Source organism: Bradyrhizobium sp. HKCCYLR20261, from assembly GCF_051168435.1.
In the GTDB taxonomy this organism is placed as follows: Bacteria; Pseudomonadota; Alphaproteobacteria; order Rhizobiales; family Xanthobacteraceae; genus Bradyrhizobium.
In genome coordinates this window covers 56115-168954 of sequence record NZ_JBNPUZ010000012.1, presented here as the reverse complement: position 1 = coordinate 168954, position 112840 = coordinate 56115, and the positions used below count along the sequence as shown (strand labels likewise).

Here is a 112840-nt window from a genome sequence, read left to right as displayed (position 1 = left end):
GAGGGGAGGTGCCGGAGCGCGGGGCTTGAAAACCCTCAACAGGCGCTTGGTCCTTCCCGACGAGGGCGCTGAGCATGACCAATGTGCACCTCCGGCTTCGTGCCCGTCTCCTCTCCATGAACACGCCGCTTGGCGTGTTCATGGTCGATGTGCAGTGCCCCCGGCTTTGGCTCCTCATGGTGAGGAGCGTCGCCCTTGCGACGCGTCTCGAACCATGAGGCCCCGCCGCCGCAACTTGCCGGCGCACGCCGATAAACGTCGTCTCCTAGACATGCGCCATCATCTCCCGCGGCGCATCGCGCCCGAGTTGTGCATCAGGTCCGCCCTCGATACCGGGGAGGGCGCAGGGAAGGCCGGGCGCTGGCCGCGCCCGTGGCCCGCCTGCAGCAAAAAAAGCAGGCGGCAGTCACCACAGGTCTGGCCGAACACACCCGGCCTTCCCTGCGCGACGGTTGGAACGGCTTATACGTGGTCTCCCTGGTGCGCCGGGCTTGTTGGCCACCATCACCGGCGTGATGCGCGAGCACCGCCACCTGCTTGATACCAGCATCGGGGTATCAGGACCGCACGACTTCGCCGTGCGCAACGAACCGTTCGTCCGCGCGGCACGAGGCCACGCTGCGATTCGCTGCGCCCATCGCATCCCACCTCCCACGTCTCGTGACGGTCGCGACACGCCCCTCCGGCGGAAGCAGGACGGGACCGGTTATACATCATTTCGGAAAAAATGAAAGAAGAATGTTGGGGGGGCAAGGTCGGTATGACGTTTACGGAGACTTGTCATACTGACGTAGTGTTTGTCAGGCTTAGTGTCGCAAAGATAATCCTCGAGGCGTTCGGAGCCTCGTCCGGAAACGCATCGCATGAGCGATGGCTCGCTGTAGGGAAGCAGTCGCCCCTGTTCCCTACGCCAGAGCGTGCATTCTGAGTTTCAGAGCATCACTTCAGCAATGATGCTGCGCCGTTTCCGGACGGGGCTCCAGGAGCTTCGAAACCTGCCGCGGTGTCGCCGGGCACCATTGAAGAGCATCGAGTTTCAGGGCCGCGTCGATTGTCTACACGATCGGTTGGCGCTTCGCCTTCGCGAGCGCGATCGAACCTAGACTGATCGCCAGCGTCATGATGAGGGCGATGCGGGACCAGACCCTCCATCGCGTATCGGCAGCCGTCAGTTCGACCCATTGCCACGTCGGGAGCGAATTCAGATCATCCATGGTGGTGGCCCGATCTTGCAGAATTCTTGGGGCGAAGAAGCTGCGCCAACGATTGTGGAAGGCTTCGGTCTGGGCTTTGAAGGCGACGAAGCGGAGGGAGCCGTTGCCGGCGACCGAGTTCAGCGCTTCGTTCACGAGGATGGCCGGTGACAAGAACCCGACCAGGTCGACGAGATGCTGCTGTTCCAGCAACTGGTTGTCGAAGCGCTTGAGTAGGGGCTCGATGCGCTCGTCGACGCGCTGCTTGGCCAGAAAGAAGGCCCGCATGCGCGACGGCACGTCGATCCGGCCGTCCTTCACCGCGAGTGCCTCCGGATCGGACGCGTAGCGATAATCGGCGCTGTAAAGGTTCTCATATTCCTTGAGAGCGTCCGCGGTGACGACGCGCGTCCGGCTGGCGAGTTCGGTTCGGGACGGCGCCGGGCTGATCGCGTCGACCGCGAGGTTCATGGCCACCGGCAGGACGAGCACCAGCACCGTCCAGAGCGCGATCATGATCAGGGCATTCTGCGATGAGGGTCGTCCAAGGACGTTGACCAGGGCGGCAGCTGCGAACCAGAACAGGGCGTAGCCAGCGACCAGCGCAGCCCACGAGAGCATGAGCAGGACAGGCTCCAGCGCACGCGTGTCCGGATGGCTGGCGAGGAGGGCGATCAGGGGCAGCGGAATGACGATGCTCAACACTGCGATCAGCCGCACCGCGACCTTGGCGATCAGCAGCGTCGCCAAGGACAGCGGCTGCGAGCACAGCATTCTCAGTGTGCCCTGTTCTCGTTCGGCCGACAGCAAATTGTAGCTCACACCGATGACGAGAAGAGGCAGCACGAAGACGATGACGAAAGCGACGTCGAAATGTCCGCTCAGGAGATTCCAAGGATTCTCGATCTCGGAATCGTACATGAACTGGACTTTGCTCAGATACGAGATGCGGTAATAGTTCGGCATCATGTCGGACTGGCCGACCGCCAGCGCCGCCAATGCGCCATTGGGCAGCACCGTATGCCGCCCCGCCAGCGTTCCCGCGAGCGCGGCCGGATTGGCCGGGTTGGAGAACGGCACCAGCGTCTCCTTGCCGGAGAGAACGGACCTCAGCGTGTCCTGGTTCTTCTGCTGCGCCTCGCGCTCGTGCTCCGTGACCTCGGCGATCATCCGCTCTCGGAGCGAAGCCTGTGCCATGCCAACGAACAGGCCGCATCCGATCATGAGCGCCAAGACCGCACAGACCAGCGGCAAGGTCCTGTCACGCAGAAGAACTCGGCTCTCGTGTTGAACGATGAGCCAGAAGTTCGAGGACAGGCGGGAATGTCGAGGGGACATCGTCGATGACCGATCTAGCGCATCAAGGGGCGTGACACGGCACGATAGGCCACCGCGACCGACAGGCTGAAGAGAGCCGCCAGCAGCACGAGGCTTTGCCAATGATGCGCCAGCGCGAATGACACTCGGGGAAGAGAATACTGGAATTGAGGAACGCTGGCCCACAACTCCGGTCCGGCCTTGTAGGTGAAATGCGCATTGCCCAGCGGGTCGGCGTGCTTGATCAGGTCGTCACTGACGATGTCCTGGATCGTGCGCCGTTGGGCTTCCGCCGCTGACGAAAAGTCGCGATGCTGCGCGAAGTCGGTGCCGGCAAGTCCCATCGAGAAGCCGCGGAGGGCTGTGACGGGGGCCAGCAGCCCGACCCAACGCTGCAGCCGCTCCTGACGCTCGAACGTGTCCCACAACCGGCCAAAGGTCTGGTCAAGGACACCGTATCCGGCGTGGTCGTCGACCTGGAGTGCGGCGCCCCATTTGCTCAGCGGAAGCGCGGCGTCCCATTGGGTGCGAACGCCGAAATTGGCAGCCCAGGCCTGGTCGGCCGCTTCTCCGATATCGTGTGAGAGGTGCTGGTCGAAGTCGAGGCGCGAGGGCGTCGGATACAGCAGGCTGGCCGCTTCCGAGGCGGCCCGCGGTGCGATCAACGTCGTCGCGACCCAGAACGCGAGCAACACGACCAGGGCGGCGCGCGACGAACGTACGAAAGCGGAAACGGCGAGCGTGAGGAAGATGTAAAAGCCGAGATACATGGCATATCCGGCGAAGAGCAAGGCGGCCCGACTGAGGATGTCGATGCGATCGACGGCGCCTGTCCGCGTCAGCAGAATGCCCAAGAAGACCAGACCAACCGGGATGGTGAGGACGGCGATACAGCCCGCAAGAGCCCCCGCCTTGCCAAGCAGCAGGCTGCGCGCGGGTACACCAAGGCTGAGCAATTGACGCAGGGTGCCCCGCTCGTACTCGCCGCTGACCGCGTTGAAGCCGATCGCGATGATCAGTAGTGGCAGCAGGACCTGAAGCACCCAGGCGGGAGACAGGCTGCCAAACCGCTGCAATCCGGTCGCGTCCTGCGCCGGCCGAAATTTCAACTCGCTCTGCCGGTGAGCCTGGAGCCACACCGTCGATCCGACATAGGGCTCGATACCGGGGTCGATGATCGAGAGCGGCGGTTCGGGCTTGAACACATGCATGCCCTGTTCGGCCGCATCGTGCGGGTGGCGTCTGCCCTGTTGCAGCCACGCTTCATAGTCGAGCGCCTGCCCGGCGCTGCGCTCGCTGTTGACCTGCGCGTGGCGCTGCCACCCCGCGACGAGGGCGAGGGCGAGCAGCAGGCAGATCAGGCCGCCCGCCCACAACAGCCGTCCGTCGCGAATGATCTCGCGCGTCTCCTTGGCGGCGATGAATGCAAACACGTCAGGTCTTCATGTGCTTGAGATAGAGCGCCTCGAGATCGGCATGACTGACGTCCTCGCTTCGGAGTTCCTCGACGAGGCGGCCGCGCTTCATGATGCCGATGCGCGTCCCCGTCTGCTTGGCATGGAAGAGGTCGTGCGTCGTGGTCAGAACCGCGACGCCCGACCTGCTCGCATTGATGAGCAGTTGGGAGAATTCATTGGCCGCGGATGGATCGAGGCCGGAGGTGGGCTCATCGAGCAGCAAGGCCCTGGCCTGCTTGGCGAGCGCGATGGCGATGCCGACCTTCTGACGCATGCCCTTGGAATAGGTCGAGACCCGGTCATCGACCGCCTGAGGAGGTAGACCCGCCGCGTCCAGCAGCTCGAGCAGTCGCGGGCGGGACAGACGCTCGCCGATGGCAAGCGAAGAGAAGAAAGAGAGATTCTCGACCCCGGTCAGCGTTGCATAGAGCGTCACCTGCTCAGGGATGTAGGCGAGCAGGCGCTTGGTTTCGAGCGGAGACTGGCCGACGTCGATCGTGCCGATCTTCAACTGTCCCGATGTCGGCTGGAGGAAATTCAAGAACAGGTTGATGAGCGTCGTCTTGCCGGCTCCGTTCGCTCCAAGCAGACAATAGATGTCCCCGGGCGACACGCTGAGCGAAACGTCATTCAAGGCGGTGTTGTCACCAAACTGCTTGGTCACGGCGATAGCGTCGAGCATCGGTGCTCTTTCATTGAATTGTCACGGCCGAATCCTCCGACCGGGCTTTGTGCCGAATGAGATACATGCGGCGCATGACAACACGATCCGGCCGCCAGTATGATCTTTCGTCCTTGACATCATACTCAGTGGATTCGAATAATCAATAAGCCGTGAAAGGGCTCGGGTGGACGACAGCAACGGGGCAGTCGTTCACCAGCACTGCTGGGGGTCGTCGTGCGTTATTTTCTTTGCTCGGTTTCGGCACTCAGCGTGTCGATCGCCATCGGCTCATGTGTCGCCTCGGTCGATGTGGCCGCGCAGACGTCGACGAGGGCCAGAGAACCAGCATTGCTTCCGCAGGTCGATGTATCCGCGCCAAAGCCACGGCGAGCGGCAACGACCTCGCGTTCGCCCGATGCGCAAAGGCGCCAATCTTCGGTTCGCTCCAACGTACCCCGCGCAGCGCCAGGCGGTTCTGTTGCCGCTCAGCAAGGCCAGGGAGACCAGCGCGGAATTGCGACGCCGTTGAATACGAACGCCGTTGCCGCAAGCGCCAGTCGTCTCGGACTCACGCCGAGGCAGACGCCGGCCAGCGTGGAGGTCGTCGGCGCCGAGACCATCCGCGAGCAGGGCTATCACACGGTGATCGATACCGTGAAGGGTGCGACCGGCGTGACGGCGGGCGATGCGCCGAATGACGTGGCCTACGCGATGCGCGGCTTCCAAGGCAACCAGATCAACGTCATGTACAACGGCATCAATATCGGTCCGACCGGCTTCACGGCGTTGACAATGGAGACCTTCAATCTCGATCGTGTCGAATTCCTGAAAGGGCCGTCCTCGGTCGTGTCCGGCCAGGGTGCGGTCGGCGGTGCGATCAATTTCGTGACCAAGGCGCCACATACCGGCCCGATCTCGCAGGAGGCGTTCGTCGGATTCGACAATCGCGGCAGCGTCCGCACCGGCTACGGCTCGGGCGGCAGCACGAAGATCGATGGTCTGGACTACCGCTTCGACATCAGCAAGTCCAAGGAGGTCGGCTTCATCGACGATACCGACACCAGAAATCTCCACGTCTCCAGTCAGCTGAATTATCGCTTGACGGACACGTTCAAGGTGTTCGCCGCAGCCGAGTTCAAGGACTATCAGGCAAAGCTCTACGAGGCACGCCTTTGGTGCCGGCGTCCTATAGTGGTGCTTTCGCAACCTCGGGGATCGTGTCCGGGAACAAGATCTCGGACTACAACGGCACCACGCTCAACAATGTCACGATCGACAGCCGGACGCTCTCCACCAACTACAACGTGCTCGATGGCCACAAAACCATCAAGGAATCCTGGGTGCGCGGCGGTCTCGAATGGGCCGCAACCAGCGACGTGACCGTCCGCAGTCAGTTTTACAACTACAATGCCAGCCGCGACTGGTACAACAACGAGGTGATCGCGTTCAACAACACGAAGGGCTTGCGCGACGACCAGCGGATCGATCGTGAGCGCTTCTATGTCCATCACAACCAGAACATGGTCGGCAACAATACCGACGTGACCTGGAATGCGAATATTCTCGGCCTCGACAATCGCCTGGTCACGGGCTTCGAGGTCTACCATCTCGACTTCGCCCGGCCTGGCGCCGCCAATTTTCCGAGTGATCAGGTCTCGCTGGTCGATCCAGTCCGCGGCTACTATGGTTCGCTGCAGATCCAGCGGCAGACGGCCGTCATCGACAGCTTTGCGATCAATCTGGAAGACCGGCTGAAGATCACCAACAACTTCGCGCTGATCGGCGGGCTGCGCTACAATCCGTTCACGCTGGATCGGACGTCGGTCGACAAGTTCGGGGTGACCAAGGGCGGCTTTCCGTACTCCGCGAACTGGGATCCCGTGACCGGACGGATCGGCTATACATGGGAGACAATCCCTGGGCTGACCTTCTATAGCCAGTACGCGACGGCAAGCGATCTCTCGGTGGGCAGCCTGTTCCTCTTGAGCCCGACACAGAAGCTCACCCTGACGTCGGCGCGGAGCTACGAGACCGGCGTCAAGAACCTGCTGTGGAATGGTCGCGCCGAATGGACGCTGTCGCTGTTCGACATCGAGCGCAGCAACGTCTACTCGGCGCAGGCGGGACAGCGGCTGAATCTTGCCGGAAAGGTCAAATCGCAGGGCGTGGAGGTCGCTGCGGCGGTGCGGCCGACGGCGGAGACGAAGGTCTGGGCGAACGTCGCCTACGTCAACGCCCGCTATGCCGACTATGACTTTACGGGTGGAACATACTCCGGCAACACGCCGCCGAATATCCCGTCTCTGGTCGTCAACGGCGGCGCCTCGTATCGGTTCATCAATCCAGGCTGGTTGCCGGTCGAGCTTGGCTTCTCCCTCCGTCATGTCGGCGACCGCTACACGACCGATGCCAACGTCGTCACGATGCGGGCCTATACGACGGCAGACGTGTTTGCCTTCGTCGATATCCCGAAATCCCCGATGTTCCCGACCGTCGACAACACCCGCGTCACCTTCCGCGTGCGCAACGTGACCGACAAGAAGTACGCCGCCTGGAGCGATCCGAACTATCCCGATCAGATTTTTCTTGGCGCGCCGCGAACCTACGAGATCGAGACCTCGTTCAAGTTCTGAGCCTGCAAGGCCGGTAGAGGCGTCCAGTCCGGGCGGCGGGATCAGTCCGTAGTTTCGCGGACGTCATCGTTCGTGACATTTTGTAACAACGCTGCGTGCGGCCTTCTTTAAGCAACGCGTGCTGCTATCGTCTCACGACGATGGAGCTCTCGATGTTGCGTTCGACGCTTGCGGTTTTGTTAGCTGCCGGCCTGTGGCTGCTGCAGCCCTTCCTTCTTTCACCTGCACTCGCGGGTCCCTTTCTGGAGCGGTTGCAGGCACGCATGGCGGCGCGCGAGGCCGAACGCCAAGGCGCACCGGCGACCGAATATGCTTATGGCGCCGATCCGCTGCAGAAGCTCGACGTCTGGCAGGCGCGGGGAGGCACCGCCGCGCCGCTGGTCGTGTTCGTGCATGGCGGCGGGTGGAAGCGGGGCGACAAGCGCAATGCGACGGGGGCTGCGAAGGTCGAGCACATGCTGGCGCAGGGCTACGCCTTCGCCTCGATCGACTATCGGCTGGTGCCGGCGGCGACGGTCGAGCAGCAGGCCAGCGATGTTGCCGCAGCGTTGGCGTGGTTGCGCAACAATGCCGGGCGGCTCGGGATCGATCCTTCGCGCATCGTGCTGATGGGCCACAGCGCCGGCGCGCATCTGGTGTCGCTGGTGGGGACTGATCCGCGCTATGTCACGGCAGCCGGGCTGTCGTTGCGCGACGTCAGCGGCATCATCGCGCTGGATGGGGCCTGCTACGACGTGGCGCGCCAGCTCGCCGATAGCGGCCGATTCATGCTCGACACCTACATCCAGGCCTTCGGCAATGACCCGGCGCGCCAGCGGGCGCTGTCGCCGACCCTCCAGGCGGCCAAGCCGAACGCGCCCGCGTTCCTGATCCTTCATGTTGACCGCGCCGACGGCAAGGCGCAGTCCGAGGCGCTCGGCGCAGCGCTGATGCAGGCGGGCACGCCGGCCGAGGTCCAGGGCGTCGGCGGCACCGGCCTGCGCGGCCACATGGAGATCAACCGCGAACTGGGCGATCCCGGCCAACCGGCCACCGCGATCGTCGATGCCTGGCTGCGCAAGATGATCGGCGCGAAGTGACATTGGCCGACCTGCCGCTGTTCTTGCGATGATGATTCCGGCGATCTGCCCACATGCCTACAGTCTGAGAACGATCTTGCCGAAATGCGAGCCGGACCGGAGATGGGCGTACGCTTCGGGAGCGTCGTCGAAGTCGTAGACTCGATCGACGATCGGATGGATCGCGTGTTCGCTCAGGAAATGATTCATAGCCGTGAAATGTTCGACCGAGCCCACGGTGACGCCGATGATGTCGGCATTCTCCCATTGCAGGCGGGCGAGGTCGGGCTTCGGGCCGAACCCCGTCAAGACGCCGATCTGAACGATCTTGCCGCTGGATGCGACCGAGCGCAGCGAGCGGTCGTAGGTGCCGGGTCCGCCGAGTTCGAGGACATGACTGGCGCCTTCGCCGTCCGTCGCTTTCATCACGGCGGCATCCCAATCGGGCGTGTCGCGGTAGTTGATCAGGATCGAGGCGCCGAGCGCCCGGGCGCGGGCGAGCTTCTCGTCCGACGACGAGATCACGATGGCGCGGGCGCCGAGTGCGGCCGCGAACTGAAGGCCGAACAGGGCGACGCCGCCGGTTCCCTGGACCAGAAGCGTGGCGGCTTTGCCCATTCCACCGCGCGCGACGAGGCCGTGCCAGGGCGTCACGGCGGCACAGGGCAGGGTCGCGGCTTCGATCGATGTGAGATGCGCCGGCACGGCGACCAGCGCCGTCTCCGGCAGCACCACGTACTCTGCCAGCATGCCATCCGTCGTGCTGCCGCCGAGGGATGACGGAACGTAGCTCGCCTTGAACGGCCCGGAGATCCAATCGCGAAAGAACGATGCGGCGACACGGTCACCTCTGCGCCATCGAACGACGTCGGGGCCGACGGCATCGACGACTCCTGCGCCGTCGGACAGCGGAACGCGGCCGTCGAAGCCGCCTTGGCCCGCTCGGTCGAGGATCAGCAGATCGCGGTAGTTGAGGCTTGCCGCCTCGACCCGCATGCGAACCTCGCCGCCGGCGGGTTCGGGTTTGTCGAGGTCGGTGCGCGCCAGGCGCCCTGCACCTGCTTGGCCATTCAAATGATAGGCTTTCATCGTTGCTCCCAGCACAAGGGGGACTCCACTTGGGCGAGCACGATCTGTAAGGTCTGACAGCACTGTCAGGGTCAAGAGGTTTTCAGATGAAGATCGGCGAACTCTCCCGACGGACGGGGGTGAGCATTCGGATGCTGCGCTACTATGAGGGCGAGGGCTTGCTTGCGCCGCAACGAACGTCAGCCGGTTATCGTGACTACGGTTCGGAGGATGAGGAAGCCGTGCGCCGGATCAAGCTGCTTGGCTCCGCCGGGATGACGCTGGAGACGATCAAGCAGTTGCTTCCGTGCGTGCGCAACACCCGTCCGGACTTCAGACCTTGCGACAATTTGCGAAGGATACTGGCGCAGCAGGTCGGCCTTCTCGATCAACGCATCGAGGCACTCAGCCAGAGCCGGACGATTCTCGCGGGCTTCATCTCGCGCGTGACCTGATCGCCGGAGACGGCGTCGCCCCTTTCCTGCTATCTTGTCGCGGACGGACGGAGCAGTGGAGGGACGGTCATGGCAGTCAACATGGCACAAAAGCGGGCCAAGAAGGCGCAGCGGCGCAAGCAGTTGGCAACCCTGGCGAAACGCGAGGACGCGATTCAGAACAGCTTGCCCGGCCGCGTGGCAAAGGCGGCGCAGGCGCCGATCCAGCATTGTTGCGTCAACGAAGGCCTTTTCGATGTCGGCATGGGGACGCTGCTCCTGGCGCGCGGCCACACCTCCCCCTACACGATGGCCGTGTTTCTGCTCGACAGCTTCGCGCTGGGCGTCAAGGACGTGATGTTCAGGACCATGGAGCGCGAGTATATCGAGCAATATATGGGGATGGCGGATGCGGGCGGGACGATGGTCCCGATCGCTCCGAGCGAGGCGCGCAAGTTGCTGCGCGATCTTTCCGCATGGTCAAAGGCCCATGGCTTCGCCCCGCACCGGGATTTCGCCACGGTGGAAAAGATCTTCGGCGACATCAATGCCGATGATAGCGACAGCGTGTTTCAATTCGGCCGCGATGGAAAGCCGGTCTTGATCGGCGATCTTGATCGCGACGCGCAGCTGCTGTTGCCGGACGATGCGCCGGATGCGGAGCTCGAGGATCGCGATTGAACTGAACCGTTGAGCTCCGATGGCGTACCATCAGCCTGCGAGGGGAAGATCGTATCCTGCACTGTGACCGCAGCTGATCGGCCACCGTCACTGCGTTCGGGATGCTGCGGGCTGGCGGCCTGCGCCATCAAGAATTTCTGATTGCTGCAATCAGGCAAACTGACTGGCAATGGGCAAGGCCCTTCTTTAGAAGCGTTCTAAATTTATTCGGAGAACGCAAGATGCCCTTCTGGAAGGTTCGCCAAGGCGTGCGGCTCACAGTGACGGCCGCAGGCCTTGCCGGGCTTGCCTCGCTTGCAATGGCGCCGGGGCTCAGCGCAGAGGCGCCGCCGCAGCCAGCCTATGTGCCGACTGTCAGCGACCTGATGATCGCGACCATCCAGCCGCGCCACGTCCGGCTGTGGATCGCGGCGCACAGCGGCAACTGGGCGTTCAGCGCCTATGAGCTCGGTAATCTCAAGGGCGCGTTCAACCGCGTCAGTCGCGCGCAGCCGCTGGTCGACGGCAACTCGTTCGCCGACATGAACGCAGCGGTGACCCAGGAGCCGATCGAGGCGCTGGCGCAGGCGATCAAGCAGAAGGACATCGGTCGGTTCGAGCAGTCCTATGCGGCGCTCACCGAAGGCTGCAATTCCTGCCACCAGGCCCTCAACCGCGCGGTCGTCGCCATCAAGGTGCCGAACGGCGCCAGCGTTGCCGATCAGGAGTTTTCGCCGGGCACGGAGTGACGATGGGCGATGTGATAGGCCCACCTCCAGGTGCTTGCGGCCTTCAGCGCCGGGAGCCTTCGGCCGCGCATCGACGCGCGAAGCGCTGCTGGAGCATGAGGCGACGCTGTCGCGGCGAACGATCGTCGCCAGTTAGTTGCTCCGTCATGCCCGGGCTTGTCCCGGGCATCCACGTCTTTCGAAACGCCGGACGACGTGCACGCGCTACCGCGCCTGCTGATTGCCGTCGCGCTTCATCCAGTCGCGGAACTGCTCGAACAGCACCCTCGTCTCGTCCTCGCTCAGCCGCTTGCCGCCGGTCGGCGCCCGCGTGCTCATCCACTCGTCGAACTGCTGCTTCACGGCGACGTTGCCGGCCTCCGGCGGGCGCGTGCTGGCGAGCAGCTCCTCCGCGGCGCGGAAGCGCGTCCAGCCGGGCAGCGACGACGACAGGCTGATCTCGTTCCACTTCGGATGGAACGGCGGCTGCTTGAACTGGTCGAAGCGCTTGAACAGATAGTCGACGAAGCGCGCGACGCGGCGATAGCGCTCGGTCTCCGCCGGCCAGTTGTAGACCGCGAGCACCTGCGGCACGCCAATGGTCTCGACCGTCTCGCCGGGCTTGAGCAGATTGGGATAGTCCTGCGACGTCAGCTTGGTCGGCACGTAGTAGTCCTGCAGGCTGCGCGCGAACGGCACGGGGAGGAAATGGAAGCCCGGCTCGGGCTTGAACTTGGCGAACAGGTCGGTCGGCTTGCCGGTGACGTGGACGACGCCGGCGAGCTCGCCGTTGCGCATCTTCTCCATCGCCACCGAATTGTTGATGAACACCTTTTCGACATTGATCTTGAGCCGGTCGAACACGATGCCGCCGGTCAGGTTCGCCGCGCTGCCGACGGTGTTGAACGACACCTTCTTGCCGGCGAGCTCCTCGAGCGATTTGATCTCGGGGCGGACATAGACGTGCATCTCGTTGATGTAGAACGAGCAGATGTAGCGGATGCGGTTCTTGATGTTGGCGAGCGTGCCGTTGCGCACGAATTCGTCGAGCACGTCGGCCGAGGTGATCGTGACGTCGACGCCGCGCAGATACAGCAAATCCTCGATGTTGCCGAGCGCGCCATAGGTCACCATCGGCAGCACGCGCAGGTTCGGCCGGTCGTCGAGCACCTTGGCCATCTCCGCGGCGAAGCGGATGTTGGTGCCTTCGAGCAGGCCGCCGGCGATGCCGACCGTCCACTCATTGGACTCCTGCAGCTTGCCGCCTTCGCCGACGGCGGTGGCCGTCGCCGCCGTAGGCTTGGCGGCTCGCGCCGTCTGCGCGGCAGCCGGCATAACCCCCGCGGCCAGACTCATTCCGGCCGCAACGACGCAACTCAACAACGCAACCCGCATACCTTGATGTCCCCCGCCTACGGCCGCTTGGTGACCCATCATTTGCGGCTCATTTGCTGCGCGATTATGCGCGCGCCTGTCGCTGGCCGTCTACTACTCTCCGGTTGGTTGACCCGGTGCCGCGAAGCGCGCGCCAATTCGCCACCAAAATGCCACATCCGTATTTTCGCCCTTGCTGCGGCGGAGTTGCGTCGAGGTCTTCGTGTGGATGAGCCGCGATGACGAGCCTGTCGGAGCTCGCTCGGCCAAAATGACCGCGTCCTAGGGTTGTGGTCGCGAGAGGCGCTGATAGTTCGACAGCGGCGCACGTCCGAGCGGACGGCGCGGCAGAGGCCTGAGATGAGAGCCCTGGGAACTTATGAGTTCCATCCCTGGAACCCGGTAGCCACGGGTATTCGCGTGCTGCGGCTGAGCGGGTCGAGCTGACGCGCGACGCGTTGCTGCCGCAGGCCAACGCGCCTAGCTGCGCCGCGGAGCGGCGGCGCCGGCGCAGTAGTCGCGCCAGAACTGTCGGTAGCCGGCCTCGACGCAGCGCGTGTAGTGGGCGACGTCGCCGGCCGGCGAGCGCGCGACCATGCCGGGCAGTTCGGCGCGCAGCTTCGACAACAGCTCGGGCTGGGCGGCGAAGGTCTTGGCGATGCGGATGTAGCCGTCATCATCCTCGGCGACCCAGTCGGCGAGCCCGGCCGCGGTCAGGATGCCGCCGGCCGCGCGGGAGGCCGCGGCGGTGCCGAGCTTGGCAACGACCGGCACGCCCATGTAGAGCGACTCGAAGGTCGAGATGCCGCCGTTCTGCGGGAACGGATCGAGCGAGATGTCGATGTGCCCGTAGGATTTGAGATGCTCGACGCGCTCGCTGGCGCCGAGGCACACGAGGCGCGCGTCCGGCACGCCCTGGGCGACGAAGCGGGCGATGAGGCCGTCGCGCACCGCGGGATCGTTGAGCGCAAGATGCTTGATCACCAGTTTCGCGTCCGCGACTTCCGCCAGCAGCCGCGCCCAGAGCGCGATCGCCGCGTCGGAGATCTTGTCGATGCGATTGTAGACGCCGAAGGTGACATGGCCGTTCCGCAGCATCGGCAGCGGCGCGGGCGGCACGTCGAGCACCGGATCGATGGTGATGACCGACGGCAGATCGTAGACGTGCTCGGCGAACAGCGGCCGCACATTCGCAGGCACCGTGACCGGATCGGCAAAGAAGTAGTCCATCGTGGCAAGGCCGGTGCCGGTGCCGCTGCCCCACGCGGTCACCTGGATCGGCGCCGGCTTGCGGGCGAACACCGGCATGCGCATGCCCGTGGTGTAGCCGGAGAGATCGACCAGGATGTCGACGCCGTCGGCCTGGATGCGGTCGGCGAGCTCGTCGTCGGAGAGGGTCGCGGCGTCCACCCAGACGTCGGCAATCGACTGGAAGGTCGCGGTATAGGCATCGTGCTGCCGCGAGGTCGAGTAGCAGTTGACCTGGACCTGCGTCTTGTCGTGGCCGCGCAGCACGGGCAGGAAGGCGAACGCCGCCGAATGCGTGCGGAAGTCGGCCGAGACGTAGCCGACGACGATGCGCCGGTCGGGATTGAGCGCGCGCGGCGGAAGCGTGCGGCGCTTGAATTTCGAGCCGACCGCCATCCACCAATATTGCCGCGCCATCTGCTGGACCGCGAAATCGGCGCCGGGCAGGAAGTCGAGATAGAAGATCTTCTTGGTGATCGCCTCGTCGTAATCGGGCTGCACCGCGAGCGCCTGGTCGAACTGCGCGATCGCGCCTTCGACATCGCCGAGCCGGCCGCGGCAGGCGCCGAGCAGGGTCAGCGCGACCTGCGCGGTCGGGTTGGTGTCGAGCACGCGCTTGCAGGCGGCAATCGCCTGCGCGACGTTGCCCTTGAGCATGCAGATCTGCGCCTTGCCCTGCCAGCCGACCTGCAACTGCGGATCGAGCGTGACGGCACGGTCGAAATCGGCTTCGGCTTCAGCGGTGCGGCCCGAGACCATGTAGAGCCGGCCGCGATGCGCGAGCAGCTCGGCATGCCGCGGCTGCGCCGCGAGCGCCGCATTGAACGCCGCCTCCGCCACCTCGTAATGGTGCAGCTCGAGATGGGCGAGGCCCTTGTTGACCGTCGCCTCGAAATGGTTCGGGTTGAGCGCCAGCGCGCGCTCGGCGCTGGCGGCGGACGCATCCCAGCGCCGCAGCATCAGCTCGGCGACGGCGCGGTTGCACCAGCAGTCGGCGTCGTTGGGATTGAGCTCGAGCGCGCGGGTCGCCGCCGCGATCGAGGCCTCGCCCCGCTTCAGCCGCAGCAGCGCGATGGCGTGGTTGCGCAAGGTGATCGGCGCGTTCGGCCGCAGCGCCAGCGATCGCTCGATCGGGGCGAGCGCCTCCTCGAAAAGCTGGCAATTAATCAGGGCCCAGCCGAGATTGGACTGCGCATCCGCCGAATTGGGCTCGAGCTTGACGGCTTCCTTCAGGAACACGGTCGCCTCGCCGAAGCGCGCGGCCGACACCAGCGAGATGCCCATCAGGTGCATGCCTTCGAAGCAGTCCGGCACCTCCTGCAGCAGCTTGGCGCACGCCGCCTGCGTGTCCGCATGGCGGCCGGCGCGATAGGCGGTGTAGGCGGCCGTCAGCTGCGTCTCGATGAGCTTCTTCTGCTTCTTCTCCTGCCGCGCCTTCTGGAAGGCGCGCGAACCGACGGTGCTCAAGGGCTCATTCTCCGGGCTGACAGTGACGGCTGGCTCCGGCGTGCCGCCGACGCACGAGCAAAGCACGCCGCGGCCGCCGGTCGAGCCCGTGGCCGCACGGACCCGGACGCCTCGGATCGGTTGTCCGACGACCGGCCACGCGCAGCGCGACGCGGCAAATCTTGCCGCGCGCATGGTTAGCAAATGGTTAATGGGGGGCCCGCAGGGCCGGGAGAAGCGGAGCTGAGGACGGCGCGGCGGCATGGGATGATCTCTGATGTCACCAGACGTGCCATCTTGATCTCGCGGCGCGTGGCGCCCGAGCTGTGCTTCATGTCTCGCCCTCGAAAGGAGGGCGCGGGGAAGGCCGGGCGCTGGCCGCGCCCATGGCCCGCCTGCAGCATCAAAAGCAGGCGGCAGTCACCACAGGTCTGGCCGGAAACACCCGGCCTTCCCCGCGCGACGGTCGGAACGGCTTATACGTGGTCTCCCTGGCGCGCCGGGCTTGTTGGCCGCCATCCCCGGCGCAATGCGTTGGCACTGCGCCGCGTTGATACCAGCGTCGGGGTATCAGGACCGCACGACTTCGCCGTGCGCAACGAACCGTTCGTCCGCGCGGCACGAAGCCACGCTGCGATTCGCTGCGCCCATCGCATCCCACCTCCCACGTCTCGTGACGGTCGCGACACGCCCCTCCGGCGGAAGCAGGACGGGAAGAGATATACATGATTTCCGAAAAAAAGAAAGATGAATCTGGCGCTGTCGCGGAGAATATTCTCCAGCTTTCCACCCGCATGGCCGGCGATGCCGTCGAATTCAGCCGAGACCACAGGATCACTTGCGGCAGGATCGTCATATGCTGGCCATGGGCTCCCGCCGCGGAGCTTGCCCGGTCGGTTCGGCGCCGATACGGTGAGAAGCGGTTACAGCGGACGCCAGCGAGGAATGCTCGGTCTGGCTGTCTCTCATAAGGAGCGAGCATGCAGCCCTGGCGGCATGCGGAATTGACGGCGCGCCCGCGCGGCGCAGATTGGCTCGATGATCTGTCGATCCACGAGTTCGTCGACTCGACCAAGACGGCGTGTCCCGATCTTCGGCACCGGATCGTGCTGCACAACAGCGATCTCGGCGTCGTACTGACGGAGCGGGCCTTTCCGGAACGAGCCGATTGCGCGGACATTGTGCGCGAGCATGTGCGCCAGGACCTCGGATCAGTCCCCACTTTGGCCGACTGGATGACGACGGCTCAACGGCCGTCTCGCGTGCGATGGCGCGAACCGGATGACCAGGATGTCATCAGCGAGGCATGTGACAAGCTGGGCTTGCTGGACGACACGCTCGTACGTCAGGTGCTGGGAATCCTCACCGCGGCAACGCCGTTCGTGCAGGGACACGAAGATTTCGGACGCGCCATCTTGATGAACAACTTTGGACCCTCGCTGGTGCGTCGCTTGCTTGGACCACCGCGCGCCATCCATGCGCCGGGCCGAAAAGACGTCATCTTCGACGCCTCCTGGGTGGCGGAAGGAATCATCACTGCCAACTTCGGCCGCATTCCACTCCTCGGCGACATATTGGTCCCGTTCTCTGGACAATATCCCAAATGACAGAGCTGCCGAGCGCGGACAGAATTGAATTGCATAAGCTGCTGAGAGCGGCGGCGGAGCCCTGGCTCGTGAGTCCAATCACGCCAGTCATCATCGGCTGGTACCAATATCGCTCATCGCTTCCGCATGCGTCGCAATTTGGCATGTTCCGCCTGCAATTCGGTTCGCGGGCCTGGTCCACCGGAGCCTACGAAATCGGCGGCCGCAAGGAACCGATCGCCCCGAAGTACCAGGCTTCGTTCGAACAGCAGGCGATTGCGCTGAGAAAGGCCGGATGGGATCGGCTGAGTGCGAGCCTGTTGCGGCCGGACAAGCCGTCGACAGATCAGTCAGCGCAGGCGGACGCAGAAATGTTCCTGCTGATCGGCAATCAGTCCTGTTATTTCGGTGTCAGGAGCGCGTCCTCAAAGCAGCAAGCTTATTTCATCGTGAATGACGCGGGCCTGGAGCCTGCCACGGACGTACCCAAGGTCTGGTTCGACGCTTGGCCAGGTCAACTCGATCCACCCGTTTTTTCCCCAATCCCTATGTCTTACGTTCCAAACCTGCGGAGTCCCGCCGATGTGGCGCGGCATGTGAGGTGGTGGTACCAGACGCCGCTCATGCCGGCGGACGAGGCCCGTGAGCGCCTGGGCGATCTCCTGAAACTGCTCTTCGAGCGCCTGTCCCGCCTCGGCAAGGCCGTCGCGATTGCGACGAGTCCGCATCGGTTCAACGACGCCTGCGGCGATGAAAACTGGCTCGCAGCTTTCGTCGACGGATGGCTCTGGGAAAACGGCGTCTATTTCGAGAGCTCGGCAAAGTCTCTTGCGAACGCGCCACGCCAGCTTCACGAAGCCATGGGTTTATTGCAGGAGGTGTTGAAAGGCGGGGTTCGTGCGAAGCTTTCCGAATATCTGGGCAGCGAGAGCGCAGCTCCGGACACGCTCATCCTGTCGTCCGACGAGCGCGGCCATCTGATCGCACTATCACGTTCGATGGACAATGGGGGGCCTGTCTATCGCGTCGATCCGGACAGCGGCCTGCCATCGCTGGTCGGCGTTGCGCCCCGGCTCGATTGGCGCTTTGCAGAGTGCGGCTCACCAGGAGGCGCCAGGGTGGGAGAAGCCGAGCCGATTGGGACATCGGAGGCTGAGACGTCGGGGGCTCAGACATCGGAGGCTGCAGGATCGTCGGGCCGAATTGTCCAGTTCGTTGCTCTTGCCGAGTGGATCGAAACGCTCGGCGGCGATGAAATACCCTTCGATTATCCCGAGTTGAATCACATCTATTCATCTTAGCGTCGCCCTTGCGCAAAGCGGGCAGGGGGCATCGTTGGCGGCTCGGACGTCTATCTCCATGCTCTCCCAAAGCCGACATGCCCGCCTCGCATCAAGCAAGGCGGCACGGCGACCTGCCCGGTCCCCGGGCGGGTCCGCGACGGCGGGATCGAATGCCATTCGCTCAAGGCCGTGACTTTGTCGCGAGAAACCAGGTGTCCTGTCGAGCTTGTCCTCAAGCTAACTGGGACCGGCGCGAACCGGGTTTTCACACGTCGTTTGTTGCCGTCAGGCGGGCGATTGGGAATGCGACGAACTCGCCCGTATCGGCATGCGAGATGCAAAATCTCGTCTGTCCCTCGACGCCGATGGTTTCTCCGTCGGCCAGACGTTTTCCGGATGTCAGAAGATACTCCGCGGTCGACCAGGCCTGTTGAACGAGGTCGCCCGGTTCGAGCGGGGTTGCTGCATATTCCAACTCCCGCAATCCGAAGATCCGCAATCCCGTCGTCCCCGCCTTCAGGGTCGCTTCGCCCCGCGGCCCGGACTCGCCGTTTGCCAGCATGATGCGGACCCAGAACGGGACCGCATTGGCGCCGGGACGTCCGATAGTCTCGGTCATCTTGAGTAGACCGGCCGCATGCACCAGATTGGCGCTGTCGGCCCAGCTCACGCCAAGGGCGGGCACGAGCCGCGCGATGGCGACCGTCACGAGCGTCACGGCGCGCGCCTTTGCCAGCGCAGCCGTCCGATCGATCGGGTTTTCCAGACCGAGAACGATGATATGGGCCTTGTGGTGCTCCGCCTCTTGTTCGGCATTCGGCCATAGAAAGGTCGGGAACGGGCCCGGCCGCAAAATCGCCGCTGGTGCGGGAGCATCGACGACGAGAACCGACAGTTTCTCGTCGCCGAGGGTCAGCATCTCGACGCCGAGGTCGGCGCTGGGATCGGCAATCGGACCAGTCCAGTCTCCGAGATCCTGGTCGGGCGCAAGACGTTTTATCTCGTCCTGCAATTGGCGGAACGAGAGCGTCACGTGACGTTCGAGTATCAGCGTTGCCGTGAATTGCGGCTGGACCCATGCATGTCCGGATTCGCTCACGACGGCGGCTCCATCTCGATGTCGTCCAGCCCGACGAACAGCACCCGCGCCACGCCTTGTTTGCCGATTACCCGCATTTTCGGATGTTGCCCCGGGAAGTGCGTGGCGACGAATTCCTCGAGGAAAGGCGGCACGATTTGCGGGTAACCGAACACATCGATGATCCAGAGGATATCACCCGATTGCCACTCGTCCGGAGCCAGGCGTAACGAGCCGGTCTTGTCCTCGGAAAGCCGGCGATCGACGTCTGCAGACACCTTCGCCCAAAGGGCTACGCCGTAAGGCGATGGAGCGCTCTCGTCCTCGCGCATCGCCTGGACGAGCGCGACCTGCCCCGCCAACAACGGGGTCACGATGAGCAATGGCAGATCGCCCAAGGGCAGGTGCATGTGGGACGCACAATGCATCATGAGAGCCACGATCTTCGCAAACGCCGGTCCAAACAGCAGCTCCTGACGTCTGTGCTCCTCCGTCTCGGCGCTGGTAAACGACGAAAGAATTTCGATGCTGACAAATGGGGCGTCTTCGGCAGTCATTCGCACCTTTTCTCAGACGCCCTCGCAGGGCGATCTGGCGAGACGGGGTTGAAATGCGTACGAGGTCGTCGAAGTGCGGATCATGATCGGGCGCCGCGGGGCGCTCCCCCGTAAAATTACGGGAGCGGTTCCACTTAAGCAAGGCTTAGGGAGCGTCGTGCACATTCAGTCAAAATCAAAACATGGATGGACGCCTCTGCGATGAAGATCGGTCGATTGTTTGCGGTCTCGATGCTGTCGGTGACAGCCCTGGCGCTCGTGCCCGCCGCGCAGAACGTGTTCGGGCAATATCGGACCTATGTCGATCGCAACGAGGCGATCCGGTCGGTCGAGGCGTTCGGCGCCGTGCTGAGTTACGGCCAGCATGTGGTCGGGCACCGCGCGCCCTACATCACGCCGCTGTTCCAGGAAGCGCCCGCCACCGAGCCGCAGCTCGCCGCCATCGCGAAGATCAGGCAATTGGGGGATACGAGCTTCGAGAAGGCGAAGGCCGCGCTCGGCGAGCTCGCCGAGTCCAGATCCATCACCGACAGTTTCGCGCAGGCCGGATCCAAGCTCAACGACATCCGCGCCGCGACCGATCCGATCCTGACGCGCCCGCTGAGCGGTCGCGACCAGAACGCGGTGAAGGGATTCCTGCCGGGCGTCACCCAGGTGGCCGCGATGATCGATCCGATCCTGGACGGTCTCGCCGACCGCGTCGCCGCCAACGACGCCTCGTTGACACCCTTGTTGAGCGTTGCGCGGACGGCGCAGGATCTGCGCATCGCCGCGGGCGGCCGTGCGGCCGCGCTGTCGCCCGCGATCAGTGCGCGCCGGCAGGTGACGCTCCCTGAAAAGGCCACGATGGATCGCGGCCTCGGCCGCATCGAGAGCAATCGCGACCGCCTGCAATCCGGCGTCCAGCAGCTCGGCAATCCGCCGCGGCTCGCGACCGCGCTGAAGGAGGCCAACGACGCCTATTTCGGCCGCGCCAATCCGGTCGTCGACCGCGAGATCGCCACCGGCCTGGGCGACGCCAACTACACGATCAATGCCGACCAGCTCGCCGAGACGGTGGTGCCGGCGATCGAGAAGTTCTTCGTGCTGCGCGACGCGACCATTGCCGAGGCCCGCGACCGCGCCACGGCGGCGCGCGACAGCGCACGGCTGATGCTGATCATCGGCTGCGTCGTGGTCGCCGTGCTGCTGGCGCTGCTGGTCGGCGTCACGCTTCTGCTGCGCCGCCGGGTCATCGCGCCGGTCATCGCGCTCACCGGGGTGATCGGCGAGATGGCGACAGGCCATGACGACATCGCCATTCCCACGAGCCGCCACGACGACGAGATCAGCGCGATGGCCGCCTCGCTGCAGACCTTCAAGGAGGCGCTGCTGGAGAAGAAGGCCGCCGAGCGCGCGGCCAATGCCGAAGCTCAGGCCAAGATCGAGCGCGGCCAGCGTGTCGAGACCTTCACCCGCGAGTTCGAGGCTGCGATCGGCGAGGTGATCGAGGTGGTCGCCTCGGCCACGACCGATCTCGAACATGCGGCCGACGCGCTGACCACGACCGCCGGACGCTCGCTGGAGCTTGCCACGGTGGTCGCCGGCGCGTCCGAGGAGGCCTCGACCAACGTGCATTCGGTGGCGGCGGCGACCGAGGAAATGACGACCTCGGTCGACGAGATCAGCCGCCAGGTCAAGATCTCGGCGCAGATCGCGAGCGACGCCATGGAGCAGGCGCGGCGGACCAACGACCGCGTCGGCGAGCTCGCCAAGGCGGCGGCGCGGATCGGCGACGTCGTCGAGCTGATCAATGCGATCGCAGGCCAGACCAATCTGCTGGCGCTGAACGCCACGATCGAGGCGGCACGCGCCGGCGAGGCCGGCCGCGGCTTCGCCGTCGTGGCCTCCGAGGTCAAGGCGCTGGCGGAGCAGACGGCGAAGGCGACCGGCGAGATCGGCCAGCAGATCGGCAGCATCCAGGGCGCGACCCAGGAGTCGGTCGGCGCGATCAAGGACATCGGCGAGACCATCGCGCGGATGTCGGAGATCGCCGCCGCGATCGCCTCCGCGGTCGAGGAGCAGAGCTCGGCGACGCGGGAGATTTCCCGCAACGTGCAGCAGGCCGCGCACGGCACCGAGGAAGTCTCCGCCAACATCTCCAGCGTGCGCCAGGGCGCCAACGAGACCGGCTCGGCCTCCTCGAACGTGCTCGCCGCCGCCAAGTCGCTCGGCGGCCAGAGCAGCCGCCTCAAGCAGGAGGTCGCGCGCTTCCTGAACTCGGTGCGGGCGGCCTAGTCAGTTTCGCCGCCTCACCCAGCTGGTTGCGACCCTGCACCACCCATCCGCGCGTCATTCCGCTGGGCAATCGCGTGTGGAAATTCCAGGCTGTCGCGACGAACGATCCTGCAAGTTAGTTACTCCGTCATGCCCGGGCTTGTCCCGGGCATCCAAATCGTTCTCAGCATGCCGGCCGACGTGGATGGCCGGGACAAGCCCGGCCATGACGATGGAGAGAGACGAGCACAAAACGGCGATCGCCACATGCGATTGCCCTGCGTCATTCCGGGGCATTCGCGCGCGCATCAGCGCGCGTGAATGAGCCCGGAATCCATAGCCGCAGGCCGCGATGAGTGTGGAGATCAGGCGTGGCCTGGATCTCGTGCCACGGCAGATGGTCGTGGGTATGGATTCCGGACTCGCGCTGCGCGCGCCCCGGAATGACGCGGAGAGAGTATGCGGTCCTACGGAGACCGCAAACGTAGCGCCGACGTGCTACTTCCCCTTCTCGATCTTCGTCACCGTGTAGCCCGACGCGTCCTCCTGCGCTTCGAACTTCACCTTGTCGCCGGTCTTCAAGCCTTTCAGCATGGCGGCGTCCTTGACGCGGTAGACCATGGTCATGGCCTCGTCCATGCCGAGGCTCTTGGCCGGGCCGTGATGCAGCGTGATCTTGCTATTCGCCTCGTCGATCTTCTTGACGTCACCGCTGATCGCGTCGGCCGCAATGGCGGGAGTGATGAGAGCAACAAGCAGCGCAGCGGTCGTGAGGTGACGATAAGCTCTCATGATGTGGTTCCTTCTCGTTGGTTGAAACGGTGCGTAAAGCGGATGAGCGCAGCGTCATCCGCCATATCGCCAAGCGCGGGGGGGCGGGGCGGATGACGCTCACGCTCATCCGCCCTACGGGCTCGTGGGCTTGGTTGAAGCGCTGCGCTCATCCGGGCTGCGTTACTTGACGGTGACATGGCCGGTCATGCCGAATTCGCGATGGTCGGGGATCAGGCAGGAGTATTCGAACGTGCCGCGTTTGCTGAAGCGCCACAGCAGTTCGGCGGCCTTGCCCGGGGCGAGACGCGCGCCGTTCGGCTCGTCGTGCTCCATGTGCGGATGCTTCTTCATGACGGCGGCATGCTTCAGGTTCTCGCGTCTCGTGGCGAGCAGGAATTCGTGATCCTCCTTGCCGGTGTTGCGCAGCACGAAGCGGATCTGCTCGCCGCGCTTGACCTCGATGCGCGCCGGCGTGAACTCCATCTCGCTGAGCAGCACCTCGATGGTGCGCGACGGCTGCTTGGGATCGCCGGGCTCGCCTGCGGAGTAGGCGGGCGTGCCGTGCTGCTCATGCCCATGCGCCGGTACGACGAGCAGCGCGGTGGCGGCCATGGCCAGTGAAATCGCAATCTTCATCCAGAGCTCCTGATTGTCGTCTGTGTGTCGCGGTTGATCGCAGCCTCAGCGCTGCGCGCGCGTCCGTGTTTTCGCACTGTCGCTCCGCCGCACGGCCTCCGGCGCGCTCGCGACTTCGTAGGCGACGGTGCCTTGCGGAAACTGATAAGGGCCGGGATCGCGATAGTCGTCGCGCGCCAGCCCCTCGCGCACCTTCACCGTGGTGAACATGCCGCCCATTTCGATCGGGCCGAACTGGCCGGTGCCGGTCATCATCGGCAGCGTGTTGTCCGGCGCCGGCATCTCCATGGTGCCCATCGCCATGCCGGTGTGGCCCATCACCATGCCCTCCGGTGCGAGCTTGCCGACGGCGGCGGCCAGCTCCTTGCGCGACACGCCGATCAGGTTGCGCATGTCGTGGCCCATCGCATTCATCGTGTGGTGCGACTTGTGGCAGTGGAACGCCCAGTCGCCGGGATTGTCGGCGACGAAGTCGAGCACGCGCACCGCGCCGACGGGTACGTCGGTGGTGGTCTCCGGAAATTGCGCCGCTTCCGGAAGCCAGCCGCCATCGGTGCCGGTCACCTTGAACTTGTGGCCGTGCAGATGGATCGGATGGTTGGTCATGGTGAGGTTGCCGATGCGGATGCGCACCTTGTCGCCGAGCCGCACCGGCAGCGGGTCGATGCCGGGAAACACCCGCGCGTTCCAGGTCCACATGTTGAAGTCGGTCATCTCGTTGACCTTCGGCATGTAGCTGCCGGGCTCGATGCGATAGGTCGACATCACGAACACGAAGTCCCGGTCGACGGGCGGCGGCTGGGCTCCGCGCGGATGCACGACGATCATGCCCATCATGCCCATCGCCATCTGCACCATCTCGTCGGCGTGCGGGTGATACATGAAGGTGCCGGCATGCTTCATCTCGAACTCGTAGACGAAGGTCTTGCCGGGCTTGATGTGCGGCTGGGTCAGGCCGCCGACGCCGTCCATGCCGCAGGGCAGGATCACGCCATGCCAATGCACGGTGGTGTATTCCGGCAGCTTGTTGGTGACGAAGATCCGGAGCTTGTCGCCCTCGACGGCCTCGATGGTGGGGCCTGGCGACTGGCCGTTATAGCCCCAGAGATGCGTCGTCATGCCCGGCGCGAACTCGCGCGTGACCGGTTCGGCAACGAGATGGAATTCCTTCCAATCGCCGTTCATGCGGAACGGCAGCGACCAGCCATTGAGCGTGACCACGGGCTGATAGTCCGGTCCCGCCGTGGGACGCAGCGGCGGCTGCATCACGGCCTTCTCCATGGTCGGCGCTTCGGGGATCGCGGCGGCCTGGACGCGGCCTGACACGGCGGAGGCGCCGGCCAGCGCCGCGGAGCCGAGCAGGGTTCGGCGTGACAACATGTGGGCTCTCCTGTCAGTCGTTGCTCGGCGCGAGCGTGCTCGCGGTCTGTTGCGTGCCATCCTCGGCCGCCGCCACGCCGCCGTTGACGGCGGCTGACAGTTCGGCCTCGGCCAGGAAGAAGTCCCTGACCGCATCGATCGCGGCGCGGCGTGAGGCCAGGCGCTGCCGCGCCTCGAGCAGCAGCGCGAAGATGTCGACCTGCATGCTCGAATAGCGCAGCTGCATCTCTTCACTGATGATGTTCCGCAGCGGCAGCACTTCGCGGGCGTAGTGGCCGGCGATGTCGAATGCGGCGCGATAGCTGCGATAGGCGTCGCGTGCTTCCGAGCGGACCGTGACGGCGCGCTCGGTCAGGCGGTTGAAGGCGATGTTGTAGGTCTCCGCCGCCTGCCGTACCCGCACCTCGCCGCCGTCGAAGATCGGGATCTGGAATTGCACATCGTAGCCGCGCTCGCGAATGACGCGGCCGTCCGGCTCTCCCGTCTTGCGCTCGAGGCCGGCGAGGTCGAGCAAGGTGACGAAGCGCGTGGCGTCGCTGAGCCGCAGCGAGGTCGCGAGCGCCGTGAGCTCGAGCCGCGCGATCTGCAGGTCGATGCGATGCGCCACCGCGTCGCGCTCGACGAACGGCTCGGTCAGCGGCTTGCGCGGCAGCGCGGGCAGCTTGTTGGGCAGGCGGAAGTCGAGATCGTCGCCCCACAATCCCATCAGCCGGATCAACCGCTCGCGCGCGCTGCCCGCGACACGGCGTGCGGTGGCGAGCTCGGCGGTGGTCTCGGCGTAGAACACCTGCTCACGGGCCTGGTCGAGACGGTTCAGCGCGCCGGTCTCGCCGAGCTTCGCGGCCAGCTTTGCGGTGGCTTCCGCGGCGGATTGTGCCTCGACGAGAAGTCCCACCAGCTCGTTGGTGGCGACGACGCGCACGTAGGCGCGGCGGACCTCGGCGGCGAGCCGCAGCGTCGCCAGTGCCGCCCTGAGCTGCGCCTGATGGAAGCGCTCGCGCGCGATCTCCGAGCGCAGCGGCAGGGTGGCGAGCGCCAGGATATCGCCGGCGACCTGGCGCTCGGCCTCGAACGCACCGTCGCCGCTGATGCGCATCAGCGAAAACGTCGGGTTGGGCGGCAGGCTGGCCTCGACCGCATCGGCCTCGCTCAGCGCGAGCTGATGGAAGGCGGCCTGCAGGCCCTTGTTGTTGAACAGCGCGACCTGCACCGCGGCATCGGCCGACAGCGGCCGCGCCAGCAGTTTCCGCGTGGCCTCGCGGACGCGCGCGGCGTCGTCCTCGGTTCGCACCGAGGCGACCTCCTTGGCCGTCGTGCGCCCGGTGATGTCGGCGACGACGCCCATGCCGCCGTCGGGCGAGAACGAGGCGCAGCCGGCGAGTGCCGTCGCGGCCAGGCCCAGGGCCATGAGCCGTTTGATCCACTGCATCGGGCGCTCCTAACGGCTCGGCTCGGAGCGCGGGTCGCGCTGGCCCCAACGTGTCGGTGCAGCAGGCCGCAGCGGCGTGTAGGGCGCGACCACGGCCGAGGTCCGCACCGGCGCCACGCGCGCTGAGGGATCGGCGGGGTCTGCCCCCGACAGCGCAACTGTGCGCGGCTGGCAGGCGGCGAGTGCCGTCGCGGCGACCAGTGCGGCGGCAATCGGGAGATAGGAGAATGGCAGGCTGCGCCGCGCCGCGGCTGCGGGCGTCGCCTTTGGTTGCGGCAACATGAGATGTCCTTCGATCCGTCGATGACTCGCGAGCAGCCGCGCGCGCGAGGCGCACCGCCGCCGGCGTGGTTCGCTCAGATCAGGACGATGGGGGGCCGGTACAGCAGCGGCGGCGTGCGGCCGGGCAGGCTGGTTTCGCCGACGGTCTCGCTGGCAGTGACGACCGGCGAGGGCAGGGTCACGGCCGGCAATGCGGCGGTCAGGCCGACCGCGCACATCATGGCGCAGCAGGGACCGGGCAGCTTGCCGTGGTCGTGGTGCGAGGGACCCGGGTCAGGCTGTGGCTGAGGGCTCGCGTTGGCGGCATGGTGGTGATGCGCGTGCGCCGGCGGCATCATCGCGGCATCGCTGCTCTCATGCTGCGCGGTGGGATGATGCGAGACTGCGACGGCAATGGACGCCTCATCGAGACACGGCGCCGCGCTGCGGCTGAGCGCGAGCGCCACCCCCGGGCTGAGCACGCAGACGAGGTAGGCGAGAACGAGCAACCGCCCCGCCACCATCAGCATGTTCCGTGTCAGGCCCAACGACATCCGCGCGCAAATCGCTCCGTGTGGAAAGCATTGTAGCGCAGGAGGTGCTGGGGGGCAAAGAGGGGAGGACAATCGCCGTTGATGTCATCTCGGTGATGTCGTGGATAGGTGGCCCCGCGCGCGGTGCTTAACCTCGCCCCGCTTGCGGGGAGAGGTCGGATTGCATCGAAGATGCAATCCGGGTGAGGGGGGCTTTCCGCACGGTCGGTGGGTGTGGCCGCCCCTCACCCCAACCCTCTCCCCGTGAAGGACGGGGAGAGGGAGCGCACCGTGCACTGCGCACGAGCTCGCACTCAAATTCACGACGTCGCTCTCGCATCGCTCATCACATCGTACTGCACGGCAGATCATGAGAGGACGTGCGCTGGAATGCTCCAAGGCCCGCTTTGTTGCACTGCTTCTGCATGGGCCGTGCCGCAGCAATGCGGCTTGACCCCGTGGCATGCGGCGACGAAGTTGCGGCCATCGTGCACGGACCCCAGACTAGATTCGAGGAAGCGCCTCACTTCACACCGGACTCGCGCCAGGCCTGGGCGCGGCTGGCGCTTGCGCTCGTCATCGGTTCCATCGGCGGCGCCGGCATGTGGACCGTGGTCGTCGTGCTGCCGACGGTGCAGGCCGAATATGCCGCGAGCCGCGGCGCGGTCTCGCTGGCCTATACGCTGACAATGTTCGGCTTCGGTCTCGGCGGCGTCATCGTCGGCCGCATCACCGATCGGTTCGGCATCGTCACCGCGATGGCCTTGTCGATCGCCACGACCGCCGCGGCCTATCTGCTCGCCGGCGCCTCGGTGACCCTGTGGCAGTTCCAGGCGGTGTATTTCCTGATCGGGCTCGGCTCCTCCGTGACCTTCGCGCCGCTGATGGCCGAGGCGTCGCACTGGTTCGAGCGCTATCGCGGGCTGGCCGTTACCATCGTCGCCTCCGGCAATTATGTCGCCGGCACGGTGTGGCCGCCGCTGGTGAACTACGGCGTTCAGCAGATCGGCTGGCGCGCCACCCATGTCGCGCTCGGCATCTTCTGCGCGGTGACGATGTCGGCGCTGCTGCTGGTGCTGCGCGCGCGGATGGGCGGCGCCGGCGCGCATGACCACAGCCAGGCTCCGCCACCGCAATTGAGCCTGCCGATCTCCACCAACGCGCTGACCGTGCTGCTCAGCGTCGCCGCGATCGCCTGTTGCGTCGCGATGGCGATGCCGCAGGTGCACATCGTCGCCTATTGCGGCGACCTCGGCTATGGCGTCGCCGTCGGCGCGCAGATGCTGTCCCTGATGATGGCGCTCGGCATCGTCAGCCGGATCGGCTCCGGCTTCCTCGCCGACCGCGTCGGCGGCATGCGCACGCTCCTGATCGGCTCGCTGGCGCAGGGCTTTGCGCTGCTGTTCTATCTGTTCTTCGACGGCCTGACCTCGCTCTATCTGATCTCCGGCATGTTCGGCCTGTTCCAGGGCGGCATCGTCCCGAGCTACGCCATCATCGTCCGCGAGGCGATGCCGGCGCGCGAGGCCGCCACCCGGGTCGGCATCGTCATCTTCGCCTCGGTGTTCGGCATGTCGTTCGGCGGCTGGGTGTCGGGCGTGATCTTCGACGCCACCGGTTCCTACGCCGCGGCCTTCGCCAACGGCATCGCCTGGAATGCGCTGAACCTCGCGATCGTGGTGACGCTGCTGATCCTGGCACGGCGGCAACACCGGCTGGCGGCCTGACGTCATGGCGTTGCGCTGAAGCCACAGCCGGACTGCGAGGTCCGGCTTATATGCACGTCGTCATACAAAATCCCGTTCGCCGCCGCAAATCCATCGAATCCGATTCGACAACTAGGGAACTCGATCGGAGCCGATCGTGGCAATTTGGCCCGGCGCGCTCCGCATCGCGAAGTTGGTTGTCGCGAGGTCTCAGCCGAGGCCGCGGTCGCCCGTCGCATGCCCAAGGCCGGGCAAGCCGCGCGGTGAAAGCTCCGGACCGGTCGAGAACGCTGCGGCGCATCGCGATGGTGCAGGAGGCCGTTGCGCTATGTCCATCGTCTCGAAGGCAGCTTCGCTCATCGCGCTCGCCGGGCTGGCATCCGGACTCTTGATGAGCCAGGCGCCCGCGCAGGTGTGGCCGCAATTTCAACAGCAGCCGCCGCCCGCCCAGGCGCAGCCGCAGCGCCCGGCCGCAACCCGATCGGTCATCGTGCCGGTATCGCCGGCGCCGGCCAAGCCCAATGCGGCCAACGCTCCGGCGCCGCCGCGTCCCGCCGGCCTGCCGGCGTCGCTGTCGCCCGCGCCCGGCAGCGGGCCGGACGTCTGGCGGCTGCCGAACCCGAACGACGTCAACGACGGCACCGTCACTATCATCACCGCGCCGGCCGGCGGCGCGACCTCGGTGTTCGGGTCGGACATGGCGCGCGTGCTCGACGACCAGACCAATGTCCGGGTGCTGCCGGTGCTCGGCAAGGGACCGGTGCGCAACGTCTCCGACATCCTCTTCCTGAAGAGCATCGACATGGGCGCGGTCGCCGCCGACGTGCCCGAGTTTTATCGCCTGCAATACGGCATTCCCGACATCACCTCGCAATTCCGCTACATCGCGCGGCTCTATCACAATGAGATCCACGTCATCGCGCGCTCCTCGATCCGCTCGATTGCCGATCTCAACGGCAAGCGCGTGATCGCGCCGACCGATGTCGGCTTCTATTCCGCGCGCGTGATCTTCAACCGGCTCGGCCTCACCGCATCGTTCGACTACGCGACCGACGATGCGAAATCGATCCAGAAGCTGATCGACGGCGAGGCCGACGCCTACATCGTCTCGACCGGCAAGGTGTTCCAGCTCGCCCGCAACATCCGCAACGACAATCGCGCGCTGCACCTGGTGACGATCCCCTATGACCGCCGATTGCAGGATCTCTATCTGCCGACCACGCTGTCATCGGAGGAGTATCCGAACCTGCTCAATCCCGGCGAGACCATCGAGACGGTGGCGATCGGCATGCTGCTGGTCAGCTACAACTGGCCTGAAAATACCGAGCGCTATCGCAAGGTCGCCCGCTTCGTCGAGGCGTTCTTCGCCAACTACGATGAGTTCATGAAGCCGCCGCGGCATCCGAAATGGCGGGAGTCGAGCATCGTCGCGACCATCCCCGGGTGGAAGCGCTTCAAGGCGGCGGACGACTGGCTGGTGGCGCGCAACATGGTGCCGCGGCCGCAAGTCGCCGACGTCCAGCAGCAGCAGTTCGAGAACTTCGTGCGCCAAAGCGGCGGACAGGTGTCGAACGATCCGGCCGAGCGCAGCGCGCTGTTCAAGCAGTTCCTGCAATGGCGGCAGCAGCACGGCGGTCCGCCGACGCCGTCGCGCTGAGCTTGTCAGTTATCGTCAAAGTTACTTGGCGAGCTCCTTGGAGCGCGCGGTCGCGGCGGCCACCGCCTTGGTCAGCAGCGGCTGAAAGCCGTCCGCAGCCATTAGCACTGACAAGGCCGCTGCCGTGGTGCCGCCGGGCGAGGTGACGTTCTGGCGCAAGGTGGCGGACGGCAGCTCCGACTGGCGCAGCAGCTCGCCGGCGCCCGACACGGTGGCGCGCGCCAAGGTCGTGGCGAGCGCCTCGGGCAGGCCGGCGGCGACGCCGGCGCGGGCGAGTTCCTCGGCCAGCAGGAAGACATAGGCGGGGCCCGAGCCGGAGACCGCGGTCACCGCATCCATCAGCGCCTCGTCGTCGACCCATTCCACCGCGCCGGTGGCGCGCAGCAGCGCGTCGGTGAGCGCGCGCTGCGCGGCGCTGACATTGGCGGCGGGCACGGCCACGGTGATGCCGCGGCCGATCGCGGCCGGCGTGTTCGGCATCGCGCGCACCACGGCTCCGCCGAGCGTGTTCTGAAGGCTCGCGATCGTGGTGCCGGCCATGATCGACAGCACCAGCGTGGCATCGCCGACCCACGGCTTCAGCGCCGGCCCGGCCTCGGCGAACATCTGCGGCTTGACGGCTGTGATGACGACTTCGGCCGGCGCGCTGGTCGCCGGATTGAGCCGGACGCCGCGGGCCACGAGCGCGGTGATCTCCGCCGACGGCATCGGCTCGATGACGACGACGCGCTTCGGATCGAGCCCGCCGGCCAGCCAGCCGGTCAGCATCGCGCCGCCCATCTTGCCGGCGCCGGCCAGCACGATTGTGCCGGTGGTGTGTTGGAGTTCGTTGTTGCCCACGAGAGTCACCGCACAAAAGCTGTCGTCCCGGCCTTGAGCCGGGATCCATAACCACAGGCGGTTCTAGTGGAGCGAGGGCAGAGCGACAAGCATCGCGGGCGACATGGGCATCACGCGGCTTGCGACGAGCGCCGAAGGCGCTCGCGCAGGGGTCCCGGCTCAAGGCCGGGACGACACCGAATATGTCGAGGCGCCGGCGGCTTACGCCTCGCCTTCCGTATCGAACAGCGCCGCCGCCATCGCGTCCTGGGTCGACTTGCCGGCCCAGACGACGAACTGGAACGCCGGGAAATAGCGCTCGCAGGCGTGGATGGCGCCGGCCAGCATGCTTTCGCATTGCGGGCCCGAGGCCGTGATGCCGCCGGGCAGCACCAGCGCCTGGCGGTGCATCACCATGCCGGTGTGGGTCCAGATGTCGAAATGGCCGAGCCAGAGCTGCTCGTTGATGGCGGCGATCAGCCGCTGCACCTCGGCGCGGCGGGCTTCCGGAATCTTCATGTCGAAGGCGCAGGCCAGATGCAGCGCCTCGATCTCGGCCATCCAGGTGAAGGAGATCTGGTAGTCGGTCCACTGCCCCTTGGAGGCGATCGTGATCTCGTCCTCGCCGGAACGCTCGAACATCCAGTTGTTGTCGGCGGCGATGTTCTCGACGACGCTCAACGGATGATTTCCGGAATCGATAGTGCTTTCGAGCAGGGACATGCCGTCTCGACCTCGTCTTCTTGATCTCGTTGGTACTTACGCGGCGACCCGGCCCACGCCCTCACGGCGCATCGCGACCCGGCTTGCAGCCCCGGAGGTACCCCGGGCGTGCGAGGACAAACTGATGTGATTTGCGGAATCTGCGCAACGGGGGGGCGAGTCCGTCCACAGCGAAACACCGCTTCGTCCACAACTCCTGTCCAGCCTGTGGAATCATGCCGTTTTGAGAACAAAACGGAATCGGATTCGCCGCAAACCGCCCGTTCGGGCCAATTTGGCCGCGGAAAAGGCCGCAGGACGCTGCATGGCGGGGCTTCGCCGGCCGCGGGCGTGAGGCCTTGCCGCCGCTGCCGGGGGCCTGCATAGTTCCTCCGGGCCGTCCATCCGGGCGGCTCATGTTCTCAGGGCGGGGTGAAATTCCCCACCGGCGGTAAGCGGTCTCGGTCGAGAGCGCGAGCCCGCGAGCGCCTTCTCGGCAAGGTCAGGTTTGGAGAATCCCGTTCTCCGGATCGCGCCGAACGGAGAAGGGTCAGCAGATTCGGTGCGACTCCGAAGCCGACGGTCACAGTCCGGATGAAAGAGAACGGGTCCCGGCACCCCGCGCGTTCCGCGTGGGGGCGTCGTCGTTCCGTGTGCCCTGATTCTGGTCTCTCAACGAGGACAACCATGAATCAGATGTTGCAAGACTCCATCGACACCACCGCTACCGACACTCCCACCGATATCGCGACCGAAGCCGCTTCGCCGGCGGACACGCCGGTGGCATCTCCGCCTGAGGACCAGCCTCCGGCACCCTCGCATCCCCGCTTCACCAAGCCGCAGCGGGTGGCCTTCGTGCAATCGGCTTGGCACCGCGACGTCGTCGCCGAATGCCGCACGGCGTTCCTCGACGAGATCGAGGCACGCCACATCGCCCGCGACCGCGTCGACATCTTCGAGGTGCCGGGCTCGTTCGAAATCCCGCTGCATGCGCAGCTGCTCGCCAAGACGCGGCGCTACACCGCGATCGTCGCGGCCGGCCTCGTCGTCGACGGCGGCATCTATCGGCACGAGTTCGTCGCCGACACCGTCATCAAGGCGCTGATGGACGTGCAACTGCGCACCGAGGTGCCGGTGTTCTCCGCGGTGCTGACGCCGCAGCAATTCCACGAGACGCAGGCGCATTTCGATTTCTTCCGGAAGCACTTCGCGACCAAGGGCGTCGAGGTGGCCACGGCCTGCGCGGAGACCCTGCTCAGCCTGGAGCGCCTGCGCAGCCAGGTGGCGGCGGGGATCATCTAGCACTGACGATGTGTGGCCGGTGAAAGCCGGCCACACATGCTTCAGTGTTTGAAGGCCGAACTCCCGCCGCGACGGCGGTGAACTCCCCTCCCCCTTGCGGGGAGGGGTTGGGGGTGGGGGTCTCCGGGCGCTGAAGTCCATGAGGAGACGCACCCCCGCCAAGATACTTTCCCGCAGTCGAGGCTCATCAGTGTGAGCGGAATGCGTGGACCCCCACCCCCGACCCCTCCCCGCAAGGGGGAGGGGAGCACACTGCCGTTGCGGCGGGAGCTCGAATCCCAATTTCGCCGAGGACCGGGAGGTGGCGCCTACACCCGCTCGCAACCCAGCGACATCACGCCCTCTCGCGCTCCCCGCCTTGTGTTGTCATCCCCCGCTCGCCCCCTGTAAAACCTCTTCCGGGAGGAGGCTGGCCCGTGGCGACGGGCGGCCGGCAAGGATGATCGAAGGATACGATCCTTATCTCGTCGCGCTCTCGGTCGTGATCGCGAGCCTGGGTGGCTATACCGGATTCAGTCTCACTGCCCGCATCCGCAGCGGGCCGGGGGCGAGTCCGCGCGTGCTGCTGTCCGGGGCCGCGGGCATTCTCGCGGTCGGCATCTGGACCATGCATTTCGTGGGCATGATGGCCGCGCCGTTGCCCGCCGATGCCGTCTATCTGGTGCTGCCGACCATCATCTCCTTCCTGATCTGCGCGCTGGTGGTCGGCGTCTCCCTGTTCTTCGTCAGCATCGGCGATGCTTCGCCGCAGCGCGTGGTGCCCTCGGCGCTGCTGCTCGGCGCCGGCATCGCCAGCATGCACTATGTTGGCATGCACGGCCTCGCCGGCCGCTTCGGGCTGACGCATGATCCCTTGCTTGTGGCGCTGTCGGTCGCCATCGCGATCGTCGCCGCTTACGGCGGCTTGCGCATCTTCCTGGCGCGGCAGGACGGCCTGCGGCTGGCCATCAGCGCGCTCGCGTTCGGCATCGCCGTCTCCGGCATGCATTACACGGCGATGCTCGGCATGCATGTCGTGCCGGCCGGCGAGGGCCATCAGCATGCCGCCGCGGGGCTTGCTGCGTCGCCGCAGGTGCTGGCGATCGTCGTGGCCGTGCTGTGCTTCGTGGTCGCCGCCGGCTTCCTGCTGTCGCTGGTGCCGGACCCGCGCCGTACAGCGGAGCCGGCCACGGCTCCCCCCATCACTGCCCCTGACCTTGCGCCGGAGCCGGTCACTCCTGTGGCGCAACCCGTTGCGGTGGCTCCTCCCGACGCGCTCGAAAGCGCTCCACCCGCACGCATCAAGGCCGCGCCGCTCGGGGGCATCGGCCAGCCGCCGCGCATCGCGGCAGCGCGGCTGCCGCTCGAAGGCGCAAACGGCACCCATTTCATCGATGCCGGCGACGTCCGCAGCGTACGCGCCGATGCGCACTACACCAGGGTGCATGACGGCACCCGCGAGCGGATGTGCCCGTGGTCGATCTCCGAGGCCGAGGCGCAGCTCGATCCCGGCCGCTTCATCCGCGTCCACCGCAGTCACATCGTCGCGATCGAGCATGTGACCTTCGTCGGCAAGGAAGGCGAGGGCGCGATCATCGAGCTCGACGGCCCGTCCAAGCCGCGCGTGCCGGTGAGCCGCGCCAAAGTCGCCGAGGTCAAGGCGCGGCTCGGGTTGCGGCGGCCGGCGTGATCTCGGCGAGTCGTTTCGCGCCTGCAGCATCCGGCGCAGTCTCCTTCGCAATGCACATCGTCTGATATCTCCAGCATCACACGCCGCTGCGCCGTCGTGCATCCCGAGCAGCCGTCATTCGCGCGATTAGGTCGTGTCGACTGACGCAATTCGTGCGCGATCATCCGCCGTTCGTGCGAATTCATCGCTCTCTGTGCCCGCTTCGTTGCGCGGCCGGCGATCCCGATCGACTCTCCCGCCCAATTCGCGATCCGCTGGCGTTCACACTTCGCTCCTGCAGCACGAACGTTCGCCGCATCGACGCAAACGGCCAAGCCGGGAAGGCAGGCCAGAATGAGGGAAGGGAAACGAGATGATTCCTGGTCCGTTCGACTACCACCGGCCCGCGAGCGTCGGCGATGCGATCAAGCTGCTCGCCGATCTCGGCGACGAGGCGCGTCCGCTCGCCGGCGGCCACAGCCTGCTGCCGATGATGAAGCTGCGGCTGGCGACCCCGGCGCATCTCATCGACCTGCACGGCATCGCCGGCCTCAAGGGCATCTGTCGCGACGGCGACCGCATCGCGATCGGCGCCATGACGACGCAGGCCGAGCTGCTGGCGTCCTCGGAGATCGGTGAGGCGTTGCCGATCCTGCACGAGACCGCGCTGCTGATCGCCGATCCGCAGGTGCGCTATCGCGGCACGCTCGGCGGCAATGTCGCCAATGGCGATCCCGGCAATGACATGCCGGCGCTGATGCTGGCGCTGGATGCGACGTACCGGCTCGAAGGCCCGAACGGCGCCCGCGAAGTGGCCGCGCGGGAGTTTTATCAGGGGGCGTATTTCACGGCGCTTGAGCCCGGGGAGATCCTGACCGGGGTGAGCATTCCCGTGCCGCCGGCGGGGCACGGCTACGCCTATGAGAAGCTGAAGCGCAAGGTCGGTGATTATGCGACCGCGGCGGCAGGCGTCGTGCTGACCATGGCCGGCGGTAAGGTCGCGAACTGCGTCATTTCGCTGACCAATCTGCACGAGACGCCGCTGCTGGCGACCGATGCGGCGAATGCCGTGATCGGCACCACGCTCGACGAGGCGGCGCTGAAGGCTGCCGCGACGGCGGCACGCGCGATCATGCAACCGGCGTCCGACGCGCGCGGCCCGGCCGAGTACCGCATCCATGTCGGCGGCATCATGGTCATGCGCGCGCTGCAGCGCGCGGCGAGCAGGGCGAAGTAGCAGCTTTTACCAGAACCGTGGCCGCGCAGGCGGTTCCTTCTCGCCTCACGGCACGCTTTCTCCTCTCCCTCCCCCCTTGTGGGGGAGGGGCGGGGAGGGGGGTAGCCCCAAGCGAGACCGCCGCCGTGGACCCCCACCCCCGACCCCTCCCCGCAAGGGGGAGGGGAGCGCACCGAGATCGCGGCTGATAGCTTGGCCCAAAGTTCAAAGACGTCTTCAGGGAGCACCGAATGCCCAAAACCCACGTCACGATGAAGGTGAACGGCAGCGAGGTCGAAGGCCTCGCGGAGCCGCGCACGCTTCTGGTCCACTTCCTGCGCGAGCAGGCACAGCTCACCGGCACGCATATCGGCTGCGAGACCAGCCATTGCGGCGCCTGCACGATCGATATCGACGGCATGAGCGTGAAGAGCTGCACCATGCTGGCGGTGCAGGCCAATGGCGCTGAGATCACCACGATCGAAGGCATGGCCAATGCCGATGGCACCTTGTCGCCGCTGCAGGAAGGCTTTCGCATGATGCACGGCCTGCAATGCGGCTTCTGCACGCCCGGCATGATCCTGCGCGCCCATCGGCTGCTGAAGGAGAATCCATCGCCGACGGAAGCCGAGATCCGCGCAGGCATCTCCGGCAACATCTGCCGCTGCACCGGCTATCAGAACATCGTCAAGGCGATCCAATACGCCGCCGCCAAGATCAACGGCGTTGAATTCCAGGAGGCCGCGGAATGAACGACATGACTCCCACGCGGGAACAACGCGAAGCCGCCCTCGAAGGCATGGGCTGCCGGCGCAAGCGCGTCGAGGACATCCGCTTCACCCAAGGCAAGGGCAACTACGTCGATGACGTCAAGCTGCCGGGCATGCTGCATGGCGACTTCGTGCGCTCGCCGCATGCCCATGCCCGCGTCAAGGCGATCCACGCCGACGAGGCGCTGAAGGTGCCTGGCGTGCTCGCGGTGATCACCGCCGAGACCTTGAAGACCGTCAACCTCGCCTGGATGCCGACCTTGGCCGGCGATGTGCAGATGGTGCTCGCCGACGGCAAGGTGCTGTTCCAGAACCAGGAGGTCGCCTTCGTCGTCGCCACCGACCGCTACGCCGCCGATGACGGCGTCTCCAAGGTGGTCGTCGACTACGAGCCGCTGCCGGTGCTGGTCGACCCGTTCAAGGCGATGGACCCGGATGCGCCTGTGCTGCGCGAGGACCTTGCCGGCAAGACCACGGGCGCGCACGGGCCCCGCAAGCATCACAACCACATCTTCGAATGGACCGTCGGCGACAAGGAGCTGACCGAAGCCGCGTTCAAGAAGGCGGATGTCACGATCAAGGAGATGATCTCCTATCACCGCACCCACCCGTCGCCGCTCGAGACATGCCAGTGCGTCTGCTCGTTCGACAAGATCAAGGGCGAGCTGACGATCTGGGGCACGTTCCAGGCGCCGCACGTCATCCGCACCGTGGTGTCGTTGATCGCGAAGCTCCCTGAGCAGAAGATCCATGTCATCGCGCCCGACATCGGCGGCGGCTTCGGCAACAAGGTCGGCGCCTATCCGGGTTACATCTGCGCGGCGGTGGCCTCGATCGTCACCGGCAAGCCCGTGAAGTGGGTCGAGGACCGCATCGAGAACCTCACCGCGACCGCGTTCGCGCGCGACTATCACATGACGACCGAGATCGCGGCGACCAAGGACGGCAAGGTCACTGGCCTGCGCGTCCACGTGCTGGCCGACCACGGCGGCTTCGATGCCTGCGCCGATCCGTCGAAATGGCCAGCCGGCTTCTTCAACATCGTCACCGGCTCCTACGACTTCCCGGTGGCGCATCTCGCGGTCGACGGCGTCTACACCAACAAGGCGCCGGGCGGTGTCGCCTATCGCTGCTCCTTCCGCGTCACCGAGGCGGCCTATTGCATCGAGCGCGCGATGGACATTCTGGCGCAGAAGCTCGGGATGGATCCGGCGGAGCTGCGCCTGAAGAACTTCGTCAAGCCGGAGCAGTTTCCCTACCACTCGGCCTTGGGGTGGGAATATGATTCCGGCGACTACCACACCGCCATGCGCAAGATGATGGAGACCGTCGACTACGCGGGTCTGCGCAAGGAGCAGGCCGAGAAGCGCGCGGCGTTCAAGCGTGGTGAGACCCGCGAGATCATGGGCATCGGCATCGGCTTCTTCACCGAGATCGTCGGCGCCGGCCCGTCGAAGAACTGCGACATCCTGGGGATCGCGATGTTCGATTCCTGCGAGATCCGGCTGCACCCGACCGGCGCCGGCATCGCGCGGATGGGCACCAAGAGCCAGGGCCAGGGGCACGAGACCACCTGGGCGCAGATCATCGCCAGCGAGATCGGCATTCCCGCCGACAACATCATGGTCGAGGAGGGCAACACCGACACCGCGCCTTACGGCCTCGGCACCTACGGCTCCCGCTCGACGCCGGTCGCCGGCGCGGCGATCGCGATGGCGGCGCGCAAGATCAAGGCCAAGGCGCAGATGATCGCGGCCTACAAGCTCGAGGTCCACGAGGACGACCTCGAATGGGACATCGACGGCTTCCGGGTCAAGGGCCTGCCGGAGAAGGCGATGTCGATGAAGGACATCTGCTGGGCGGCGTACAACTCGGTGCCCCCGGGCATGGAGCCGGGGCTGGAGGCGGTGAGCTACTACGATCCGCCCAACATGACCTATCCGTTCGGCGCCTATCTCTGCGTGATGGACATCGATGTCGACACCGGCGTGTACAAGGTCCGGCGCTTCTACGCGCTCGACGATTGCGGCACCCGCATTAACCCGATGATCATCGAAGGCCAGGTCCATGGCGGCCTCACCGAGGCCTTCGCCATCGCGATGGGCCAGGAGATCCGCTACGATTCGGAGGGCAACGTCGTCACCGGCTCGTTCATGGATTTCTTCATGCCGACCGCGGTCGAGACGCCGCATTGGGAGACCGACTACACGGTGACCCCGTCGCCGCACCACCCGATCGGCGCCAAGGGCGTCGGCGAAAGCCCCAATGTCGGCGGCGTGCCGGCGTTCTCGAACGCGGTCAACGACGCGTTCGCGTTCCTCGGCGCGACCCACATCCAGATGCCCCACGATTTCTGGCGCAACTGGCAGGCGGCGAAGAACCTGGGGGTAGTGGCGTAGACTGGATCCTTGAGCACTGCCGTCATTGCGAGGAGCGAAGCGACGACGCAATCCGGAGTCCCACCCGAGCCCCTGGATTGCTTCGCTTCGCTCGCAATGACGCCGAGAGAGCGAACGAAATTGCTGGAAAAGACATAGCGGCATCGGCAGTGCGCTCCCCTCCCCCTTGCGGGGAGGGTCGGGGGTGGGGGTCTCCGGCGGCAGTGTCGCTTCGGGCCACCCCCCTCCCTAGCCCTCCCCCACAAGGGGGGAGGGAACGCACCGACTTCGAGGCGAGATCGAGAACCCAACCAACATGAAAACCCGCGACGACATCGCGCAATCTCTCGCCGCCTGCGGCTACATCGCCGATGGCGAACTGGCGACGGCGATTGCGCTGATGCAGTTGCTGAAGCGGCCGCTGCTGCTGGAGGGCGAGGCCGGCGTCGGCAAGACCGAGGTGGCCAAGGCGCTGGCCGCCGTGCATGGCACCGAGCTGATCCGTTTGCAATGCTATGAGGGTCTCGACCAGAGCGCTGCGCTCTATGAGTGGAACTATCAGCGCCAGCTGCTCGCGATCGAGGCGCATCGCGGGCATGCCGATGTCATCGAGGACCAAATATTCTCCGAGAAATATCTGCTCGAGCGTCCCTTGCTCGCCGCGATCCGCCGCGCCACTCCGCCGGTGCTGCTGATCGACGAGATCGATCGCGCCGACGACGAGTTCGAGGCGTTCCTGCTGGAGCTGCTGTCCGACTTCCAGGTCTCGATCCCAGAACTCGGCACGATCACGGCCACCAGCATCCCGCATGTGGTGCTGACCTCGAACGGCACCCGCGAGCTGTCCGACGCGCTGCGCCGGCGCTGCCTGTATCACTATGTCGACTACCCCGACGTCGATCGCGAGGCGCGGATCATCCTGGCGCGGATCGACGGCGCCTCCGCGCAGCTCGCGCTGCAGATCGCGCGGATGGTCGAGGGCCTGCGCAAGGAGGAGCTGCGCAAGGTGCCCGGTGTCGCCGAGACGCTGGACTGGGTCGCGGCGCTGGTCGGGCTGGATATCCGCGATCTCAAGGACCAGCCGGAGGTCATCCACGACACGCTGATCTGCCTGCTGAAGACCCATGAGGACCGCGCCCGCATCACCCGCGAGGTCTCGGCGCGCTTGCTGGGGAAGGTCGCATGAGCTGCTGCGGCGCCACGCCCGATCATGAGGACCTGGACGCGGTGGCGCGGCTGGTCGCCGGCCGCCTTGGCGCCTTCCTGCGGACGCTGCGCGACGACGGCTTTGCAGTCGGAATGCCCGAAGGACAGGACGCCGCTGCGGTGATGGCAGCTGGCTATGCCGACAGGCCCGGCCTGCTGCGCTCCGCCTTCAAGCATCTGTTCGCGGCACGCAAGAGCGAATGGGATCGTTTCGACGGTCTGTTCGACGCATTCTGGCTCGGCAAGCGCGCGCGTTCGCGGGTGCTCGCGTCGGGATCACAGCAGGCGGCAAATAGTCCATCGCTGAAGAGCCTGCAGGATGCCGGCGCGGGCGAGCGTGGTCCGCAGGGCGCGACCGACCAGGTGCCCTCCGATGAGACACCGCGTGAGGCGTCCGGTGAGGGCCAGCGCGAAGGTGCCTCGCGCGTGGAGGCGATCAGCGACACGGACTTCCGCAGGCTCGCCGATCCCGACCAAATCGCGCTGGCGCATGAGGCCGCGGCGCGGCTTGCGCAGGCGATGCGCACGCGGCTGACGCGGCGCGATCAATTGCGCCGCAAGGGCGAGCGCCTCGATCTGCGCCGGACCATCCATCGCAACATCAGCCATGGCGGCGTGCCGATTGCGCTGGTGCATCGCCGCCGCAAGATGAAGCCGCTGCGCCTCGTCGTGCTGCTCGACGCCTCCGGCTCGATGAGCGCCTACACGGCGGTGTTCCTGCGCTTCATCCACGGCGTGCTCGATACGTTTCGCGAGGCCGAGGCGTTCCTGTTTCACACCCGGCTCGCCTACGTCTCCGACGCGATGAAGGAGCGCGACGCGGCGCGCGCGCTCGACCGTCTCTCGATGATGGCGCAGGGCGCGGGCGGCGGCACCCGCATCGGCGAGAGCCTGCAGACCTTCAACCGCTGGCATGCCGCGCGCGTCATCCATTCGCGCACCTGCGTGATGATCGTCTCCGACGGCTACGACACCGGTGATCCTGATTTGCTTGGTCGTGAGATGACGCAACTGCGCCGCCGCTGCCGCCGCATCGTCTGGCTCAATCCGATGCTCGGCTGGGACGGCTACGCGCCTGAAGCGCGCGGCATCAAGGCCGCGCTGCCTTATGTCGATCTCTACGCGCCCGCGCACACGCTGAATTCGCTCGCGGCGCTCGAGCCGTATCTGGCGAGGTTGTGAGGCCATGCCGTCAAGAGGAGCTCGTCCATGACAATGTCCACGGAGATGCTCGATCTCGCTGCCCAGCTGAAAGCCAACGAGGAAAGCTTCGTGCTCGCCACGGTCGTGCGCACGGTGTCGGTGACCGCCGCCAAGGCCGGCGCCAAGGCGATCATCCGTCCTGACGGCAGCATCGTCGCGGGGTGGATCGGCGGCGGCTGCGCGCGCGGCGCGGTGCTGAAGGCGGCGCGGGAGGCGCTGGCCGACGGCGTGCCGCGGATGGTGTCGGTGCAGCCGGAGAACCTGCTGGCGGAGCTCGGCGTCAAGGCCGGAGAGACCAAGGAGGGCGTGCGCTTCGCCGCCAACATGTGCCCGAGCAAGGGCACGATGGACATCTTCGTCGAGCCGGTGCTGCCGCATCCATCGCTCGTCATTCTCGGCGCGAGCCCCGTGGCGCTGGCGCTCGCCGCGCAGGCGCGGCCACTGGGCTATCATGTGACGCTCGCCGCGCCTGCCGCCGATCTCACCGAGACGCCGCAAGCTGATGCGCATGTCGACGGCTTCGCGCTGGACAACCTCGCCAGCGGCCGCCGCTTCATCGTGGTGTCGACGCAGGGCAAGGGCGACCAGGGCGCGTTGCGGGCGGCGCTGTCCTGCGAGGCGGCGTATCACGCCTTTGTCGGCAGCCGGCGCAAGATGGACAGTTTGCGCGACAAGCTGCTGAAGGACGGCATCGACGCGGCGTTGCTGGACAGAGTGAAGGCGCCGGCCGGGCTTGATCTCGGTGCGATCACGCCGGAGGAGATCGCGATGTCGATCCTGGCCGAGATCACGCTGACGCGCCGGCGCGGCCAGCGCGATTGAGCGTCAGGACGTCAGCGGCAGGTCGAACGTCACCTTGAGCCCGCTGGTTGCGAAATCGCGCGTCACCTGGCCCTTCAGCGCACTGCCGAGGATGCGCTCGAACAGCAGCGAGCCGAAGCCGGTGCGCGCGGGCGGCGTGACTGCCGGCCCGTCGCTTTCCTGCCATGACAGGCACAGCCGGTCGTCAAGATGAGTCCAGCTCAGCGCCACCCGTCCCGCCTCGTTCGACAGCGCGCCGTACTTGACCGCGTTGGTGACGAGCTCATGCAAGCCCATCGACAGATACAGCGCGATGCCCGGCGACAGCTGCACGTCGGGACCGTCGACCACCACCCGATCGGATTGCAGCGGCGCGAGCTCGGCGCAGACCAGCTCCTTCAGCGCGATCGCCTCGCGGCCGCGGTCGAGCGCCAGCGCGTGGCTGCGGGTCAGCGCGGCGATACGGCCGCGCAGCGTCTCGCCGAACTCGGACAGCGCGGAATCGTCGCGGATGCTGAGCGCGATCACGCTGTCGACCAGCGCCAGCGTGTTCTTGACGCGATGATTGAGCTCATGGACCAGCACGCGCTGATGCTGTTCGATCGTCCGTCGCCGCGCGTTCTCGGTGCGCAGCGCGATCTCGTCCATGACGATCTCGCCGAGCTCCGTCAGCTGCGCGATGTCGTCATCGCTCCACTGCCGCGGCTGGTGATCGATGGCGCAGAGCGCGCCGATGACCTCGCCGCTCGGCAGCTTCAGGGGCACGCCGAGATAGGCAATGACGCCGAGGCTCGGGATCGCGAGATTGTCCTTCACCAGGGGATGTTGGGTGGCGTCGTTGACGACCAGCGGTCCGGACGAGGTCACCACATGCTGGCAGAACGAATGGCTGAGCGGCGTCTCGCGCAGCGAGGCCCAGGGCTCGCACAGCCCGACCGAGCTCTTGAAGAACTGCCGGTCGCGGTCGACCAGCGCGATGATCGCCGCCGGCGCCTGCAACAGGCGCGAGGTCAGCCGCGTGACGCGGTCGAAGCCGGGCTCGGGAGGCGAGTCCAAGAGCTCGGTCTGCAACAGGGCAGTCAATCGGTCAGGCGCGGAGGCGTCGCGATCGGACGTCATGCAGCTTTCGTCGGTCGGGCATTCAGCCGGTGAGAGATCTGCACGACAGACCGACGAGAGCGCCAATCCCGGTTCGGTCGATCGCGCGGGCGCAGGGGTATTCGGCTGAAACGAAGCCGGCACGGAAACAGTCAGAGACCTTTGGAGACGAGCGCAGCTCGCGTCAAGCCGTTGGCCGAATCCTGGTTCCATCAAGGTAACCAAGGTGCAGATCATGGCCTGACCAAGGCAGACAGGACATTCTGTCGCGGCTCTCGTCAGGCATATCATATACCGAACTGAGGTGCGGCCGAGGCTGTGTCAGCGCACCGCTCACCCGCCCTTGACGGCGCCCGCCGTCAGTCCCGCGACGATCTGCCGTTGTGCCGTGACTGTTAGCAGCAGCACCGGTAGCGTCACGATCAGCGCCGCCGCCGCGAGCGGTCCCCAGCTCAACTGATCGAATGAAATCATATTATATACGGCCACCGGTAACGTGCGCGTCTCGCGCCCCGCCAGCACGATGCCGAACACGAAGTTATTCCACGAGAAGATCACCGCAAGGATGAAGGCGACGGCCAGCCCGGGCTTCGCCACCGGCAATGCCACGTGGCGGAAAACCTGCCAGCGCGTGGCGCCGTCGATGCGCGCGGCCTCCTCGAGCTCGATCGGCGTGGTCTCGAAATAGCCGATCATGATCCAGATCACGATCGGCACGGTGACCACGAGATGGATGATGATCTGCGGCCACAAGGTGCCGAGCAGGCCGAGCCACTGAAACAAGAGAAACAGCGGAATGAGATAGGACAGGCCGGGCGTGATGCGCGCGATCAGGATCACGATCGCGGATTTATGCGCGGCCATCCGCGCGATGCCGTAGCCGGCGGGCACGCCGACCAGCATCGCGAGCGCGGTCGCGCCGCCGGTCACCAGCAGGCTGTTCTTGAAGTAGGTGAAGAAGCGGTTCGACGACAGCACGTCGGTGTAGTTCTTCCAGGCAAAATGCTCCGGCCAGAACACCGGCGGATAGGCGGCGTTGTCGACCTCGAACTTCACCGACAGCGAGATCATCCAGAGGAAGAACAGGATCGCCGGCGAGACGATCAGGAAGACTCCGAAGGCGAGGCCGAGCCGGCCGAGCAGGGTGTTCACGCTCATGTCTCGTTCCCCAGCGCATTCCACTGCGCGCGCCGGCGCAGCAGGAGCAGCAGCGCGGTCAGCGCGATGATCAGCGCGAAGAACACCACCGCGATCGCCGAGGCATAGCCAAGGTCGTAATAGACGAAGGCGACGCTGTAGAGATAGAGGTTGATTGTCTCGGACGCCGAGCCGGGCCCACCTTGCGTGATCGCGAAGATGATGTCGAAGCTCTTGATGGCGTCGATCGCGCGGATCATCGCGGCGATGAACAGAAACGGCATGATCAGGGGCAGGGTGATGTAGCGGAACATCTGCCAGGTCGAGGCGCCGTCGATCTGCGCGCTCTCATAGGGCTCGGTCGGCAGCGAGGCGATGCCGCCGAGCACGATCAGCATGACCAGCGGCGTCCACTGCCAGGTTTCGACCAGCACCAGCGACGGGATCACCGTACCCGGGTGGAACACCCAGAGCTGCGGCGGCAGGCCGACGAGGGACAGCAGGTAGTTCAGGATGCCGAGCTGCGGGTGGAACATCATCGTCCACACCAGCGCGATCGCCACCGGCGTCGCCATCATCGGCATGATGAACAGGGCCCGCAGCAGCCCGCGTCCCGGAAAGCGGGCGTGGAAGATCACCGCCGCGAAGGTGCCGAGTACCAGCGGCAGCAGCACGGACAGCGCCGTGTAGGACAGCGTGTGCCCGACCGATTCGACGAAGCGCGGATCAGCCGGCAGCCGCAGATAGTTCGACAGTCCGACGAAGGTCGTGGGCGAACCGACCTTCCATTCCTGAAAGCTCATCCAGATCGTGAACAGCCAGGGAAAGATGATCACCGCCAGCACGGTGATCAGCGCCGGCACCACGAACGGCCAGTAGGACGGTGGCCGCAATGCGCGCTCCGGCGCAACGGCTTCCGCCGCCGCGCCAGCCTGTTCGACGATCGTGCTCACGCTTTTTCGCTGCGCTCCAGGATCGGGCGGAACTGCTCATGCGCCTTCTTCAACTCGGTCGCGGGATCGGCGCCCGACAGCGTGGCGGTCAGCGCCGCGCCCACGAGATCGCGGAATTCCGCGACGGGAATGATCACGGGCAGGCCGAGCTTCGAGATCTTGCCGGAGTCGATCGCCGATTGCAGCCACTCCTTCGGCATCTTCACGCCGCTCTGAATGCCGGGATCGTTGAGCACGGAGTTGCGGAACGGCACGCCGCCGCCGGCCTGCACCAGGCGCGCGCCTTGCGCCTTCGAGACCATCCATTGGCACAGCAGCCAGGCGGCCTCCTTGTTCTTGCACGCCGCGGGAATGCCGACGCCGTCGCCATAGGTCGCCGAGAACTGCCCCTTGGGACCCGCCGGCACCACGGTGTAGCCGACCTTGCCGACGACGCGCGAGGCATTGGGATCCTCCAGCGGCGGCGCCCAGCCGACGCCGTCGATCCACATCGCCGAGCGGCCTTGCGTGAACGAGGCCATCGACTCCATCCAGTTGAAGCCGGCGACGCCGGGGGGCGCGCAGGTGGTCAGCAGCTTCTGATACAGCTTGGTCGCCTCGACCGCCTCGGGGCCGTCGGTCTGGATGTTGCCCTTGGCGTCGAGGAACTCGCCGCCGTAATTGAGGAAGAAGTTCGTCCACAACGTCATGTTGGCGTTGCGCAGGCCGCGGCCGACGAAGCCGAAGGTGCCGTCCTTGGGATCGGTCAGCTTCTGCGCGGCCGTGACCATTTCGTCGAGCGTCTTCGGCACCTCGACGCCCTTCTTCGCGAACAGCTCCTTGTTGTAGTAGAGGATGAAGTAGTCGACCGACCATGGCAGCGAGAACATGCGGCCCTTGTCGTTGCTGGCGTAAGTGAGGCCGGCCGCGGAGAAATCCGTCGGGACGAGGTCCGGCGCGGTGAGGTTCGGATCCTTCATCATGTCGGAGACGTCGGTGAGCCAGCCGGCCTTCTCGAACTGCCGCTTCTGCACGTGATAGCTCAGGTGCACCACGTCGAAGCTCGGCTTGCCCGACGACAGCTCGATCACCACCTTCTGGCGCTGCTGCTGCTCGGGGATCTGCTCGGATTCGACCTCGATGCCGGTCAGCGCGGTGAATTCCTTGATGTTCTTCTGCAGATTGTCGCCGCGCGGCCCCTTGGCCAGGATCACCTCCAGCTTGGTGCCGGCATATTTCTTCCACTGCGGCTCCGACCAGGCCGGCTGGCCGGTGAGCGCCAGCGCGCCCGCTGCTGCCGTGCCCGCAAGCATGTTGCGGCGCGTGATCGCGGTCATTGGTATCCTCCCCGAAGACTTTTTGTTTGGTCGGGAAGTGTAGCGCGATTGAGCGGCGCTGCAACAGCGTGTTGCCCGCTCGGCCGGGATAGCGACATCAAAGCGTGGTGCGATGCGGCAGGCGCGTCAGGCGCTTGCCTCCGCGTTGAAATCAGCGCGCTCCAGCAGCCATGACAGCGCGAACCCCGCCACCAGGCCCCAGAACGCAGCGCCGATGTTGAGCAGCGGCACATCGGCGACGGTGACGAGAAAGGCGATGAGAGCACCGAGCGAGAACCGTGTCTTGAACGCGGTCACGAACGCCGTCTGCAGCACGCGCAGCATGGCAAGCCCGGCGAGCGTGGTGATCAGCGCCTTCGGCGCGATCAGCAGCAGCGCGGTGAAGGTCGGCGCCAGCAGCCCGAAGCCGAGCGCGAGCACGCCCACCGCGATCGCCGCGGTGTAGTGGCCCGTGCGCTCGCCGCCGGAGACGACGATCGCATTGGTCGGTCCTGTCAGGCAGGTCGAGACGCCGCCGACGATCGCAGCCAAGGCCGAGCCGAGACCGCAGGCGACGGTGACGAGATTGACCGGCGGGGTGTGCCCGGCGGCGGCGAGCACGGCAAAACCCTGGCTGTTCTGCACCACCAGCACGGTGACCGCGAGCGGCACCACCAACTCGATCATCGCCGCCAGCGACCAGGACGGTGTCGGGATCACCGGCGTGATCAGCGCAAGCTGCAACGACGCGCCGTGATCGTAATTGCCGAACATGATGGCGGCCAGCGTGCCGACCACCAGCGCGCCGATGATCGGCGGGCAGCGCCGGCCGAGCGCGGGCACGGCCGTCAGCACCAGCCAGATCACCGCCATCGGGCCTGCGATGCTGAATTCGCCGAGCACGGCGCGCACGAGATCGAGGCCGAAGCGCAGGAACACGCCGGCGACCATGCCCATCACGATCGGCATCGGCACCAGCAGCATCGCGCGCTTCACCCAGCCGGAGAGGCCGAGGACCAGCATCAGCAGCGCCGTGCCGTAGAACGCGCCGACCACCTGCGCGAAGCTGAGATGCGTCAGCGCCTGTCCGACCAGCACGGTGCCGGGAATGGTCCAGAACAGCACCAGCGGCTCGCGATAGCGCCATGACAACAGGATCGTGATCAGCCCGTTGATGAAGAACACGCCGAAGATCCACGACGCGAGCTCGCCTTGCGACAGCCCGCCCTTGGCGCCGACCGACAGGATGATCGCGACGGGCCCGGTGATCGCGAACAGCCAGCCGATGAAGCCATGCGAGGCATGGAGCGGTCCGAAATCACGGGCGATCTGACGGAGGCCTGGCGGCGGCCCTGCGGGCCGTTCGATGGCGCTGAACATGAGGGGCAGGGCTCGATGCGTGTTCTTGTTGTTGTCCTTGGGGTCGTCGGAGATGTTTTGACTGAATGGGGCGAACCGTGCAAGGCGCGGGGAATGGCGATTGCCGGTCAGCCGGGTGGTGTCTCGTTCGGCCGTCCCTCTTTCCACACGTCATTCCGGGGCATTCGCGTTCGCGAAATGGCGAAGCCATTGCGTGAACGCGAATGAGCCCGGAATCCATAACCACAGGCAGTAGTTTGTGACGTGAAAGGAGCCCCGGGCGGATGTTTCGATTCACGGCAGGTGATCGTGGATATGGATTCCGGGCTCGCACTCACGCGACTTCGTCGCTCCGCGCGCCCCGGAATGATGACGGAGTGAAGGCTGCTGCTTCCGATGATGTAGGACGAGAATGCGTAGGGCGGATGAGCGCAGACCTAATCCGCCGGCATCTGCCAAGGAGAATCTCAGTCGGTTCCTCCAGGGATTCTTTGATTTCGGATAAAGATAAATCGCTTGACGACTTCGCCAAATCAGCAGTATGGTGCCGCTCGTTTCGTTGCGTCGGAGGGGACGTATCGCGGTCGTCACGGACGTCGGCAGCGGAATGCGGTGGGTGTGTCGGGTCGCAGCGTGGCTGATGTCGCGCCGACGAACGATCCGGCACGCACGGTCAAGTCGCACGGTCCTGGCACCCCGATGCTGGTGTCACGCTTGTGCCGGCGCTCACGCGCCGCGCAGGCAACGGTGGCCAGAAAGCCCGGCGCACCGGGGAGACTGCGAAGCAGCCGTTAAAGCCATCGCGCAGGGAGGGCCGGGTGTATCAGGCCAGACCTGTGGTACCTGCCGCCTGCATTTTTTTCCGCAGGCGGGCCACGGGCGCGGCCAGCGCCCGGTCTTCCCTGCGCCCTCTTTTGGATGAGGGCGATTGCGAGATCAAAGCTCGGACGCAACATGCGCCGCGAGATCGCGGAGGTGTACCTGCGATGCTGTCGATAGTTGCCGTCATGAAAGATGCCGCAGGCGTCATTGCGAGGAGCGCAGCGACGAAGCAATCCAGAGTCGTGGGCGGGACTCTGGATTGCTTCGCTTCGCTCGCAATGACGGAGTGCAAGCGAACTGATTGCGACAAACTCTGCCGTCATCGCCCGGCTTGACCGGGCGATCCAGTACTCCGAGACGCTTGTGATTGAACCGATGCGCCGCAGCGTACTGGATTCCCCGCTTTCGCAGGGAATGACAATGGGGACCAAAGCGAGGCTTCCGATGCGGGACGATCAGCTTGGTGCAAGAGCCTTCGAGAGTCGCAGCCGCGATGCCTCGGCCAGCCCCTTGCAGCCGGCAATCTCAGTCGAACAGGCTCGACACCGACTCTTCCGCCGCCGTGCGGCCGATGGCTTCCGCGATCAGCGGGGCGATCGGCAGCGCGCGGATGTTCGGCGCATTGCGGACGGCTTCGGTCGGCAGGATGGAGTCGGTGATGACGAGCTCCTTCAGCCGCGACGAACTGATGCGGGTCGCGGCGCCGCCGGAGAGCACGCCGTGGGTGATGTAGGCGTAGACGTCCTTCGCGCCGTATTTCAGCAGCGCATCGGCGGCGTTCACCAGCGTGCCGCCGGAATCGACGATGTCGTCGATCAGGATGCAGGTGTGACCCGAGACGTCGCCGATCACGTTCATGACCTCGGACTCGCCGGGACGCTCACGACGCTTGTCGACGATCGCGAGCGGCGCGTTGATGCGCTTGGCAAGGCCGCGGGCGCGCGCCACGCCGCCGACGTCGGGCGACACCACCATGACGTTGGAGAGGTCGAACCGCTCCTTGATGTCGCGCACCATCAGCGGCGCGGCGAACAGATTGTCGGTCGGGATGTCGAAGAAGCCCTGGATCTGGCCGGCATGCAGGTCGAGCGTCATGACGCGGTCAACGCCGGCATGGGTGATCAGATTGGCGACCAGCTTGGCGGAGATCGGCGTGCGCGAGCCGGACTTGCGATCCTGCCGGGCGTAGCCGAAATACGGAACCACGGCGGTGATGCGGCGCGCGGAGGCTCGGCGCAGCGCATCGGTGATGATCAGCAGTTCCATCAGCAGGTCGTTCGCCGGATAGGACGTCGACTGGATGATGAAGACGTCGGAGCCGCGGACGTTCTCCTGGATCTCGACGAAGATCTCCATGTCGGCGAAGCGCCGGACCACCGCCTTCGTCAGCTGCAGACCGAGCTCGGTCGCGATGGCGGCGGCGAGAGGCGGATTGGAGTTGCCGGCGACGAGTTTGATGGAGCCGTTCTTGGCCGACATCGCGATTTCTCCCCGCGGCTCGCTGGAGACCTTGTTCAGCATATCGGGCTATCCGTGGAACCGGCAGTTTTGCACGGGCGAGGTGATATCAAGGACATAGCGCCGCTGGCAACCCGCCGCGGGTGTTTTCCCGGTCAAAAAACGGCGCAAAATGCGCCGCTTTGCCTAATGGTCGGTGTAGCCGAGGGCGGCGACGCTGGTGCCGTCGGAGGCGGGCGAGGCCGGCTCGACCGCTGCAATCGCAGGACCTCGGGGCGCGGGCGCTGCCGGCGGCGTGGTGGCGGCGGGTGCGCTGCCATTGAGCATGTTGGCGAGGCCGCTGAAGCCGGCCTGCGCGATCTTCCGCAGCACCATGTCATCGACCGCTGCCCACGGATCGCGGCCGCCGCGGCCGATCGGCTCTTCGCCGGAGAGGCGCAGCGCGCGCTGCTGATTGCGATCGTAGACGTCGAACACCCAGGCGATCACGCTCTTGCCGCTCAGGACCTGCGCCGAAAGATAGGTGCGGACACGATAGGCGGACGGCGCCTCGCGCGACACGATGGCCAGGCTGCGCAGCTTGGACTCGCTATCGAGCACGTTCACCATGCGGTCGAAGATCTGCGGTGGCGGGCCGTCGATCTGTTCGAACGCGATCGTCGCGCCATCAGCGGCGGGCGCCATCGCATAGGCATTGGCAGGACCCCCGCTGCCGCTGCTCGCGCAGCCGCCCAGCGTGGCCGCGGACAGGATCAGCACGGCGGCAACGCAGGCGTGCTGCGTCGCGCGGCTGATCAGTCGAAGTGGTGTCGGCGCTCCCGTCATCATCGGGAGCGATATCGTTAAAATCGATTAACGTCTAGGTCGCCGCTGCCACAGAATGGGACAGAACGCACTCAGTTGTAGAGAAAGGGTTAAGCAATCCAGATGCGGCCACAATGGCGCCCAGCTTCAGCCTTCGAGCATGATCGCGTGCACGTGCCGGCCGTAGTCCGGTTCTTTACGGTGCACCGAGCGGCGGTAACTGAAGAAGCGCTCATCGGCATAGGTGTCGACACCGAGATCGTCGATCAGCAGCACGCCGGCCTTTTCCAGTCGCATCCGGATGAAGCCGCCGAGGTCGAACATCGCGTGGCCCGCGCGCTCGGCGGGCAGGAAGAAGCGCGCATGCTCGCCATCGTCATCGACGAAGCGGGTCACGAATTCGAGTCCCACTTCGTAGCTCGGCTGCCGGATCAGCGGACCGATCGCCGCGATGATCTGCCCGCGTTCGGCACCGAGCTGCTCCATCGCCTGCAGCGTGGCTTCGAGCACGCCGGTCAGCGCGCCTTTCCAGCCCGCATGCGCGGCGCCGATGACGCGCCTTTCGGGATCGACGAACAGGATCGGACCGCAGTCGGCTGTCGTGACGCCGATCGCGAGATTCGGTGTGGCGGTCACGAGCGCGTCGGCCTTCGGCCTGACGGCGCCGTCCCACGGCCCGGTGGCGACCACGACATCGGGCGAATGAATCTGGTGCAGGCTGAGGAAGTGGTCGGGCGCGACGCCGAGATGCGCGGCCATGCGGCGGCGGTTTTCCCGGACATCGTCCGGTACGTCATTCGATCCGAGGCCACCATTCAGCCCGGCATAGATGCCGCCGGAGACGCCGCCCTCGCGGGTGAAGAAGGCGTGGCGCAGGCCCGGAATCGCGGACATCACATCCGATGACACCAGCATCACGCGCCTCCCGTCTTGTCGTTGGTGTGTTCGTCGCTGATGCCGGCCAGCACCGGGATCGAGCGGTCGGACACGCCGAGCACCTTGAACAGCGATCCCATGCCGCCGCGGCCGCCGCCGATCAGCCTCTTGAGACCGCTGGCGATATCTTCGGAGACCTCGGGCGACGCCTTCTGCATCAGGGTCAGCGCCCGCGTCTCGATACCGAGCCGCTGCAGGAACTCGCCTTGCGTGATCGGCCCATGCACGCGCGCGCCGACCGCTTCCGCAGTGCGCGACAGCGCGTCGAAATCGACATGCGCGGTGATGTCGGCGAGCCCGGGCGTCTTGAGGGGGTCGGCGAAGCTGTGCCGTGCGATGGCCTGGAACGTATCGCCGACGTCGCTGCGGACGTGGCCGTAGTCGATGATCACGGCAGCGCCCCGCTGCTCGCGGAGGCGGCGCGCGATCGCCATCATCTGGGTATCCGGCCGCCATTCGAAGATCGCGCCGGCCGGCGCGGCGCGCACCAGCGGCGACAGCAGCAGCTCGAAGCCCGGCGTCGGATCGGCGGCGGTGCCGTAGACGAAGTTCTCTTCCTCATCGAGCTCGACCACGCGCTCGTGCCAGCCGGTCTCGCGCCGGACCATCTGGTGCACCGGCAGCACGTCGAAATACTCGTTGGCGAAGATGACGCTCGGGCCGTCCGGCACCTCGTCGAAGCTCTCGTGCCAGTTGACGTTGCGCAGTCCCGTCAAGGTCGCCTTCTGCTTCTCGCGCAGGACGGGATTGATCTCCACCAGATGCACCGAGATGGTCTGGTACAGCGGCGGCAGCACGCGCAACGCCCGCAGCGCGTCCGACATCATGGTGCCGCGACCGGGCCCGAGCTCGATCAACCGAAATTCTTGCGGCGATCCCGCCGCCTTCCAGATCGAGGCCGCCCACAGCCCGAGCAGTTCGCCGAACATCTGGCTGACCTCGGGCGCCGTGGTGAAGTCGCCTTCGCGTCCGAGCGGGTCACGCGAGATGTAGTAGCCGTGCTCCGGATGCATCAGGCACAGCTCCATGTAGCGCCAGACCGGCATCGGACCCGATGCCTTGATCAGCCGCTTGATCTCGGTGTGGAGCGGAGACGTTTCGATCACGGATTGGCCTGCAGCGACGGAGTGGTTTGATGACCGCTGGGCTTGCGCAGCGCCCGCGCAACGAGGATCGCGCCGACGATCAGCATCGGCACCGACAGGATCATGCCCATCGTGAGGTGGCTCCAGAAGAAGCCGAGCTGCTCGTCCGGCTCGCGAAAGAATTCGCTGACGATGCGCGCGACGCCGTAGAGGCCGATGAAACTGCCGAGGATCAGCCCCGGCCGTTTCAGCGCGCCGAAGCGGATCATGATCGCCAGCACAATGAACAGCATGATGCCCTCGAGGCCGGCTTCGTAGAGCTGGCTCGGATGACGCGGCAGATGGGTCGGATCGCGCGGGAAGATCATCGCCCATGGCACGCTGGAATCGGCCGGGCGGCCCCACAATTCGCCATTGATGAAATTGGCGATGCGGCCGAGCAGCAGGCCGATCGGCGCGACCGCGGTGGTGATGTCGCCGAGAGAGAGAATCGGCAGGCCGTTGCGGCGCGCGAACCACATCACCGCGATCACGCAGCCCATGAAGCCGCCATGGAAGGACATGCCGCCGTTCCACAGCTGGAAGATCTCGAGCGGGTGCTTGATGAAATGCGGCAGGTTGTAGAACAGCACATAGCCGGTGCGGCCGCCGAGAATGATGCCGATCGTGACCCACAGGATGAAGTCGTCGAGCTGGATCAGCGACACCGGTGCTGGGCCGCCCCACAGCCGCTCTTTCTTCAGCAGCGACCGTCCGTAGAGCCAGCCGATCACGATGCCGCAGATATAGGCCAGCGCGTACCAGCGGATTGCCAGGGGGCCGATCGCGATCGCCACGGGATCGAACACGGGGAAGTCGATGAGGAGAAGCGTCATTCCGTGACTTTGTTCGAGGACTTTCGTGGACTGGCGTCCCGCTTCAGCACGCACGCGGAGGGAGCAAGCGTCGGTCAGGTGCCGCCCCATCACAGACGGTCCTGGCGCGACATGATCGCGGGCCGCTTATGCCGCAGGGCGTGCCGGCCTCACAAGTACGATGACAAGGAAACCGAGGCATGACAAGACGAGCGCATCTTGAAGCCGGCGGGCCGGATCGCCATTGTGTGATCGCGCGCGTCGCGCCAGCGGAGCTTGAGCATGACCCAGACCAACAACCGGTTTTTCGACGAGATCGGCCGCCTGATGAACGACGCCGCCGGCGCGGCCCAGGGCATGAAGCGCGAGGTCGATGCCGTCATCCGCAACCAGGCGGAAAAGATCCTGAACGACCTGGACCTCGTGAAGCGCGAGGAGTTCGAGGCGGTCAAGGACATGGCCCGGCTCGCCCGCGAGGAGAACGAGGCGCTGAAGGCGCGGATCGCGGCGCTGGAGGCCAAGCTGGGCGGCGCGTCCGGCGGTCAGCCGGGGACCGGCAGCGCCGACGGCTGACGCCGCGGCGGCTGCGCGGGGACGGGACGGGGGACGGAGCCCCCTTCATTTCCTTGTCATTTCCCGGGTTTGCGGCTAGAAGGCCGCCACGTCCGCGGCCCCCGCACCCCTGGAGGCTTGCCGAGAGGGACGTCCAGCAACGGGCCGCATTGCGGCCTTTAACTTTTTAAAACAAGGACTTAACACGATGGCGACCGTCAGAGAACTGAAGGCGACCGCCCGTCCGTCAGTCGGCAAGGGGGCCGCACGGGCAGAGCGTCGCGCCGGGAGAGTGCCCGGAGTGATTTATGGAGACAACCAGCCCCCGCTGCCGATCTCGGTGGAAGACCGCGAGCTGCGCCAGCGCATCCTCGCAGGCCGGTTTCTGACCACGATCTTCGACATCAGCCTCGACGGCAAGAAGCACCGGGTGATCCCGCGCGACTTCCATCTCGATCCGGTCAAGGACTTCCCGATCCACGTCGACTTCATGCGGCTCGGCCAGGGCGCGACCATCCGCGTCAGCGTGCCGCTGCACGTGGTCGGCTCGGAAGGCTCGCCGGGCGTGAAGCGTGGCGGCACGGTCAACATCGTGACCCACACGCTCGAGCTCGAGTGCCTCGCGGAGAACATTCCGCAATTCATCGAGGCCGACGTCAGCGCGCTGGAAATCAACCACTCGCTGCACGTCTCCGACGTCAAGCTGCCGACCGGCGTGAAGACGCTGTCGCGTAGCGAGGACGCGACCCTCGTCACCATCGTGCCGCCGTCGGGCTATGGCGAGGAGCAGAAGGCTGCCGCTGGCGCTGCCGCGGCTCCCGCTGCCGCCGCTCCGGCTGCCGGTGGCAAGGCGCCTGCCGCCGCTGCGAAGGCTCCTGCTGCCGCGGCCAAGGCCCCCGAGAAGAAGAAGTAAGCCGATCCGCTCCGGGGCGCGCGGGCTCAACCCGCGCGCCCCGGAGCGACGGCAGGTCCCGGTGCCGCGCCATGCTGCTGTTCGTCGGTCTCGGCAATCCCGGCGCGAAATATGCGCGCAACCGGCACAATATCGGCTTCATGGCCGTGGACGAGATTTCCCGTCGCCACCGCTTTTCGCCCTGGCGCCGCCGGTTTCAGGGCGAGACCTCGGAAGGCACGCTCGACAGCGAGCGCGTCATCCTGCTGAAGCCGACGACCTATATGAACGAGTCCGGCCGCGCGGTGCAGGAAGCGGCCAGCTTCTTCAAGCTCGGCGTCGGCGATGTCACGGTGTTTCAGGACGAACTCGAGCTTGCCCCGGGCAAGCTGCGCGTGAAGGTCGGCGGCGGCATTGCCGGACATAACGGTTTGCGCTCGATCTCGGCGCACCTCGGCAACGACTACCGCCGCGTCCGGCTCGGCATTGGCCATCCCGGCGTCAAGGAGCTGGTGCATGGCCACGTGCTGTCGGACTTCGCCAAGAGCGAGATGCCCTGGGTCGAGGCGCTGTGCGAGGCAGTGGCCGACAATGCTGAACTGTTGACGGGCAAGCGCGACTCCACCTTCGCCAACAAGGTGCATCTGGCGCTGCAGGCCAAGGGTTTTCTGGACAAGGGCGACGCCGGCGCCGCGTGACGCGCGCGCGGTTGTCGCTGTGAGAGGATGCGAGACGGATCATGGGATTCAAATGCGGGATCGTCGGTCTGCCCAACGTCGGCAAGTCGACGCTGTTCAATGCGCTGACGGAGACGGCGGCGGCGCAAGCGGCGAACTATCCGTTCTGCACGATCGAGCCGAATGTCGGCGAGGTGGCCGTGCCGGATCCGCGGCTTGAGAAGCTCGCCGCGATTGCCAAGTCGGGCCAGATCATTCCGACGCGGTTGACCTTCGTCGACATCGCCGGCCTCGTGCGCGGCGCTTCCAAGGGCGAAGGCCTCGGTAACCAGTTTCTCGCCAACATCCGCGAGGTCGACGCGATCGCGCATGTCGTGCGCTGCTTCGAGGATTCCGACATCACCCATGTCGAGGGCAAGATCGCCCCGCTCGCCGACATCGAGACCATCGAGACCGAGCTGATGCTCGCCGACCTCGACAGCCTCGAGAAGCGCGTCGACAACCTCGCCAAGAAGGCCAAGGGCGGCGACAAGGACGCCAAGGAGCAGCACGATCTCGTGACCCGCGCACTGGTGCTGCTGCGCGACGGCAAGCCGGCGCGGCTGTTGGAGCGCAAGCCGGAGGAGGAGCGCGCCTTCGGCATGCTCGGCCTTTTGAGCTCGAAGCCGGTGCTCTACGTCTGCAACGTCGAGGAAGGCTCGGCCAAGGACGGCAACAGCTTCTCGCAGGCGGTGTTCGCCCGCGCCAAGGAAGAGGGCGCGATCGCCGTCGTGATCTCGGCCAAGATCGAGTCGGAGATCGCGACCCTGTCGCGCGAGGAGCGCGTGGACTTTCTGGAGACGCTCGGGCTCGAAGAGGCCGGTCTCGACCGTCTGATCCGCGCCGGCTACCAGCTGCTCGACCTGATCACCTACTTCACCGTCGGCCCGAAGGAAGCGCGCGCCTGGACCATCCACCGCGGCACCAAGGCGCCGGCGGCGGCCGGAGTGATTCATACCGATTTCGAGAAGGGCTTCATCCGCGCCGAGACGATCGCCTATGCCGACTACGTCGCGCTCGGTGGCGAAGCGGGGGCGCGCGAGGGCGGCAAGCTGCGGCTCGAAGGCAAGGAGTATGTCGTCGCCGACGGCGACGTGATGCACTTCCGCTTCAACAATTAAGGGGGCTTGGGGGCGGCTACATCCGCCCCTGCTCACGGATCGCGCCGAGGTGCTCGTTGATGCGGAAGACGATCAGCACGAACTCGGCGATGATGCGCGAGAACACCATGCCGACGATGATGCCGGCGAGCGAGGACAACAGCATCAGGAAACCGCCGAACGGGCTGATCGCCATCTCGGAGAGGCCCGTGAAGACGCCGCGAATTCCGGAGAGGATGATCAGCACGATCACCAGCCAGTAGAACGTCTTGATGATGGTGGGCGTGATGAAGCGGTCCCACTGGAACAAGTCGCGAAATTCCAACATCCTGATCCCCCAGCACCTTCCGAATCGCAACGCGCGTCTGTCTTTAAGTCCTGCTCGAATCCGGCGCCAGACGACATCAGCGGCGGCCGAACTCAGCCCGGTATCAGGCGCCTTCTGGCGCTCTCTTACGACCGGACCGGGCGTCAGCCATGCGAGCGGCCCGGTTGTGATTGCTGCAAAGTGCGGCCACAATCGGGCTTCTTTCAGCCATTCCCATCCCCATGACCCTCACCTTCGAAGATTTTCCGCAAGGCCATTTCGGCAGCTTCGGCCCGCGACACGTCACGCGTGACGAGATCATCGCGTTCGCCTCCGAGTTCGATCCGCAGCCGATGCATCTCGATGAAGAGGCCGCCAAGCAGTCGATGCTCAACGGCCTTTCCGGCTCGGGATGGCATCTCTGCTCGCTGATGATGCGCATGATGTTCGAGGGCTTCATCGGCCGCACCGCCTCGCTCGGCTCGCCCGGCGTCAACGAGGTCCGGTGGATGTCGCCGCTACGGCCGGACGACGAGTTGATGCTCGATGTCGAGGTCGTGGAAGCGCGGGTGTCGCGCAGCCGTCCGTCGACGGGCATCGTCACCTTCAAATGCAGCGTGCGTAACGAGACCGGTGAGCGGCTCTGCGAGATGGTCTCGCCGATCATCGTCGAGCGCCGAGCGGCCGGCGCGGAGGTGGGCTGATGCGCTTCTTCGAGGATCTTGAAGTCGGCCAGCGTCGCGAACTCGGCTCCTACACGTTCACGGCCGAAGACATCATCCGTTTCGCGCGGCAATTCGATCCGCAGCGCTTCCACCTCGACGAGGAGGAAGGGCGCAACTCGTTGTTCGGCGGGCTGGCGGCGTCGGGATGGCACATCGGCTCGGTCTGCATGAAGCTGATCGTCGCCGACAATCAGCGGCTCGCCGAACTCGCGCGCTCGCGCGGCGAGCCGGTGTCGGTCGGTGGACCGTCGCCCGGATTTCGCGAACTGCGCTGGCTCAAGCCGGTGCTCGCGGGCGATACGATCACCTTCTCCAGCGAGATTGATTCGCTGCGCGCCTCGGCCTCGCGCCCGCAATGGGGCATCCTGCAAGCGCGCAATACCGGCATCAATCAGCGCGGTGAGCTGGTGTTTTCGGTACTCGCATCGGCATTTGTCCCGCGACGGAACAACCGTTGAGGCGAAAAGGTCACGCTCGATAGGATTGTCGGGGCGGAACGAACTTCGCGCTAACGCATTCTGAACCCGGACTCTATAAGACAGCCAATCAGGGATCAGGATGTGGGGGATGAGTATGGCAGATCGCAGCGGTCTGAAACTCCTCGGCTTTATCTTTGCCAGCGTGACGCTCGCGGTGATGCTCGCGACGGGAATGGTCGTGAAGGGCTATGCCGATGGCTCTTACTCGCTGGAGACGTCGGCCTCGATCGAAGAGTGACGTCCTTAAGTAGTTGTTAACTACGACGAAGACGACAACCGTCTTCATGCCGGCGGTCTAGCGGCTCCAGATGAGCACAAGCACCGCCATTGCAATCACCAGCAAACCGACGAACCGAACCATGATGATCCCGATCCGCTGAGGCTGTGGCCGCAGCGGAATGGGATCGGTGTTATCAGGTCGGATCGTTTCCATGAAAATGACAGCCCTGCATCGCCTGGTCCGCCCCGGGGAGGGCAGGGGTTGGTCGCGGGCCGGGCAGGCCACGTTCAAAGAACGGCCGCTCAAAGCTGAAAACCGCCGCGCGATGGCTCGCACGGCGGTTCTCGTTCACATTCAATACGCTGCGCTCAGCTGCTGCGCAGCCCGTCGGCGGCACGCTTCCACTGGGTGACGTTCTCGGCGATCGCCCGGGTCGACTTCATCGCCGCCTGGCTGAGCTGGGCGTAGCTCGCGATCTCGCGCTGGACGCGCTGACCCTCGGCATGCAGCAGCTCGCGCAGGCTCTCGAGCTCCCCGATCAGGTTCTCGATCTCCGACAGCGAGGTGCCCGCGACGCGCTGGATCAGCGAGGTGACGCTGTTCACCGCGGCATCGGCGTCGATCGCGGGCTCGGCAGCCGCTGCGGCGGCATTGGGGCGGCGCAGATAGGCGATATCGTTACGAACGAAATCACGAATGCCGGCTTCGACTTCGGACACCGCCGCCAGATCCGTATCGAGCTCGGTTTCGGTTCCATCGATCTTGTCCGGACGACTGACATTCATCGGCTATTTCCTCAATTCGCGTTCAAGCGAGCGCGGTGTCCCCGCACGACGAAATTCTCAAAGCCTATCAGTGCGGCCAAATTGGGCCACACCGCGGCGAAGCTGCGGCGATCGTTCGATCATTCGTGGCGGGCTGCCGCAATCGTAAACGCTACCAGCTCCGCTTGAAACCCGCCGAAATGCTCTTGCTGGTGCCCCCCTGCGGCGTTTCGCCGATCGCGCCCGAGACAGTCAGGCCATCGGTGAGCTTCTGCTCGGCGCCGACCTTGCGCAGCCATTTGTCGTCATTCGACGACAGGGTCTGACCCGCGGTGACGCTGGTGCCGGTCTCGCCGATCGACAGCTTGGCCGACTGCTCGGTGTCGAAGCTGCGGCTGGTCTTGGTCGCCGCGCCCGGCAGCGCCACCACGCCCTGCTGAGTGACGTTGTAGCCGTTCTGCAAGGTCAGATTATAGTGATCGATCGGCACCGCCTTGGTGATGGTGGTGCCGAGCCGGCCCTGATCCGAGCCGGGATCGACCCGCGCTTCGATCGAGGTCTTGTCCCAGATCGAGCCCGCGCCCGGCGCGGTGACCGCGGCCCAGGCCGAGCCGCCGGATTGCGGCGTGCTGCCGCCGTTCTCGGCCTTCTCCGCCAGCAATTCCGACATCGTGGTCGGCTGCCGCGCGACCGTCATGTCGGCGCCGACGCGCGCGTCCCAGAACGGCGACACCGACTGCTTGACCGAAACACCCGAGGCGAGATTGCCCTTGTTCTGGTTGGACCAGTCGAGCGCCGCGGCCTTCTCGGCCGCCTTGCGCTTCTCGGCAGCGGCGGCTTCCGGGCGGTCGAGGAAAGTTGTCTCGTCGATCGCCAGCTGACTCCAGTCGAGCTTGTCGACGTCGATGTCCTTCATCGGATCGGCTGCCGCGACCTGCTCGTCAGGCTTGTCCTCGTCCTCCGCCGGCGCGATCTGCTGCCAGGGCACGATCTGCATCGGCTGCGGCGCCTGCATGAGCGACTGCGCCTGCGCGGCCGACGCAAGTAGCCCGAAGCCGGCCGTGAAAACCGCCAGCGCGCAACCGTAAGATGTCATGAGAGCAACCCCCGCCGCCCGAACCTGTGTGCCGGAATATGGTGGAATCTTGGCGCAAAATTATGGCTGCGCCAGTCACGATGTGTTGGGTTGTCGGTGAGTGTGACTGCAATCCAACAGCCGTCGCGCGGGGTCAGGCGAAGCTGCCGATCCGCGGCAGATCGATCGGACGACCGAGCGTCTGCTCGACCAGATCGAAGGTGTCGATCAGGATGCGGGCCCGCGACAGCCTGCCCTCGCGGAATTGCAGGAATTGCGCGAGCCGCGCCGTGATCGGCTTGTCGGAATCCTGCGTCGTCATCGCGCAGCGGACCATCGTCGCCGCGCCGCTGTCGTCCAGCATCAGGGTCTCGCGATCGAGCCTTCGAATGCTGACATTGGCGGCGATCTGCCTGACGGCCTCGATCACGGCCTCCTTGCCGCGCCGCGCGCCGAGGAACGGAAACATGTCGATCGGTCCATAGATGGCCCAGTCGATGTCGTCGTCGAGTGCTTCGGCAAAATCGTCGAAACGGCGTTCGTTGATCGCGGCGTGCAAAGCGCGCGACAGACGCCAGAGGCTGTGCTCCGTCATCGGCTTCAGATCCTGAACTGGCTTGCGGGGGCGGCCCCTCTCTCGGCAACGTCACAGCGGACGTCGCGCCGGGGCGCCGAATCTATTCTTGTCTATCTCTTGGACCCTCCACATAAGCCAACCACCTCCGCGAGCAAGGGGCGTTTTTGCATTGCACAAATGCACGCCACTGCCCGATCGCTGGCAGGAAGGTAGCGGTCCGTCAGTACTCGTGCGGCATCCGCTGCCGCGCCACCGCCACTTCCTGATCGCGGAAGGCGGCCATCCCGAACAGCGTGGCGCCGGCGAGGCCACCGACCAGCGCGCCGAGCGGCATGAAGGTGAAGAACACCAGCATGCCCGCATAGCCTTCGAACTCGCTGGTGTTGAACATCTCGATCCAGGCCAGGCCGAGCCCGATTCCGATCGTGGCGCCGCCCACGACGCCCATCACCAGGCCTGCCAAGGCCAAAAATGCGATCTTCATGTCGTCAACGCCCCCGTCTCCGCACCCGCTGATGGGGTGTGGGGCGTGCGCACCAGGTTCAACGCAACGGCGCAGCCGTCGGTGACGTTTCCGTGAACGCCAGAGATTCCGGCTTCAGGGCCGCGAGGCACCTGCGATCACCAGGCGGCTGAGATCGCATTCCAGCACCTGCTGCACCAGATCGTAGGTATCCATGATCTCGCGGATGCGGGTGATGCGGCCGTCGCGCAGCGTGTAGAAGGCGGCGATGTCGTATTGCACGATGCGGTCGTTGTCGCGCTTGCGCAGGAAGATGCGGAGATCGGCGGCGACCTGGTCGCCCTCGCAGATCAGCGTCTTGATCTCGTGCCGGACCTCGGAATAGCGGTTGCGCGCGGCTTCCCACATCTGCCGCACCTCGGCCTTGCCGCGGCGGCCGCCGAGATGCGGAAAGATGTCGATCGGCGCCGAGGCGAAGTGTTCGACGTCGTCGCTGCAATGCGCCAGAACGGCGTCGAAATCGCCGGCCGCGTGAGCCTCGAGCAGCTTGCGGACCCGCTGCTTGTTGATGTGCTCGATCATCCTGTCTCCGTCGACGGGAAGGCGTGCGTCACTGCCGGACGTCTTGCTGATATCGGCCCTTGGCCGTCAACCGTCAGCGTCGCCGGACTAAGGCAGAATACGCGGGCAGGGTGAACGGATGCTTGGCGCCAGCCGATCGACGCGATCGGTTTTCAAGCCGTAGGTCATACGACGCGATCAAAAGGTTCGCGCGAGAGTCCTTGCGGGCTCGCATGGCAGTTGCGCACGGGAACCGCGGCGCCCGCTTCGAAGTTGACGGGCATCATTTCGGGAGCTCGATCATGAAGACCATCCTGGCCAACTCTCTTGCCAAGTCCGTTGCCATGTCCGTCGCGGCGCTTGCGCTGTTCTCCGCCCCGGCCGCCGAGGCCAAGGGCTGCATCAAGGGCGCGATCGTCGGCGGCGTCGCCGGCCATTATGCCGGTCACCACGGCGTGCTCGGCGCAGCCGCCGGCTGTCTCTATGGCCGTCATCGCGCCAAGGAGCAGGAGCGTCAGCAGCAACAGCAGGGCCAGGTCAACGGCCAGGGTCGGACGTAGTTGAGGTCGTTGTGCTAACTTGACGGATCAATCCGTCAAGGCGCGCGGCGCGGCTGCGTGACGAGTCTCACTGTCCGGCCGAGGCGCTCCGGCTACACGGGAGCGGTCTGGTCTTCAGAGGAAGACCGCCGCAACCGGATGATCAAGCCATGCTCGCCGTCTCGTCCCCCAGCTCCGTCTCGCCCAAGGCGTCGTCCCTGAATCTGCTCGAAGGCATGCTGCTGACGGCGCTGTTCCAGGCCATTCCGACCTATGCCGGCGCGGCCCTCATCCTCAAGGTCGCTCACAGCACTGCGCTGCGTCCCGGCATCATCGGCTTCGTTGCCACCGCGACCATCATCCACGTCCTGATGACGTCTGCTTTCGGCCCGCGCTATCCGCGCGTGCTCAAGCAGGCCTATGCGGCCGAGTTCTACGACCCGACGCTCGGCCTCGCCGACAAGGTGCTGCGCTGGCGCACCCAGCCGGAGGGCTCGCTGCAACTGCTGGCCTCGACCGTGATGCTGGCGCTGCTCGCGGTCGCCGCGCTGGCGATGGGGTGAGGCGGCGTCAGTTTCCATACCCTTCAACGTGTCAAACAGCCCGCTCCATCCAACTTGATCGCGAGGCGGAGCGCAGACCTTGCAGCCAACTCCATTGTCATTCCCCGCGAAGGCGGGGAATCCAGTACGCCGCGGCCCATCGATCTATCACAGCCGCCGCGGCATACTGGATCGCCCGGTCAAGCCGGGCGATGACAGCGGCGTGCGTGGCAATCAGGCCGCTCCACACTCCGTCATTGCGAGCGTAGCGAAGCAATCCAGAATCCTTGCGCGGCCCTGGATTGCGTCCGCCTTCGCTCTGCGAGCTACGGCGGACACGTCGCTGCGCTCGCAATGACGCGGGGTGTCTGTCGTTACTACAGACAGCATCTGCAGGTACATCTCCGCGATCTCGCGGCGCGTTGTGCGTCCGAGCTTTGATCTCATCTCCACCCTTCACGTGAAGGGCGCAGGGAAGGCCGGGCGCTGGCCGCGCCCGTGGCCCGCCTGCAGAAAAGAAAGCAGGCGGCAGTCACCACAGGTCTGGCCGAACACACCCGGCCCTCCCTGCGCGATGGCTTTACGACTTATACGTGGTCTCCCTGGTGCGCCGGGCTTGTTGGCCACCATGGCGACAATGCGCTCGCGCGCCTTGCGCTGGACACCAGCATCGGGGTGTCAGGACCGCACGATTTCGCCGTGCGCAACGAACCGTTCGTCGGCGCGGCCGAAGCCACGCTGCGATCCGCTACGCCCATCGCATTCCGCTGCCGACGTCCATGACGACCGCGATACGTCCCCTCCGACGCAACGGAACGGGCGGAGAGTAATGCTGATTTGGCGAAGTCGCCAAGCGGTTTATTTTCGTTGGAGGGGACTGGACAGGTTTTCGGGAGCGCGGACTGATTTGCCCGACGAGCGGGCGACCGTGACTCGGCCGCTTCTCTATCGTGCCCGCTTGATCTAGGATCAAACGTGCTGATCGATCGATGCTCCTCGTTCAGGACGCTGCATGCGTTGTTGGCGTCATGACCCGCTCTACGATTATTGGAAGTACGGCTGGGGTCTCGTCTTTGCACTGATCTATCTGATCGGCGTCGTTGCCTTCCTCCGTCACGCATGGCGGTCGCGATCGGCGGACGTCACCTACAACTGGCGTCGTGTTGTCGTGTTATTCCTGACGATTGGCCTGATGATCTACCTGGTTTTCATCGTCCAGATCTGAGCGCTTCGGTCTCGTCCCTCGTGATGAACGCACCCGCGGGCACGTTCTCGCAATTGCCCGCCATACTGACGGTGCGCTCCCTCTCCCCGTTCTTCACGGGGAGAGGGTTGGGGTGAGGGGCAGCCACAGCGGCAGTATGAGTCGTGAGTTCGTCGCCACTAGCTTGCCGGCGGCGCAATGGGCGCACTCCTACCGCTTCTTCCAGCCACCCCGCTTCCCTGGCGCACCACCCGTCGACCGCGGCGCTGGGCCGAACTCCGGGCCGGACTCGCGAGAGTTGGTCGGCTGGATGATCTTGCTGGTGCTGCCGAAGGGTTTGGGCGGCAGCTTGGCGTTTGGGCGGTAGGGGAGGGATTCCGGGCCGTGCATCTCGTCGAGATGGGGTTTGTGGACCTTCGAGCCGGACGGAGTCGCCGCGGGGCGGCCCTCACCCCGACCCTCCAAGGGTGAGCTTCGCTCGTCCCGACCCCGTGAAGGACGGGGAGAGGGAGCCGAGGCACCGCCGTCGCGGTCGGAAGAGCCAACGAGATCACCGATCGAGGGCGCCAGCGGGTCGCGCTCGCGCGACTTGGTGCCGCCGCGCGCGGACGCGCCGCGGCCCTTCATCGCCGCGGTGGGCAGGTTGGCGGCGTCGCCGTATTTCTTCGCGCCCGCGTAAGCCCCCGCCTTGTCCTGAACCGTGCGCTGCTTGGCGGTGGGGTCGTCGACCACCGCGAGCTCGGTGGCGCGGAGGCGCTTGACCTCGTCGCGGAGGCGGGCGGCTTCCTCGAAGTTGAGGTCGGCGGCGGCCTCGCGCATGCGGGTTTCGAGGTCGGCCAGCACGGCCTCGAAATTGTGGCCGATCGAGATGACGTCGTCGGTGGTGGTGCCGCCGCCGGTTTCGATCAGCACGTGGTCGCGCTCGTAGACGGAGTTCAGAATGTCGCCGATCGACTTCTTCACGCTCTCCGGCGTGATGCCGTTGAGCGTGTTGTACTCCATCTGCTTCTCGCGGCGGCGCGTGGTCTCGGCCATCGCGCGCTCCATCGAGCCGGTCACCTGGTCGGCATAGAGGATCACCTTGCCGTCGACGTTGCGCGCGGCGCGGCCGATGGTCTGGATCAGCGAGGTCTCGCTGCGCAGGAAACCTTCCTTGTCGGCGTCGAGGATCGCGACCAAGGCGCATTCGGGAATGTCGAGGCCTTCGCGCAGCAGGTTGATGCCGACCAGCGCGTCGAACGCGCCCAAGCGAAGATCGCGGATGATCTCGATGCGTTCGATGGTGTCGATGTCCGAGTGCATGTAGCGGACGCGGATGCCCTGCTCGTGCAGATATTCCGTAAGATCCTCGGCCATGCGCTTGGTCAGTACCGTGATCAGCGAGCGATAGCCCTTCTGTGCTGTCGCGCGGACCTCGCCGAGGAGGTCGTCGACCTGGGTGCGGGCGGGGCGAATATCGACCGGTGGATCAATCAATCCGGTCGGGCGGATGACCTGTTCGACGAACACGCCGCCGGCCTCGTTGATCTCCCACGCCGCCGGCGTGGCCGACACCGCGACCGTCTGCGGCCGCATCATGTCCCACTCCTCGAAGCGCAGCGGACGGTTGTCCATGCAGGAGGGCAGGCGGAAGCCGTATTCGGCCAGCGTCGCCTTACGCCGGAAGTCGCCGCGGAACATGCCGCCGATCTGCGGCACCGTGACGTGGCTCTCGTCGGCGAACACCAGCGCATTGTCCGGCACGTATTCGAACAGGGTCGGCGGCGGCTCGCCGGGCAGGCGTCCGGTGAGGTAGCGCGAGTAGTTCTCGATGCCGGCGCAGCTGCCGGTCGCCTCCATCATCTCGATGTCGAACGTGGTGCGCTGCTCCAGCCGCTGCGCCTCGAGCAGGCGGCCCTGCGCGTGCAGCTGGTCGAGCCGGATCTTCAGCTCATGTTTGATCGACTTGATCGCCTGCACCAGGGTCGGGCGCGGGGTGACGTAGTGCGAGTTGGCGTAGACCTTGATGAACTCCAACTCGTCCTGCTTGTGTCCGGTGAGCGGATCGAACTCCTCGATATTCTCGACGGTGTCGCCGAACAGGTTCACGCGCCAGGCGCGATCCTCATAGTGCGCCGGAAAGATGTCGATGACGTCGCCGCGGACGCGGAAGGTGCCGCGGGTGAAATCGTGCTGGGTGCGCTTGTATTGCAGGGCGACGAGGTCGGCGATCAGCTGGCGCTGGTCGATGCGCTCGCCCTTCTTCAGCGCGAAGGTCATCGCGGTGTAGGTCTCGACCGAGCCGATACCGTAGATGCACGACACCGAGGCGACGATGATGACGTCGTCGCGCTCCAGCAGCGCGCGCGTCGCGGCGTGGCGCATGCGGTCGATCTGCTCGTTGATCGAGGAATCCTTCTCGATATAGGTGTCGGTGCGCGGGACGTAGGCCTCGGGCTGGTAGTAGTCGTAATAGGAGACGAAGTACTCGACGGCGTTGTCCGGGAAGAAGCTCTTGAACTCGCCATAGAGCTGGGCGGCGAGCGTCTTGTTCGGTGCCAGGATGATCGCCGGGCGCTGCGTCGCCTCGATCACCTTGGCCATGGTGTAGGTTTTGCCGGAGCCGGTGACGCCAAGCAGCACCTGGGTGCGGTCGTTGCGCGCGATGCCCTCGACCAGCTCCTTGATCGCCTGCGGCTGGTCGCCCTTCGGCTCATAGGCCGACTTGATCTCGAAGCGGACGCCGCCTTCGGACTTCTCCGGGCGCGGCGGGCGGTGCGGGGTCCAGACCTTCAGCGAGCCGTCGTTCTTGCGGAACTCGGGGCGCCCTTCGCGGATCAGGGATTCCAGCGCTTCCGCGGTGGCCTTGACGCCGAGCGCCTCCATCTTGTTGCGCGGGGGACGGGCGAGGGCTTCCTCGTCGTCCTCGGCCGTCGGCAGGCCGAGCTGCCGCGCGAGCTCGGGATCGAGGGTGGGGATGGTGGCCGAGGTGCCGAAATTGGCCTGGGGGGCTTCGGCGAATCCGCCTGCGTTGCCCTCCATCAGCAGGTCGTCGTGTGGCAGGCCCCCACCCTGACCCTCCCCCGCAAGCGGGGGAGGGGACGCTGGGGGCGCGGTCCCGATGTCTTCGCTGGCTCCGGCGAGCGGCGCGTGGCCAGCTCCGGCGTTAGGCGCCAGCCGCCTGGAGCCCTCCCCCGCTTGCGGGGGAGGGTTGGGTGGGGGAACGCTAGGACCTCCGCTCTCCGATGTCTTGCGCGAACCGACCGGCTGCGGATTCGGCCGCAGCGGCATGCCCCGCGCGGCATCGCCCGTCGCCACATCCGCGCTCTTGCCCTTGGTCGACGCCCGCGCGCGGTGCGCGGCGGCTTCGCCGCCGCTGCGGCGGTCCCAGGAATTGTCCGGCGGCGGCTTCAATCCGGTGGAGGAACCGATGCCGCTCTCGCCGCGATTGATCGCGGGGTTCAGCAGTTCCGCGAGCGCGGGCGCGATCGGCTGCACATCGGGACGATGCGCTTTGGATTTCGGGGTACGGCCGGGCTTTTTGGGGGTGTCGGGGGTCTTCGCCATGGCCCGAATATGGGACCGAAGGGGGCGACATGAAAGAGCGATCGGGCCTTGTCACCAGCCCTGCTGACAGCATGGTGGCAGCAGGCGGAACGATCCTGGCATGATGGGATGGCATCACGCTTTCATCGCCGCCCATCGCCCGGATCATCACGACGGCAGGCGCTGCGATCTCGGTCTCACCCTCCCCTGGAGGGCAGGGCAATCGCATCTGGAAAATTCCAGGCCGTCGCGACGAACGATCCTGCAAGTTAGTTACTCCGTCATGCCCGGGCTTGTCCCGGGCATCCACGTCGTTCTCAGCATGCCGGCCGACGTGGATGGCCGGGACAAGCCCGGCCATGACGACGTGGAAAAAGATGAGCACAAAGCTGCGACCGTCACATGCGATTGCCCTGCCCTGGAGGGGGAGGGTCGCTCGCCCGCGAAGCGGGCGAGCGGGGTGGGGTGGGGTGAAGCCGCAGACACCGGAGCAAGTGGAGAGATCACCCCACCCCGGCTCACGCGCGCCTCGCGCCCATGAGCCGACCTCCCCTTGAGGGGAGGGTGAAAGCGGGGCTGACGGTGAAGCTGCGCGCGCTATGGAATCGAAAACGTACGTAAGGCGACCGCGCCGCGATGACGCAAAAGCAAATCACGCTGTCGATCGCGTCGGCACAGCAACCATTCGATGAAGCGCCGAGCGGATCAGCCAGCGTGACGTGTGTCGGTGGTCGCTGGGGGCGTGATCACTGTGTCGGTGATCAATGCTTGGTCGGCTGCTCGACGATATCGAGATGCACGCCGTGGCAGGCGACACATTGCAGCGCCCAATATTCGGAACCGCCCCGGCCATTGATGACGCTCAGGATGCTCAGCTCCGCATCGCAATCCGGGCATCGCGTACGCACGGAATAAGTGAGGTGTTTGACGGCAGGCTCAGCCATGAATTGCAGTCCGCATTACGAATATACTCGGCATTTGAATTGGCGTTTCAATGTCGCCTTTGAGCCAACTGGCAGCGGAGGTGGACTCATTGAGACTTCACTCTCTGAGATTGTTTCACGCCGCGCTATCCGTCTTTTCCCGGGGGTGGGTCGATATCCTCCGTCGTGTGCCTCGAATGCCGACGCATGCGCTTGCGGAGCTCAGCCCCAACGCTTGCGGAAACGGTCGATGTGGCTCTTGGCATCGGCAACGGCCATGTCCGCATCCGACCATGCGAAGCCGACCTCGAGCGATGGGAACGACACGCCATTGATCACCACCGGAGTCATGTCTGCGCGGCGAATCCGCGCGTGCCACAAGCCGCGTCCCGCCTCGAACGGCTCGATGGCGAAATCCTCATACAAGTACGTCATTGCGCAGTCCTGGATGTCCCGAACGGCAACGACAGCATGAATTGGTCCAGCCATATGTGAACAGGTTCACACACTGGCGTCTTTTTTCATCGCCTCCTTTCGTTGCGAATTCCGCGAGGCGGGCTGTCCGGCCGCGCGCATGATCCAGCGCCGGAACGCCGCGAAATCGCGTTGTCCGGCCTGGAAATGCCGGTACACGAGATACCAGCGCTCGCCTTTCGGGACGGTCAGCGCGAACGGTGCAACCAGACGTCCTGCGGCAAGGTCGTCGTCGATATAGGGACGGATGCCCATGGCGACGCCGAGGCCGTCGATCGCGGCCTGCAATGCGTGGCCGTAATATTGAAATTCGGTGCCGCGTGCGCTGACGCGCGAGACACAAGCGGCCTTCAACCATAGCGGCCAGTCCTCCGCCGCATGCGACACCCGCAGCAGGCTCGGGCCCTTGAGATCGCTCGGCCGTTTCAACGTCGCGGCGAGCCGCGGCGTGCACACCGGCACCAAATCGGCGGCGAACAATGGCTCGGCGACCAGGCCCGGCCAGGCGCCGTCGCCGAGCTTGATGCCACAGCTCCAATCGTCGCCGAACGGCACCGCCGCGCCGCCGGTGGTGATGCGCACCTCGATGTCGGGTTCCTCGGTGCTGAAATCGGCCAGCCGCGGGATCAGCCATTTCATCGCGAAGGTCGGGCCGACGCCGAGCGTCAGCACCCGCATCGACGACGGCGCCATGATCTGCGCGGTGAGACTCGACAGCGCATCGAAGATCGGCGTCAGGCCGCTCTGATAGGCACGCCCCGGCGCGGTGAGCGCGAGACGGTTGGCCTTGCGCTCGAACAGCACCACGCCGAGCCGCTGCTCCAGCAGGTTGACCATGCGGCTGATCGCTGCCGCCGAGACGTTGAGCTCGCTGCCGGCCGCGGCGAAGCTGCCGGTCCGCGCCGCCGCCTCGAATGCCTTGATGCCGTTGAGAAACAGGAGCCGCCGCATGTTGCCCTCAGGAAAACTGATGGAGGGCAAGATAACCCCGTTTGTGCTCGCCTCGCCAGTAGGCGATCATTGCTGACGAAGGAGACCAGCCATGACGCCCGTCCTGATCGCAGCGCTCGGATTGCTGATGGTGGCGACCGCATTCCTGTCGGGCCTGTTCGGCATGGCCGGCGGACTGATCCTGATCGGCGTGCTCTTGGCGATCATGCCGCTGCCGGCGGCGATGGTGCTGCACGCGGTGACGCAGATGGCCTCCAACGGCTGGCGCGCGGTGCTGTGGCGGCGGCACATCCGCTGGCGGCCGGTCGCGGTCTATCTCATCGGCTGCGCGCTGGCGCTCGGGCTGTGGGCGCTGGTGCGCTACGTGCCGGACAAGCCGGTCGCGCTGCTGCTGCTCGGCGTCACGCCGTTCCTGGCGCGGCTGATGCCGGCCTCGCTCAAGCCCGATCCGGAGAGCGTCTGGCAGGGCGCGGTCTACGGCATGATCTGCATGGGGCTGATGCTGATGACCGGCGTCTCCGGGCCGCTGCTCGACACCTTCTTCCTCGGCGCGCGCTTCGATCGCAAATCGATCGTCGCCACCAAGGCGACCTGCCAGGTCGCGAGCCACCTCACCAAGTTGATCTATTTCGGCGGGATCATCGACCAGGCGGCGCAGCTCGATCCGGTGCTCGCGGTCGTGGCGATCGCGGCGTCGATGCTCGGCACGACCTTGGCGCGGCGCATCCTGGAGGCGATGAGCGAGCAGCAGTTCCGGGTCTGGGCCAACCGCATCATCACGGCGGTGGCGAGCTACTACATCCTCTATGGCGGCTGGCTGCTGCTGGTCGCGCAAAGCTCCGTTGCAGCCGAATGAGGTGCGCGATGACCGGATCAGCCGATGCCCTGGTGCTGGATTTCGTCGAGTGGATCGCGCTGAAGCCGCGCAGCCATGCGGACGTGGTCGAGACGTGGCGGACGAGCTGTCCGCGGCTGACGATCTGGGAGGATGCCGCTGACGCCGGCTATGTCGCGCGCAGGCCGGCCGCGGGCGGCGGCGTCATTGGCGTCACCGAGGCCGGCGCGCAGCTGCTGCGCGACAATGGCCGAGTCGTGAGCTAGAACGATCTCCTCGCAGGAAGAGGGGATCGAAGCATGTCACTGAAGCTGTTCGAACTCGTGGGCACCGATGCCGGCCGCCCGTTCAGCCCGTTCTGCTGGCGGACCCGCATGGCGCTGGCGCACAAGGGGCTGAGCGCTGAGACGATCCCCTGGCGCTTCACCGAGAAGAGCGCGCTCGTGCCGCATGGCTCGGAGAAGGTGCCGGTGCTGCTCGACGGCGACCGCACGATCGTCGATTCCTGGGTGATCGCCGGCTATCTCGAAGACACTTATCCGGATCGTCCCTCGCTGTTCGGCGGCGCCGGCGGCCACGCGATGGCGCGCTTCATGAATGCGTGGGGCGACATCGCCATCGTCGGCGGCATCTTCCCGCTGATCATCGCCGACATCCCGAAGAACCTGGCGCCCGAGGACGCCGCCTATTTCCGCACCTCGCGCGAGGCGCGGTTCGGCAAACGGCTGGAAGAGGTCATGGCGCCGCGCGACCAGGCGGTGATCGGCTTCCGCAAATCGCTGGAGCCGCTGCGCCAGACATTGAAGGCGCAGCCCTTCATCGGCGGCCATGCACCTGATTATGCCGACTACATCGTGTTCGGCGGCTTCCAATGGGCGCGCGTGGTCAGCCCGTTCAAGCTGCTGGAGGAGACCGACAGCGTCTATGCCTGGCGCGAGCGGCTGCTCGATGCCTTCGACGGACTGGCGCGGAAGTCGCCGGGATTTGCCGTCTAGCCGGAGACGCGTGGCGGCCGGCGTTCGCGCCAGGCCGCCAGGCCTGCGTCGAGGTCGCGGCTGCCGACCAGCGCCGCGAACTGCTCGGCTTCGACCTGCAGGCCTTCGCCGATCGCCATGTTGAGGCCGCGCGTCGCCGCTGTGATCACGGCCGCGACGGCGTCCGGGCCGTGGCGGATGATGCGTTGGGCGAGCGCGCGAGCCGCCGGCAGCAGCTCAGCATGCGGCACGACCGCGTTGACCAGGCCGATCTGGAGCGCGCGCTGTGCCGGGAACGGATCGCCGGTGAGCAGCAGTTCGAGGCCGCGCTTGCGCCCGACCAGCCGCGGCAGCCGCTGCGAGCCGCCGAAGGTCGGCGGCATGCCCAGCCGGATCTCCGGCTTGGCGAAGCTCGCGCGGTCGCTGGCGACCGCCAGATGCACGGCTTCCGTGATCTCGCAGCCGCCGCCGAAGGCGAGCCCGTTGACGGCGGCGATGACCGGCTTTTGAAAGGCCTCCAGCCGCGCCGTCATCGCCTGGCCGCGGCGCACGAAGTCGCGCAGCGCGGCGGCGCGCCCGTCGGCGACGCTTTTGCTGAACTCGTCGATATCGGCGCCGGCCGAGAAGGCGCGGTCGCCCGCGCCGGTGAGGATCACGGCTCGGACGGCGGGATCGGTCTCGATGCGATCGAGCGCGGCCATCAGCGCGTCGATCAGGGCGTAGTCGAGCGCATTCAGCCTGTCAGGCCGGTTGAGCGTGAGCAGGGCGATGCGGTCGGAGAGGTGAAACAGGACAGGCTCGGTCATGACGGCGCCTCGCGGGTGGGCAGGGATGCCGCAGAGACTAGGCGTGGCGCCGCGCAAGGTATATTCACTGGTTAGTATATATTGCCGGAGCGCTGCATGGCCCGTTCCTCCGATCCGACCCAGGCGCGCATTGTCGCCGCGGCGAGCAAGCTGTTCTACGCCGAGGGCATTCGCGCCGTCAGCGTCGATGCCGTGGCCGAGACGGCCGGGATCACCAAGAAGACGCTGTACTATCACTTCCGCAGCAAGGACGACCTCGTCGCCGCCTATCTCGCCGCGCGCGACCAGCCGAACCTCGCGCTGTTCAAACGCTGGTTCGACGAGGCAGGTGGGGCGTTGCCGGACAAGGTTGCCGCGATCTTCCGCCGTCTTGCGGAGTCCGCACGGCATCCGAAATGGCGCGGCTGCGGCTTCCTGCGCACCACCGCCGAGCTCGCCAATCTGCCCGGCCATCCCGCGATCAGGATCGGCGCCGCGCACAAGAAGAAGTTCGAAGCCTGGCTGCAGGCCACGTTTGCCGAGGCGGGCATTGCCGGCGCGAGCGAATTGGCGCGGCAGATGCTGCTGCTGCTCGACGGGGCCTTCGCCGTCGTGCTGCTGCACCGCGACGCCAGCTACATGGAAACCGCGGGCGAAGCGGCGCGGGCGCTGGTGGCGGCGGCGCTGCCGCGCAGGACGCTCAGCCGCCGCAGCCGCGGCCCCTGACCTGCTCGCCGCGCACGACCGTCGCCACCACCTGGCTGGCCATGGAGTCGAAATCGGACGGCTTGATGTAGCCGGCGGCGTAGGCTTCCTGGGTCAGGCGCTCGATGCGGCGATCCTCGGCCGTGGTCCAGACGCCGGCGATGTAGGTCGCGCCGGCCGGGCCATAGATCTCGGGATAGCGCTCGTTCTGGTTCTGGCGGTGATAGTAGTAGTGGCCGAGGCCGCTGATGAAGTCCTTGCGCTTGTCGCCGCAGCGATCGCTCCAGGCGCGGTCGAGCGCCTTCAGCGCATCCTGCCGCTGCGACTGACGCGCATCCCGGGTGTACTTCTCGTGGTCCTCGAACTCCGCGCCGCTCACCGGCGGAAACACCCTCGCTTGCGGCGGCGCCGGCTTCAGGAAGATGTGTCCGGCGACCTGCCAGACGACGATGGCGGCGATGATGAAGATGAGCCGTTGCATGGCAGCGCCCGCTTGCTAGCGCCGGTCGCGCTGCGCCTGCCGGATGCGGCAGACCGATGATTCGTCCGACCACAGACCGGGGCCGGCGAACATCGGGACGTCTTCGCGGATGTCGGCCGGGAAGTCCGCCTTGGTGACACCCTTCTCGTCGAAGGCCGCGAACAGTGCTTCCTTCACACGCTCGTCCAGCGGCGTGCTGACGCTGGCTGCGGCTTCCTCCATGGATTTTTCGGAGCAGACCTTCATGCCGAGGAAATTGCGCTTGCAATCCAGCTTGGCCACGTAGGCGCGCGTATAGGCCGAGACCGCGTCGACGAGATTCTGCTTCTGGGTCTTGTCGCAGGGCGACAGCTTGTAGGCGGTCGCGGCCTGCAGCGCGTCCATCCGCAACGCATCGAGCTTGGGATTCTTGTCGCTCTGCGACGTGTGCTCGGCGAGCCATGCCTTGCGTTCGAACTTTTCCTTGGACCTGGCATCGCCGAACTGCATGTCCACCGTCGCGGACAGCGGTGCCACCACGGCCACTGTCTGGGAGCCACCAGCAAGGTTCGACACGGTTTCGATCGGGGCCGACCAGGTCGAGGCGCCCGGCAAAGGAAAGCCCCTGACGGCCCAGCTCACACCACCGAATGCCAACACGAATGCTGCGCCCACGGCGCCAATAAATCGCAACATGAAACGACCCATCCACGAACGCCGCTAAGGTAGTCCATGCGGGTTAATGCATCCACCAGCGCCGCGCGATGCGTGCATCGACGTGAAGAGAAGGTGACCGTCTTCGGCGGCTTTTGAAGACAATGGCTGATGAACGCCGTCGCTTCAGGTCCTGACGGACAGCACCGCACGTTCGGCGAGCAGTGCGATGGTCGCGTCGAGGTCCGGCAGCACGGCGGCGCATTTCGCGCGCGACTGCTCGGTCGGTGGCACGATGTCGGGCACCATCAGCGTGATCGCGCCGGCGGCGTGCGCCGCGGCCACGCCGGGATTGGAATCCTCGATCGCGATGCAGGCGTGCGCACGCGTGCCCAACCGTTCGGCGGCCAACAGATAGAGATCGGGATGCGGCTTGGCGCGGGTGACATCGTCGCGCGTCAGGATCGCGTCGAAGCGATGATGGATGCCGGCGAGCCGAAGATGATCCGCCGCCGTGTTGCGCGAGGACGAGGTGACGATGGCCTTCGGCAGACCGGCGGCCTCGATCGCGGCGAGCAGGTCGATCACGCCGGGCTTCAGCGGCATCCCCGCCTGCAGGATCTCGGCGGTCTTGGCGGCGAACAGCCGGTTGACCTCATCGAGGGGGAAATCGTCGCCGAAATGGTTGCGCAATGTGCGCTCATTGTCGGGCCCGGGAATGCCGATCATGGCATGACAGAGCTCGGTCACACCCTCGACATGGCCGAGCGAATTGAAGGCCGCGATCGAGGCTTCCAGATACACCTTCTCGGTGTCGAGCAGGGTGCCGTCCATGTCGAGCAGGACGGCATCGACGTTCCAGCGCGTCATGAGCCCAGGTCCGCCTTGGCCAGCCGCTTCAGGCAATCGGCGCACAGGCAGTCCTTGAAGGCGCTCTGCCCATCCTTCGGCAGCGGCAGGCGGACGCTCTCGTCGAAACACCAGCAGGCACCGTGGGGATCGCAGGTGAATGTCGTGCCGCAGGACTCGCACACGAGCTTCCGCGCGGTAACGTTTGCTAAACGATTTGTCACGTTCGGAACCACGCGCGGCGCGTCCTTTTCATGTCCGGTTCATCTGTCGCGGCAAGTATAGTCCGTGACAATCGGCCGCGCCATCGCCCTCGACGGTCGCGGCAACAAAGCTGTGCGGGCTCCTGCGCTCGCGCGACCTGCTGATGAAGCGGTCTGCTGATGAGGATGAGACATGGCGCGTGATGCGAAGGCCGCCCTGGTCGCGTTGAACCGTTTCGGTTTCGGCGCCCGCGGCGGCGCCTCGGGCGATCTCGTCAGTGCCGCCTCGGATCCGCGCGGCTATGTCAAGGCCGAGCTCAGCCGTCCCACCGGCGCGTTGCTCGAAGTGCCCGGCCTGCAGCCGACGCCGGCGCTCGCCGACACGGTCTTCGCCTATCAGGAGGAGGTCAAGCGGGCGCGCGAGGCAGCCGCGAAATCGGCCGCCGAAACGCCGTCGATGGATCAGCCCGGCCAGACGCGGGGCCTGTCCATGAACCGCGCCGACGCGCCGATGGCCGCCCCAGCCTCCGCTGCACCGGCCACAGGCGCCAGCATGGCGCCCGCTGCGGCAGATCCGGCCCAGGCGAAGCCGGCGCAACCGCAGCAACCGCCCAACGTCGTTCAGAAGACCTTCCGCGCCGAGGCGCTGGCGCGGCTGCAGCGCGCGATCCTCGCGGATTGCGGCATCACCGAGCGCCTGGTGGCGTTCTGGTCGAACCATTTCTGCATCTCGGCCGCGAAGGGCGAACTGGCGCGCATGTGGGCCGGCGCGTTCGAGCGCGAGGCGATCCGGCCGCATGTGCTCGGGCGCTTCGCCGACATGCTCAAGGCGGTCGAGCAGCACCCGGCGATGCTGTTCTTCCTCGACAATCAGGAATCGCTCGGCCCGGACTCGCGCGCCGGCCAGAACCGCAAGCGCGGCCTCAACGAGAATCTCGCGCGCGAGATCATGGAGCTGCATACGCTCGGCGTCGGCGGCGGCTACACGCAGGACGACGTGACCTCGCTGGCTCGCATCATCACCGGCTGGAGCTTCGCCGGCCGCAATGCCCGCAACGGCCCGCCCGGCAGCTTTTTGTTCAATGCGAACGCGCATCAGCCGGGCCCGCAGACTCTGCTCGGCAAGGTCTATCAGGACAACGGTCTCGCGCAGGGCGAGGCGGCGCTCGCCGATATCGCGCGCCATCCGTCGACGGCGAAGTTCATCGCCACCAAGCTGGCCCGCCATTTCGTCGCCGACGATCCGCCGCCCGCGCTCGTCGCCAAGCTCGAAACAACGTTCAAGACCAGCGACGGCGACCTCAGGGCGGTGACGCTGGCGCTGCTGGACTCCGATGAGGCCTGGTCGGCGCCGCTGACCAAGATCCGCTCGCCGTATGAGTTCCTGGTCGCCGGCGGCCGTCTGCTGGCGCGCGTCCCGGAGGACCCCGGCTTCTATCTCAATGCGCTGAACACGCTGGGCCAGCCGCTCTGGGCGCCGGCCGGTCCGAATGGATTTGCCGACACCAATGCGATGTGGGCGGCGCCGGAGGGCATGAAGCTGCGGCTCGACATTTCTGCGCAACTCAGCGCGCGCCTCGGCAACAATCTCGATCCGCGCGATCTGCTCGACCTCGTGGCGGCCGGCGCCGCGTCATCAGAGACGCGGCAGACCATCGAGCGCGCCGAGACCCGCCAGCAGGCGCTGGCGCTGCTGCTGATGTCGCCGGAATTCCAGAGGAGATGACGATGGATCAGGCCACGATCTCGCTGCTGCCGTCGCGCCGCCATCTGCTGCTGGCGGGCGCATCCTTTGCCGCCTGGGGCTACCTGCCGAAATTTGCCCGGGCCGCCGACCAGCGCGATCCGCGCCTGATCGTCGTCATCCTGCGCGGCGCGCTCGATGGGCTCGCCACCGTCGCGCCGATCGGTGATCCCGACTACACCGGCCTGCATGGTGCGATTGCGCTCGCGACGGACGGCGCGCATCCGGCATTGCCGCTGGATTCGTTCTTCGCGCTGCATCCGTCGATGCCGGAATTCGCGCGCATGTATCGCGCCAGGCAGGCCGCGGTGATCCATGCGGTCGCCACGCCATATCGCGAGCGCTCGCATTTCGACGGCCAGGACGTGCTTGAAAGCGGCTTTGCGGGGCCGGGCCGCGTGCAATCCGGCTGGCTCAATCGCGCCCTCGAAATCCTGCCGCGTGGGTCCCGTGTTGCCGGTGCGCTCGCTGTCGGACCGACCGCGCCGCTGGTGCTGCGCGGCGGCGCGCCGATCGTCGGCTGGGCGCCGGTGACGTTGCCGCAGGCGGATGACGACACGGCGATGCGGCTCGTCGATCTCTACAGCCAACGCGATCCCGCCTTGGCCGCGGCGCTTTCGCAAGGACTGAAGCTGGAGAAGGTCGCGTTCGGCGACGACATGAAGCCGAAAGCCGGCGGCAACCAGATTGCAGCCATGCGCCAGGTCGCGCGCGGCGCAGCCAAGCTGATGGCCGCCGACGAGGGCCCGCGTGTCGCGGCGCTGGCGTTCGATGGCTGGGATACGCATGCCAATGAGGGCGGCGCGGTCGGGCGGCTCGCGCAATTGCTGTCGGGGCTCGACGGCGCGCTCGCGGAATTCGAGAACGGATTCGGCCCGCGCTGGCGCGACACGGTGGTCGTGGTGGCGACCGAGTTCGGTCGCACGGCCAGGATCAACGGCACGCAAGGCACCGATCACGGCACCGGCACGATCGCCCTGCTTGCGGGCGGCGCGGTGAAGGGCGGACGCGTCATCGCCGATTGGCCGACGTTGAAGATGGCGAGCCTCTATCAGGGGCGTGACCTCGCGCCGACCACGGATCTGCGCGGCGTGTTCAAGGGCGTGCTGGCCGATCACCTCGGATTGAGCGAGCGCGCGCTCGGCGAGACCGTGTTTCCGGAGAGCGCGGCCGTGAGGCCGCTCAAGGGTCTCCTGGCCTGAGGATCGCGCGGCGTTTCGTTCGATTGCTCAAAACATCGCCGCAGCGGCGGCGACGACCGCAGGCGCATGGCGGCGTGAAGTCTGCTATGCCTGGATGCAGCGGCATATCATCCAGGAGAACACCATGTTCATCGCCATGAATCGGTTTCGCGTCGCCAAGGGCTCGGAAGCGGCCTTCGAGCAGGTCTGGCTGTCGCGCGACAGCCATCTCGACAAGGTCCCCGGCTTCGTCGAGTTTCATCTGCTGAAGGGGCCCGAAGCCGAGGATCACACGCTCTACGCCTCGCACACGATCTGGGCATCGAAGACGGCTTTCGAGGACTGGACCAAGTCCGAAGCCTTCCGCATGGCCCACAAGGGCGCCGGCGACAACAAGCCGCTCTATCTCGGCCCGCCGCAGTTCGAGGGTTTCGAGGTGAAGCAGACGGTGGGCGGGAAGAAGTAGTTCTCGCTTCGACTCCCGCTGTCCGCCCAGACGGCGGTGCGCTCCCTCTCCCCGTCCTTCACGGGGAGAGGGCTGGGGTGAGGGGCAGCCGCACGGGCGGTGATCATTTAGGCACGTCGGATATCCGTCGCAGCGTTGAGATGTTCAGCGTTGCAAGTTCTTCGAGACGAACGACACATCTCGAGCCGGCTGGTAGGTCCATTGGCCTCGCGCGTTACTATGCGCTGATCTTAGTTGCCGCCGAAGCCACTCTGTACCCTGATCAAGGCAACACTTCCCGTGCGGCTGCCCCTCACCCCAACCCTCTCCCCGTGAAGAACGGGGAGAGGGGGCGCAGCGACGTTGTCGAAGCAGATCGGAACACGCATGAGATACCTACGCTGATAGCAGTGGCGTGATCTGACAGTGAGGACAGACATTGCTGCCGTCTCATCGTTGGGGCAATCTGCCTCGGCGCGGGCGCAGCAACCTCTCCCCGCTCTTTGCGGGGAGAGGTCGGATTGCGCAGCAATCCGGGTGAGGGGCATGGCACATGCGGGGCCCAGATATCAAATTCATCGGACGGGCACGGCGGCTCCGCGTCAACCAGACGAATGCGGAGACGGTGCTATGGAACAAGATTCGTAATCGTCAGCTCGACGGCCATAAGTTCGTTCGGCAGTTGCCGATCGGAGGATACATCTGCGACTTTGTTTGTCGGGAAAGATGTCTGATCATCGAGGTCGACGGCGGTCAGCATAGCGGCTCGACGCGGGATGCAGTTCGGGATCGCAGGCTGAGCGAGGAAGGTTATCGGGTTCTTCGCATCTGGAACAATGATGTTCTTGGAAACATCGAAGGGGTGCTCGCGATCATTCAGCAAGAGCTGACGGCGGGAGATTAGATTGCTGGAGTTGATACTTCCCGTGCGGCTGCCCCTCACCCCAACCCTCTCCCCGTGAAGGACGGGGAGAGGGAGTGCACCGCGTGCTTGGCTGCTCTTTTACCAACAAAGCGGTCACAAGCGACGTCTTTGGCTCTTGAACGCAAAGCCTCTCGGTCCAAGCCGCCGATCAGCGCGCATGCGACGTAGCGCGCACCTGGGGAACTGGAGCCTCACGAGTCCGTTATTGCGTGTCGGAAACGGGCGAACCGAAGCGGGCAGGCCGTACGCGTTGAGGCTCTGTGTTTTGAGTCCAGCCAAGGCCCCGACGGTCATGCGCGCAGCGGTTCCTCGCTCGGAAAGAGAGATTGATGATCAGCCGACAGCCGCTCAAGGCCCGTAGCACCGAGGATGTTCTCGGGCTCATCAATGCCCTGGCGGTCGCGATCTTCGCGGTCATCATCATCGCGCTGCTGTATTTTGGCCGGGACATTCTGGTCCCGATCGCGCTTGCCATCCTGCTCAGCTTCGTCCTGGCGCCAGTGGTGACACAGTTGCAGCGGCTTCGGGCTCCGCGCGGACTGGCTGTCGTCACCGTGGTCTTCTTTGCATTCGTCGCGATCTTTGCGCTGGGCAGCCTGCTCGCCACTCAGCTCGCGCAGCTCGCCAGCGAGTTGCCGAAGTATCAGTCCACGATGAGCGAGAAGATCCAGTCGTTCCGCGACACCAAAGCCGGGCGGGGGACGCTGGAGCGTGCCTCGGACATGCTCAAGGATCTGGGCAAGGAGCTCGACAGGCCGAAGGAGCCGGAGGCAACTCCGGTCCCGAGTGGTCGTCGGACGACGCCGTCAGGGCCCGTGGCCCCCATTCCGGTCGAGGTCCGGCAGCCTGATCCCGGCGCGCTCGACAGCCTTCGGACGCTGATCTCGCCGCTGATTCATCCGCTGGCGACGACAGGCATCATCGTCATCTTTGTGATTTTCATCCTGCTGCAACGTGAAGACCTGAGAAATCGGCTCATTCGCCTCGCCGGCTCATCGGACCTGCAACGCACCACGGCGGCCCTCGATGATGCGGCTTACAGGCTGAGCCGGCTGTTCCTCACGCAACTCGCCCTCAATGGCGGCTTCGGCGTGGTGATCGGCGTCGGCTTGTGGATCATCGGCATTCCCAGCGCCATTCTCTGGGGCATCCTCGCCGCGGCGCTGCGGTTCGTACCCTATATCGGCGCCGTCATCGGCGCGGCGTTTCCGCTGGCCCTGGCCGCCGCGGTGGACCCTGGCTGGACGATGCTGATCTGGACGCTGGCGCTGTTTGTCGTGGTCGAACCGGTGCTCGGCCACGTCATCGAGCCGATGGTCTACGGGCGCAGCACGGGCCTGTCTCCCGTGGCCGTCGTGGTGTCCGCGGCGTTCTGGACCGCGCTGTGGGGGCCGATCGGACTGGTGCTCGCCACACCGTTGACGGTCTGTCTCGTCGTCATCGGGCGTCACGTGGAAAGCCTCGAGTTCCTCGACGTCATGTTCGGCGATCGACCTGCGCTCTCGCCTCCGGAGATCTTCTACCAGCGCATGCTCGCGAGCGATCCGACGGAGGCGGCCGAAAAGGCGGAAGAGTTTCTCAAGGAGCGCTCGCTGATCGCCTATTGCGATGAGGTCGCGGTGAAAGGGCTTCAACTGGCCCAGGCCGACGCCGAGCGAGGGGCGCTCGCTTACGATCGACTTGCAACGATCCGCGATGCCGTCACCGAACTGACGGACGATCTGTCCGATCAGTATGAGGGCCCGGCCGCGGCAGGCGAGACGACCACGGATCCGGAAGCGGCATCAGCCATCGACGACGCCGCGCGCAGCGAGGCGATCGACACCATCCCCGTTCTCAGCAAGGAGGAGCTTGCGGAGGGGTGGAGAAGCGAGCAGCCGCTCCTGTGCATGGCCGGTCGAACGCCGATCGATGAAGCGGCCGCGGTGCTTCTCGCGCAGCTGTTTTCAGCGCACGGATTGGGCGCGAAAGTCTCAGGCGCGGAGGCGCTTTCGACCGTCAACGTCATCAAGCTGGAGCCGGCCGGCGTTGCGATCGCGTGCCTGGTCTATCTCGGCCATCCCGGCGTGGCCCATATGCGCTACGGCGTTCGCCGCTTGAAGCGGCGTATGCCCCGGGCCAGCGTGATGCTGCTGTGCTGTGCGGCGGATCTGGACCAGGGAGCAGCGAAGGCACTGCAGGACGCGACCAAGGCGGATCGGGTGGCAACCAGCATGGGCGAGGCCGTCAGAATGTGCGTTGAAGCCGCGCAGAACAAGCCGCCTGAGCCGGTGCCGTCAGCCCGGTTGGATGCGACGACGAACGTGGCGTGAGACCCGCATCGACGATCCAGAACGGGAGATAAAAAAAAGCGGCCCCGGTCAGAGACGGCGACTGACGGGGACCGCTGAAACGCGTGACCGGTGACGGGGGATGATCAGGCGTTGGCGAAAGCCTAGGTCCGAGCCATGACAGTCACGTGACAGGTCCGGTGGCGTGAGCAGCGCTGGCGTCAGAGCGTCTTGCGGTAGACGATGAACCCGGAGCGCTCGGCGATCTTGTCGTACAGCGCCTGCGCTGTCGTATTGGTTTCGTGGGTCTGCCAATAGACCCGGGTCGCGCCGGCCCGGCGTGCCTCAGCATAGACAGCTTCGATCAGGGCGCGGCCAACGCCCTTGCCGCGTGCGGCCTCGCTGGTGAAGAGATCGTTGAGATAGCAGAGCGGCACGATCGAGGTGGTGACGCGGTGATACAGATAATGCGCGAGGCCGATCAGCGCGCCGTCGCTCTCAGCGACCAGGGCATGCATCGGCTCGGCGGGATCGAAAAACCGTGTCCAGGTCGTCGCGGTGATCTCGAGCGGGAGCGCCGTCGGACCCGACCGGCCGTAGAACGCGTTGTAGCCGTCCCAGAGCGGCCGCCAGCGCTCATAGTCGTCGCGCTCGATCGCGCGGACCGTGAGAGTTCTTTCCTGAGCGTCTTGCATGAAGGAGTGCCCGCTGTTCGAGACCGACAGGTTCTCGATAAGCGCAGCCGCGCCTTCGATCAATCGGGGACTGGCAGCGACGGGTCTGAGGCCGGCGGCCTTGCCAATTCAACCAGAGCCGCCTCACCCTCTGCGGTCCTCGGCGACAGCGAAAGCTCGCCGCGCCGTTCGATGATGATCAGCAGTGACGCCGCCAGCAGGATTGCGAGGGCCAGAGTCACGGCAACGATTACGACCGTTGATTTCATCGCCATTTGGAGTGCGAGACAATCATCGCCTGTTGTCGCGAAAACCGCGAAGGGTTGTCAAAATGGCTTCCTGCTAAGCGAGCAACGACAAGACGGCGCGAACCGACAGCACGGTGAGTGTGAAGCTCAGTGAGATCGTGCTGGCGGCGATGACCACGGCGACGGTGGTGGTGAGGCCGGGCGAAAGGGTCAGCGTCGCGTTGTCGTGGAAGCCATTGACCGTGGTGCTCAGGTCTTGATGATGTTCCGATCGCTGCGGCGATGCCTGGCCGCGGACCCAACTGAACCTCGGAACGGAAGCTCGACGCCACCGGGACATACGACGAATCCCTTACCCCTACATCCGCGAGCGAATCACTCGCAGAGGTAAATTCTAAGGTTACGGTGGGCAGGAATGCGGCGGTCAACGCCCAAAGGCGGCAAAAAGATGGCGCTGGCGGTATTTGTTCCCGCCAAAACGCGTATTTTCCCCGCTGTTCTACGGGCGGTCGGTAGTCTTACGGAACCTGTTCAGCCGTAGTCGGCGGCGATTCCGGCTGAATCGATCAGCGCCGGCTGCCAGTCCATCGCGACGAAGCCGGGCGACTGCTCGACGCGGCGGAGCCAGCTGCGAATCCTGGGAAAGGTCGACAGGTCGAAGTCGCAGCGATCGGCGACATGCGTGTAGCCATAGAGCGCGATGTCGGCGACCGTCAGTTGTTTCGCCGCGAAGTAGTCGTTGCTCTTGAGATGATTCTCCATGACCTGCAGCGCCGCGTAGCCGCGCTCCATCCAGTCCTCCAGCGCGTGGGTCTGCAGGTCGCGTCCGCCCTTCACCAGCAGCAGCCAGAAGTAGGCGGCGCCGATGTTCGGCTCCAGCGCATGCTGCTCGAAGAACATCCATTGCAGCGCCTCGGCGCGCTCGATGCGGGATTCCGGCACCAGCGGCGTGCCGCCGGCGACATACCAGAGGATCGCGTTGGACTCGGCGATATAACGATCCTCTCCAACTTCCAGCAGCGGCACCTGGCCGCTCGGATTCTTGGCGAGGAAGTCCGGTGTGCGGCTTTCACCACGCAGGATGTCGATCTCGATTGCCTGATAGGGTGCGTTCAGCAGCGCCAGCGCAAGGCGAACCTTGTAGCTGTTGCCCGACCGCTGCATCGAATAGAGCTTGTACATCCGGCCATTGTCGAGTTCGAGGAATCATCGTGTCGTGGAATCACACATTCGGACGCCAGATCGTCCCGCAATGCGGCCAGACAATGATGCCGATGGGCGCGGGCTGCAAGACCCGAGACATGGAAAAAGTCGAAAAGCGCTACTGCACTGCACGCGCGAGCAACAACTTTTCAAGAGAATCAAACTGTAGAGATCACGCTTGTGCGATGCGTGCGTGTGCCTCGATCTCGATGGTGCGATCGGTGAGCGCGCGGCGCAGCGTCAGCGCGAACAACGCGATCAGCACGAGCAGGCCAAGCGGGATCGTCGTCGCGCCCGCCACGCTTCGCGACAGCAGCGGGACGATCCAGGCAGAAGCGAGCACGCTGAGCTCGTAGTCGCGGAAGCCATGGGCGAGGCCGTGGCGGACGAAGAAGATGATCGCGACCGCGATCACGACGAGGTCGTAGTCCAGAACGTAGGGCGTGGCCAGCAGGCTCGCGCTGGCGAGCGCCGAGGCCTTGAGGTCGAATGCCGCCTCGCTGTGCCACAGCCAGGCGAGACCGGCTGCGAGCGACAGCGCCAGCAAGGTCTGCAGCGCATAGGCGGATTTGACATCGGCGCCCCAATGGCGCGCGGCCGAGAACACCGACTGGATTTTCTCCCAGCCGGTGCCGCCTTGCTCGAGCACGACGTTCTGCGTGAACGTCATCGATTGGAAGAAGGCATGCCAGACGTCCTGGCCGAGCGCGGCGAAGCTGATGAGGACCAGCGCGGCCACGGTCGCGGCTGCCGCCGCGATGGTGGGCCAGCGAGCGCCGGCGATCAGCGCGACGGGAATGAGGACACCGAATTGCGGCTTGTAGGCCAGCAGGCCGATCAGCACGCCGGCCACCCAGGGCCGGCCGCGTTCCATCGAAAGCAGCGCGCCGCCGAGCAGGGCTGCGGTGAAGAACGCATTCTGGCCATGACCGATGTTGACGAACACCGCGGGAAACGCGGCCGCGACCAAGAGCGTCTCGGGTCGCGGCAGGATCGCGCGCATCACGGCGAGATAGGCGATCAGGCTGGTGACGACCCACAGCGCCAGCCCGCCGGCATAGGGCAGCAGCGCGGTGATGGCAGCGATCGCGAAGAAAAACGGCGGGTAGTGCCAGCCGAAGAACGGCACGTCGCGGCCGCCGAACACGGCCTTCTCCATCGCGTGCTGCAGCGACGGGTCATAGGCATCGGGCGCCTGGCCCTGAAGGGTCAGCACGCCTGCCGCATAGACGTTGGAAAAATCGGTGCCGATCGGCTTGCCGTTGCGGTCGATCAGTCCATCGGACAGCGCGATCCAGCCGGCGATCGCCGCCATCGTGACCGCGAGCAGGATCCAGCTGTAGGATTTGATCCGCGCGGCCGTCAGCCAGTCGCCGGATCGCAGGGCGCACGCGAGTGTGGTCATTTCGGCCTGAAAAATGGGACAATCGTTGGCCCACGCTAGCCCGGCCGCTTTAACGTTCCCTAAACTCTTGGGAGCCATGTGCCCAAGCTTCTTGCGATGCGGCTCTGCGGGCCTTAAAAGCAGGCGTTTCCCTGACATGACCGGTCGTGGCCCGAAAAGGGTGATCCACGACGCGTGATCCAAGACGCCTGCATAGGAGCTGATGATGTCCTTTCTCGCCGCTGCGCTCGACCGTGTGAAGCCGTCCGCGACCATCGCGGTCACGGATAAAGCGCGCGTCCTCAAAGCGGCGGGCCGTAACGTCATCGGCCTGGGTGCCGGCGAGCCGGATTTCGATACGCCCGACAATATCAAGCAGGCCGCGATCAAGGCGATCCAGGACGGCAAGACCAAGTATACCGCGGTCGACGGCATCCCGGAGCTGAAGGAAGCCATCATCGGCAAGTTCCAGCGCGAGAACGGGCTGACCTACAAGCCGAACCAGGTGATCGTCGGCGTCGGCGGCAAGCAGGTGCTGTACAATGCGCTGATGGCGACCATCAATCCCGGCGACCAGGTGATCATCCCGGCGCCGTATTGGGTCAGCTATCCGGAGATGGTCGCGCTCGCCGGCGGCGAGCCGGTGCCGGTGGTCTGCACCGCCGCGCATGGCTTCAAGCTGCAGCCGGAGGCGCTGGAGAAGGCGATCACGCCGAAGACCAAGTGGCTGATCCTGTGCTCGCCGTCGAACCCCACGGGCGCGGCCTACACCAAGGCCGAGCTGAAGGCGCTCACCGAGGTGCTGATCAAGCATCCGCATGTCTGGATCATGACGGACGACATGTACGAGCACCTGGTCTATGACGACTTCGTGTTCACCACGCCGGCCCAGGTCGAGCCGTCGCTGTACGACCGCACGCTGACCGTGAACGGCGTCTCCAAGGCCTATTGCATGACCGGCTGGCGCATCGGCTATGCCGGCGGTCCGGCGCAGCTGATCAAGGCGATGGCGACCATCCAGTCGCAGTCGACCTCGAACCCGTGCTCGATCGCGCAATGGGCGGCGGTGGAGGCCTTGAACGGTCCGCAGACCTTCATTCCGGCGAACAACAAGGTGTTCAAGGAGCGCCGCGACCTCGTGGTGTCGATGCTGAACCAGGCCAGCGGCATCGAGTGTCCGCGCCCCGAGGGCGCGTTCTACGTCTATCCGTCCTGCGCCGGCACGATCGGCAAGACCGCGCCGTCCGGAAAGGTGATCGAGAACGACGAGGGCTTCGTGACCGAGCTGCTGGAGACCGAAGGCGTCGCGGTGGTGCACGGCTCGGCCTTCGGCCTCGGCCCGGCGTTCCGCATCTCCTACGCGACCAAGACCTCGGACCTCGAGGACGCCTGCAAGCGCATCCAGCGCTTCTGCGGCAATCTGAGGTAATCGGGCAACAGCCGCCTCGAAACACCAGAAGCCAAGTTCCAGGCCGAAAGGCGCCATGTTTTGAACATGGCGCCTTTCTTTTGTCCGGAGGTAAGTTCTGGTTGCGTAAGGTCTGAGTTCGATGCGGCTGCTTGTGCTGGCGATTCCTCTGCTTGTGTCGATTGCGCCGTTGGCGCAGGCCCACGCCAACCGGCCGATGCGGGCCGGGGTGCTCGAATGCGAAGGGCGTAAGACGGCCGGCAAGCTCGTGATGTCCCAGGCCCGCCTGCGCTGCGTGTTTCGCAGCCAGGGCCGCCAGCCGGAGCGCTATGTCGCAAAAGTCCGCCGCTACGGGCTCGACCTCGGGCTGACGGATGAGACCCGGATGGCGTGGGCGGTGAATGCGCCCGTCAATGATTTCGGCCGCAGCGAGCTGCGCGGCCGTTACGGCGGATTGTCCGCCAATGCCGCCGCGCTGGTCGGCTTCGGCGGCAGCTTCCTGGTGCGCGACACCGACCGCGCCGCGGCGCTGCAGCCGATCAGCCTGCAGGGACAGACCGGCATCAACCTCGCCGCGGGGGTCACCGAGGTCGAGCTGGTGCCGCTGCTGCCGATGCATCCGAGCCCGAGCCAGCCCTCGTCCTACTTCTCGCGCTACTACCGCTGAACACGACGACAATGCCTCGCAGCAGCGCTGCGTGAGTCGATGCCTTCAGTCGTTCAGGCAGATGAACGCGTGTGCTTCTGGTACGGCTGTAAGCCTTGTGGCATAGATGTGATCGCCCGCGATCATCGGCGGGTCAGCATCACGTCGTTCATTTCAGCCGGAGTTTATTCATGCGCTCGACCATCCTCGCCGGGCTCACCGCCGTGGGTCTCTGCCTTGCCGGCGCTGCCCATGCGCAAGATCGCGTGCGTGTCGGCGTGCTTGAATGCCGCGGCGGCGCCAGCGTCGGCTTCATTGTCGGGTCGGTGACGCATCTCGGCTGCGTGCTGCGCGCCGACGGCATTCCGGAAGACCGCTACGTCGCGACCATCCGCAAGGTCGGCCTCGATCTCGGCATTACCCAGGAATCGCTGCTGGCGTGGGTCGTCTATGCTCCGGTCGCGCGGCTCGGGCCGGGCGATCTCTCCGGCGACTATGCCGGCGCGCAGGGCTCGGCGGCGGTGGGCGTCGGCGTCGGCGGCAACGTGCTGGTCGGCGGCTCCGCCAATTCGATTGCGCTGCAGCCGCTCAGCGTGCAGGGCCAGGTCGGCCTGTCCGTCTCGGCCGGGCTGCAAAGCCTCGAATTGCGCCCTGGGCGTTAATTGGGCGTTGATTTGACGTTGATCTTCCCTTTGCCGTGAACAGCGGTCTTCCCGCAATTGTGCGGGAAGACCCGTGCGTTCTCCGCACTGCAGCGACGTTTTTCGCGCGACCCCTGCTTGCCAAAGCGGCAGACGAGGCAGAGCATTCGGCTTTGCCGACCCAATCACGGGCCGAGCTCCACAACCAGGAGGCGGCGAAATGGGACAAGACCTGAGAAGTCCCCGAGGTCCACGGTGCATCGCGCTGGTGGGCCCTTTCCAAAGCGGTAAAACCACCCTGTTGGAGGCGATCCTGGCGCGGACGGGAGCGATCCCGCGCGCCGGCAGTGTCGATGCCGGCACCGCCGTCGGCGACGCCAGCGCCGAGGCGCGTCATCACAAGATGAGCGTCGCGATGACGGCTGTGACCACGAGCTTCATGGGCGACAGCTACACCTTCCTCGACTGTCCCGGCTCGATCGAGTTCGCGCACGACATGCGCGCCGCTCTGCCGGCCGTCGATGCCGCGATCGTGGTGTGCGAGGCGGATGAGAAGAAGCTGCCGCAGTTGCAGATCATCCTGCGCGAGCTCGAGGAGCTGCGCATTCCGCGCTTCATCTTCCTCAACAAGATCGACCGCGCCAATGCGCGCATCCGCGAGACGCTCGCGACCCTGCAGCCGGCCTCGCGCGTGCCGCTGGTGCTGCGCCAGATTCCGATCTGGAACGGCGAGCTGGTCGAGGGCTTCGTTGATCTCGCGCTGGAGCGCGCCTTCATCTATCGCGAGCACAAGGCGTCCGAGGTGATCGCGCTGGAGGGCGGCAATCTCGATCGCGAGAAGGAAGCGCGCTTCTCGATGCTGGAGAAGCTCGCCGATCACGACGATGCGCTGATGGAGCAGTTGCTGGAGGACATCCCGCCGCCGCGCGATGCCGTGTTCGACGACCTCGCACGTGAATTGCGCGACGGGCTGATCTGCCCGGTGCTGCTCGGCTCGGCCTTGCGCGAGAACGGTGTGCTCCGGCTGATGAAGGCGCTGCGCCACGAGGCGCCCGGCGTGGCCGACACGGCGAAGCGGCTCGGGGTCAAGGAGACCAAGGAGGCGCTCGGCTACGTCTTCAAGACGCTGCATCTGCAGCATGGCGGCAAGCTCTCGTTGACGCGCGTGTTGTCCGGCCATCTCGACGACGGCGCCACGCTGCACGCGGCCGCGGGCGAGGCGGCGCGCGTCTCCGGCATTCTCGCCGCGACCGGTGCTTACGACAGCAAGCGCGCGTCGGCCGAGGCCGGCGACACGATCGCGCTCGGCAAGCTCGACACGGTGAGGACGGGCGACACCATCGCCACCGGCAAGACCGCGCCGCAGGCGCTGGTGAAGGTCGATCCGTGCCCGCCCGTCCTGGCGCTCTCGATCGCCGCCGTCGACCGCAAGGACGACGTCAAGCTCGGCCAGGCCCTGCAGCGGCTGCACGAGGAGGATCCGTCGCTGACCATGGTGCAGAATCCGCGCACCCACGACACGGTGCTGTGGGGGCAGGGCGAGATGCATCTGCGCGTGGCGCTGGAGCGACTGCGCGACCGCTTCGGCGTCAATGTGAAATCGCATGCGCCTGGGATCGGCTATCAGGAAACCATCCGCAAGCCGATCACCCAGCGCGGCCGCCACAAGAAGCAGTCGGGCGGCCACGGCCAGTTCGGCGATGTCGTGCTCGACATCAAGCCGCTGCCCCGCGGCGAGGGTTTTCAGTTCACCGAGAAGGTGGTCGGCGGCGCGGTGCCGCGCAACTACATCCCGGCGGTGGAGGAGGGCGTCGTCGATGCATTGACGCGCGGCCCGCTCGGTTTCCCCGTGATCGACCTCGCGGTGACGCTGACGGACGGCTCCTATCACAGCGTCGACTCGTCCGATCTCGCGTTCCGGACCGCGGCGCGGGTCGGGGTCGGCGAGGCGCTGCCGCAGTGCCAGCCGGTTCTGCTGGAGCCGATCCACACCGTCGAGATCGTCTGTCCGACCGAGGCGACGGCCAAGATCAACGCCATCCTGTCGGCGCGGCGCGGCCAGATCCTGTCGTTCGACACCCGCGACGGCTGGCCCGGCTGGGACTGCGTCCGCGCGATGATGCCGGAGGCGGAGATCGGCGACCTGATCGTCGAGCTGCGCTCCGCCACCGCCGGGGCCGGCAGTTTCACCCGGACCTTCGATCATATGGCCGAGGTCACCGGCCGCGCTGCGGACCACATCATCGCCTCGCATCGCGACGCGGCGTAGCGACGTCATCCATGAGACGTCATCCATGACACGCGGCCGGGCTTTCATGGCCCGGCCTGCCGTTGCAGCCACGGACGCGCTCTCCGGACCGGCCGCGTGCGTCGCCCTGCATTGCGGCGCAATGTGCACTTGTGCACCTACCGAGTTCCCGGCATGGTGCTATGATAACGCCATCCGACGTTCGGACCTGATATGCCGTCATTGGCCAAGCGATGATCCTCGGCTGCCGCCCGCGCCCTTCGGCCCGTTCGAGCCGGACGGGGCGATGGCGGGCTTGAGAGTTTCTCCGTACCCAGCCCGTTTGCCGTGATCCAGAAACTCTCGTCCGCCCCTTTTTATCTGCGCGCCTCCCAGGCCACCGAACGATTCCGTCAGCATGCCCTGCTGGGCTACGCGATCGCCATAGGCGCTGCGATCGCAGCCTTCGCGCTGCGCCTCGCTTTGGTCGATACGCTGCCGGACGGCTTTCCCTATCTGACGTTCTTTCCGGCCGTCATTCTCACGACCTTCTTCTGCGGTGTCGGGCCCGGCACGGTGTGCGCGGCGCTCTGCGGCGCGCTGGCGTGGACCTTCTTCATGCCGGCGTCGGGCTATCAGAATGCGTTCGCGCTTGGCTTCTACGCGCTCATTGTTGCGGTCGACATCACGCTGATCCATCTGATGCACGAGGCGGCGCGGCATCTGCGCCAGGAGCGCGCCGTGTCCGAGCGGCTCTACGAAAACCAGCGTGTTCTGTTCCAGGAGTTGCAGCACCGCGTCGCCAACAACATCCAGTTCATTGCCGGGCTGTTGATGATGCAGAAGCGGCAGGCCGCCGCCGATCCGTCCCGCGCCGGCGCCATCCTCAGCGAGGCCCAGTCGAGGCTCGAGACGATCTCGCGCGTCCACCGCATGCTGCACGATCCCGGCCGGATGGATCTCGACATCGGTCCCTATCTGCAGACCATCTGCAACGACGTGCTGGCGTCGAGCGGAGCGCGCGACGTTGCCTGCGTCGTCGATTTCGCGCCGGCGCAGCTCGATCTGACACGCCTGACCGCGCTGTCGCTGCTGGTCGTCGAACTCGTGACCAACGCGCTGAAGCATGCCTTTGGAGCGGACGAGGCCGGCACGATCACGGTGAGCCTCAAGCCGCTCGATGACGCGCGTTATGTCCTCACGATCGCCGATGACGGCAAGGGCCTTGCTCCTGGCATCGATCCGAGCAAGGGCGACAGCCTGGGCCTGCGGATCTGCGAGGGCCTCGCCGCGCAACTGCACGGCAAGCTCACCACCAGCAGCGACCGCGGCACGACGGTTCGGCTCGAATTTCCCAAACAGGTTCCGGCCTGACGCCGGACTCAATCCCGCGCCCGCAGGCAGCCCTGGCGGCCGCTGTCGCAACGCTTGCCATTGACTTCAGATGATGTATTTTACATCATTGTCTTTGTCTCAGACATCACTTATGGTGTGTGCTACGTGAGGCCATCGTGATCACGTCGTTCCAGATGCGGGCAGCCCGCGCGCTGCTCGGAATTGATCAGAAAACCTTGGCCGAGCTGGCCGGCGTGTCGTTGCCGACGATCCAGCGGATGGAAGCCTCCACGGGCAACGTCCGCGGTGTGGTGGACTCGCTGACCAAGGTCGTCGATGCGCTCAATCGTGCGGGCGTGGATCTGATCGGCGAGCATGCCCGCAGCGAGGATGGCGGGCGTGGCGTTCGCCTGAAGGACCCCGGGCCGCCCAACCGCGTGGGCCGTCAAACTGAGACTACGCGCGATGGCGCGAGCTAGCTTCATCGCGCGGCACGGGGCTGCTGAACGCTCCGTGTGAGACGTGTCCCGGCGGCGGGAGCCCCGGTGATGCGACGGGAGCGTGATGGGCATGAGCATCGCAAGCGAGCACGGCACGCGGGGGCGGGTCGGACAGCATGAGCCGACTTTCGCCGAGCTGTATTCCCCGAAACTTCTGACGGTCCTGCGCGAAGGCTACGGCCTCGCCGATTTCCGCGCCGACGCGCTTTCAGGTCTGACGGTTGCGATCGTCGCGCTGCCGCTGTCGATGGCGATCGCCATCGCTTCCGGCGTGTCGCCCGGTCGCGGCCTCTACACCGCCGTGGTCGGCGGTTTCCTTGTCTCCCTGCTCGGCGGCAGCCGCTTCCAGATCGGCGGCCCGGCCGGCGCCTTCATCGTGCTGGTCGCTTCCACAGTCGACCGGCAGGGCCTCGACGGGCTGCTGCTGGCCACGATGATGTCCGGCGTGATGCTGGTGATCGCCGGCTATCTGCGGCTCGGCACCTACATCAAGTTCATTCCCTATCCGGTCACGGTGGGCTTCACCGCCGGCATCGCCGTCATCATCTTCGCGAGCCAGCTCAAGGATCTGTTCGGCATTACGCTGGCGGCCAAGGAGCCCGGCGAACTGATTCCCAAGCTGGTCGCGCTCGCGCATGGCGCGCCGACGGCGAACATGGCCGCGGTCGCGCTGGCCGCGCTGTCGATCGTGATCATCGTCGGGCTCAAGCGCCTGCGGCCGACCTGGCCCGGCATCCTCATCGCGGTCGTGGTTGCGGCAGCCTTCACTTATGCGCTGCAGCTGCCGGTCGAGACCATCGGCACCAAGTTCGGCGGCATTCCGCGCGAGCTGCCGGCGCCCTCGCTGCCGCCGTTCTCGCTGGCCAAGATCCAGGCGGTGTTTCCCGACGCCATTGCCTTCGCGCTGCTCGGGGCGATCGAATCGCTGCTCTCGGCGGTGGTCGCCGACGGCATGACCGGCCGCCGCCATCGCTCGAATTGCGAGCTGGTGGCCCAGGGCTTCGCCAATGTCGGCTCGGCGCTGTTCGGCGGCATCTGCGTTACCGGCACCATCGCCCGTACCGCCACCAACGTCCGCGCCGGCGCGCGCGGGCCTGTGTCGGGCATGCTGCATTCGGTGTTCCTGCTGGTGTTCATGCTGATCGCAGCCCCGCTGGCGAGCTTTATCCCGCTCTCGGCGCTGGCCGCCGTGCTCGTCGTCGTCGCCTGGAACATGGCCGAGAAGCACGAATTCGCCACCCTGGTCCGCTCGTCCTGGGGCGACGCCACGGTGCTGCTCGCGACCTTCGGGCTCACGATCTTCCGCGACCTCACCGAGGGCATCCTGGTCGGCTTCGCGCTCGGCGCGGTGCTGTTCATCAACCGCATGGCGCAGATGACCGGCGTCGAGGACGGCTCGCCGCTCGTGGCCGAGGACCGCGCCGACTTCGAGGACGGCGCGCGGGTGCCGTACAATTCCAAGCTCAGCGCCGATAAGGACGTGCTGGTCTATCGCATCACCGGCGCGTTCTTCTTCGGCGCCGCCTCGACCGTCGGCACCGTGCTCGATTCCATCGCCGACCGCCGCAAGGCCTTCGTGGTCGATTTCGCCGCCGTGCCCTTCCTGGATTCGACCGCGGCCAACGCGATGAGCCGGGTCGCGGCGAAGGCGAAGCGCCAGGGCATCCGCCTGTTCATCACGGGCGCTTCGCCCACGGTGCGCCGGGCTTTGCTGACCCATGGTGTGCGGCCGCCGCTGGTGCGCTATCGCGAGACGATCGAGCGCGCGGTGGCCGACATCAAGGGCAAGGAGACACCGCGCGAGGAGATCGCCGACGGGCTGGCGGCGAGCTGATCCGCCCGGCCTTGGCGGGCCGTAGTGCTTGCCGGGGCGAGAGCATTGACTCCAAGCGGGGCTTGTCCGATGTCACGGCCATGACCCGTGTTGCCAAACCCCCCGCCGCGTGCCTGATCGGCTGGCCTGCCGCGCATTCGCGCTCGCCGCTGATCCATCACCATTGGCTGCACGAACTCGGCATCTCCGGCGGCTACACCATCGAGGCGGTCCCCCCGGAAGAGCTGGCCGATTTCGTCGCCCATCTCCACAGCCGGGGCTTCGTCGGCGCCAACGTCACTATTCCGCACAAGGAGCGGGTGCTCGAACTGACCGAGCCGGACGCGCGGGCCCGAGCGGTCGGCGCCGCCAACACCCTGTGGTACGAGAACGGAATTCTGCGCGCGACCAACACAGACGTCGAAGGCTTCATCGGCAACCTCGATGCGTCCGCCCCGGGCTGGGACCGCACCGACGAGGCCGTCGTGCTGGGCTCCGGCGGCTCGGCGCGCGCCGTCGTGTTCGGCCTGCTCGAGCGTGGCATCGGCCGCATCCATGTCATCAACCGCACCGCGTCGCGTGCGCAGGCACTGGCCGATCAGTTCGGTGATCGCGTCGTGGCCGAGGGCTGGGATCGCGTCGATACGCTGCTGCCGCGGGCGGGCCTGTTCGTGAACACCACCTCGCTCGGCATGCACGGCCAGCCGCCGCTCATGCTCGAGGTCGATCTTCTCCCGCAGCAAGCCGTCGTCGCCGACATCGTCTATGTGCCGCTGCAGACGCCGCTGCTCGGCGTCGCGCGGGCGCGGGGGCTGCGCACGGCGGACGGGCTCGGCATGCTCCTGCATCAGGCCGTCCGCGGTTTCGAACTGTGGTTTGGTCGACGCCCTCAGGTCACGCCCGAGTTGCGCGCGCTGGTCGAGGCCGATCTCCGGAGCAGATAGCAGCAATGCTGTTGTCGCCATCCTGTCCGCGATATGGCCGCAATGGCGCGGTCGATATCGCCGGCCGGGCGCGGTAGAACATCGTCCGGATTTGAGGACGGACGATGCGACGATCGGTTTTTGGTATTTTGGTCTTCCTGGTGCTCGGCATCCTGCCGGGCCGGGCGGCGACGCAGGTCGCTCTCGTGGTCGGCAACTCCGACTATCAGAGCGTCGGCAAGCTTGCCAATCCGGCCAATGACGCGCGGCTGGTGGCCGAAACGTTTCAGCGTCTCGGTTTCACGTTGATCGGCGGCGCCGCGCAGCTCGATCTCGACAAGGCGCGGTTCGATCTGGTCATCCAGACCTTCAGCAAGCAGCTCATGGGCGCCGATGTGGCCGTGTTCTACTACGCGGGCCATGGCATTCAGGTGCGCGGCACCAACTATCTCGTTCCGATCAGCGCCAACCCGGCCCGCGAGGCCGATGTCGATTTCATGATGGTCGATGTCGGGCTCGTGCTGCGCCAGATGGAAGCGGCCGGGACCAAGCTGAACATTGTCATCCTGGACGCCTGCCGCAACAATCCATTCGGCGGACGGGGCTTGAGAGCGAGCGATGGCGGCCTCGCGCAGATCCGCGCGCCTGAGGGGACGATTCTCTCCTATGCGACGCAGCCCGGCAATGTCGCGCTGGACGGCGATGATGGGCACAGTCCCTATACGCGCGCGCTGGTCGACGCCGTGCAGCGGCCGGGACTGGACGTGCTCCAGGCCTTCAACCAGGTCGGTCTCACAGTGAAGAAGGCCACCGCCAGCGCGCAGCAGCCCTGGGTCGCCTCGTCGCCGATCGACGGCACGTTCTACTTCGCGGGGCCGGGGACCGGGCAGCCGTCGGCTCCCGTCGTCGCGGCCGTTCCGCCGCCATCCGGGCCGGCGCCCGCTCTGGCAAGTGCGTCGCGATCGCCCGATTTTGTGTTTGCCGACTCCGACCAGCGTCTGCTGTCGGCGGCCGACCTGCAGGGACGGACGAAGGACGAGCTTCGCATCGCCCGCAACGAGATCTTCGCCCGCCGCGGCCGCTATTTCTCCTCGCCCGAGCTCACGACCTATTTCAGCAAGTTCGCCTGGTACGTGCCGCGCACCTGGGATCCGGTCCTGAACCCGGTCGAATCGGCCAATGTCGATTTTCTCGATCGCGCCGAGAATGGCGGAGCGCAGCCGAGCGGATTCATCTTCGCCGATTCCGATCGTCGCCTGTTGACGCCAGGCGAGCTGGCGCGGCTGTCCAAGGCGGAGCTGCGGCTCGCCAGGAACGAGATCTTTGCGCGGCGCGGACGCTTCTTCGATGCGCCTGATCTCAAGGCGTATTTCGGCCGGTTCGCCTGGTATGCCCCTTCGACCTGGAACCCGGTCCTGAGCGGCGTCGAGGAAGCCAACGTCAAGCTGATCGACCAGATGAGCAAGCGGCCGTGACCCGTCGCGCCCTCCGCTGGCTGACACGGATCTGCATCGGTCTGCCCTTGCTGTCGGCCTCGGCCGTCCGATCGGAGACGGCGGCCGAGCTGCTCGATCGCCTCGTGCAGGCCTATCCGCGCGCGCTGGCCGGACATGATGATGAGGCGATCATCTGGCGCGACGGCACGCGCATGCCGGTGGGCAAACTCGATCCGCAACGGCCCTTCGCCGACAAACTGCGCAATGCGACCATTCTCGATCAGCTCAGCCTGTCCTATCCGTCGGGAGCGCCGTCCCCGCCCGCGGTCAATGCCGATCCCGGACGCTTTCGCAACGAGGCCTTCTTCAAGAAGATGTATGGCGACTGCACCGCTGATGGTGTGAACCGGCATCTGGTGACCATCACCTGGCTGCCGAAGAGCTGGGGCAGGACGGTCCGCGTGACCAGCGTCAACGGCGTGGCCGAACGGTTGAAGCAGATCTCCGCCGAGATCGATGAGCTCGACCCGAAGATCAGGCGCGCCGCCTTTCCGATCGCCGGCGTGCTGTCCTGCCGGCCTGTCGCCGACACCGGCCGGATGAGCATGCACGGCTACGCGGCGGCGATCGATCTGAACCTGGATTACTCCGACTACTGGCTCTGGAACGCGAAGAAATCGGCGTCCATTCCTTACAAGAACCGCCTTCCGCAAGAGATCGTCGAGATCTTCGAGCGGCACGGCTTCATCTGGGGCGGCCGCTGGTATCACTACGACACGATGCATTTCGAGTATCGGCCGGAGTTGCTGTCCGTCGGGTCGCGTTGATGTGCCCCCGGCAAGGTCATCCGCCGGATTTTTCCGGGAGCATCAGGACACGCGTTCTCACAATGGCTTGAGAATGGAATAAGGGCCGCCATGTGGCGTCTCAATCCACGTAGTCTCGCCGGACCGCTTGCGGACCTTATCGAGAGCCCAAGCCAGCAAATTCGGAGCCTCCTGCATGTCATCCCGTTTCACCCTGATCCGTCCTGTCGTCGCGCTCGTCATGGTTGCAATGACATCGACGTTCGCCATGTGTCAGCAGGCTCCCGTGCCGACGCGTTTGCGCGGAGCCATCGAGAGCGTCGATGCCGACGTGATGACGGTGAAGGCCCGCAGCGGAGAAATCTTCAAGCTTCGCATGGCCGGCGACCTCAAGGTGTCCGGCGTCGTCAAGGCGGAGCTCTCCGACATCAAGCCGGGATCGTTCATCGGCGCCACCACGGTGCCCGGTCCGGACGGCGCGCCCAAGGCGGTCGAGATCCACATCTTCCCCGAGGAGATGCGCGGCACCGGCGAGGGCTCGCGTCCGTGGGATCTGAAGCCGAACTCGAGCATGACCAACGCCACCGTCGCTGACAGCTCGGTCTCGACCGATGGCCATACGCTGCTGGTCAAATACAAGGGCGGCGAGAAGCGCGTCGACATCACGCCGGATACGCCGATCGTCACCTTCGTGCCCGGGGACAAATCCGAGCTGAAGGCCGGCGCGAAGGTGATGGCCACCGTGAAGCAGTTGCCGGACGGCTCGCTCGAAACCAGCCGCGTCAGCGTCGGCCGCGATGGGCTGACGCCGCCGATGTAGCTTTGCCCTAAGTCGTCGCGCTCAGGCGTGCCTTCACAAATGGTGTCGTCCCGGCGAACGCCGGGACCCATACCCCCAGGGAGTGGTTTGAGGCAGGCTGGCGATTGGCTTCTTGCCCAACACGACGGCTGCGGAGTATGGGTCCCGGATCGGCGCCGCGACGCGCTGACGCGCGTCACGGCTTGTCCGGGACGACAGCCTTGATGTGGTGCAGTCCGGATCACATAAGCTGATTAGTCCGAACCTTGCTCGCCGACTATTCCCGAACTAATCCGCCAGCACCTTGCGGTCGATCTCCGCGACCGTGTTGACGCCGCAGAGACCCATCGTGGTCAGCAGCTCGTTGCGGATGATGTCGATCGCCTTGGCGACGCCGAGCTGCCCGCCGGCGCCGAGGCCGTGGGCATAGGCGCGGCCGATCATGCAGGACTTGGCGCCGAGCGCGAGCGCGCGCATGACGTCCTGGCCGGAGCGGATGCCGCCGTCGAACATGATCTCGATCTTGTCGCCGACAGCTTCCGCAATGCCCGGCAGCACATGGATCGACGATGGCGCGCCGTCGAGCTGGCGGCCGCCATGGTTCGACACCACCAGCGCCTGCGCGCCGGTCTCGGCGGCAAGCTTTGCGTCCTCGATGTCATGGATGCCCTTGATGATCAGCTTGCCCGGCCAGATCGAGCGGATCCAGTCGACGTCCTTCCAGTTCAGCGAGGTGTCGAACTGCGCGGCGGTCCAGGCCGAGAGCTTGGTGAGATCCTCGGTGTTCTTCACGTGGCCTGCGATGTTGCCGAAGGTGCGGCGCTTGCCCTGCAGAACGCCCTGCACCCAGGCCGGCTTGGTGGCGAAGTCGAACAGTTTCGATAGCGACCATTCCGGCGGCACGCTCATGCCGTTCTTGATGTCCTGGTGGCGCTGGCCGATCACCTGAAGGTCGACGGTCAGGCACAGCGCGGTGCACTTGGCGGCGATGGCGCGCTCGACCAGGGCCTTGATGAAGCCGCGGTCCTTCATGACGTAGAGCTGGAACCAGAACGGCTTCTCGACGCTGCCGGCGATGTCCTCGATCGAGCAGATCGACATCGTGCTCTGGGTGAAGGGAATGCCGGCGGCCTGCGCCGCGCGGCAGGCATGGATCTCGCCGTCGCCATGCTGCATGCCGAGGAGGCCCACTGGCGCCAGGATCAGCGGCATCGACGAGGGCTCGCCGAGGATGGTGGTGGAGAGGTCGCGCTTGGAGACGTCGACCAGGATGCGCTGGCGGAACTTGATCTTCTGCAGATCGTCGCGGTTGGCGCGCAAGGTCTCTTCGGCGTAGGAGCCGCGGTCGGCATAGTCGAAGAAGGCTTTGGGAACGCGTCGCTTGTGGAGCAGGCGCAGGTCTTCAATGCAGGTGACGTGTTTCATCGCAGGCTTCGGCTCCCCACCGACGGTCTCTTCTTGGGCTGCCTGTCCTCTAGCATCTTTGCGGCGGCTGCCAAATCGGACATCGGCCGCCCCGGGCCGGCGTCGAGCCGCCGCTCGCCGCGCTTGATCTCGGACGTTGCGGTCAGAAGGGGATGAGCTCTGATGACGGCCCCTTTTTTCCCGCTCAGAGTATGCGGCGGTGCGTCATGCCCGCTTTGCGGGTGGTCTGATCGTCTGCCAAAAAATTAGTGTTAACAATGTCTTACGGGTGCGGCGGTGGTTTTGTGGTAATGATTCATCACATTTTTTGAAGCCACCTTAGCTTTAAGGCGACTATAACCCGCGGGCTGACCGGATGGGTTCGGATTGTGATTCGCACCCGCCGGCAACGAAGTCGAGATGCTGTCGCTGGGGGTCATATGAGCCGTAACTATTTCGGGACCGATGGGATTCGTGGCCGTGCCAACGGCCTGATCACGCCGGAACTCGCGCTCAAGGTGGGGCAGGCCGCAGGCCTTCTGTTCCAGCGCGGCGAGCATCGCCATCGCGTGGTGATCGGCAAGGATACGCGTCTCTCCGGCTACATGATCGAATACGCGATGGTTGCGGGCTTCACCTCGGTCGGTATGGACGTGCTGCTGGTCGGCCCGATGCCGACGCCGGCGGTCGCGATGCTGACCAAGTCGATGCGCGCCGATCTCGGCGTCATGATCTCGGCCTCGCACAATCTGTTCGAGGACAACGGCATCAAGCTGTTCGGGCCCCAGGGCTTCAAGCTGTCCGACGACGTCGAGAAGCAGATCGAGCAGTTGCTCGATGAATCGCTCGACAAGAAGCTGGCGCAGAGCGCGAGCCTCGGCCGCGCCCGCCGCATCGACGGCGTGCATGACCGCTACATCGAATTCGCCAAGCGCACGCTGCCGCGCGACCTTTCGCTCGACGGCCTGCGCGTCGTGATCGATTGCGCCAATGGCGCGGCCTACAAGGTCGTGCCCGAAGCGCTGTGGGAGCTCGGCGCCGACGTGATTTCGATCGGCGTGGAGCCGGATGGCTTCAACATCAACAAGGAATGCGGCTCGACCTCGCCGGAGGCGCTTTGCCGCAAGGTTCGCGAGATGCGCGCCGACATCGGCATCGCGCTCGACGGCGATGCCGACCGCGTCATCCTGGTCGACGAGCGCGGCCACATCGTCGACGGCGACCAGCTGCTCGCCGTGATCGCGCAGAGCTGGAAGGAGGACGGCCGGCTGGCGCGCCCGGGCATCGTCGCGACCGTGATGTCCAATCTCGGCCTCGAGCGCTTCCTGCAGGGGCAGGGCATGGAGCTGGTGCGCACGCCGGTCGGCGACCGCTACGTGCTCGAGCGCATGCTGGCCGACGGCTACAATCTCGGCGGCGAGCAGTCGGGCCACATCATCCTGTCGGACTACGCGACGACGGGCGACGGCTTCGTCGCGGCGCTGCAGGTGCTGGCGACGGTGCAGCGGCTGCGCCGCCCGGTCTCCGAGGTCTGCCACAAGTTCGATCCGCTGCCGCAGATCCTCAAGAATGTCCGCTATCGCAGCGGCAAGCCGCTCGACGCCGATGCGGTGAAGTCGGCGATCGATACCGGCGAGAGGCGTCTGAACGGGCATGGCCGGCTGCTGGTGCGCTCCTCCGGCACGGAGCCTGTCATTCGCGTGATGGGCGAGGGCGACGATCGCAACCTGGTCGAGGAAGTCGTCGACGAGATCGTCGCGGCGGTCGGCAACGCGGCTGCTGCGGCCTGATCATCGACTGATCAATTCATCAGCAAGGCCTGTCATCTTTCGATGGCAGGCCTTTTGTTTGTTGGTTCGCCGGTCACGTCGAGCAAGCGGCTCTCTGCGCTCGGTTGAGGCAACCTGCGTCGGCGCGGCCGGTGCAACCTCTCCCCGCCCTTTGCGGGGGCGCGACGAGCTTCGCTCGCGCTGAGAGGTCGGATTGCGCAGCAATCCGGGTGAGGGGCATGGCACATAAGAGGCCAAGATCAATGTCTGTCGGACGGGCAACGACTTCGCGTTTATGATAAGTATTGTTGTGCTGAGCAAGCACGCGATTAGTTCGCAGCATAAGAGCTGCGCCGCCCGTGCGTCTGCCCCTCACCCCAACCCTCTCCCCGTGAAGAACGGGGAGAGGGAGCGCACCGCCGCCGCGGCGACGACTTTATGTCGCAATTCGCGGTTGTCCGAGCGGACTGATGAGTGGGGCGGTTTGAACTCAACTAATGAGTCGGAAATCCACGGAGAGCGCGGAGGCCGCTAACCAATCATTAGGACTCGTTGCGTGGTCGTTAACGGTTCCTGCGTCCTCAGGAAAAATCAACCTTAATTATTAGGGTTAAGCGCTGCTTAAGCATTTGGTGCGATTGTACAGCCGTCAGTTGTGATGTGGGGCCCATTTCCGAACGCCTCACCGGCCAAAGGGACGAAGCCAATGCGTAGCGTTATGTCTTTGATCGCCGCCGGAGCGGCCTCTCTGTTTTCAACTCTGGCCTTTGCGGCCGACATGCCGATCGCGCCCCCGCCGGTCTACGCACCGCCGCCGGCAGCCGATTTCGGCGGCTGGTATCTGCGCGGCGATATCGGCTTCAGCAATCAGAAGGTCAAGGACGTCCACTACACCCGCGAGTCGGCCTACACGCCGATGACCTCCTTCGAGCAGACCTCGGGCTTCGACACCGCCGGCATCTACGGCGTGGGCGTCGGCTACCGCTTCAACAGCTGGTTCCGCGCCGATGTCACCGGCCAGTATCGCGGCAATTCGAACTTCAAGGGCACCGACCGCTTCAACGCGACGGCGGGTGGCGTGCCGTACAGCGGCATCGACAACTACACCGCCAGCAAGTCGGAATGGGTCGTCATGGCCAACGCCTATGTCGATCTCGGCACCTGGTGGTGCGTGACGCCGTTCATCGGCGCGGGCGTCGGCAGTTCGCGGGTCACGATCTCGAACTTCACCGACACCGGCATCAACAACCTGCCGTTCACGACCACGAGCTTCGCCACGGCGCCGACCTCGTCGAAATGGAACTTCGCCTGGGCGGCGCATGCGGGTCTGGCCTACAACGTCAATCCGAACCTCGTGCTCGAACTGGCCTACAGCTATGTCGATCTCGGGCAGGGGCAGACCGGCGTGCTGTCGACCTATACCGGCACCACCACCGGCAACTTCTTCAAGTTCAAGGACATCACCTCGCATGACCTGAAGCTCGGCGTGCGCTGGAACTTCGACAATCCTCCGCCGCCTCCAATGATGCCCCTGATCCGCAAGGGCTGAGCTGAACTAAGCTCTTCTGACGAAGCAAACGGCGCGGGCCAGTCCCGCGCCGTTCTGCGTTTTCGCCGGTCGCCTCATCGCGCGGAATCTCGCGCATGGCTTGAAAGAATTGCCGGTGACGGCGTTTCGGAAACGGATGATTAAGGTTAACGCGCGATGATCGGAACAGAGAGTTCAAGTTCTGATTGGAGCGTTGCGATGCGTAGCCTGGTGGTGGCGGTTTCGATGTGCGGCATGATCTCGGCTGCCCAGGCCGCCGATATGCCGGACATTCCGATCCTGCGCGGTGGCCTGACCGAGGGCCTGAGCACCGCGCGGGTCAACTGGGACGGCTACTACGTCGGTATCCATGGCGGCTACGGTTCGTCCGACGAAAACTTCAACGGCTCGACCAGCACGATGACGGCCGCGGTGCTGGCCAATACGCTGATCGAAAGCCAGATGCAGGTCTCGACCTGGAACATGAATCTCGGCAAGCAGTCCTCGCGCTCGTCGGGCTTCGGCGGCTTCGTCGGCTACAACAGCCAGTGGGACGACGTGGTGCTCGGCGTCGAGGCCAGCTACCTGCACGGCACCTTCGGCGGCAGGGCCTCGTCTACCCGGGCACTGGTGAGCGGCAGCGCGTTGTCGGACGGCAACTACCACAGCGTGACATCGACGCAGTCGTCGCAGATCTCGATCAAGGACATGGCGACCATCCGCGGCCGCGCCGGCTACGCGCTCGGCTGCTTCCTGCCTTACGCCTTCTTCGGCCTCGCCCTCGGCAACGCCGACATCGGACAGACCGTGACGGTTCAGGACAGTGTCAGCACCACCCAGCTCGGCACCTACACGGCGCTACAGCCGCTCAGCGCCAACAACATCCAGCACAACCATCTGATCTATGGCTACAGCGCCGGTCTCGGCGTCGACGTCAACCTGGTGGGCGGCCTGTTCGCCCGCGCGGAGTACGAATACATCCGATTCACCTCGACGGTCGACACCAGCGTCAACACGGTGCGCGCCGGCCTGGGCTACAAGTTCTGAGCCGGTTCGAAAGCTGATGCCCATCATTATCCGGCCTGCGCGACGCGAGGATGTCGGCGCGATCGCAGCGATGCTCGCCGACGATCGTCTCGGGCGGGCGCGCGAGCGGATCGAGGATCCGCTGCCGCAATCCTATTTCGATGCGTTCGAGGCGATCTCGCGGGATGCGAACATCACGCTGGTCGTTGCCGAGGACGCGGGCAGGGTGGTCGGCTGTCTGCAATTGTGCATTCTGCCGGGGATCAGCTCGCAAGGCGCATCACGGGCGCTGGTCGAGGATGTGCGCGTGGCGACCGACCGGCGCAGCCTGGGCATCGGCGAGCAGCTGCTGCAATGGGCGATCGCGGAGGCGCGCGCCCGTCGTTGCAAGCTGGTCGAGCTGATGACGCATCAGAGCCGCGTCGATGCGCAGCGCTTCTACGAACGGCTCGGCTTCGCCAAGAGTCATTTCGGCATGGTATTGCGGTTCTGATCAGACCCGCAGGCGGTAGGCGGCGGCGGCGTTCGGGCCGAACGCCTTGCCGCGCGTCTCGGAGCCGAGCTGCGTCAGGCAATGCTCCAAGGCCGTCTTGACCACGCCATAGCGGCCGGCGAGCAGGCACACCGGCCAATCCGAGCCGAAGATCAGCCGGTCGGCGCCGAAGCCGCGCGCCACGTGCTGAACATACGGAAATAGCCGCTCGGCATCCCAGTCGGTCCAGACCGCTTCCGTCGCCAGCCCCGAGACCTTGCACCATACATTCTGGCAGGCCGCGAGCTCGGCAATGCGGTCGGCCCAGACCTGATCGAACCCGGTTGCGATCGGCGGCTTGGCGCAATGATCGAGCACGAAGCGTCCTTGCGGATACGCGCGCGCCGCGGCGATCGCCGCCGGCAGCTCGCGCGTGCGCACCAGGAGGTCGTAGGTCAGGTCGTGCGCGAAGACGAACTCGAGGCCGCGCCGGACGTCCGTCCGATCGAGCCAGGCCGCATCGTCCTCGTCATGGACCTGATGGCGAATACCGACGAGCTTGTCGCCGCCCGGCAGTGTCCGTAGCCGGTCGAGGGTCGATGCGAGGTCGGGATCGGTCAGGTCGACCCAGCCGACCACGCCGGCGATGAACGGTGTGGCCGCGGCAATGCCGAGGAATTCGGAGGTTTCGTCGAGTGACGACCGGGTCTGCACCAGGATGCTGGCGTCGAGGCCGTTCTCGGCAAGCAATGGCGCGAGGTCGCCGGGACCATAGGGCCGGCGGATCGGCGCCAGCGCGTCGCCGGCCATCCAGGGATAGTCGGCACGGCCGGGATCCCAGAAATGCTGATGCGCGTCGATGCTGCGTGTCATGGCGCATCTCCCGGGAGCGGCGCGCGCGCGTCGACCAGATGGCTGGCACGCAGCGCTTGCCAGAACGCGGCGGGGATCGGCGCCTGCGCCATCGCGATGTTCTCGGCGGCCTCTTCCGCGTTCCGGGCGCCCTGCATCGCGACGGTGATGGCCGGATGCGCGAGGCAGAACTGGATCGCCGCCGCCTTCAGCTCAGTGCCGTGCTGCTTGCACAATTCATCGAGCGCGCGGGCGCGAGCGACCAGCGCGGCGTCGGCGTCTTCGTAGTTGAACTTCGCCTTGCCGTAGGGATTGGCCAGGATGCCGCTGTTGTAGATGCCGCCGAGCATGATGCCGACGTTCTGCCGCTGGCAGAGCGGCAGCAGCGTCGTCAGCGCGCCCTGGTCGAGCAGGGTGTAGCGGCCGGCGAGCAGGAAGCAGTCGACCGGAACCGCCTCGGCAAACCGCATCAGCATCTCGGACTGGTTCATGCCGGCGCCGATCGCCTTGACGCTGCCGTCGTCACGCAGCCGCTGCAATGCGCGGAAGGCGCCCGAGACGGCCTCGTCATAGTGATCGTCGGGATCATGCACCAGCAGGACGTCGACGCGGTCGAGGCCGAGCCGGACCAAGCTCTCCTCGACCGACCGCATCACGCCGTCATAGGAATAGTCGAAGCGCGGCCGCAGCGGCGGCACGCCCTTGTAGTGCGGGTCTTCCTCCGTGGCAGCGTCCGGGCGCAGCAGTCGTCCGACCTTGGTGGAGATCACATAGCTCTCGCGCGGCTGCGTGCGCAGGAATGCACCGAGCCGCTGCTCGGCGAGGCCGAAGCCATAGAGCGGCGCGGTGTCGTAGAAGCGCACCCCGCGCGCCCAGGCGGCCGCGATCGTTGCCTCCGCATCGCCATCACTGACCGGCTCGAAAAGGCCGCCGAGCGGCGCAGTGCCGAGGCCGAGCCGGGTGACGTCGAGTGAGCTCCTCCCGAGACGGACGCGTTGCATTCTTCTATCCTTGTTGTTCGGCGCGTGCAGATCGCTTCATTGTGCATGAGCCTATCCGACGACACAACGCTGCGACGTTGTGCGGCACGGCAACGGGGAGGGAACGGAACGATGTCGGAGATCAACGTGCTGACGGCGCTCGGCGTGACCTTGGCAACGGCGCTGACCGACGCGGTCTACGTCATGTTCACGTCGGCCGTCGTCGCGCGGCGGCGTCTGCCGGCCGCGAACTGGAGCGCGATCTGGTACACTCTGTCGTCCTTCGCGGTGATCAGCTACACGGAGAATTGGATCTATGTCGGCTTTGCGGCGGTCGGCTCCTGGATCGGCGCCTACGCATCGATGACCTTTCTGCATCGTCCGCCGCGCGGGCAGGCGCCGATCGGCGCTGCGCCGGAATGAGCGTGGCTTGCATGCCAGCCAATTCTGCGTGAACAGCAATGAGCTCACGCGAAGTTCCTTGACGAGGAACGGCGCTTCGCATAATCACGCCGGCGGGACACCTCCCCCCAACGGGAGGCTTACTATCTGGAAGGATAGACGATGACTGCAGCGAAGCCTTCGCAGCGGCCTGCCGTGCCGCATTTCTCCTCCGGCCCCTGCGCCAAGCGCCCCGGATGGACCGCCGAAAATCTCAAGGACGCCCCTCTCGGCCGTTCGCATCGCGCGAAGGTCGGCAAAGCCAAGCTCAAGCAGGCCATCGAGCTGACGCGCGACGTCCTCGAAGTGCCGGCCGACTACAAGATCGGCATCGTGCCGGCGTCGGACACCGGCGCCGTCGAGATGGCGCTGTGGTCGCTGCTCGGCGCGCGGCCCGTCACCACCATCGCCTGGGAATCCTTCGGCGAAGGCTGGGTCAGCGACATCGTCAAGGAGCTCAAGCTCAAGGACGTTACCAAGCTGCATGCCGGTTATGGCGAGATCCCGGATCTGTCGAAGGTCGATCCGGCCAGCGACGTCGTCTTCACCTGGAACGGCACCACCTCCGGCGTGCGCGTGCCGAATGCCGACTGGATCAGCGCGAGCCGCGAAGGCTTGACGATCTGCGACGCGACCTCGGCCGCGTTTGCGCAGCCGCTCGACTGGCCGAAGCTCGACGTCGTCACCTTCTCCTGGCAGAAGGCGCTCGGCGGCGAAGCCGCACATGGCATGCTCATCCTGTCGCCGCGCGCGGTGGAGCGTCTCGAGACCTACAAGCCGGCCTGGCCGCTGCCGAAGATCTTCCGCATGACCAAGGGCGGCAAGCTCAATGCCGGCATCTTCGAGGGCGAGACCATCAACACCCCGTCGATGCTGTGCGTCGAGGACTATCTGGACGCGCTGAACTGGGGCAAGTCGATCGGCGGCCTCAAGGCGCTGATCGCGCGCGCCGACGCCAACACCAAGGTGCTGGCGGACTGGAAGGCGCGCACGCCGTGGATCGACTTCCTCGCCAAGGATCCTGCGATCCGTTCCAACACCTCGGTGTGCCTGAAGGTCGTCGATCCCGCGATCACGGCGCTGTCGGCCGATGCCCAGGCCGAGTTTTCCAAGAAGCTGGTGTCGCTGGTCGAGAAGGAGAACGCCGGCTTCGACTTCGCGCATTATCGCGACGCGCCGGCGGGCCTACGCATCTGGTGCGGCGCCACGGTGGAAGCGAGCGACGTCGCGCTGCTGACGCAGTGGATCGACTGGGCGTTCGCCGAGGCCAAGGCCGCGTTGCCGAAGGCAGCTTGAAGCTGATCGAAACTGCGTAGGGCGGGCAAAGGGCGCATAGCGCCCGTGTCCACCGACGACTTCACCTGACGCGAGAGGGCGGTGGGCACGCTTCGCTTTGCCCACCCTACAGGTTTTCCCATTTCCGCGCGCTGCGTGGTCCCCTCCCAGAGGGGCCTGAAGGACCATCGTCATGTCAAAACCCAAAGTTCTCATTTCCGACGCACTCTCTCCGGCCGCCGTGCAGATCTTTCGGGATCGCGGCGTCGAGGTCGACTTCCAGCCCAATCTCGGCAAGGACAAGGACAAGCTCGCCGACATCATCGGCGACTACGACGGCCTGGCGATCCGCTCGGCCACCAAGGCGACCGCCAAGATCATCGAGCGCGCCAAGCGGCTCAAGGTAATCGGGCGCGCCGGCATCGGCGTCGACAATGTCGAGATTCCCGCGGCGACCGCCAAGGGCATCATCGTGATGAACACGCCGTTCGGCAATTCGATCACCACGGCCGAGCACGCGATCACCATGATGCTGTCGCTGGCGCGCGAGATCCCGCAGGCCGACGCCTCGACGCAGGCCGGCAAGTGGGAGAAGAACCGCTTCATGGGCGTCGAGATCACCGGCAAGACGCTCGGCGTCGTTGGCTGCGGCAATATCGGTTCGATCGTCTGCGACCGCGCGCAGGGCCTGCGCATGAAGGTGATCGGCTTCGATCCCTTTCTCACCGAGGAGCGCGCGCGCGATCTCGGCGTCGAGAAGGTCGAGCTCGACGAACTGCTGAAGCGCGCCGACTTCATCACCTTGCATACGCCGCTGACCGACAAGACCCGCAACATCATCGATGCCCAGGCGATCGCCAAGACCAAGAAGGGCGTGCGCATCATCAATTGCGCGCGCGGCGGCCTGATCGACGAGGCGGCGCTGCTCGAGGCGCTGAACTCCAAGCATGTCGCCGGCGCAGCGCTCGACGTGTTCGCCGAGGAGCCTGCGACCAGCAATCCGCTGTTCGGCCATCCCTCCGTGATCTGCACGCCGCATCTCGGCGCCTCGACCACCGAAGCGCAGGAGAACGTCGCGCTGCAGATCGCCGAGCAGATGTCGGACTATCTGCTGACCGGCGCGATCTCGAACGCGATCAACTTCCCCTCGATCACGGCCGAGGAAGCGCCGAAGCTGAAGCCGTTCATCGCGCTCGCCGAGAAGCTCGGCTCGTTCGCGGGACAGCTCACCGAGAGCAGCATCACCAAGGTCCAGATCACCTATGAGGGCCAGGTCGCGGAGATGAAGACCAAGGCGCTGACCTCGGCGGTGCTGGCCGGCCTGCTGCGGCCGATGCTGGGCGAGGTCAACGTCGTGTCGGCGCCGGTCATTGCCAAGGAGCGCGGCATGATCGTCGACGAGGTGCTGCGCGCGGGCGAGAGCGACTATGAAAGCCTCATCACCGTGGCCGTGATCACCGAGCAGCAGGAGCGCGCGGTGTCCGGCACGGTCTATGCGGACGGCAAGCCGCGCCTCGTCGACATCAAGGGCATCCGCGTCGATGCCGAGTTCGGCAAGTCGATGATCTATGTCACCAACGAGGACAAGCCAGGCTTCATCGGCAAGTTCGCGAGCCTGCTTGGCGATGCCAAGATCAACATCGCCACCTTCCATCTCGGCCGTGTCGCGGCCGGCGGTGATGCCATCGCGCTGGTCGAGATCGACGGCGCCGTTCCGGCCGAGTTGCTCGCCAAGATCCAGGCGCTGCCGCAGGTCAAGCAGGCCAAGGCGCTGGCGTTCTGACGTCTCGTCCGAGCCGGCCTCGGATAGGGCAGCACGGCTCTCGCCGCGCTGCCCTTTTTTTATCGAGACGCGCCCGGATGGCGTTTGAACCGGTCTCGTTCTGCTCGCGTCTAACGCCCGACGAAGGACCGGCTGTTCCGGTCCCGAGGGTGCTGGGCTGCGGAGAAAATGATGACCATGCGACACAAGGGTCTGATGGCCACGGGACTCGTTCTGGGCGCGGCATTCGCCGCAGCCCCGGGTTACGCGGCCGATCTCGATGCGACGTCCTCCGTCGATGCCGTCACTGTCTATCCCGATGGCGCGAGCGTCACGCGGCTCATCTCGCTCGATCTCCCGGCTGGCGAGACGACGGCCATCGCCAAGGATTTTCCGCTCGGACTCGATGTGTCCTCGCTGCGCGTCGAAGGTGAGGCCGGCGCGAAGCTCGTGATCGGCACCGTCGATGCCAAGCCGCCGCGCGCCGCCCCGCCGGTCAACCTGCCCGAGATCGACAAGCGAATCGAGGCGCTGAAGGACGAGCGCGCCAATCTCGACGGCGCCATCGCCGCCGCCCTTGCGCGCAAGAAGTTCGCGGAGCGCTTTGCCGAAGCGTCCCCCGCGGGGCTCGGCGAAAAGGGCGAGGCGCGTCCGATCGCTGAATGGCGCACCGCCTTTGCGGCCGTGGCGGAAGAGGTGGGGCAGGCAGACGCGGCGATTCGCGACAGCGAGCGCAAGCAGCGCGAGCTCGACCGCGAGATCGCGCGATTGCAGGCCGATCGCGCCGCGAAGCCCCCGAGCAAGATGGAAGTCCAGATCGAACTCTCCGCCGCGGCGGCGACGAAAGCGAAACTGCGCGTCACCTACGCCGTGCGGCACGCTCGCTGGGTGCCGCTCTACGACGCCCGCCTCGATACCTCGGCGAAGGACCATAAGCCGGTGCTCGAGCTGGTGCGTCGCGCCGAGATCCAGCAGACCACCGGCGAGGATTGGTCTGACGTCACGCTGTCGGTGTCGACTGTGCGGACGGGGCGCGGCGGCAGCGCGCCTGAGCTTCGGACCCTGATCGCGCAATATCCGCCGCCGCCGGCGCCGCCGATGGCGCAACTCGGCACGATGTCGGACAACGTTGCCAAGCGCCGGAGCATGGAGGCGCTCGCGCCCGCACCGGCAGCTCCGGAGCCTGCCAGGAAGGCCGAGGAGCGCGAGACCGCGGTCGAGATCGGCGCCTACCAGACCGCCTTCCGGCTTCCCGGCCGCGTCAGCGTCGGCACCAACGAGGGCGCCAAGAGCCTGCGCATCTCGACGGCGACGATCACGCCCGAATTGATCATTCGCTCGGCGCCGGTCGCTGATCCCACGGCCTATCTCGAAGCCAGCTTCACGCAGGCAGAGGATGCGCCGCTTTTGCCGGGCAAGGTGTCGATCTATCGCGATGGCATGTTCGTCGGCAATTCGAAGCTGGTTTCGGCAGCCAAGGACGAATCCGTACGTCTCGGCTTCGGCGCCGACGACAAGGTCAGGGTCGAGCGCAGCGTCGTGAAGCGCAATGAAGGCGCGGCGGGACTGATCGTCACCACGGCGAAGATCGACGAGCGTGCTTTCAAGACGACGATCCGTAACGCGCATGACTTCCCCGTCAAGGTCGCGATCCACGATCAACTGCCGGTCAGCGAGAACGAGGAGATCACCGTCGAGATGCTGCCGTCAACCACGCCGCCGACCGCGACCAATGTCCGCGACCGGCGCGGTGTCACCGAGTGGCTCGTCGAGGCCAGACCCGGCGAGACCAAGGAGATCTCGTTCGCGTGGCGCGTCCGCTGGCCGAAGGACAAGACCATCACGATGAGTCCCGCAGGTTAGAACTCATCGACGTTCATCGTTTGCCGCGAGCTGCAAGGCAAGCGTTCTGCACATGATCTGCATGTCCTATCAACTCAGGATCAGAATGCGGACTGTGTTGAAACCCGAAGTATGAGCGCTTGCCCGGATGGAATTTGTCCGGGCAAGCACAGCTGCGCCTCAATCGCCGAAGCTTGCCCTCATCCGAACGCAAAGCGGTCGTAGATCGCGGCCAAGCCGTGTCTGCGCGTGAGACACGGACGCAGGTAGCGATGGACGGGCGTTCGACGCGTGGCGACTGCGGGACTTGGGGACGATACGCTTGCGACGATGCAAGGGACGTCGGCCAGAATGGCCGCCCTCGATCATTCGTCGTCGCTGGCGAACTGATGTCCCGATGTTTCTCCGCATTCCAAATCGTCATGACGATATCCGAAATACCGTCAAGGATGGTCATCTCGACTGGCCTCGCCCTTGCGTCCGGTCTGCGGGTGTGGATCGGCGCGCTTGAACGGAGGTTTCGGTCTATCAGATGCAGTATCCGTCTTTCGCCTCGCGCATCGCG

106 protein-coding genes, 1 pseudogene and 1 riboswitch (1 of these 108 running past the window's edge) are annotated in these 112840 nt (G+C 65.8%); of the genes and pseudogenes, 58 read left to right on the top strand and 49 right to left on the bottom strand.

The window, feature by feature from the left end; genetic code table 11:
* Window positions 1-1055: 1055 nt before the first annotated feature.
* From ACQR1L_RS24960 to ACQR1L_RS24950, 3 genes are read right to left on the bottom strand one after another with little or no spacing between them, the layout of a single operon-like run.
* Complete coding sequence (locus ACQR1L_RS24960; protein ID WP_434860591.1) at window positions 1056-2531, bottom strand: DUF3526 domain-containing protein; 1476 nt, start codon at window positions 2529-2531, stop codon at window positions 1056-1058.
* A 14-nt stretch (window positions 2532-2545) separates the two neighbouring features.
* Window positions 2546-3943: an ABC transporter permease subunit gene (locus ACQR1L_RS24955; RefSeq protein ID WP_434860563.1), complete on the bottom strand. Its 1398-nt coding sequence runs from the start codon at window positions 3941-3943 to the stop codon at window positions 2546-2548.
* Window position 3944: 1 nt separating this feature from the next.
* Window positions 3945-4649, bottom strand: a complete 705-nt coding sequence (locus ACQR1L_RS24950; protein ID WP_434860562.1) for an ABC transporter ATP-binding protein — start codon at window positions 4647-4649, stop codon at window positions 3945-3947.
* Between the two features lie 216 nt (window positions 4650-4865).
* Between ACQR1L_RS24950 and ACQR1L_RS24945 the strand changes: the two are divergent.
* Both ACQR1L_RS24945 and ACQR1L_RS24940 read left to right on the top strand, forming a co-directional pair.
* A pseudogene (locus ACQR1L_RS24945) lies at window positions 4866-7264 on the top strand (TonB-dependent receptor).
* A 152-nt stretch (window positions 7265-7416) separates the two neighbouring features.
* Window positions 7417-8343, top strand: coding sequence for an alpha/beta hydrolase (locus tag ACQR1L_RS24940; RefSeq protein ID WP_434860561.1), 927 nt, complete (start codon window positions 7417-7419; stop codon window positions 8341-8343).
* A gap of 57 nt (window positions 8344-8400) precedes the next feature.
* Here ACQR1L_RS24940 and ACQR1L_RS24935 read toward each other — a convergent pair whose 3' ends face one another.
* Entirely contained in the window at window positions 8401-9411 is a 1011-nt protein-coding gene (locus ACQR1L_RS24935; protein ID WP_434860560.1) for a zinc-dependent alcohol dehydrogenase family protein, read from the bottom strand.
* An 86-nt stretch (window positions 9412-9497) separates the two neighbouring features.
* Here ACQR1L_RS24935 and ACQR1L_RS24930 point away from each other — a divergent pair, with 86 nt between their 5' ends.
* The 3 genes from ACQR1L_RS24930 to ACQR1L_RS24920 all read left to right on the top strand — a co-directional run bounded on the left by ACQR1L_RS24930 (window position 9498) and on the right by ACQR1L_RS24920 (window position 11233).
* Window positions 9498-9845 (top strand): MerR family transcriptional regulator, encoded by a 348-nt coding sequence (locus tag ACQR1L_RS24930; protein WP_434860559.1) that lies wholly within the window; start codon window positions 9498-9500, stop codon window positions 9843-9845.
* Between the two features lie 69 nt (window positions 9846-9914).
* Entirely contained in the window at window positions 9915-10505 is a 591-nt protein-coding gene (locus ACQR1L_RS24925) for a hypothetical protein (RefSeq protein ID WP_434860558.1), read from the top strand.
* A 221-nt stretch (window positions 10506-10726) separates the two neighbouring features.
* Window positions 10727-11233 carry a cytochrome family protein gene (locus tag ACQR1L_RS24920; RefSeq protein WP_434860557.1) on the top strand — a complete coding sequence of 169 codons (507 nt, stop codon included), beginning with the start codon at window positions 10727-10729 and terminating at the stop codon, window positions 11231-11233.
* A 204-nt stretch (window positions 11234-11437) separates the two neighbouring features.
* Here ACQR1L_RS24920 and ACQR1L_RS24915 read toward each other — a convergent pair whose 3' ends face one another.
* On the bottom strand, window positions 11438-12607 hold the full coding sequence (locus tag ACQR1L_RS24915) for a TAXI family TRAP transporter solute-binding subunit (protein WP_434860556.1): 1170 nt from the start codon (window positions 12605-12607) through the stop codon (window positions 11438-11440).
* Window positions 12608-13066: 459 nt separating this feature from the next.
* Window positions 13067-15301, bottom strand: coding sequence for a tetratricopeptide repeat protein (locus ACQR1L_RS24910; protein WP_434860555.1), 2235 nt, complete (start codon window positions 15299-15301; stop codon window positions 13067-13069).
* A 959-nt stretch (window positions 15302-16260) separates the two neighbouring features.
* Between ACQR1L_RS24910 and ACQR1L_RS24905 the strand changes: the two genes are divergently transcribed.
* Both ACQR1L_RS24905 and ACQR1L_RS24900 read left to right on the top strand, forming a co-directional pair.
* Window positions 16261-16887 (top strand): DUF6915 family protein, encoded by a 627-nt coding sequence (locus ACQR1L_RS24905; protein ID WP_434860554.1) that lies wholly within the window; start codon window positions 16261-16263, stop codon window positions 16885-16887.
* A complete protein-coding gene (locus tag ACQR1L_RS24900) occupies window positions 16884-18167 on the top strand; it encodes a hypothetical protein (protein ID WP_434860553.1) in 1284 nt (427 codons plus the stop codon). Before ACQR1L_RS24905 ends, ACQR1L_RS24900 begins: the two co-directional genes overlap by 4 nt.
* Window positions 18168-18414: 247 nt before the next feature.
* Here the strand turns inward: ACQR1L_RS24900 and ACQR1L_RS24895 are convergent, their stop codons facing one another.
* Both ACQR1L_RS24895 and ACQR1L_RS24890 read right to left on the bottom strand, forming a co-directional pair.
* The gene (locus tag ACQR1L_RS24895; RefSeq protein WP_434860552.1) at window positions 18415-19248 is read right to left on the bottom strand and encodes a DUF4261 domain-containing protein; all 834 of its coding nucleotides are present in this window, start codon (window positions 19246-19248) and stop codon (window positions 18415-18417) included.
* Window positions 19245-19784 (bottom strand): toxin-activating lysine-acyltransferase, encoded by a 540-nt coding sequence (locus tag ACQR1L_RS24890; RefSeq protein ID WP_434860551.1) that lies wholly within the window; start codon window positions 19782-19784, stop codon window positions 19245-19247. Before ACQR1L_RS24890 ends, ACQR1L_RS24895 begins: the two co-directional genes overlap by 4 nt.
* Window positions 19785-19985: 201 nt before the next feature.
* Between ACQR1L_RS24890 and ACQR1L_RS24885 the strand changes: the two genes are divergently transcribed.
* Entirely contained in the window at window positions 19986-22061 is a 2076-nt protein-coding gene (locus ACQR1L_RS24885) for a methyl-accepting chemotaxis protein (RefSeq protein WP_434860550.1), read from the top strand.
* Between the two features lie 477 nt (window positions 22062-22538).
* On the opposite strand, the gene ACQR1L_RS24880 is transcribed toward ACQR1L_RS24885, so the two are convergent.
* The 6 genes from ACQR1L_RS24880 to ACQR1L_RS24855 all read right to left on the bottom strand — a co-directional run bounded on the left by ACQR1L_RS24880 (window position 22539) and on the right by ACQR1L_RS24855 (window position 27050).
* Window positions 22539-22832, bottom strand: coding sequence for a copper-binding protein (locus ACQR1L_RS24880; protein ID WP_434860549.1), 294 nt, complete (start codon window positions 22830-22832; stop codon window positions 22539-22541).
* A gap of 162 nt (window positions 22833-22994) precedes the next feature.
* Window positions 22995-23450 carry a cupredoxin domain-containing protein gene (locus ACQR1L_RS24875; protein WP_434860548.1) on the bottom strand — a complete coding sequence of 152 codons (456 nt, stop codon included), beginning with the start codon at window positions 23448-23450 and terminating at the stop codon, window positions 22995-22997.
* Window positions 23451-23495: 45 nt separating this feature from the next.
* Window positions 23496-24830: a multicopper oxidase family protein gene (locus ACQR1L_RS24870; protein ID WP_434860547.1), complete on the bottom strand. Its 1335-nt coding sequence runs from the start codon at window positions 24828-24830 to the stop codon at window positions 23496-23498.
* A 13-nt stretch (window positions 24831-24843) separates the two neighbouring features.
* Window positions 24844-26259 (bottom strand): TolC family protein, encoded by a 1416-nt coding sequence (locus tag ACQR1L_RS24865; RefSeq protein ID WP_434860546.1) that lies wholly within the window; start codon window positions 26257-26259, stop codon window positions 24844-24846.
* Window positions 26260-26268: 9 nt separating this feature from the next.
* Window positions 26269-26541, bottom strand: coding sequence for a hypothetical protein (locus tag ACQR1L_RS24860; protein ID WP_434860545.1), 273 nt, complete (start codon window positions 26539-26541; stop codon window positions 26269-26271).
* A 74-nt stretch (window positions 26542-26615) separates the two neighbouring features.
* The gene (locus ACQR1L_RS24855; RefSeq protein ID WP_434860544.1) at window positions 26616-27050 is read right to left on the bottom strand and encodes a hypothetical protein; all 435 of its coding nucleotides are present in this window, start codon (window positions 27048-27050) and stop codon (window positions 26616-26618) included.
* 491 nt (window positions 27051-27541) lie between these two features.
* On the opposite strand from ACQR1L_RS24855, the gene ACQR1L_RS24850 reads away from it, so the two are divergent.
* On the top strand, window positions 27542-28780 hold the full coding sequence (locus ACQR1L_RS24850; protein WP_434860543.1) for an MFS transporter: 1239 nt from the start codon (window positions 27542-27544) through the stop codon (window positions 28778-28780).
* A gap of 307 nt (window positions 28781-29087) precedes the next feature.
* Window positions 29088-30416, top strand: coding sequence for a TAXI family TRAP transporter solute-binding subunit (locus tag ACQR1L_RS24845; RefSeq protein WP_434860542.1), 1329 nt, complete (start codon window positions 29088-29090; stop codon window positions 30414-30416).
* A gap of 21 nt (window positions 30417-30437) precedes the next feature.
* On the opposite strand, the gene proC is transcribed toward ACQR1L_RS24845, so the two are convergent.
* Entirely contained in the window at window positions 30438-31265 is an 828-nt protein-coding gene (gene proC / locus ACQR1L_RS24840; RefSeq protein ID WP_434860541.1) for a pyrroline-5-carboxylate reductase, read from the bottom strand.
* A 192-nt stretch (window positions 31266-31457) separates the two neighbouring features.
* Entirely contained in the window at window positions 31458-31958 is a 501-nt protein-coding gene (locus ACQR1L_RS24835) for a YbjN domain-containing protein (protein ID WP_434860540.1), read from the bottom strand.
* Between the two features lie 393 nt (window positions 31959-32351).
* Window positions 32352-32547: riboswitch (FMN riboswitch) on the top strand.
* Window positions 32548-32624: 77 nt separating this feature from the next.
* Between ACQR1L_RS24835 and ACQR1L_RS24830 the strand changes: the two genes are divergently transcribed.
* The 8 genes from ACQR1L_RS24830 to ACQR1L_RS24795 all read left to right on the top strand — a co-directional run bounded on the left by ACQR1L_RS24830 (window position 32625) and on the right by ACQR1L_RS24795 (window position 42482).
* Complete coding sequence (locus ACQR1L_RS24830) at window positions 32625-33239, top strand: 6,7-dimethyl-8-ribityllumazine synthase (protein ID WP_434860539.1); 615 nt, start codon at window positions 32625-32627, stop codon at window positions 33237-33239.
* Window positions 33240-33678: 439 nt separating this feature from the next.
* A complete protein-coding gene (locus ACQR1L_RS24825; RefSeq protein ID WP_434860538.1) occupies window positions 33679-34908 on the top strand; it encodes an MHYT domain-containing protein in 1230 nt (409 codons plus the stop codon).
* A 352-nt stretch (window positions 34909-35260) separates the two neighbouring features.
* The gene (locus ACQR1L_RS24820; protein WP_434860537.1) at window positions 35261-36124 is read left to right on the top strand and encodes an FAD binding domain-containing protein; all 864 of its coding nucleotides are present in this window, start codon (window positions 35261-35263) and stop codon (window positions 36122-36124) included.
* A gap of 230 nt (window positions 36125-36354) precedes the next feature.
* Complete coding sequence (locus tag ACQR1L_RS24815; RefSeq protein ID WP_087877671.1) at window positions 36355-36855, top strand: (2Fe-2S)-binding protein; 501 nt, start codon at window positions 36355-36357, stop codon at window positions 36853-36855.
* Window positions 36852-39272 (top strand): aerobic carbon-monoxide dehydrogenase large subunit, encoded by a 2421-nt coding sequence (locus tag ACQR1L_RS24810; RefSeq protein WP_434860536.1) that lies wholly within the window; start codon window positions 36852-36854, stop codon window positions 39270-39272. Before ACQR1L_RS24815 ends, ACQR1L_RS24810 begins: the two co-directional genes overlap by 4 nt.
* Before the next feature lie 295 nt (window positions 39273-39567).
* Complete coding sequence (locus ACQR1L_RS24805) at window positions 39568-40437, top strand: AAA family ATPase (protein WP_434860535.1); 870 nt, start codon at window positions 39568-39570, stop codon at window positions 40435-40437.
* The gene (locus ACQR1L_RS24800) at window positions 40434-41639 is read left to right on the top strand and encodes a vWA domain-containing protein (RefSeq protein WP_434860534.1); all 1206 of its coding nucleotides are present in this window, start codon (window positions 40434-40436) and stop codon (window positions 41637-41639) included. Before ACQR1L_RS24805 ends, ACQR1L_RS24800 begins: the two co-directional genes overlap by 4 nt.
* Window positions 41640-41666: 27 nt before the next feature.
* The gene (locus ACQR1L_RS24795; protein WP_434860533.1) at window positions 41667-42482 is read left to right on the top strand and encodes an XdhC family protein; all 816 of its coding nucleotides are present in this window, start codon (window positions 41667-41669) and stop codon (window positions 42480-42482) included.
* A 3-nt stretch (window positions 42483-42485) separates the two neighbouring features.
* Here ACQR1L_RS24795 and ACQR1L_RS24790 read toward each other — a convergent pair whose 3' ends face one another.
* The 10 genes from ACQR1L_RS24790 to lgt all read right to left on the bottom strand — a co-directional run bounded on the left by ACQR1L_RS24790 (window position 42486) and on the right by lgt (window position 54283).
* Complete coding sequence (locus ACQR1L_RS24790) at window positions 42486-43580, bottom strand: HWE histidine kinase domain-containing protein (RefSeq protein ID WP_434860532.1); 1095 nt, start codon at window positions 43578-43580, stop codon at window positions 42486-42488.
* Between the two features lie 312 nt (window positions 43581-43892).
* Entirely contained in the window at window positions 43893-44717 is an 825-nt protein-coding gene (locus ACQR1L_RS24785; RefSeq protein ID WP_006609281.1) for a carbohydrate ABC transporter permease, read from the bottom strand.
* The gene (locus tag ACQR1L_RS24780) at window positions 44714-45649 is read right to left on the bottom strand and encodes a carbohydrate ABC transporter permease (RefSeq protein ID WP_434860531.1); all 936 of its coding nucleotides are present in this window, start codon (window positions 45647-45649) and stop codon (window positions 44714-44716) included. Before ACQR1L_RS24780 ends, ACQR1L_RS24785 begins: the two co-directional genes overlap by 4 nt.
* Entirely contained in the window at window positions 45646-46965 is a 1320-nt protein-coding gene (locus tag ACQR1L_RS24775; protein WP_434860530.1) for an ABC transporter substrate-binding protein, read from the bottom strand. The genes ACQR1L_RS24780 and ACQR1L_RS24775 overlap by 4 nt, the downstream gene beginning before the upstream one ends.
* A 126-nt stretch (window positions 46966-47091) precedes the next feature.
* The gene (locus ACQR1L_RS24770; protein ID WP_434860529.1) at window positions 47092-48324 is read right to left on the bottom strand and encodes a benzoate/H(+) symporter BenE family transporter; all 1233 of its coding nucleotides are present in this window, start codon (window positions 48322-48324) and stop codon (window positions 47092-47094) included.
* A 1326-nt stretch (window positions 48325-49650) separates the two neighbouring features.
* Entirely contained in the window at window positions 49651-50604 is a 954-nt protein-coding gene (locus ACQR1L_RS24765; RefSeq protein ID WP_434860590.1) for a ribose-phosphate pyrophosphokinase, read from the bottom strand.
* A gap of 165 nt (window positions 50605-50769) precedes the next feature.
* The gene (locus tag ACQR1L_RS24760) at window positions 50770-51411 is read right to left on the bottom strand and encodes a hypothetical protein (protein WP_434860528.1); all 642 of its coding nucleotides are present in this window, start codon (window positions 51409-51411) and stop codon (window positions 50770-50772) included.
* Window positions 51412-51534: 123 nt separating this feature from the next.
* Window positions 51535-52281, bottom strand: a complete 747-nt coding sequence (gene pgeF, locus ACQR1L_RS24755; protein ID WP_434860589.1) for a peptidoglycan editing factor PgeF — start codon at window positions 52279-52281, stop codon at window positions 51535-51537.
* A 20-nt stretch (window positions 52282-52301) separates the two neighbouring features.
* Complete coding sequence (locus ACQR1L_RS24750; protein ID WP_434860527.1) at window positions 52302-53429, bottom strand: class I SAM-dependent methyltransferase; 1128 nt, start codon at window positions 53427-53429, stop codon at window positions 52302-52304.
* Window positions 53426-54283 (bottom strand): prolipoprotein diacylglyceryl transferase, encoded by an 858-nt coding sequence (gene lgt, locus ACQR1L_RS24745; RefSeq protein ID WP_434860526.1) that lies wholly within the window; start codon window positions 54281-54283, stop codon window positions 53426-53428. The genes ACQR1L_RS24750 and lgt overlap by 4 nt, the downstream gene beginning before the upstream one ends.
* 261 nt (window positions 54284-54544) lie before the next feature.
* On the opposite strand from lgt, the gene ACQR1L_RS24740 reads away from it, so the two are divergent.
* From ACQR1L_RS24740 to ychF, 4 genes are all read left to right on the top strand, one after another.
* Window positions 54545-54835, top strand: coding sequence for an accessory factor UbiK family protein (locus ACQR1L_RS24740; RefSeq protein WP_434860525.1), 291 nt, complete (start codon window positions 54545-54547; stop codon window positions 54833-54835).
* 187 nt (window positions 54836-55022) lie between these two features.
* The gene (locus ACQR1L_RS24735) at window positions 55023-55727 is read left to right on the top strand and encodes a 50S ribosomal protein L25/general stress protein Ctc (protein WP_172112399.1); all 705 of its coding nucleotides are present in this window, start codon (window positions 55023-55025) and stop codon (window positions 55725-55727) included.
* Between the two features lie 71 nt (window positions 55728-55798).
* On the top strand, window positions 55799-56404 hold the full coding sequence (gene pth, locus ACQR1L_RS24730; RefSeq protein ID WP_006609263.1) for an aminoacyl-tRNA hydrolase: 606 nt from the start codon (window positions 55799-55801) through the stop codon (window positions 56402-56404).
* Between the two features lie 41 nt (window positions 56405-56445).
* A complete protein-coding gene (ychF, locus tag ACQR1L_RS24725) occupies window positions 56446-57543 on the top strand; it encodes a redox-regulated ATPase YchF (protein WP_009029536.1) in 1098 nt (365 codons plus the stop codon).
* Window positions 57544-57559: 16 nt separating this feature from the next.
* Here ychF and ACQR1L_RS24720 read toward each other — a convergent pair whose 3' ends face one another.
* On the bottom strand, window positions 57560-57850 hold the full coding sequence (locus ACQR1L_RS24720; RefSeq protein WP_035644382.1) for a DUF4282 domain-containing protein: 291 nt from the start codon (window positions 57848-57850) through the stop codon (window positions 57560-57562).
* A gap of 221 nt (window positions 57851-58071) precedes the next feature.
* Between ACQR1L_RS24720 and ACQR1L_RS24715 the strand changes: the two genes are divergently transcribed.
* The 3 genes from ACQR1L_RS24715 to ACQR1L_RS24705 all read left to right on the top strand — a co-directional run bounded on the left by ACQR1L_RS24715 (window position 58072) and on the right by ACQR1L_RS24705 (window position 59271).
* Window positions 58072-58533, top strand: coding sequence for a MaoC family dehydratase (locus tag ACQR1L_RS24715; RefSeq protein WP_434860524.1), 462 nt, complete (start codon window positions 58072-58074; stop codon window positions 58531-58533).
* Window positions 58533-59012: a MaoC family dehydratase gene (locus tag ACQR1L_RS24710; RefSeq protein ID WP_434860523.1), complete on the top strand. Its 480-nt coding sequence runs from the start codon at window positions 58533-58535 to the stop codon at window positions 59010-59012. The genes ACQR1L_RS24715 and ACQR1L_RS24710 overlap by 1 nt, the downstream gene beginning before the upstream one ends.
* A 109-nt stretch (window positions 59013-59121) precedes the next feature.
* Complete coding sequence (locus ACQR1L_RS24705) at window positions 59122-59271, top strand: hypothetical protein (protein ID WP_434860593.1); 150 nt, start codon at window positions 59122-59124, stop codon at window positions 59269-59271.
* Between the two features lie 350 nt (window positions 59272-59621).
* Here ACQR1L_RS24705 and ACQR1L_RS24700 read toward each other — a convergent pair whose 3' ends face one another.
* The 5 genes from ACQR1L_RS24700 to ACQR1L_RS24680 form a co-directional block, all read right to left on the bottom strand.
* Entirely contained in the window at window positions 59622-60038 is a 417-nt protein-coding gene (locus ACQR1L_RS24700; protein WP_434860522.1) for a hypothetical protein, read from the bottom strand.
* 151 nt (window positions 60039-60189) lie between these two features.
* Window positions 60190-61113 carry a hypothetical protein gene (locus tag ACQR1L_RS24695; RefSeq protein WP_434860521.1) on the bottom strand — a complete coding sequence of 308 codons (924 nt, stop codon included), beginning with the start codon at window positions 61111-61113 and terminating at the stop codon, window positions 60190-60192.
* Window positions 61114-61246: 133 nt separating this feature from the next.
* Window positions 61247-61687: a nuclear transport factor 2 family protein gene (locus tag ACQR1L_RS24690; protein ID WP_434860520.1), complete on the bottom strand. Its 441-nt coding sequence runs from the start codon at window positions 61685-61687 to the stop codon at window positions 61247-61249.
* A 202-nt stretch (window positions 61688-61889) separates the two neighbouring features.
* Complete coding sequence (locus ACQR1L_RS24685) at window positions 61890-62153, bottom strand: hypothetical protein (RefSeq protein ID WP_434860519.1); 264 nt, start codon at window positions 62151-62153, stop codon at window positions 61890-61892.
* 114 nt (window positions 62154-62267) lie between these two features.
* Window positions 62268-62714, bottom strand: a complete 447-nt coding sequence (locus ACQR1L_RS24680; RefSeq protein WP_434860518.1) for a nuclear transport factor 2 family protein — start codon at window positions 62712-62714, stop codon at window positions 62268-62270.
* Window positions 62715-62995: 281 nt separating this feature from the next.
* Here ACQR1L_RS24680 and ACQR1L_RS24675 point away from each other — a divergent pair, with 281 nt between their 5' ends.
* The 4 genes from ACQR1L_RS24675 to ACQR1L_RS24660 all read left to right on the top strand — a co-directional run bounded on the left by ACQR1L_RS24675 (window position 62996) and on the right by ACQR1L_RS24660 (window position 64999).
* Window positions 62996-63253, top strand: coding sequence for a hypothetical protein (locus ACQR1L_RS24675; RefSeq protein WP_434860517.1), 258 nt, complete (start codon window positions 62996-62998; stop codon window positions 63251-63253).
* Between the two features lie 149 nt (window positions 63254-63402).
* On the top strand, window positions 63403-63795 hold the full coding sequence (locus ACQR1L_RS24670; RefSeq protein ID WP_434860516.1) for a hypothetical protein: 393 nt from the start codon (window positions 63403-63405) through the stop codon (window positions 63793-63795).
* Window positions 63796-64272: 477 nt separating this feature from the next.
* Window positions 64273-64557 (top strand): hypothetical protein, encoded by a 285-nt coding sequence (locus ACQR1L_RS24665; protein WP_434860515.1) that lies wholly within the window; start codon window positions 64273-64275, stop codon window positions 64555-64557.
* Between the two features lie 229 nt (window positions 64558-64786).
* Window positions 64787-64999 (top strand): hypothetical protein, encoded by a 213-nt coding sequence (locus ACQR1L_RS24660; RefSeq protein ID WP_434860514.1) that lies wholly within the window; start codon window positions 64787-64789, stop codon window positions 64997-64999.
* A gap of 189 nt (window positions 65000-65188) precedes the next feature.
* Here ACQR1L_RS24660 and uvrB read toward each other — a convergent pair whose 3' ends face one another.
* The 4 genes from uvrB to ACQR1L_RS24640 all read right to left on the bottom strand — a co-directional run bounded on the left by uvrB (window position 65189) and on the right by ACQR1L_RS24640 (window position 70851).
* Window positions 65189-68524, bottom strand: coding sequence for an excinuclease ABC subunit UvrB (gene uvrB, locus ACQR1L_RS24655; RefSeq protein ID WP_434860513.1), 3336 nt, complete (start codon window positions 68522-68524; stop codon window positions 65189-65191).
* A gap of 740 nt (window positions 68525-69264) precedes the next feature.
* Complete coding sequence (locus tag ACQR1L_RS24650) at window positions 69265-69447, bottom strand: hypothetical protein (protein ID WP_434860512.1); 183 nt, start codon at window positions 69445-69447, stop codon at window positions 69265-69267.
* Between the two features lie 201 nt (window positions 69448-69648).
* Window positions 69649-69861, bottom strand: coding sequence for a hypothetical protein (locus ACQR1L_RS24645; protein WP_434860511.1), 213 nt, complete (start codon window positions 69859-69861; stop codon window positions 69649-69651).
* Window positions 69862-69927: 66 nt separating this feature from the next.
* Window positions 69928-70851 carry a LysR substrate-binding domain-containing protein gene (locus ACQR1L_RS24640; protein WP_434860510.1) on the bottom strand — a complete coding sequence of 308 codons (924 nt, stop codon included), beginning with the start codon at window positions 70849-70851 and terminating at the stop codon, window positions 69928-69930.
* A gap of 91 nt (window positions 70852-70942) precedes the next feature.
* On the opposite strand from ACQR1L_RS24640, the gene ACQR1L_RS24635 reads away from it, so the two are divergent.
* From ACQR1L_RS24635 to ACQR1L_RS24625, 3 genes are read left to right on the top strand one after another with little or no spacing between them, the layout of a single operon-like run.
* On the top strand, window positions 70943-71707 hold the full coding sequence (locus tag ACQR1L_RS24635) for a TSUP family transporter (protein ID WP_434860509.1): 765 nt from the start codon (window positions 70943-70945) through the stop codon (window positions 71705-71707).
* Between the two features lie 8 nt (window positions 71708-71715).
* Window positions 71716-71952 carry a hypothetical protein gene (locus ACQR1L_RS24630; protein WP_434860508.1) on the top strand — a complete coding sequence of 79 codons (237 nt, stop codon included), beginning with the start codon at window positions 71716-71718 and terminating at the stop codon, window positions 71950-71952.
* A 33-nt stretch (window positions 71953-71985) separates the two neighbouring features.
* Window positions 71986-72681, top strand: coding sequence for a glutathione S-transferase family protein (locus ACQR1L_RS24625; RefSeq protein WP_434860507.1), 696 nt, complete (start codon window positions 71986-71988; stop codon window positions 72679-72681).
* Here the strand turns inward: ACQR1L_RS24625 and ACQR1L_RS24620 are convergent.
* Window positions 72678-73466, bottom strand: a complete 789-nt coding sequence (locus ACQR1L_RS24620; protein WP_434860506.1) for a crotonase/enoyl-CoA hydratase family protein — start codon at window positions 73464-73466, stop codon at window positions 72678-72680. The genes ACQR1L_RS24625 and ACQR1L_RS24620 overlap by 4 nt on opposite strands.
* 96 nt (window positions 73467-73562) lie before the next feature.
* Between ACQR1L_RS24620 and ACQR1L_RS24615 the strand changes: the two genes are divergently transcribed.
* Entirely contained in the window at window positions 73563-74171 is a 609-nt protein-coding gene (locus ACQR1L_RS24615; protein ID WP_434860505.1) for a TetR/AcrR family transcriptional regulator, read from the top strand.
* On the opposite strand, the gene ACQR1L_RS24610 is transcribed toward ACQR1L_RS24615, so the two are convergent.
* The 4 genes from ACQR1L_RS24610 to ACQR1L_RS24595 all read right to left on the bottom strand — a co-directional run bounded on the left by ACQR1L_RS24610 (window position 74146) and on the right by ACQR1L_RS24595 (window position 76349).
* Window positions 74146-74631, bottom strand: a complete 486-nt coding sequence (locus tag ACQR1L_RS24610; RefSeq protein WP_434860504.1) for a hypothetical protein — start codon at window positions 74629-74631, stop codon at window positions 74146-74148. The genes ACQR1L_RS24615 and ACQR1L_RS24610 overlap by 26 nt on opposite strands.
* A gap of 15 nt (window positions 74632-74646) precedes the next feature.
* Entirely contained in the window at window positions 74647-75306 is a 660-nt protein-coding gene (locus tag ACQR1L_RS24605) for a hypothetical protein (protein WP_434860503.1), read from the bottom strand.
* 144 nt (window positions 75307-75450) lie between these two features.
* Window positions 75451-76134, bottom strand: a complete 684-nt coding sequence (locus tag ACQR1L_RS24600) for an HAD family hydrolase (protein ID WP_434860502.1) — start codon at window positions 76132-76134, stop codon at window positions 75451-75453.
* On the bottom strand, window positions 76131-76349 hold the full coding sequence (locus tag ACQR1L_RS24595) for a cysteine-rich CWC family protein (RefSeq protein WP_434860501.1): 219 nt from the start codon (window positions 76347-76349) through the stop codon (window positions 76131-76133). The genes ACQR1L_RS24600 and ACQR1L_RS24595 overlap by 4 nt, the downstream gene beginning before the upstream one ends.
* A gap of 160 nt (window positions 76350-76509) precedes the next feature.
* Here ACQR1L_RS24595 and ACQR1L_RS24590 point away from each other — a divergent pair, with 160 nt between their 5' ends.
* The 5 genes from ACQR1L_RS24590 (at window position 76510) to ACQR1L_RS24570 (ending at window position 82923) form a co-directional block, all read left to right on the top strand.
* The gene (locus ACQR1L_RS24590; RefSeq protein ID WP_434860500.1) at window positions 76510-78042 is read left to right on the top strand and encodes a DUF1800 domain-containing protein; all 1533 of its coding nucleotides are present in this window, start codon (window positions 76510-76512) and stop codon (window positions 78040-78042) included.
* Window positions 78039-79262: a DUF1501 domain-containing protein gene (locus ACQR1L_RS24585; RefSeq protein ID WP_434860499.1), complete on the top strand. Its 1224-nt coding sequence runs from the start codon at window positions 78039-78041 to the stop codon at window positions 79260-79262. The genes ACQR1L_RS24590 and ACQR1L_RS24585 overlap by 4 nt, the downstream gene beginning before the upstream one ends.
* 124 nt (window positions 79263-79386) lie before the next feature.
* Window positions 79387-79707, top strand: a complete 321-nt coding sequence (locus ACQR1L_RS24580) for an antibiotic biosynthesis monooxygenase family protein (RefSeq protein WP_006609227.1) — start codon at window positions 79387-79389, stop codon at window positions 79705-79707.
* 532 nt (window positions 79708-80239) lie between these two features.
* Complete coding sequence (locus ACQR1L_RS24575; protein ID WP_434860498.1) at window positions 80240-80590, top strand: endonuclease domain-containing protein; 351 nt, start codon at window positions 80240-80242, stop codon at window positions 80588-80590.
* Window positions 80591-80940: 350 nt separating this feature from the next.
* On the top strand, window positions 80941-82923 hold the full coding sequence (locus ACQR1L_RS24570) for an AI-2E family transporter (RefSeq protein ID WP_434860497.1): 1983 nt from the start codon (window positions 80941-80943) through the stop codon (window positions 82921-82923).
* 179 nt (window positions 82924-83102) lie between these two features.
* Here ACQR1L_RS24570 and ACQR1L_RS24565 read toward each other — a convergent pair whose 3' ends face one another.
* From ACQR1L_RS24565 to ACQR1L_RS24545, 5 genes are all read right to left on the bottom strand, one after another.
* Window positions 83103-83576, bottom strand: coding sequence for a GNAT family N-acetyltransferase (locus ACQR1L_RS24565; RefSeq protein WP_434860496.1), 474 nt, complete (start codon window positions 83574-83576; stop codon window positions 83103-83105).
* Between the two features lie 59 nt (window positions 83577-83635).
* Window positions 83636-83830, bottom strand: a complete 195-nt coding sequence (locus ACQR1L_RS24560) for a hypothetical protein (protein ID WP_434860495.1) — start codon at window positions 83828-83830, stop codon at window positions 83636-83638.
* Window positions 83831-83897: 67 nt separating this feature from the next.
* The gene (locus ACQR1L_RS24555; protein ID WP_434860494.1) at window positions 83898-84143 is read right to left on the bottom strand and encodes a hypothetical protein; all 246 of its coding nucleotides are present in this window, start codon (window positions 84141-84143) and stop codon (window positions 83898-83900) included.
* A 191-nt stretch (window positions 84144-84334) separates the two neighbouring features.
* On the bottom strand, window positions 84335-84985 hold the full coding sequence (locus ACQR1L_RS24550; RefSeq protein ID WP_434860493.1) for a glutathione S-transferase family protein: 651 nt from the start codon (window positions 84983-84985) through the stop codon (window positions 84335-84337).
* A 193-nt stretch (window positions 84986-85178) separates the two neighbouring features.
* Window positions 85179-86411, bottom strand: a complete 1233-nt coding sequence (locus ACQR1L_RS24545) for a glycosyltransferase family 87 protein (RefSeq protein ID WP_434860492.1) — start codon at window positions 86409-86411, stop codon at window positions 85179-85181.
* A gap of 205 nt (window positions 86412-86616) precedes the next feature.
* On the opposite strand from ACQR1L_RS24545, the gene ACQR1L_RS24540 reads away from it, so the two are divergent.
* The 11 genes from ACQR1L_RS24540 to ACQR1L_RS24490 all read left to right on the top strand — a co-directional run bounded on the left by ACQR1L_RS24540 (window position 86617) and on the right by ACQR1L_RS24490 (window position 98945).
* Window positions 86617-87819: a pyridoxal phosphate-dependent aminotransferase gene (locus tag ACQR1L_RS24540; protein WP_434860491.1), complete on the top strand. Its 1203-nt coding sequence runs from the start codon at window positions 86617-86619 to the stop codon at window positions 87817-87819.
* Between the two features lie 121 nt (window positions 87820-87940).
* On the top strand, window positions 87941-88465 hold the full coding sequence (locus tag ACQR1L_RS24535) for a DUF992 domain-containing protein (RefSeq protein ID WP_434860490.1): 525 nt from the start codon (window positions 87941-87943) through the stop codon (window positions 88463-88465).
* A 170-nt stretch (window positions 88466-88635) separates the two neighbouring features.
* A complete protein-coding gene (locus tag ACQR1L_RS24530; protein WP_434860489.1) occupies window positions 88636-89106 on the top strand; it encodes a DUF992 domain-containing protein in 471 nt (156 codons plus the stop codon).
* A 199-nt stretch (window positions 89107-89305) separates the two neighbouring features.
* Entirely contained in the window at window positions 89306-91354 is a 2049-nt protein-coding gene (locus ACQR1L_RS24525; RefSeq protein ID WP_434860488.1) for an elongation factor G, read from the top strand.
* 306 nt (window positions 91355-91660) lie between these two features.
* Window positions 91661-92686, top strand: a complete 1026-nt coding sequence (locus ACQR1L_RS24520; RefSeq protein ID WP_434860487.1) for an ATP-binding protein — start codon at window positions 91661-91663, stop codon at window positions 92684-92686.
* Between the two features lie 137 nt (window positions 92687-92823).
* Entirely contained in the window at window positions 92824-93126 is a 303-nt protein-coding gene (locus ACQR1L_RS24515) for a helix-turn-helix domain-containing protein (protein ID WP_434860486.1), read from the top strand.
* 91 nt (window positions 93127-93217) lie between these two features.
* Window positions 93218-94981 carry a SulP family inorganic anion transporter gene (locus ACQR1L_RS24510; RefSeq protein WP_434860485.1) on the top strand — a complete coding sequence of 588 codons (1764 nt, stop codon included), beginning with the start codon at window positions 93218-93220 and terminating at the stop codon, window positions 94979-94981.
* A gap of 80 nt (window positions 94982-95061) precedes the next feature.
* Window positions 95062-95904, top strand: a complete 843-nt coding sequence (locus tag ACQR1L_RS24505; RefSeq protein ID WP_434860588.1) for a shikimate dehydrogenase — start codon at window positions 95062-95064, stop codon at window positions 95902-95904.
* Window positions 95905-96008: 104 nt separating this feature from the next.
* The gene (locus tag ACQR1L_RS24500) at window positions 96009-97358 is read left to right on the top strand and encodes a YARHG domain-containing protein (protein ID WP_434860484.1); all 1350 of its coding nucleotides are present in this window, start codon (window positions 96009-96011) and stop codon (window positions 97356-97358) included.
* The gene (locus ACQR1L_RS24495; RefSeq protein WP_434860483.1) at window positions 97355-98146 is read left to right on the top strand and encodes a M15 family metallopeptidase; all 792 of its coding nucleotides are present in this window, start codon (window positions 97355-97357) and stop codon (window positions 98144-98146) included. The genes ACQR1L_RS24500 and ACQR1L_RS24495 overlap by 4 nt, the downstream gene beginning before the upstream one ends.
* A gap of 229 nt (window positions 98147-98375) precedes the next feature.
* Window positions 98376-98945, top strand: coding sequence for a hypothetical protein (locus ACQR1L_RS24490; RefSeq protein ID WP_434860587.1), 570 nt, complete (start codon window positions 98376-98378; stop codon window positions 98943-98945).
* 267 nt (window positions 98946-99212) lie between these two features.
* Here the strand turns inward: ACQR1L_RS24490 and ACQR1L_RS24485 are convergent, their stop codons facing one another.
* Window positions 99213-100349, bottom strand: a complete 1137-nt coding sequence (locus ACQR1L_RS24485; protein WP_434860482.1) for an alpha-hydroxy acid oxidase — start codon at window positions 100347-100349, stop codon at window positions 99213-99215.
* Between the two features lie 419 nt (window positions 100350-100768).
* On the opposite strand from ACQR1L_RS24485, the gene glmM reads away from it, so the two are divergent.
* The 4 genes from glmM to ACQR1L_RS24465 all read left to right on the top strand — a co-directional run bounded on the left by glmM (window position 100769) and on the right by ACQR1L_RS24465 (window position 105144).
* Window positions 100769-102118: a phosphoglucosamine mutase gene (gene glmM, locus ACQR1L_RS24480; protein WP_434860481.1), complete on the top strand. Its 1350-nt coding sequence runs from the start codon at window positions 100769-100771 to the stop codon at window positions 102116-102118.
* Window positions 102119-102803: 685 nt separating this feature from the next.
* Window positions 102804-103646, top strand: a complete 843-nt coding sequence (locus tag ACQR1L_RS24475) for an outer membrane protein (protein WP_434860480.1) — start codon at window positions 102804-102806, stop codon at window positions 103644-103646.
* 198 nt (window positions 103647-103844) lie between these two features.
* Window positions 103845-104672 (top strand): outer membrane protein, encoded by an 828-nt coding sequence (locus ACQR1L_RS24470; protein WP_434860479.1) that lies wholly within the window; start codon window positions 103845-103847, stop codon window positions 104670-104672.
* Between the two features lie 16 nt (window positions 104673-104688).
* Window positions 104689-105144, top strand: a complete 456-nt coding sequence (locus ACQR1L_RS24465; protein ID WP_434860478.1) for a GNAT family N-acetyltransferase — start codon at window positions 104689-104691, stop codon at window positions 105142-105144.
* Here the strand turns inward: ACQR1L_RS24465 and ACQR1L_RS24460 are convergent, their stop codons facing one another.
* Window positions 105145-105996, bottom strand: coding sequence for an amidohydrolase family protein (locus tag ACQR1L_RS24460; RefSeq protein WP_434860477.1), 852 nt, complete (start codon window positions 105994-105996; stop codon window positions 105145-105147).
* A complete protein-coding gene (locus ACQR1L_RS24455; protein WP_434860476.1) occupies window positions 105993-106976 on the bottom strand; it encodes an aldo/keto reductase in 984 nt (327 codons plus the stop codon). Before ACQR1L_RS24455 ends, ACQR1L_RS24460 begins: the two co-directional genes overlap by 4 nt.
* 111 nt (window positions 106977-107087) lie before the next feature.
* On the opposite strand from ACQR1L_RS24455, the gene ACQR1L_RS24450 reads away from it, so the two are divergent.
* From ACQR1L_RS24450 to ACQR1L_RS24430, 5 genes are all read left to right on the top strand, one after another.
* The gene (locus ACQR1L_RS24450) at window positions 107088-107378 is read left to right on the top strand and encodes a hypothetical protein (protein WP_434860475.1); all 291 of its coding nucleotides are present in this window, start codon (window positions 107088-107090) and stop codon (window positions 107376-107378) included.
* Between the two features lie 141 nt (window positions 107379-107519).
* The gene (locus tag ACQR1L_RS24445; RefSeq protein ID WP_434860474.1) at window positions 107520-108692 is read left to right on the top strand and encodes a phosphoserine transaminase; all 1173 of its coding nucleotides are present in this window, start codon (window positions 107520-107522) and stop codon (window positions 108690-108692) included.
* Window positions 108693-108864: 172 nt separating this feature from the next.
* Window positions 108865-110454, top strand: coding sequence for a phosphoglycerate dehydrogenase (serA, locus tag ACQR1L_RS24440; protein ID WP_434860473.1), 1590 nt, complete (start codon window positions 108865-108867; stop codon window positions 110452-110454).
* A 177-nt stretch (window positions 110455-110631) separates the two neighbouring features.
* Window positions 110632-112296: a mucoidy inhibitor MuiA family protein gene (locus tag ACQR1L_RS24435; RefSeq protein ID WP_434860586.1), complete on the top strand. Its 1665-nt coding sequence runs from the start codon at window positions 110632-110634 to the stop codon at window positions 112294-112296.
* A gap of 511 nt (window positions 112297-112807) precedes the next feature.
* Window positions 112808-112840 carry the beginning of an ABC transporter substrate-binding protein gene (locus ACQR1L_RS24430; RefSeq protein ID WP_434860472.1) on the top strand. Its footprint extends 1557 nt past the window's final position, so only the first 33 of its 1590 coding nucleotides appear in the window; its start codon is at window positions 112808-112810; its stop codon lies off the right edge, out of view.

Excerpts from the sequence above, each read along its gene's own strand:
- ACQR1L_RS24705 (WP_434860593.1), top strand. The coding sequence starts at position 59,122 with ATGAGTATGGCAGATCGCAGCGGTCTGAAACTCCTCGGCTTTATCTTT.
- uvrB (WP_434860513.1), bottom strand. The coding sequence starts at position 68,524 with ATGGCGAAGACCCCCGACACCCCCAAAAAGCCCGGCCGTACCCCGAAA.
- ACQR1L_RS24550 (WP_434860493.1), bottom strand. The coding sequence starts at position 84,985 with ATGTACAAGCTCTATTCGATGCAGCGGTCGGGCAACAGCTACAAGGTT.
- ACQR1L_RS24575 (WP_434860498.1), top strand. The coding sequence starts at position 80,240 with ATGCGGGGCCCAGATATCAAATTCATCGGACGGGCACGGCGGCTCCGC.
- ACQR1L_RS24455 (WP_434860476.1), bottom strand. The coding sequence starts at position 106,976 with ATGCAACGCGTCCGTCTCGGGAGGAGCTCACTCGACGTCACCCGGCTC.
- ychF (WP_009029536.1), top strand. The coding sequence starts at position 56,446 with ATGGGATTCAAATGCGGGATCGTCGGTCTGCCCAACGTCGGCAAGTCG.
- ACQR1L_RS24625 (WP_434860507.1), top strand. The coding sequence starts at position 71,986 with ATGTCACTGAAGCTGTTCGAACTCGTGGGCACCGATGCCGGCCGCCCG.
- ACQR1L_RS24650 (WP_434860512.1), bottom strand. The coding sequence starts at position 69,447 with ATGGCTGAGCCTGCCGTCAAACACCTCACTTATTCCGTGCGTACGCGA.
- ACQR1L_RS24890 (WP_434860551.1), bottom strand. The coding sequence starts at position 19,784 with ATGACTGCCGAAGACGCCCCATTTGTCAGCATCGAAATTCTTTCGTCG.
- ACQR1L_RS24605 (WP_434860503.1), bottom strand. The coding sequence starts at position 75,306 with ATGTTGCGATTTATTGGCGCCGTGGGCGCAGCATTCGTGTTGGCATTC.
- ACQR1L_RS24775 (WP_434860530.1), bottom strand. The coding sequence starts at position 46,965 with ATGACCGCGATCACGCGCCGCAACATGCTTGCGGGCACGGCAGCAGCG.
- glmM (WP_434860481.1), top strand. The coding sequence starts at position 100,769 with ATGAGCCGTAACTATTTCGGGACCGATGGGATTCGTGGCCGTGCCAAC.
- ACQR1L_RS24560 (WP_434860495.1), bottom strand. The coding sequence starts at position 83,830 with ATGGCGATGAAATCAACGGTCGTAATCGTTGCCGTGACTCTGGCCCTC.
- ACQR1L_RS24845 (WP_434860542.1), top strand. The coding sequence starts at position 29,088 with ATGTCCATCGTCTCGAAGGCAGCTTCGCTCATCGCGCTCGCCGGGCTG.
- ACQR1L_RS24700 (WP_434860522.1), bottom strand. The coding sequence starts at position 60,038 with ATGAATGTCAGTCGTCCGGACAAGATCGATGGAACCGAAACCGAGCTC.
- ACQR1L_RS24735 (WP_172112399.1), top strand. The coding sequence starts at position 55,023 with ATGGCGACCGTCAGAGAACTGAAGGCGACCGCCCGTCCGTCAGTCGGC.
- ACQR1L_RS24790 (WP_434860532.1), bottom strand. The coding sequence starts at position 43,580 with ATGACGTCCGATCGCGACGCCTCCGCGCCTGACCGATTGACTGCCCTG.
- ACQR1L_RS24800 (WP_434860534.1), top strand. The coding sequence starts at position 40,434 with ATGAGCTGCTGCGGCGCCACGCCCGATCATGAGGACCTGGACGCGGTG.
- ACQR1L_RS24645 (WP_434860511.1), bottom strand. The coding sequence starts at position 69,861 with ATGACGTACTTGTATGAGGATTTCGCCATCGAGCCGTTCGAGGCGGGA.
- ACQR1L_RS24475 (WP_434860480.1), top strand. The coding sequence starts at position 102,804 with ATGCGTAGCGTTATGTCTTTGATCGCCGCCGGAGCGGCCTCTCTGTTT.
- ACQR1L_RS24835 (WP_434860540.1), bottom strand. The coding sequence starts at position 31,958 with ATGTCCCTGCTCGAAAGCACTATCGATTCCGGAAATCATCCGTTGAGC.
- ACQR1L_RS24860 (WP_434860545.1), bottom strand. The coding sequence starts at position 26,541 with ATGTTGCCGCAACCAAAGGCGACGCCCGCAGCCGCGGCGCGGCGCAGC.
- ACQR1L_RS24900 (WP_434860553.1), top strand. The coding sequence starts at position 16,884 with ATGACAGAGCTGCCGAGCGCGGACAGAATTGAATTGCATAAGCTGCTG.
- ACQR1L_RS24940 (WP_434860561.1), top strand. The coding sequence starts at position 7,417 with ATGTTGCGTTCGACGCTTGCGGTTTTGTTAGCTGCCGGCCTGTGGCTG.
- ACQR1L_RS24485 (WP_434860482.1), bottom strand. The coding sequence starts at position 100,349 with ATGAAACACGTCACCTGCATTGAAGACCTGCGCCTGCTCCACAAGCGA.
- ACQR1L_RS24525 (WP_434860488.1), top strand. The coding sequence starts at position 89,306 with ATGGGACAAGACCTGAGAAGTCCCCGAGGTCCACGGTGCATCGCGCTG.
- ACQR1L_RS24960 (WP_434860591.1), bottom strand. The coding sequence starts at position 2,531 with ATGTCCCCTCGACATTCCCGCCTGTCCTCGAACTTCTGGCTCATCGTT.
- pth (WP_006609263.1), top strand. The coding sequence starts at position 55,799 with ATGCTGCTGTTCGTCGGTCTCGGCAATCCCGGCGCGAAATATGCGCGC.
- ACQR1L_RS24930 (WP_434860559.1), top strand. The coding sequence starts at position 9,498 with ATGAAGATCGGCGAACTCTCCCGACGGACGGGGGTGAGCATTCGGATG.
- ACQR1L_RS24690 (WP_434860520.1), bottom strand. The coding sequence starts at position 61,687 with ATGACGGAGCACAGCCTCTGGCGTCTGTCGCGCGCTTTGCACGCCGCG.
- ACQR1L_RS24785 (WP_006609281.1), bottom strand. The coding sequence starts at position 44,717 with ATGAGCGTGAACACCCTGCTCGGCCGGCTCGGCCTCGCCTTCGGAGTC.
- ACQR1L_RS24660 (WP_434860514.1), top strand. The coding sequence starts at position 64,787 with ATGCGTTGTTGGCGTCATGACCCGCTCTACGATTATTGGAAGTACGGC.
- ACQR1L_RS24620 (WP_434860506.1), bottom strand. The coding sequence starts at position 73,466 with ATGACCGAGCCTGTCCTGTTTCACCTCTCCGACCGCATCGCCCTGCTC.
- ACQR1L_RS24465 (WP_434860478.1), top strand. The coding sequence starts at position 104,689 with ATGCCCATCATTATCCGGCCTGCGCGACGCGAGGATGTCGGCGCGATC.
- ACQR1L_RS24875 (WP_434860548.1), bottom strand. The coding sequence starts at position 23,450 with ATGAAGATTGCGATTTCACTGGCCATGGCCGCCACCGCGCTGCTCGTC.
- ACQR1L_RS24950 (WP_434860562.1), bottom strand. The coding sequence starts at position 4,649 with ATGCTCGACGCTATCGCCGTGACCAAGCAGTTTGGTGACAACACCGCC.
- ACQR1L_RS24570 (WP_434860497.1), top strand. The coding sequence starts at position 80,941 with ATGATCAGCCGACAGCCGCTCAAGGCCCGTAGCACCGAGGATGTTCTC.
- ACQR1L_RS24770 (WP_434860529.1), bottom strand. The coding sequence starts at position 48,324 with ATGTTCAGCGCCATCGAACGGCCCGCAGGGCCGCCGCCAGGCCTCCGT.
- ACQR1L_RS24810 (WP_434860536.1), top strand. The coding sequence starts at position 36,852 with ATGAACGACATGACTCCCACGCGGGAACAACGCGAAGCCGCCCTCGAA.
- ACQR1L_RS24760 (WP_434860528.1), bottom strand. The coding sequence starts at position 51,411 with ATGATGACGGGAGCGCCGACACCACTTCGACTGATCAGCCGCGCGACG.
- ACQR1L_RS24530 (WP_434860489.1), top strand. The coding sequence starts at position 88,636 with ATGCGCTCGACCATCCTCGCCGGGCTCACCGCCGTGGGTCTCTGCCTT.
- ACQR1L_RS24680 (WP_434860518.1), bottom strand. The coding sequence starts at position 62,714 with ATGATCGAGCACATCAACAAGCAGCGGGTCCGCAAGCTGCTCGAGGCT.
- ACQR1L_RS24450 (WP_434860475.1), top strand. The coding sequence starts at position 107,088 with ATGTCGGAGATCAACGTGCTGACGGCGCTCGGCGTGACCTTGGCAACG.
- ACQR1L_RS24675 (WP_434860517.1), top strand. The coding sequence starts at position 62,996 with ATGAAGACCATCCTGGCCAACTCTCTTGCCAAGTCCGTTGCCATGTCC.
- ACQR1L_RS24445 (WP_434860474.1), top strand. The coding sequence starts at position 107,520 with ATGACTGCAGCGAAGCCTTCGCAGCGGCCTGCCGTGCCGCATTTCTCC.
- ACQR1L_RS24470 (WP_434860479.1), top strand. The coding sequence starts at position 103,845 with ATGCGTAGCCTGGTGGTGGCGGTTTCGATGTGCGGCATGATCTCGGCT.
- ACQR1L_RS24825 (WP_434860538.1), top strand. The coding sequence starts at position 33,679 with ATGATCGAAGGATACGATCCTTATCTCGTCGCGCTCTCGGTCGTGATC.
- ACQR1L_RS24640 (WP_434860510.1), bottom strand. The coding sequence starts at position 70,851 with ATGCGGCGGCTCCTGTTTCTCAACGGCATCAAGGCATTCGAGGCGGCG.
- ACQR1L_RS24920 (WP_434860557.1), top strand. The coding sequence starts at position 10,727 with ATGCCCTTCTGGAAGGTTCGCCAAGGCGTGCGGCTCACAGTGACGGCC.
- ACQR1L_RS24500 (WP_434860484.1), top strand. The coding sequence starts at position 96,009 with ATGCGACGATCGGTTTTTGGTATTTTGGTCTTCCTGGTGCTCGGCATC.
- ACQR1L_RS24765 (WP_434860590.1), bottom strand. The coding sequence starts at position 50,604 with ATGTCGGCCAAGAACGGCTCCATCAAACTCGTCGCCGGCAACTCCAAT.
- ACQR1L_RS24915 (WP_434860556.1), bottom strand. The coding sequence starts at position 12,607 with ATGCGGGTTGCGTTGTTGAGTTGCGTCGTTGCGGCCGGAATGAGTCTG.
- lgt (WP_434860526.1), bottom strand. The coding sequence starts at position 54,283 with ATGACGCTTCTCCTCATCGACTTCCCCGTGTTCGATCCCGTGGCGATC.
- ACQR1L_RS24870 (WP_434860547.1), bottom strand. The coding sequence starts at position 24,830 with ATGTTGTCACGCCGAACCCTGCTCGGCTCCGCGGCGCTGGCCGGCGCC.
- ACQR1L_RS24670 (WP_434860516.1), top strand. The coding sequence starts at position 63,403 with ATGCTCGCCGTCTCGTCCCCCAGCTCCGTCTCGCCCAAGGCGTCGTCC.
- ACQR1L_RS24685 (WP_434860519.1), bottom strand. The coding sequence starts at position 62,153 with ATGAAGATCGCATTTTTGGCCTTGGCAGGCCTGGTGATGGGCGTCGTG.
- ACQR1L_RS24600 (WP_434860502.1), bottom strand. The coding sequence starts at position 76,134 with ATGACGCGCTGGAACGTCGATGCCGTCCTGCTCGACATGGACGGCACC.
- ACQR1L_RS24545 (WP_434860492.1), bottom strand. The coding sequence starts at position 86,411 with ATGACCACACTCGCGTGCGCCCTGCGATCCGGCGACTGGCTGACGGCC.
- ACQR1L_RS24720 (WP_035644382.1), bottom strand. The coding sequence starts at position 57,850 with ATGTTGGAATTTCGCGACTTGTTCCAGTGGGACCGCTTCATCACGCCC.
- ACQR1L_RS24635 (WP_434860509.1), top strand. The coding sequence starts at position 70,943 with ATGACGCCCGTCCTGATCGCAGCGCTCGGATTGCTGATGGTGGCGACC.
- ACQR1L_RS24795 (WP_434860533.1), top strand. The coding sequence starts at position 41,667 with ATGACAATGTCCACGGAGATGCTCGATCTCGCTGCCCAGCTGAAAGCC.
- ACQR1L_RS24555 (WP_434860494.1), bottom strand. The coding sequence starts at position 84,143 with ATGTCCCGGTGGCGTCGAGCTTCCGTTCCGAGGTTCAGTTGGGTCCGC.
- ACQR1L_RS24580 (WP_006609227.1), top strand. The coding sequence starts at position 79,387 with ATGTTCATCGCCATGAATCGGTTTCGCGTCGCCAAGGGCTCGGAAGCG.
- ACQR1L_RS24435 (WP_434860586.1), top strand. The coding sequence starts at position 110,632 with ATGCGACACAAGGGTCTGATGGCCACGGGACTCGTTCTGGGCGCGGCA.
- ACQR1L_RS24855 (WP_434860544.1), bottom strand. The coding sequence starts at position 27,050 with ATGCTGATGGTGGCGGGGCGGTTGCTCGTTCTCGCCTACCTCGTCTGC.
- ACQR1L_RS24505 (WP_434860588.1), top strand. The coding sequence starts at position 95,062 with ATGACCCGTGTTGCCAAACCCCCCGCCGCGTGCCTGATCGGCTGGCCT.
- ACQR1L_RS24715 (WP_434860524.1), top strand. The coding sequence starts at position 58,072 with ATGACCCTCACCTTCGAAGATTTTCCGCAAGGCCATTTCGGCAGCTTC.
- ACQR1L_RS24490 (WP_434860587.1), top strand. The coding sequence starts at position 98,376 with ATGACATCGACGTTCGCCATGTGTCAGCAGGCTCCCGTGCCGACGCGT.
- ACQR1L_RS24710 (WP_434860523.1), top strand. The coding sequence starts at position 58,533 with ATGCGCTTCTTCGAGGATCTTGAAGTCGGCCAGCGTCGCGAACTCGGC.
- ACQR1L_RS24815 (WP_087877671.1), top strand. The coding sequence starts at position 36,355 with ATGCCCAAAACCCACGTCACGATGAAGGTGAACGGCAGCGAGGTCGAA.
- ACQR1L_RS24880 (WP_434860549.1), bottom strand. The coding sequence starts at position 22,832 with ATGAGAGCTTATCGTCACCTCACGACCGCTGCGCTGCTTGTTGCTCTC.
- ACQR1L_RS24590 (WP_434860500.1), top strand. The coding sequence starts at position 76,510 with ATGGCGCGTGATGCGAAGGCCGCCCTGGTCGCGTTGAACCGTTTCGGT.
- ACQR1L_RS24460 (WP_434860477.1), bottom strand. The coding sequence starts at position 105,996 with ATGACACGCAGCATCGACGCGCATCAGCATTTCTGGGATCCCGGCCGT.
- ACQR1L_RS24510 (WP_434860485.1), top strand. The coding sequence starts at position 93,218 with ATGAGCATCGCAAGCGAGCACGGCACGCGGGGGCGGGTCGGACAGCAT.
- ACQR1L_RS24935 (WP_434860560.1), bottom strand. The coding sequence starts at position 9,411 with ATGAAAGCCTATCATTTGAATGGCCAAGCAGGTGCAGGGCGCCTGGCG.
- ACQR1L_RS24610 (WP_434860504.1), bottom strand. The coding sequence starts at position 74,631 with ATGCAACGGCTCATCTTCATCATCGCCGCCATCGTCGTCTGGCAGGTC.
- ACQR1L_RS24540 (WP_434860491.1), top strand. The coding sequence starts at position 86,617 with ATGTCCTTTCTCGCCGCTGCGCTCGACCGTGTGAAGCCGTCCGCGACC.
- ACQR1L_RS24820 (WP_434860537.1), top strand. The coding sequence starts at position 35,261 with ATGATTCCTGGTCCGTTCGACTACCACCGGCCCGCGAGCGTCGGCGAT.
- ACQR1L_RS24830 (WP_434860539.1), top strand. The coding sequence starts at position 32,625 with ATGAATCAGATGTTGCAAGACTCCATCGACACCACCGCTACCGACACT.
- ACQR1L_RS24535 (WP_434860490.1), top strand. The coding sequence starts at position 87,941 with ATGCGGCTGCTTGTGCTGGCGATTCCTCTGCTTGTGTCGATTGCGCCG.
- serA (WP_434860473.1), top strand. The coding sequence starts at position 108,865 with ATGTCAAAACCCAAAGTTCTCATTTCCGACGCACTCTCTCCGGCCGCC.
- ACQR1L_RS24585 (WP_434860499.1), top strand. The coding sequence starts at position 78,039 with ATGACGATGGATCAGGCCACGATCTCGCTGCTGCCGTCGCGCCGCCAT.
- ACQR1L_RS24885 (WP_434860550.1), top strand. The coding sequence starts at position 19,986 with ATGAAGATCGGTCGATTGTTTGCGGTCTCGATGCTGTCGGTGACAGCC.
- ACQR1L_RS24695 (WP_434860521.1), bottom strand. The coding sequence starts at position 61,113 with ATGACATCTTACGGTTGCGCGCTGGCGGTTTTCACGGCCGGCTTCGGG.
- ACQR1L_RS24805 (WP_434860535.1), top strand. The coding sequence starts at position 39,568 with ATGAAAACCCGCGACGACATCGCGCAATCTCTCGCCGCCTGCGGCTAC.
- ACQR1L_RS24865 (WP_434860546.1), bottom strand. The coding sequence starts at position 26,259 with ATGCAGTGGATCAAACGGCTCATGGCCCTGGGCCTGGCCGCGACGGCA.
- pgeF (WP_434860589.1), bottom strand. The coding sequence starts at position 52,281 with ATGTCCGCGATTCCGGGCCTGCGCCACGCCTTCTTCACCCGCGAGGGC.
- ACQR1L_RS24565 (WP_434860496.1), bottom strand. The coding sequence starts at position 83,576 with ATGCAAGACGCTCAGGAAAGAACTCTCACGGTCCGCGCGATCGAGCGC.
- ACQR1L_RS24630 (WP_434860508.1), top strand. The coding sequence starts at position 71,716 with ATGACCGGATCAGCCGATGCCCTGGTGCTGGATTTCGTCGAGTGGATC.
- ACQR1L_RS24740 (WP_434860525.1), top strand. The coding sequence starts at position 54,545 with ATGACCCAGACCAACAACCGGTTTTTCGACGAGATCGGCCGCCTGATG.
- ACQR1L_RS24905 (WP_434860554.1), top strand. The coding sequence starts at position 16,261 with ATGCAGCCCTGGCGGCATGCGGAATTGACGGCGCGCCCGCGCGGCGCA.
- ACQR1L_RS24615 (WP_434860505.1), top strand. The coding sequence starts at position 73,563 with ATGGCCCGTTCCTCCGATCCGACCCAGGCGCGCATTGTCGCCGCGGCG.
- ACQR1L_RS24925 (WP_434860558.1), top strand. The coding sequence starts at position 9,915 with ATGGCAGTCAACATGGCACAAAAGCGGGCCAAGAAGGCGCAGCGGCGC.